The 115343-nt window shown below is 70.4% G+C and carries 105 protein-coding genes and 1 pseudogene (1 of these 106 running past the window's edge); 54 read left to right on the top strand and 52 right to left on the bottom strand.

Translation table 11 applies throughout. From position 1 onward, the window contains the following. From ABZ463_RS26480 to ABZ463_RS26455, 6 genes are all read left to right on the top strand, one after another. Positions 1-371, top strand: the 3' end of a protein-coding gene (locus ABZ463_RS26480) for an NAD(P)-binding domain-containing protein (protein ID WP_362780039.1). 1198 nt of this gene lie to the left of the window's left edge; only the last 371 of its 1569 coding nucleotides appear in the window; the start codon falls outside the window, past its left edge; its stop codon occupies positions 369-371. Between the two features lie 5 nt (positions 372-376). Continuing rightward, a complete protein-coding gene (locus ABZ463_RS26475) occupies positions 377-1420 on the top strand; it encodes an alpha-hydroxy acid oxidase (RefSeq protein ID WP_362780034.1) in 1044 nt (347 codons plus the stop codon). Next, the gene (locus tag ABZ463_RS26470; protein WP_362780031.1) at positions 1414-2766 is read left to right on the top strand and encodes a cytochrome P450; all 1353 of its coding nucleotides are present in this window, start codon (positions 1414-1416) and stop codon (positions 2764-2766) included. The genes ABZ463_RS26475 and ABZ463_RS26470 overlap by 7 nt, the downstream gene beginning before the upstream one ends. Further along, positions 2763-4106, top strand: a complete 1344-nt coding sequence (locus tag ABZ463_RS26465) for a cation:proton antiporter (RefSeq protein WP_362780028.1) — start codon at positions 2763-2765, stop codon at positions 4104-4106. The genes ABZ463_RS26470 and ABZ463_RS26465 overlap by 4 nt, the downstream gene beginning before the upstream one ends. 142 nt (positions 4107-4248) lie before the next feature. After that, positions 4249-4938: a response regulator transcription factor gene (locus tag ABZ463_RS26460; RefSeq protein WP_352015661.1), complete on the top strand. Its 690-nt coding sequence runs from the start codon at positions 4249-4251 to the stop codon at positions 4936-4938. Further along, the gene (locus tag ABZ463_RS26455; protein ID WP_362780024.1) at positions 4935-6257 is read left to right on the top strand and encodes a HAMP domain-containing sensor histidine kinase; all 1323 of its coding nucleotides are present in this window, start codon (positions 4935-4937) and stop codon (positions 6255-6257) included. The genes ABZ463_RS26460 and ABZ463_RS26455 overlap by 4 nt, the downstream gene beginning before the upstream one ends. Positions 6258-6272: 15 nt before the next feature. Here the strand turns inward: ABZ463_RS26455 and ABZ463_RS26450 are convergent, their stop codons facing one another. The 6 genes from ABZ463_RS26450 to ABZ463_RS26425 form a co-directional block, all read right to left on the bottom strand. Then, positions 6273-6881, bottom strand: coding sequence for a DUF4291 domain-containing protein (locus ABZ463_RS26450; RefSeq protein WP_362780021.1), 609 nt, complete (start codon positions 6879-6881; stop codon positions 6273-6275). A 54-nt stretch (positions 6882-6935) separates the two neighbouring features. Continuing rightward, entirely contained in the window at positions 6936-7181 is a 246-nt protein-coding gene (locus tag ABZ463_RS26445) for an SHOCT domain-containing protein (RefSeq protein ID WP_352015664.1), read from the bottom strand. A 101-nt stretch (positions 7182-7282) separates the two neighbouring features. Continuing rightward, positions 7283-8194, bottom strand: coding sequence for a cation diffusion facilitator family transporter (locus tag ABZ463_RS26440; protein WP_362780019.1), 912 nt, complete (start codon positions 8192-8194; stop codon positions 7283-7285). Between the two features lies 1 nt (position 8195). Further along, complete coding sequence (locus tag ABZ463_RS26435; protein ID WP_362780016.1) at positions 8196-8603, bottom strand: metalloregulator ArsR/SmtB family transcription factor; 408 nt, start codon at positions 8601-8603, stop codon at positions 8196-8198. Positions 8604-8900: 297 nt separating this feature from the next. Further along, positions 8901-9479, bottom strand: a complete 579-nt coding sequence (locus ABZ463_RS26430) for a copper resistance protein CopC (protein ID WP_362780014.1) — start codon at positions 9477-9479, stop codon at positions 8901-8903. Continuing rightward, a complete protein-coding gene (locus ABZ463_RS26425; RefSeq protein WP_352015668.1) occupies positions 9442-10203 on the bottom strand; it encodes a hypothetical protein in 762 nt (253 codons plus the stop codon). The genes ABZ463_RS26430 and ABZ463_RS26425 overlap by 38 nt, the downstream gene beginning before the upstream one ends. A 111-nt stretch (positions 10204-10314) precedes the next feature. Between ABZ463_RS26425 and ABZ463_RS26420 the strand changes: the two genes are divergently transcribed. From ABZ463_RS26420 to ABZ463_RS26410, 3 genes are all read left to right on the top strand, one after another. After that, positions 10315-10743, top strand: coding sequence for a hypothetical protein (locus ABZ463_RS26420; RefSeq protein ID WP_362780011.1), 429 nt, complete (start codon positions 10315-10317; stop codon positions 10741-10743). Positions 10744-10850: 107 nt separating this feature from the next. Further along, positions 10851-12167, top strand: a complete 1317-nt coding sequence (locus ABZ463_RS26415) for a PLP-dependent cysteine synthase family protein (protein WP_362780008.1) — start codon at positions 10851-10853, stop codon at positions 12165-12167. Beyond that, positions 12164-13441 (top strand): MFS transporter, encoded by a 1278-nt coding sequence (locus ABZ463_RS26410; RefSeq protein ID WP_362780005.1) that lies wholly within the window; start codon positions 12164-12166, stop codon positions 13439-13441. Before ABZ463_RS26415 ends, ABZ463_RS26410 begins: the two co-directional genes overlap by 4 nt. A 44-nt stretch (positions 13442-13485) precedes the next feature. Here ABZ463_RS26410 and ABZ463_RS26405 read toward each other — a convergent pair whose 3' ends face one another. Then, positions 13486-14826 (bottom strand): aminotransferase class V-fold PLP-dependent enzyme, encoded by a 1341-nt coding sequence (locus tag ABZ463_RS26405; protein WP_362780002.1) that lies wholly within the window; start codon positions 14824-14826, stop codon positions 13486-13488. Positions 14827-15187: 361 nt separating this feature from the next. Here ABZ463_RS26405 and ABZ463_RS26400 point away from each other — a divergent pair, with 361 nt between their 5' ends. Further along, positions 15188-16999, top strand: coding sequence for an alkyl sulfatase dimerization domain-containing protein (locus tag ABZ463_RS26400; protein ID WP_362780000.1), 1812 nt, complete (start codon positions 15188-15190; stop codon positions 16997-16999). A gap of 132 nt (positions 17000-17131) precedes the next feature. Here the strand turns inward: ABZ463_RS26400 and ABZ463_RS26395 are convergent. Together ABZ463_RS26395 and ABZ463_RS26390 are read right to left on the bottom strand one after the other, a co-directional pair. Beyond that, positions 17132-17440: pseudogene (locus ABZ463_RS26395) on the bottom strand (DUF6114 domain-containing protein); the annotation flags it as partial. Positions 17441-17475: 35 nt separating this feature from the next. Next, complete coding sequence (locus ABZ463_RS26390) at positions 17476-18072, bottom strand: DUF6230 family protein (RefSeq protein WP_362779998.1); 597 nt, start codon at positions 18070-18072, stop codon at positions 17476-17478. A 631-nt stretch (positions 18073-18703) separates the two neighbouring features. On the opposite strand from ABZ463_RS26390, the gene ABZ463_RS26385 reads away from it, so the two are divergent. Continuing rightward, positions 18704-20053: a WD40 repeat domain-containing protein gene (locus tag ABZ463_RS26385; RefSeq protein WP_362779995.1), complete on the top strand. Its 1350-nt coding sequence runs from the start codon at positions 18704-18706 to the stop codon at positions 20051-20053. Between the two features lie 99 nt (positions 20054-20152). Here the strand turns inward: ABZ463_RS26385 and ABZ463_RS26380 are convergent, their stop codons facing one another. From ABZ463_RS26380 to ABZ463_RS26350, 7 genes are all read right to left on the bottom strand, one after another. Next, positions 20153-21532 (bottom strand): glutamine synthetase family protein, encoded by a 1380-nt coding sequence (locus ABZ463_RS26380; protein WP_362779993.1) that lies wholly within the window; start codon positions 21530-21532, stop codon positions 20153-20155. 36 nt (positions 21533-21568) lie between these two features. Beyond that, a complete protein-coding gene (locus tag ABZ463_RS26375) occupies positions 21569-21706 on the bottom strand; it encodes a hypothetical protein (protein WP_362779990.1) in 138 nt (45 codons plus the stop codon). 283 nt (positions 21707-21989) lie between these two features. Next, positions 21990-23093 carry an allantoicase gene (alc, locus tag ABZ463_RS26370; RefSeq protein WP_352015682.1) on the bottom strand — a complete coding sequence of 368 codons (1104 nt, stop codon included), beginning with the start codon at positions 23091-23093 and terminating at the stop codon, positions 21990-21992. Beyond that, entirely contained in the window at positions 23090-24430 is a 1341-nt protein-coding gene (gene allB, locus ABZ463_RS26365) for an allantoinase AllB (RefSeq protein ID WP_362779987.1), read from the bottom strand. Before allB ends, alc begins: the two co-directional genes overlap by 4 nt. Continuing rightward, on the bottom strand, positions 24430-25164 hold the full coding sequence (locus tag ABZ463_RS26360) for an aspartate/glutamate racemase family protein (RefSeq protein ID WP_362779984.1): 735 nt from the start codon (positions 25162-25164) through the stop codon (positions 24430-24432). Before ABZ463_RS26360 ends, allB begins: the two co-directional genes overlap by 1 nt. Then, positions 25152-26423, bottom strand: coding sequence for an aldolase/citrate lyase family protein (locus tag ABZ463_RS26355; RefSeq protein ID WP_362779982.1), 1272 nt, complete (start codon positions 26421-26423; stop codon positions 25152-25154). Before ABZ463_RS26355 ends, ABZ463_RS26360 begins: the two co-directional genes overlap by 13 nt. After that, entirely contained in the window at positions 26420-27550 is a 1131-nt protein-coding gene (locus tag ABZ463_RS26350; protein WP_362779980.1) for an amidohydrolase family protein, read from the bottom strand. The genes ABZ463_RS26355 and ABZ463_RS26350 overlap by 4 nt, the downstream gene beginning before the upstream one ends. A gap of 79 nt (positions 27551-27629) precedes the next feature. Between ABZ463_RS26350 and ABZ463_RS26345 the strand changes: the two genes are divergently transcribed. Continuing rightward, positions 27630-28298 carry an FCD domain-containing protein gene (locus tag ABZ463_RS26345; RefSeq protein WP_352015687.1) on the top strand — a complete coding sequence of 223 codons (669 nt, stop codon included), beginning with the start codon at positions 27630-27632 and terminating at the stop codon, positions 28296-28298. 6 nt (positions 28299-28304) lie between these two features. Here the strand turns inward: ABZ463_RS26345 and ABZ463_RS26340 are convergent, their stop codons facing one another. Beyond that, a complete protein-coding gene (locus ABZ463_RS26340; RefSeq protein WP_362779978.1) occupies positions 28305-28928 on the bottom strand; it encodes a response regulator transcription factor in 624 nt (207 codons plus the stop codon). Continuing rightward, a complete protein-coding gene (locus ABZ463_RS26335) occupies positions 28925-30097 on the bottom strand; it encodes a sensor histidine kinase (protein WP_362779975.1) in 1173 nt (390 codons plus the stop codon). The genes ABZ463_RS26340 and ABZ463_RS26335 overlap by 4 nt, the downstream gene beginning before the upstream one ends. A 201-nt stretch (positions 30098-30298) precedes the next feature. Here ABZ463_RS26335 and ABZ463_RS26330 point away from each other — a divergent pair, with 201 nt between their 5' ends. Next, a complete protein-coding gene (locus ABZ463_RS26330) occupies positions 30299-30844 on the top strand; it encodes a heme-binding protein (RefSeq protein ID WP_362779973.1) in 546 nt (181 codons plus the stop codon). A 132-nt stretch (positions 30845-30976) separates the two neighbouring features. Next, positions 30977-31663, top strand: coding sequence for an ankyrin repeat domain-containing protein (locus tag ABZ463_RS26325; protein WP_362779971.1), 687 nt, complete (start codon positions 30977-30979; stop codon positions 31661-31663). Positions 31664-31667: 4 nt separating this feature from the next. Here ABZ463_RS26325 and ABZ463_RS26320 read toward each other — a convergent pair whose 3' ends face one another. From ABZ463_RS26320 to ABZ463_RS26310, 3 genes are all read right to left on the bottom strand, one after another. Then, positions 31668-32114: a cytidine deaminase gene (locus ABZ463_RS26320; protein WP_352015692.1), complete on the bottom strand. Its 447-nt coding sequence runs from the start codon at positions 32112-32114 to the stop codon at positions 31668-31670. Between the two features lie 120 nt (positions 32115-32234). After that, positions 32235-34877 (bottom strand): S8 family serine peptidase, encoded by a 2643-nt coding sequence (locus ABZ463_RS26315; protein WP_362779968.1) that lies wholly within the window; start codon positions 34875-34877, stop codon positions 32235-32237. 466 nt (positions 34878-35343) lie between these two features. Beyond that, positions 35344-35955 carry a TetR family transcriptional regulator C-terminal domain-containing protein gene (locus tag ABZ463_RS26310; protein ID WP_352015694.1) on the bottom strand — a complete coding sequence of 204 codons (612 nt, stop codon included), beginning with the start codon at positions 35953-35955 and terminating at the stop codon, positions 35344-35346. 95 nt (positions 35956-36050) lie between these two features. Between ABZ463_RS26310 and ABZ463_RS26305 the strand changes: the two genes are divergently transcribed. After that, on the top strand, positions 36051-37544 hold the full coding sequence (locus ABZ463_RS26305) for a carboxylesterase family protein (RefSeq protein WP_362779965.1): 1494 nt from the start codon (positions 36051-36053) through the stop codon (positions 37542-37544). Between the two features lie 99 nt (positions 37545-37643). Next, positions 37644-38474: an ion transporter gene (locus tag ABZ463_RS26300; protein ID WP_362779962.1), complete on the top strand. Its 831-nt coding sequence runs from the start codon at positions 37644-37646 to the stop codon at positions 38472-38474. A gap of 36 nt (positions 38475-38510) precedes the next feature. On the opposite strand, the gene ABZ463_RS26295 is transcribed toward ABZ463_RS26300, so the two are convergent. Continuing rightward, the gene (locus ABZ463_RS26295) at positions 38511-41336 is read right to left on the bottom strand and encodes a BTAD domain-containing putative transcriptional regulator (protein WP_362779959.1); all 2826 of its coding nucleotides are present in this window, start codon (positions 41334-41336) and stop codon (positions 38511-38513) included. Positions 41337-41700: 364 nt separating this feature from the next. Between ABZ463_RS26295 and ABZ463_RS26290 the strand changes: the two genes are divergently transcribed. Then, positions 41701-41844 carry a hypothetical protein gene (locus ABZ463_RS26290; protein ID WP_352015698.1) on the top strand — a complete coding sequence of 48 codons (144 nt, stop codon included), beginning with the start codon at positions 41701-41703 and terminating at the stop codon, positions 41842-41844. Between the two features lie 144 nt (positions 41845-41988). Next, positions 41989-42261, top strand: coding sequence for a hypothetical protein (locus ABZ463_RS26285; RefSeq protein WP_362779955.1), 273 nt, complete (start codon positions 41989-41991; stop codon positions 42259-42261). A gap of 87 nt (positions 42262-42348) precedes the next feature. On the opposite strand, the gene ABZ463_RS26280 is transcribed toward ABZ463_RS26285, so the two are convergent. From ABZ463_RS26280 to ABZ463_RS26245, 8 genes are all read right to left on the bottom strand, one after another. Beyond that, positions 42349-42942: a GNAT family N-acetyltransferase gene (locus ABZ463_RS26280; protein WP_362779952.1), complete on the bottom strand. Its 594-nt coding sequence runs from the start codon at positions 42940-42942 to the stop codon at positions 42349-42351. Beyond that, positions 42939-44411, bottom strand: coding sequence for an APC family permease (locus tag ABZ463_RS26275; protein WP_352015700.1), 1473 nt, complete (start codon positions 44409-44411; stop codon positions 42939-42941). The genes ABZ463_RS26280 and ABZ463_RS26275 overlap by 4 nt, the downstream gene beginning before the upstream one ends. Positions 44412-44442: 31 nt before the next feature. Further along, complete coding sequence (locus ABZ463_RS26270; RefSeq protein ID WP_352015701.1) at positions 44443-45078, bottom strand: GPP34 family phosphoprotein; 636 nt, start codon at positions 45076-45078, stop codon at positions 44443-44445. Between the two features lie 681 nt (positions 45079-45759). Next, positions 45760-46590: a PRC and DUF2382 domain-containing protein gene (locus ABZ463_RS26265; RefSeq protein WP_362779948.1), complete on the bottom strand. Its 831-nt coding sequence runs from the start codon at positions 46588-46590 to the stop codon at positions 45760-45762. A gap of 291 nt (positions 46591-46881) precedes the next feature. Further along, positions 46882-47802, bottom strand: a complete 921-nt coding sequence (locus ABZ463_RS26260) for a PaaX family transcriptional regulator C-terminal domain-containing protein (protein ID WP_362779946.1) — start codon at positions 47800-47802, stop codon at positions 46882-46884. An 85-nt stretch (positions 47803-47887) separates the two neighbouring features. Further along, a complete protein-coding gene (locus tag ABZ463_RS26255) occupies positions 47888-49072 on the bottom strand; it encodes a saccharopine dehydrogenase NADP-binding domain-containing protein (RefSeq protein ID WP_362779943.1) in 1185 nt (394 codons plus the stop codon). Positions 49073-49255: 183 nt separating this feature from the next. Next, entirely contained in the window at positions 49256-50284 is a 1029-nt protein-coding gene (locus ABZ463_RS26250) for an alpha/beta hydrolase (protein ID WP_362779941.1), read from the bottom strand. A 209-nt stretch (positions 50285-50493) separates the two neighbouring features. After that, positions 50494-54276 carry a hypothetical protein gene (locus ABZ463_RS26245; RefSeq protein ID WP_362779938.1) on the bottom strand — a complete coding sequence of 1261 codons (3783 nt, stop codon included), beginning with the start codon at positions 54274-54276 and terminating at the stop codon, positions 50494-50496. Between the two features lie 172 nt (positions 54277-54448). On the opposite strand from ABZ463_RS26245, the gene ABZ463_RS26240 reads away from it, so the two are divergent. The 4 genes from ABZ463_RS26240 to ABZ463_RS26225 all read left to right on the top strand — a co-directional run bounded on the left by ABZ463_RS26240 (position 54449) and on the right by ABZ463_RS26225 (position 59117). Next, on the top strand, positions 54449-55681 hold the full coding sequence (locus tag ABZ463_RS26240) for an acyl-CoA dehydrogenase family protein (RefSeq protein WP_362779935.1): 1233 nt from the start codon (positions 54449-54451) through the stop codon (positions 55679-55681). A 27-nt stretch (positions 55682-55708) separates the two neighbouring features. Then, a complete protein-coding gene (locus ABZ463_RS26235; protein WP_352015708.1) occupies positions 55709-56782 on the top strand; it encodes an alcohol dehydrogenase catalytic domain-containing protein in 1074 nt (357 codons plus the stop codon). 282 nt (positions 56783-57064) lie between these two features. Further along, positions 57065-57559: a flavin reductase family protein gene (locus ABZ463_RS26230; protein WP_352015709.1), complete on the top strand. Its 495-nt coding sequence runs from the start codon at positions 57065-57067 to the stop codon at positions 57557-57559. Between the two features lie 13 nt (positions 57560-57572). Further along, on the top strand, positions 57573-59117 hold the full coding sequence (locus tag ABZ463_RS26225) for a GMC family oxidoreductase N-terminal domain-containing protein (protein WP_362779931.1): 1545 nt from the start codon (positions 57573-57575) through the stop codon (positions 59115-59117). On the opposite strand, the gene ABZ463_RS26220 is transcribed toward ABZ463_RS26225, so the two are convergent. Then, positions 59098-59718 carry a CGNR zinc finger domain-containing protein gene (locus tag ABZ463_RS26220; RefSeq protein WP_362779928.1) on the bottom strand — a complete coding sequence of 207 codons (621 nt, stop codon included), beginning with the start codon at positions 59716-59718 and terminating at the stop codon, positions 59098-59100. The genes ABZ463_RS26225 and ABZ463_RS26220 overlap by 20 nt on opposite strands. A gap of 82 nt (positions 59719-59800) precedes the next feature. On the opposite strand from ABZ463_RS26220, the gene ABZ463_RS26215 reads away from it, so the two are divergent. The 10 genes from ABZ463_RS26215 to ABZ463_RS26170 all read left to right on the top strand — a co-directional run bounded on the left by ABZ463_RS26215 (position 59801) and on the right by ABZ463_RS26170 (position 70852). Beyond that, the gene (locus ABZ463_RS26215) at positions 59801-61045 is read left to right on the top strand and encodes an MFS transporter (RefSeq protein ID WP_362779925.1); all 1245 of its coding nucleotides are present in this window, start codon (positions 59801-59803) and stop codon (positions 61043-61045) included. Between the two features lie 241 nt (positions 61046-61286). Then, positions 61287-62792 (top strand): FAD-dependent tricarballylate dehydrogenase TcuA, encoded by a 1506-nt coding sequence (gene tcuA / locus ABZ463_RS26210; protein WP_352015713.1) that lies wholly within the window; start codon positions 61287-61289, stop codon positions 62790-62792. 1 nt (position 62793) lies between these two features. Next, positions 62794-63732 (top strand): SDR family NAD(P)-dependent oxidoreductase, encoded by a 939-nt coding sequence (locus ABZ463_RS26205; protein ID WP_362779922.1) that lies wholly within the window; start codon positions 62794-62796, stop codon positions 63730-63732. Between the two features lie 64 nt (positions 63733-63796). Next, complete coding sequence (locus ABZ463_RS26200; protein WP_362779919.1) at positions 63797-64582, top strand: citryl-CoA lyase; 786 nt, start codon at positions 63797-63799, stop codon at positions 64580-64582. A gap of 3 nt (positions 64583-64585) precedes the next feature. Continuing rightward, positions 64586-65455, top strand: a complete 870-nt coding sequence (locus ABZ463_RS26195) for a MaoC/PaaZ C-terminal domain-containing protein (RefSeq protein ID WP_352015716.1) — start codon at positions 64586-64588, stop codon at positions 65453-65455. Then, positions 65440-66375: a hypothetical protein gene (locus tag ABZ463_RS26190; RefSeq protein ID WP_352015717.1), complete on the top strand. Its 936-nt coding sequence runs from the start codon at positions 65440-65442 to the stop codon at positions 66373-66375. Before ABZ463_RS26195 ends, ABZ463_RS26190 begins: the two co-directional genes overlap by 16 nt. 95 nt (positions 66376-66470) lie before the next feature. Beyond that, positions 66471-67448 (top strand): alpha/beta fold hydrolase, encoded by a 978-nt coding sequence (locus ABZ463_RS26185; protein ID WP_362779916.1) that lies wholly within the window; start codon positions 66471-66473, stop codon positions 67446-67448. Positions 67449-67484: 36 nt separating this feature from the next. Further along, complete coding sequence (locus ABZ463_RS26180) at positions 67485-68249, top strand: enoyl-CoA hydratase-related protein (protein WP_362779914.1); 765 nt, start codon at positions 67485-67487, stop codon at positions 68247-68249. 75 nt (positions 68250-68324) lie between these two features. Continuing rightward, entirely contained in the window at positions 68325-69389 is a 1065-nt protein-coding gene (locus ABZ463_RS26175) for an LLM class F420-dependent oxidoreductase (RefSeq protein WP_352015720.1), read from the top strand. 20 nt (positions 69390-69409) lie between these two features. Continuing rightward, positions 69410-70852: an aldehyde dehydrogenase family protein gene (locus tag ABZ463_RS26170; RefSeq protein WP_352015721.1), complete on the top strand. Its 1443-nt coding sequence runs from the start codon at positions 69410-69412 to the stop codon at positions 70850-70852. Positions 70853-70977: 125 nt separating this feature from the next. Here the strand turns inward: ABZ463_RS26170 and ABZ463_RS26165 are convergent, their stop codons facing one another. Next, a complete protein-coding gene (locus tag ABZ463_RS26165) occupies positions 70978-71733 on the bottom strand; it encodes a GntR family transcriptional regulator (protein WP_362779910.1) in 756 nt (251 codons plus the stop codon). Between the two features lie 155 nt (positions 71734-71888). On the opposite strand from ABZ463_RS26165, the gene ABZ463_RS26160 reads away from it, so the two are divergent. The 12 genes from ABZ463_RS26160 (at position 71889) to ABZ463_RS26105 (ending at position 83727) form a co-directional block, all read left to right on the top strand. Continuing rightward, a complete protein-coding gene (locus tag ABZ463_RS26160; RefSeq protein WP_362779907.1) occupies positions 71889-72617 on the top strand; it encodes a GntR family transcriptional regulator in 729 nt (242 codons plus the stop codon). Then, positions 72614-73369, top strand: coding sequence for a 3-oxoacid CoA-transferase subunit A (locus ABZ463_RS26155; RefSeq protein WP_352014546.1), 756 nt, complete (start codon positions 72614-72616; stop codon positions 73367-73369). The genes ABZ463_RS26160 and ABZ463_RS26155 overlap by 4 nt, the downstream gene beginning before the upstream one ends. A gap of 107 nt (positions 73370-73476) precedes the next feature. Further along, entirely contained in the window at positions 73477-74193 is a 717-nt protein-coding gene (locus ABZ463_RS26150; protein WP_352014547.1) for a CoA-transferase, read from the top strand. After that, complete coding sequence (locus ABZ463_RS26145) at positions 74178-75107, top strand: hypothetical protein (protein WP_362779903.1); 930 nt, start codon at positions 74178-74180, stop codon at positions 75105-75107. Before ABZ463_RS26150 ends, ABZ463_RS26145 begins: the two co-directional genes overlap by 16 nt. A gap of 45 nt (positions 75108-75152) precedes the next feature. Further along, the gene (locus ABZ463_RS26140; RefSeq protein WP_362779900.1) at positions 75153-75944 is read left to right on the top strand and encodes an enoyl-CoA hydratase/isomerase family protein; all 792 of its coding nucleotides are present in this window, start codon (positions 75153-75155) and stop codon (positions 75942-75944) included. A gap of 175 nt (positions 75945-76119) precedes the next feature. Further along, on the top strand, positions 76120-77748 hold the full coding sequence (locus tag ABZ463_RS26135) for an ABC transporter substrate-binding protein (protein WP_362779898.1): 1629 nt from the start codon (positions 76120-76122) through the stop codon (positions 77746-77748). Between the two features lie 22 nt (positions 77749-77770). Next, the gene (locus ABZ463_RS26130; protein WP_362779895.1) at positions 77771-78535 is read left to right on the top strand and encodes an enoyl-CoA hydratase/isomerase family protein; all 765 of its coding nucleotides are present in this window, start codon (positions 77771-77773) and stop codon (positions 78533-78535) included. 39 nt (positions 78536-78574) lie between these two features. Next, on the top strand, positions 78575-79633 hold the full coding sequence (locus ABZ463_RS26125; RefSeq protein ID WP_352014552.1) for an LLM class F420-dependent oxidoreductase: 1059 nt from the start codon (positions 78575-78577) through the stop codon (positions 79631-79633). Next, positions 79633-80571 (top strand): ABC transporter permease, encoded by a 939-nt coding sequence (locus tag ABZ463_RS26120; protein ID WP_352014553.1) that lies wholly within the window; start codon positions 79633-79635, stop codon positions 80569-80571. Before ABZ463_RS26125 ends, ABZ463_RS26120 begins: the two co-directional genes overlap by 1 nt. Before the next feature lie 94 nt (positions 80572-80665). Beyond that, the gene (locus ABZ463_RS26115) at positions 80666-81577 is read left to right on the top strand and encodes an ABC transporter permease (protein WP_362779892.1); all 912 of its coding nucleotides are present in this window, start codon (positions 80666-80668) and stop codon (positions 81575-81577) included. Between the two features lie 34 nt (positions 81578-81611). Further along, positions 81612-82670 carry an ABC transporter ATP-binding protein gene (locus ABZ463_RS26110; protein WP_362779889.1) on the top strand — a complete coding sequence of 353 codons (1059 nt, stop codon included), beginning with the start codon at positions 81612-81614 and terminating at the stop codon, positions 82668-82670. 43 nt (positions 82671-82713) lie between these two features. Then, positions 82714-83727, top strand: a complete 1014-nt coding sequence (locus tag ABZ463_RS26105; RefSeq protein WP_352014745.1) for an oligopeptide/dipeptide ABC transporter ATP-binding protein — start codon at positions 82714-82716, stop codon at positions 83725-83727. A 64-nt stretch (positions 83728-83791) separates the two neighbouring features. Here the strand turns inward: ABZ463_RS26105 and ABZ463_RS26100 are convergent, their stop codons facing one another. The 6 genes from ABZ463_RS26100 to ABZ463_RS26075 form a co-directional block, all read right to left on the bottom strand. Then, a complete protein-coding gene (locus ABZ463_RS26100) occupies positions 83792-84157 on the bottom strand; it encodes a cupin domain-containing protein (RefSeq protein ID WP_352014556.1) in 366 nt (121 codons plus the stop codon). A 150-nt stretch (positions 84158-84307) separates the two neighbouring features. Beyond that, complete coding sequence (locus ABZ463_RS26095) at positions 84308-85333, bottom strand: alpha/beta hydrolase (protein ID WP_352014557.1); 1026 nt, start codon at positions 85331-85333, stop codon at positions 84308-84310. A 265-nt stretch (positions 85334-85598) separates the two neighbouring features. Continuing rightward, complete coding sequence (locus ABZ463_RS26090) at positions 85599-86423, bottom strand: MoaF C-terminal domain-containing protein (protein ID WP_352014558.1); 825 nt, start codon at positions 86421-86423, stop codon at positions 85599-85601. Between the two features lie 428 nt (positions 86424-86851). Then, positions 86852-87805 (bottom strand): nitronate monooxygenase, encoded by a 954-nt coding sequence (locus ABZ463_RS26085; protein ID WP_362779884.1) that lies wholly within the window; start codon positions 87803-87805, stop codon positions 86852-86854. Next, entirely contained in the window at positions 87802-89430 is a 1629-nt protein-coding gene (locus tag ABZ463_RS26080) for an AMP-binding protein (protein ID WP_352014560.1), read from the bottom strand. Before ABZ463_RS26080 ends, ABZ463_RS26085 begins: the two co-directional genes overlap by 4 nt. A gap of 145 nt (positions 89431-89575) precedes the next feature. Continuing rightward, on the bottom strand, positions 89576-90061 hold the full coding sequence (locus ABZ463_RS26075; protein WP_352014561.1) for a MarR family transcriptional regulator: 486 nt from the start codon (positions 90059-90061) through the stop codon (positions 89576-89578). 282 nt (positions 90062-90343) lie between these two features. Between ABZ463_RS26075 and ABZ463_RS26070 the strand changes: the two genes are divergently transcribed. After that, positions 90344-91003, top strand: a complete 660-nt coding sequence (locus tag ABZ463_RS26070) for an alpha/beta fold hydrolase (protein ID WP_362779880.1) — start codon at positions 90344-90346, stop codon at positions 91001-91003. Positions 91004-91215: 212 nt separating this feature from the next. Here ABZ463_RS26070 and ABZ463_RS26065 read toward each other — a convergent pair whose 3' ends face one another. From ABZ463_RS26065 to ABZ463_RS26055, 3 genes are all read right to left on the bottom strand, one after another. Continuing rightward, a complete protein-coding gene (locus tag ABZ463_RS26065) occupies positions 91216-91860 on the bottom strand; it encodes an HAD-IA family hydrolase (protein WP_362779877.1) in 645 nt (214 codons plus the stop codon). 278 nt (positions 91861-92138) lie between these two features. After that, positions 92139-92993, bottom strand: a complete 855-nt coding sequence (locus ABZ463_RS26060; RefSeq protein WP_362779874.1) for an aminoglycoside phosphotransferase family protein — start codon at positions 92991-92993, stop codon at positions 92139-92141. Between the two features lie 769 nt (positions 92994-93762). Further along, on the bottom strand, positions 93763-94719 hold the full coding sequence (locus ABZ463_RS26055) for a hypothetical protein (protein ID WP_362779872.1): 957 nt from the start codon (positions 94717-94719) through the stop codon (positions 93763-93765). 293 nt (positions 94720-95012) lie between these two features. On the opposite strand from ABZ463_RS26055, the gene ABZ463_RS26050 reads away from it, so the two are divergent. Continuing rightward, the gene (locus ABZ463_RS26050; protein ID WP_352014567.1) at positions 95013-95324 is read left to right on the top strand and encodes a hypothetical protein; all 312 of its coding nucleotides are present in this window, start codon (positions 95013-95015) and stop codon (positions 95322-95324) included. 329 nt (positions 95325-95653) lie between these two features. Here the strand turns inward: ABZ463_RS26050 and ABZ463_RS26045 are convergent, their stop codons facing one another. Further along, positions 95654-97114 carry an amidohydrolase family protein gene (locus tag ABZ463_RS26045; RefSeq protein WP_352014568.1) on the bottom strand — a complete coding sequence of 487 codons (1461 nt, stop codon included), beginning with the start codon at positions 97112-97114 and terminating at the stop codon, positions 95654-95656. Between the two features lie 190 nt (positions 97115-97304). Next, on the bottom strand, positions 97305-98159 hold the full coding sequence (locus tag ABZ463_RS26040; protein WP_362779869.1) for a GntR family transcriptional regulator: 855 nt from the start codon (positions 98157-98159) through the stop codon (positions 97305-97307). Here ABZ463_RS26040 and ABZ463_RS26035 point away from each other — a divergent pair. Beyond that, on the top strand, positions 98143-99195 hold the full coding sequence (locus ABZ463_RS26035) for a LysR substrate-binding domain-containing protein (protein WP_362780110.1): 1053 nt from the start codon (positions 98143-98145) through the stop codon (positions 99193-99195). The two genes, ABZ463_RS26040 and ABZ463_RS26035, sit on opposite strands and share 17 nt — an antisense overlap. Here the strand turns inward: ABZ463_RS26035 and ABZ463_RS26030 are convergent. Next, positions 99126-99389 (bottom strand): hypothetical protein, encoded by a 264-nt coding sequence (locus ABZ463_RS26030; RefSeq protein ID WP_362779867.1) that lies wholly within the window; start codon positions 99387-99389, stop codon positions 99126-99128. The two genes, ABZ463_RS26035 and ABZ463_RS26030, sit on opposite strands and share 70 nt — an antisense overlap. Before the next feature lie 250 nt (positions 99390-99639). Here ABZ463_RS26030 and hsaA point away from each other — a divergent pair, with 250 nt between their 5' ends. Then, positions 99640-100803: a 3-hydroxy-9,10-secoandrosta-1,3,5(10)-triene-9,17-dione monooxygenase oxygenase subunit gene (gene hsaA, locus ABZ463_RS26025; RefSeq protein WP_352014571.1), complete on the top strand. Its 1164-nt coding sequence runs from the start codon at positions 99640-99642 to the stop codon at positions 100801-100803. Then, positions 100800-101333, top strand: coding sequence for a 3-hydroxy-9,10-secoandrosta-1,3,5(10)-triene-9,17-dione monooxygenase reductase subunit (gene hsaB, locus ABZ463_RS26020; protein ID WP_362779863.1), 534 nt, complete (start codon positions 100800-100802; stop codon positions 101331-101333). Before hsaA ends, hsaB begins: the two co-directional genes overlap by 4 nt. A gap of 84 nt (positions 101334-101417) precedes the next feature. Here the strand turns inward: hsaB and ABZ463_RS26015 are convergent, their stop codons facing one another. Beyond that, the gene (locus ABZ463_RS26015) at positions 101418-102914 is read right to left on the bottom strand and encodes an FAD-dependent oxidoreductase (RefSeq protein WP_362779860.1); all 1497 of its coding nucleotides are present in this window, start codon (positions 102912-102914) and stop codon (positions 101418-101420) included. 461 nt (positions 102915-103375) lie between these two features. Between ABZ463_RS26015 and ABZ463_RS26010 the strand changes: the two genes are divergently transcribed. Continuing rightward, positions 103376-103864 carry a MarR family transcriptional regulator gene (locus tag ABZ463_RS26010; RefSeq protein ID WP_352014574.1) on the top strand — a complete coding sequence of 163 codons (489 nt, stop codon included), beginning with the start codon at positions 103376-103378 and terminating at the stop codon, positions 103862-103864. 247 nt (positions 103865-104111) lie between these two features. Here ABZ463_RS26010 and ABZ463_RS26005 read toward each other — a convergent pair whose 3' ends face one another. The 3 genes from ABZ463_RS26005 to ABZ463_RS25995 form a co-directional block, all read right to left on the bottom strand. Next, on the bottom strand, positions 104112-105209 hold the full coding sequence (locus tag ABZ463_RS26005; RefSeq protein WP_362779858.1) for a winged helix DNA-binding domain-containing protein: 1098 nt from the start codon (positions 105207-105209) through the stop codon (positions 104112-104114). Continuing rightward, a complete protein-coding gene (locus ABZ463_RS26000; protein WP_362779855.1) occupies positions 105206-105376 on the bottom strand; it encodes a hypothetical protein in 171 nt (56 codons plus the stop codon). Before ABZ463_RS26000 ends, ABZ463_RS26005 begins: the two co-directional genes overlap by 4 nt. 78 nt (positions 105377-105454) lie before the next feature. Further along, positions 105455-105877: a VOC family protein gene (locus ABZ463_RS25995; RefSeq protein WP_352014577.1), complete on the bottom strand. Its 423-nt coding sequence runs from the start codon at positions 105875-105877 to the stop codon at positions 105455-105457. A gap of 110 nt (positions 105878-105987) precedes the next feature. On the opposite strand from ABZ463_RS25995, the gene ABZ463_RS25990 reads away from it, so the two are divergent. After that, a complete protein-coding gene (locus ABZ463_RS25990; RefSeq protein ID WP_362779851.1) occupies positions 105988-106974 on the top strand; it encodes a WYL domain-containing protein in 987 nt (328 codons plus the stop codon). Between the two features lie 262 nt (positions 106975-107236). Here ABZ463_RS25990 and ABZ463_RS25985 read toward each other — a convergent pair whose 3' ends face one another. Then, complete coding sequence (locus ABZ463_RS25985; protein ID WP_362779849.1) at positions 107237-107836, bottom strand: TetR/AcrR family transcriptional regulator; 600 nt, start codon at positions 107834-107836, stop codon at positions 107237-107239. Positions 107837-107965: 129 nt separating this feature from the next. Between ABZ463_RS25985 and ABZ463_RS25980 the strand changes: the two genes are divergently transcribed. Both ABZ463_RS25980 and ABZ463_RS25975 read left to right on the top strand, forming a co-directional pair. After that, on the top strand, positions 107966-108178 hold the full coding sequence (locus tag ABZ463_RS25980) for a hypothetical protein (protein WP_362779846.1): 213 nt from the start codon (positions 107966-107968) through the stop codon (positions 108176-108178). Continuing rightward, complete coding sequence (locus ABZ463_RS25975) at positions 108175-109326, top strand: NAD(P)/FAD-dependent oxidoreductase (RefSeq protein WP_362779844.1); 1152 nt, start codon at positions 108175-108177, stop codon at positions 109324-109326. The genes ABZ463_RS25980 and ABZ463_RS25975 overlap by 4 nt, the downstream gene beginning before the upstream one ends. Before the next feature lie 229 nt (positions 109327-109555). On the opposite strand, the gene ABZ463_RS25970 is transcribed toward ABZ463_RS25975, so the two are convergent. Beyond that, on the bottom strand, positions 109556-111931 hold the full coding sequence (locus ABZ463_RS25970) for an ATP-binding protein (protein ID WP_362779841.1): 2376 nt from the start codon (positions 111929-111931) through the stop codon (positions 109556-109558). 471 nt (positions 111932-112402) lie between these two features. Then, complete coding sequence (locus ABZ463_RS25965) at positions 112403-112672, bottom strand: hypothetical protein (RefSeq protein ID WP_362780116.1); 270 nt, start codon at positions 112670-112672, stop codon at positions 112403-112405. A gap of 281 nt (positions 112673-112953) precedes the next feature. Between ABZ463_RS25965 and ABZ463_RS25960 the strand changes: the two genes are divergently transcribed. Continuing rightward, positions 112954-114054: a pentapeptide repeat-containing protein gene (locus ABZ463_RS25960; protein ID WP_352014583.1), complete on the top strand. Its 1101-nt coding sequence runs from the start codon at positions 112954-112956 to the stop codon at positions 114052-114054. A gap of 368 nt (positions 114055-114422) precedes the next feature. Here the strand turns inward: ABZ463_RS25960 and ABZ463_RS25955 are convergent, their stop codons facing one another. Next, positions 114423-115244, bottom strand: coding sequence for an alpha/beta fold hydrolase (locus ABZ463_RS25955; protein WP_362780108.1), 822 nt, complete (start codon positions 115242-115244; stop codon positions 114423-114425). Positions 115245-115343: the final 99 nt, after the last annotated feature.

Genomic DNA, 115343 nt, shown 5'->3' with positions numbered 1-115343 from the left:
TCGGGGTGCTGGCCGACGTCATCGTCCCGGACGGCGACGGCGGCGCGCGCTACCTGGAGGAGCTGCCGGTCGACTTTCAGGGCCCGCCGATCGGCGACGGCGGCCACTTCGCGATCACCCTGGAGTACGGCCCCGACCACGACAAGGTCGACCCGTTCGACATCTCCGTGTCGCGGATCAGGCAGGGCGACGCCTCCCGGGCCCACGAGGGCCACTACCTGCACCCGGTGGTGCGCCACTACCGGGGAGGGGTGGTCGTGGCCGTACACCACGTCACCGAGAACCTGGAGAACGACTGGACCTCCGAGGAGGTCCACCTGCGGCCGCTGCGGGAGTTCTTCCAGCGCCAGAGCCTTCCGGTCCCGGCGTGACGGCCATGCGCCCCCCACTGAACGTCAGGGAGTTCGAGGAGGTCGCCCGCGACCGCCTGCATCCCGCGCACTACGACTACTTCGCCGGTGGAGCCGGTGACGAGACGACCGTCCGGGCCAACGAGGCGGCGTTCGCGCGGCTCGCCCTGCTGCCACGTGTGCTGCGCGGCGCGGGCGAGCCGAGGACCGGGGTCACCCTGCTGGGCGACCGGGCCGCCATGCCGGTGCTGGTCGCGCCGACCGCGTTCCACCGGCTCGCCGACCCCGAGGGTGAGAAGGCCACGGCCCGCGCGGCGGCCGCCGCCGGGACGATCATGATCGTGAGCATGGCCTCGACCGTCGCCGTCGAGGACGTCGCGGCGGCGGCTCCGGAGGCCACCCTGTGGTTCCAGCTCTACGTCCAGCCGGACATGGCCTTCACCGAGAGGATCGTCCGGCGCGCCGAGGCGGCCGGATGCACGGCGCTGGTCGTCACGGTCGACTCTCCCGGCAGGGGACGGCGGGAGCGGGACCTGCGCAACGGCTTCGACGACCTGCCGGAGGGCATGTGCTGCGAGAACCTGCGCGACGGCGACCGGGTGCGGCCGATCGTCATGTCGCCGGACATCTCCTGGCGGCACATCGACCTGCTCAGGCGGATGACGGAGCTGCCCATCGTGCTCAAAGGCGTCGTGCGTCCCGCCGACGCCTGCCGCGCGCTCGACCACGGCGTCTCCGCGCTGTTCGTCTCCAACCACGGAGGCAGGCAGCTCGACACCCTCCCGGCGACCGCCGACCTGCTGCCGGGGATCGTGGCCGCCGTCGGCGGGGCCGTACCGGTGCTGCTCGACGGCGGGGTCCGGCGCGGGGTGGACGTGGTCAAGGCGATGGCGCTCGGAGCCTCGGCGGTCGCGGTCGGCCGCCCGGTGCTCTGGGGTCTCGCGGCCGAGGGCGAGCGCGGCGTGGCCCGGGTGCTCGGGCTGCTGCGCGAGGAGGTCGAGCGGGCCCTCGTCCTGTGCGGCGCCGCGTCGGCGCACGACCTCGACCCAGAGCTGGTACGGCCATGCTGACCGCGCTGACCGTGTCGTTCGCAGCCGTCCTGATCAGCCTGCCCTGGTGGCTTCCCGCACGGATCGTCGCGCTGCGGGTGCGCGTCCTCACCAGGATCAACGGCGAGGAGAGCATCCCGGTCCCCGGTGACCTGGTCGGCGTCGACCGGTTCAGGGAGGTCTACTCCCACCCGGCCGCCTCGGGCCGGAGCAGGGGAGCCGTCCTGTCCGACCTGTTCTGGTACTGGCTGGCACCGGGACCCGAGATGCACCAGGAACACCTGGAGGCGGGGGAGCGCTACGACGCCGTCGCCCTGGCCACCCGGCGGATCCTGGCCGTGCCCCGGACGAGGGTCGAGGAGCTCACTCGCCGCTGCGTCAACCGGGCGCTGCGGGACAGGCGGGGGATGGTACGGCTGCGCGACCTGATGATGCCGGTCTGGGCGGAGTTCTCCTACGAACTCGTCTTCGGCGAACCGTGTCCGCCGAAGGCCCGTGACCTGATCGTCGGCAACGCGGACGACGTCGTCACCTCACTCAAGTGCTGCGGCCTGCGGCACATGGACCGGCGTGACCGGCTGACCGGATACCTCGTCGAACGGCTGCCCGAGGTGCGGCACGAGCTTCCCCAGGACCTGTCGGCCAGGGAACAGGCGCTGTACCTGCAGGGGGCCTTCTTCAACACGGCGGTCGTCCAGATGTCGGAGGCGACGGCCCACGTGCTGATGGTCCTGGCCCAGCACCCCCGGGTGCAGAAGGCGGCGCGGGGCGGCGACGACCGGTATCTGGACCAGGTGATCTCGGAGACGCTGCGGCTCTACCCGCTGTTCGGCATCGCCCACCGCGTCACCACCGGGGAGATCCCCCTCGGCGAGGGCGCCGCGATCCCGGCCGGTTCCGTGCTGTGCTTCAACTACCCCGAGTTCCACCGCGCGGGCCTGCCCGACCCGGACCACTTCGACCCGGCCCGTTTCGCGGCGCGTCCGGCCAGGGAGATCAACCACATCCCCTTCGGCATGGCCGCGAACCGGCCCTGCCCCGCGTGGCGGCTGGCGCCGATCGCCCTGCGGGTGGCCGTACGGGAGACCCTGCACGCCTGCGAATTCGACTCGACCGCCTCCCACACCCGGTCCCTGCCCAACAGGGGGCCGTGCCTGCTGACCCCCCTGGGAGCCGGACGTGGCCCGGAGGTCCGGGTGAAGTTGCTGTTCATGCGGTTCAGGGACCGCTGGGAGGACGTGTGGCGCAGCCTCGTGCAGCTCGTCCTCGGCACCTACATGGTGTGGGACGCCCGCAGGCTGCGGCTGTGCGAGCGCCACTTCGCGCAGGAACCCCATCCGGTCGGCGTACGGAGGCACGAGTCATGAGCGGTTTCCTGGCCTTCACCCAGACCTCCCCGGTCGATCCCAACCTGGGGCTGGTCCTCAGGGTGCTGCCCGCCCTGGTCGTGATCCTGCTGGCGGCGGCGGTGTGCGGCCGGCTGGCGACCATGGTGATGCAGCCACGGGTCGTCGGTGAGATGGTCGCCGGGGTCCTGCTCGGGCCGACGCTGCTGGGCGCCGTGTTCCCCGGCGCGCAGGAGGCCCTCTTCCCCGCCGACGTCCGGCCGATCCTGTACGTGCTCAGCACCATCGGGCTGACGCTGTACATGTTCCTGGTCGGGGCGGGGATGGACCACAGCGTCCGGATGCCGGGGGAGACGCGCAGGGCCACGGCGCTGGCCGCCTCGGGGATTCTTCCGTCCCTGGTTCTCGGCAGCGCCCTCGGGTTCCTGCTGTGGGATCGTCTCTCCCGGTCCGACGTCGGCCGTGTGGAGTTCGCCCTGTTCCTCGGCGGCGCGCTGTCGCTGACCGCCTTCCCCATGCTCGCCAGGATCCTGTACGAACGCGGCCTTGAGAACACCCGCATCGGCAGGATCACCCTGGTCGCGGCTTCCATCGACGACGCCGTGGCGTGGTGCCTGCTCGCGGTGCTCTCGGCGGTCCACCTGGGCACGGGCGGCGGTGACGCGCTGCGCACCATAGGTCTGGCGGTGGTGTTCACGGCGGTGATGCTCGGGGTGGTCGCCCCGCTGCTGCGCCCCTTGGGCCGTGAGGTCGAGCGCACCGGCCGTCTCGGCGCCGGCGCCGTCTACGTGATCGTCCTGGTGCCGCTCACGGCCGGTTGGCTCACCGACTGGATCGGCGTCTACTCGGTGTTCGGCGGCTTCGTCGCCGGGCTGGCCATGCCCCGCGAGGCGGCGTTCCGTCAGGCGCTGCACGGCCGCATGATGGACGTCGTCTCGACGCTGCTGCTGCCGGTCTTCTTCGCCTTCTCCGGGTTGAACACCCATCTCGGCGGCATCACCGGCGGTTCGATGCTGCTGGTGCTCGTCGCGATCCTGCTCACGGGTTTCTGCGGGAAGTACTTCGGCTGCGCGCTGTCCACGAGGGCGCTGGGGTTCGGCTGGCGTGAGTCGTGGGCGATCGGCGCCATCATGAACGCCCGGGGGCTGATGATCCTCATCTTCATCAACATCGGCCTGGCCCAGGGCCTGATCACCCAGGAGGTCTTCGCGATGCTCGTCCTGGTGGCGGTGCTCACCACGGCGGGGGCGCTGCCGCTGTACAAACTGGCCATGCCCGAGCGCCACGAGCGGGCGAGCATTGAGGAGATCGCGGAGACCGGTGAGGGGGCGCGCGGACGGGAGGCGACACCGGTGAGCTGATGATCATGCCTGGTCGCCGGGGTCGTGACCGGTCGTGGCGCAGGTGTGGCGCAGGCGCGACGCACGCGCCACGCCTGCGCCACGCCTGCCTTTGCGTCAGAGTTGACTAGAAATTTACCAATATCAGTGCAATTGTTGACCAGTGGCACGGATACCGGCGACATCCGAACCGCGCTCTTCCCGGCTGCTGCTCGTCGAAGACGACCGTGATCTGGCGGACATGCTGGCCGAAGTGTTCGCCGACCAGGGATACACCGTAGACCTGGCACCGGAGGGGCAACGTGGCCTGCACCTGGGTTTGAGCCGCGGTTACGACATCATGATCATCGATCGGGGACTGCCCGCGATCGACGGGCTCGACCTGCTGCGACGGCTGCGCAGGCAGGCCGTCACCGTGCCGGTGCTGGTGCTCACGGCCTTCGGCACGACCGCCGACCGTGTCAGCGGACTCGACGCGGGCGCCGAGGACTACCTGGTCAAACCCTTCGAGATCGACGAGCTGCTGGCCAGGGTGCGCGCCCTGCGGCGCAGGAACCTGGACCAGGCCAGACTGCTGCCGCTCGGCGCGGCCTGGCTCGACTCCGACTCCCACCTCGTACGGTTGCCCTCCGGCGAGCAGGTGACCCTGTCCGGTCAGGAGTGCCGCCTGCTCCACGCGCTGGCGGTCCGCCCGAGGCAGGTGCACACCCGCGACTCGTTGCGGCAGCGGGTCTTCGACGGCGCCCAGACCGAGTCGATCGTGGACACCTACGTCTACTACCTGCGCAACAAACTGGGGCACGGCGTCGTACGCACCGTACGGGGCGTGGGGTACCGCCTGGGTGAGCTGTGAACGGGCGGCGGCGCTTCGACCCGGAACGGCGGCTGCTGATCCGGACCCGCCGCCGGATCACCGTGCAGATCGCGGGCGGATTCACCCTCGTGCTCGCGCTCATGGGCGCGATGGTCTACTACGTCACGGTCAACGGCCAGGACGTCGCCGCGCGGCGTGACCTGTTCGTGGCGGCACGGTCGGCCTCGATCACCCAGCCCCCGCCCTGCATGTGGCTGTTCGAGCTGGGCGGAGGCACCGTACGGAGGTCTCCCGGGTCCCCGGACCGGTTGCCGGTGCGCGCGTTCATGGACCTGGTCGCCGCGGACGGGCGGCCCCGGGTCGAGGTCGCCGAGGTCGGCGGGCTGACCTACCTGATCAGGACCCAGCGACGTGACGACGTCGTGGTGCAGGCGGTGATGGACCTGCGCTTCCGGATAGCCGACCGGGAACGGCTGCTGAGCACCCTCGGCGCCGCCGAACTCGCCGGGCTGCTGGCGGCGCTGCTGATCGGCCAGGTCCTCGCGGGCCGGGCGATCGCGCCGCTGGGCGAGGCCCTCGACCGGCAGCGGCGCTTCACCGCCGACGTCAGCCACGAACTGCGCACCCCGCTGACCCGGCTGCACGTCCGCGCCCAGCTCACCGCCCGGCACCTGCGCCGGGGGTCGGAACCGCTCCTGGCCGTCGGCGACGTCGACCAGCTGGCCGCGGGCATCGGGCAACTCGGCGAGGTGATCGAGGACCTGCTGCTGTCCACCCAGCTCAGACGGCGGCTCCAGCCGTTCGGCCCGGTCGACCTGGCCGCGCTGACCGAGGAACTCGCCACGGCGGAGGCGGCCCGCGCCGAGCAGCGCGGGGTGACGATCGAGGTGAGGAAGGGCCCCGGTGAGCACGTCGTGCGCGGAGCGCGGTCCGCGCTGCGCCGGGTGATCTCCGCGCTGCTCGACAACGCGCTGCGGCACGCCCGCGAGGGCGGCGACATCTGGATGACCCTCCGCTCGGGTCCCGAATGGGTCCAGCTCAGCGTGCGGGACGACGGCGTCGGACTGGACCCGCGTGACGGTGAGCACCTGTTCGCCAGACACGTCGGCAAGCCCCACCAGGGAGGCCTGGGCATCGGTCTCGCCCTCGTGAGCGAGGTGGTGGACGCCCACGGCGGCACGGTCGGCGTGGACGGACGGCCGGGCGCCGGCGCCACGTTCACCATCCGCCTTCCGGCGCACCCCGGCGGCGACGGCGCACCGCGCTCCCCCCGGATACGGCTCCCGCAGCAGGTGCGGAACCGGGCGCACAGGAAGACGCGGGTGCCGGTCCCCGAGTACGGCGAGGGCCGCCCGTAGGCGGCACGGTCGGCGTCACCGGCCTGCCGGGACGGCACGCTCGGAGGCCCCCGTGATCCGGGCGAGTTCGTCCGGCAGGGGATAGGGGCGTTCCACGGGCAGCATGTCCGTGATGTCATGACCGTCGAGCAGTGCCTGACGGATGTCGTGGACCCGGCGGGTCAGGTCGGTGATCCGCAGTGTCCACCGGTCGAGATAGCGGGTCACGGCGTCGCCGGAGAGGCCGATCTGGATCGACCGGTATGACAGGGGATTGTGGCGCGGGCCGCGTTCCGGGTCCCACTGGACACGCACCGGGCTCTCCCGCAGGCGCCGACGCCAGACTTCGGGATCGACGCCGTCGCCGGGGTGGCTGAGGCAGGAGTGCCGGAGTGCCCACTCGAAGCCCTCCCGGCTGATGTCGACGGCCAGGACCCTGGTCTGACCGGGCTTGGTGGCATAGCCGCAGCGGTACATCATCCAGAGAAAGGAGGGTTTGATCCAGGTCATCCGTTCGCGCTTGAAGGGCGGCACGAACCGCTGGGCGGCGACGGCCGGGTCCGCGATGGCGGGGTCGTAGGCCTGGTAGACGGTGATGGCCTCCTCGGCGAAGGCCGCGCGGATCTGGCGATAGGGGATGGTCATGTCCCCGAGCATGGTGAGCCGTGTGCAAGCCCCGCAACGGGATTTAGCGGGCGGTCACCGCCGGTTTCGCAGCACCTCAAGGCGCTGCCGGTACTCCTCGGCGTCGACCTCTCCCCGGGCCAGCCGTTCGGCCAGCACCTCCTCCGGAGGGACCCGCCCGCCCGCCGCGAGCCAGCCTGTCCGCCGCCCGCCGCTGACGTAGTGGAGCAGCGCGACGATCCCGGCGATGATCAACACCCACAGCAGGATCGTCGTTATGCCCATGACCAGCCAGGAGCCGATTCCGTAACCCCACATCATCGTCGGTCCCCTTCCCGAGAGGTACCTTCAGCCTTCCTCCGCCGAGTCCGTACGAAAGAGGGCCATTGGTCCCGCGACCGGCGCCGATGGTCCCGGCGCGGCTACCAGCCGAGTTCGTCGCAGCCCCGGTGGTCGGCCGGCTCGATCTGCAGGGTGGCGTGCTCGACGCCGTGGCGGGTGCGCAGCAGGTGACGCGCGCGGTCCAGTACGGCGTGGCCGTCGGCGAAGTCGGTGGCGACCAGGTGGGCGGTGGCCACGTTCATGCCGGAGGTCAGCGTCCACAGGTGCAGGTCGTGCACGTCGCGTACCCCGTCGATGGCGGCCAGGTCCGCGGCCACCGCGGCGGCGTCCATGCCCTCGGGCACGTGCTGGCCCAGGACGGCGAAGACCTGGCGGCCCAGCGACAGGGCACGCACCGCGACGAAGACGCCGATGGCCAGCGCCACGACGGTGTCCCACAGCACCTGGCCGGTGGCCGCGACCAGCCAACCGGCGATGATGACGCCGACCGATCCCGCGGTGTCCGCGACGACCTCCAGGTAGGCGCCCCTGACGTTGAGGCTCTCACCGGCGCCCGAACGCAGCAGCAGCAACGCGACCAGGTTGACGAGCAGGCCGATGGCACCGACGACGAGCATCGGGCCGGAGGAGACCTCGGCGGTCTGACCGATACGGCCGACGGCCTCGACCACCACGTACACCGCGACGCCCAGCATCAGCACCACGGCCAGCAGGGAGGCGAACACCTCGGCCCGGTAGGAGCCGTAGCTGCGCCTGCCGGTGGTGTCGGGCCGGGTGGCGATCTTCGTGGCCACCAGCGCCGCGCCGAGGGTGACCACGTCGGCGGCCATGTGCCCGGCGTCGGAGAGCAGCGCCAGCGAGCCGGAGACCAGTCCGTAGCCGAGTTCGACGACGAAGAAGGCGCCGATCAGCACGAAGGACAGGGCCAGCCGCCTGCGGTGACGGCCTCCCGCGTGTCCCTGGACGTGCCCGTGGCCGTGTCCGGTTCCCATCTCAGCCCTCTCCGTCGCGCTCGGGGTGCAGAAGCTCGGTGTGCTCGATGTGGACCAACGCCACGTCGAGGAGCATCCGCACGTGCGGGTCCGCCAGCCGGTAGTAGACCATCCGGCCCGCGCGGCGGCTGGTCACGACACGGTGGGCGCGCAGCAGCCGCAGCGCGTGCGAGGCGGCGGACTCGCTCTGCCCGGTCACCGCGGCCAGGTCGCACACGCACATCTCCCCCTCAAGCAGGGCGACCAGCAGTCTCAACCGGTTGGCGTCCGACAACAGGCCGAAGACGTCGGCCACGTCGGAGAGATCACGGGGGGCGGGCATGCGCTCCCGCACGTCGGCGACCCGGTCGGGATCGACCTTCCTGACGACACATCCGTCAATCGATGGAACATCTGAATAGGTATTCATATGAGCAGATTAGCGAGTGGGGTCACCGGCCTGTCAACCGGCCCGCGTCGGCCGGGCCGATACGGCGGGTCCGCGGTGGCCGGGTCGGCTGACCCGTGCTGGTCGGTACGGCCGGTCCGCGTTGGCCGGTACGGCTGGTCCCTGTTGGTCGGTACGGCTGGTCCGCCCGGTCGGTACGGCGCACGCCGCGGACGGTGGCGCACGCCGTGGTGCACCACCGCCGCTCTCTCACCCGGGATCACCCGGCCTCGCCGCCATGCCCACGATGACGCCGGGGTGTCCGAGGGCGCGGGGGACCTACCCCTGGGTCCCCTTGCGGCGCGTGATCAGCCACGCGCCCGCCCCGGCGAGTACGACGACCGCGCCGACCGGCCACACCCACCCGGGCAGGCCGGAGGTGCCGCTCGGCTCGGACGCGGCGGCCGGAGAGGGCTCGGCGGCGGAGGATTCGGTGGCGGCCGGGGGAGGGACGGCCTCGGAGGGGTCGGCGGAGGCCTCCGCCGTACTCGCCGGTGTGGAGACCGACGGCGACGGGGACTCCGGGGTGGGAGAGGGGCTGTCGGGGTCGGCGATCACGGTGAAGGGGATCTGACCGCTGATGGGGTGACCGTCGGAGGAGGCCACGTGCCAGGCGATCTGGTAACGACCCGGGGCCAGCTGGTCGGGCACCTTGGCGCGGATCGTGCTCCCCTCGTCCGGTGCGTCGAGCTTGGTCGTCTCGTCGCCGGGGCCGGTCAGGACGACCTTGGCGAAGCGCATACGGGAGGAGAACTCCAGGGTGACGGTCTCGGGGCTGGTCACCTTGGCGTTGGCGGCCGGTGAACTGCTCTTGAGACGGTCATGGGCGAACGCCGGTGAGGCGGTGCCGATCAGCACCAGCAGGCAGCCGACGGCGGCTGCCAGGACGGTGCCGACGGTTCGGCGCGGCGATGCCGCCGAGGTCAGGAATGACAAGGTGGGGACTCCCGAAGACGGCCCGGCGATGGCCGGGGCGAAGGCGACGCCCGAGCGTGCGGGCGTCGATGACACGGGTGCGCCGCTCCCCGGAGGGGGCGGCGTCGTCCGCGGGAGGTCCACGGCGGTGGATCGTGGAGGTGGGCCACCGCCGGGCGAGGCCGGAGGAGGGCCACGACGCGGGGGCGACAGGCCGAGGCGTCGGAGGGTCGTCGGAGGCGGCGGACGGCGGCCGGAGCAGTAGGGGCCACGACGGCCGCAGCAGGCGCAGCATGAGCCAGAAGGCGCTCTCGCCCCGGTGCAGCCACCAGCCGCTCATCGCCCCGACCGCGAGGTGGACCAGCGCCATGCCGACCGCCTGGTGCCCGTGCCCGTCCTGGGCGGCGAACCCGCCGGAGGTGCGGGCGAACAGCTCGTGCAGCAGCACCTGGGCGCCGATCGTGGTGCCGACCACCGCCGCCGGTGGGTGCTCACGGCCGACGAGCGGCAACACCACGACCAGGAGGCCCGCCGCGCCGGCCGCGAGGGCCGCGACGGAAAGCGAGGCCCCCGCGCTGAAGGCGTGCCCGCCCGCCGAGACCGCCAGGCAGGCGGTGGTGAACGCCAACGCCCGTAGCAGGCGCAACGTCATCGGTAAGGGAGGCACATGTCCCATCTTGCCGTCCAATGTCGCATTGGCAACCGCCACGCTGACCCCAGGCCCGACTGACTACCCTCTGTCATAAGTCGATGACGAAGGGTGATGTACGGTTGTGGGGTGATCGCACCGATGCGACGAGCCGTACAGCGCGCGGGCCTCTCCCTCGTGCTGTGCCTGGCCGCGCTCGCGGCGGCCCTGCTCGCGCATCTGATCCTCTCCGCCGCCCACACCCAGGTGGCGCACCACCATCACGGACCCGGCCCGGGGCAGTCGGGCATTTCCGTCGCCGTGGCCGGTTCACCGCGGGAACGGGTGCCGGAGCGCTGCCCCGCCCCCGATCCGCCGGAGCACGACCACAGCCTGTGCGGGGCGGCGACGGTGGCGCCCGCCACCGAGGCGCGCCCGCTGTCGTCCGGTCCCTTCACCGGCCTGCCGGTCATGGCGTCGCCGCAGGCCGCACCGGCGCCGACGACGCGGCGCGCACGACCGGTCCACGCCCTGCCCGGAACCACCGTGCTGATCTCCAAATCCGTCTTCCGCATATAGGCCGTCCCGTGCGGGCGCGCCCTTCGACGACTCACCTTCCGGTCCGAGCCGTGGCTTCGGCGTGCCCGAGAACCAGCCGACCATCTCACGTCCACGGGAAACGGATCATGACAGACACACTCAGCGAAGCGCGGACCATCACCCCCGTCCTCAGCCGGTTGGTCACCGGCGGCACCTGCCACACCCTCGAACACGTGGTCGGTAACACGCCGACCCTGTGGATCCCGGACATCGCCGCGGGCACCGACCGCGGATTCTGGGCCAAGCTGGAGGGAGGCAACCCCGGCGGCATCAAGGACCGCTCCGCCCTGTACATCGTCGAGCGCGCCCGCGAGCGCGGGCACCTGGCTCCCGGCGCGCCCATCGTCGAATCCACCAGCGGAACCTTCGGGCTGGGACTCGCCCTGGCGGGCATCGTCCACGGCCACCCGGTCACCCTGGTCAGCGACCCGGGCCTGGAGGCGCCGATGCGGCACCTGCTGGCCGCCTACGGCGCCCGCGTGGTCACCGTCACCGAGCCCCACCCGGCGGGCGGCTGGCAGCAGGCCCGCCGCCTGCGGGTCGGGGAACTGCTGGCCGAGTCTCCCGGCGCCTACTGTCCCGACCAGTACGCCAACCCCGACAACGTCGCCGCCTACACCTCGCTGGCCACCGAACTGGCCGGGCAGCTTGGCCGGATCGACGTCCTGGTCTGCGCGGTCGGCACCGGCGGCCACAGCGCGGGAACCTTCCGCGCGCTGCGGCGTTTCCACCCTGACCTGCGCCTGGTCGGCGTCGACTCCGTCGGCTCGACCATCTTCGGCCAGCCCGCCCGCCACCGCTTCATGCGCGGCCTGGGCAGCAGCATCCATCCACGCAACGTCGACTACGCGGCCTTCAGCGAGGTCCACTGGGTCGCCCCGGCCGAGGCGGTGTGGGCCTGCCGTCGCCTGGCCGCGATGCGGTACGCGACCGGAGGCTGGAGCGTCGGCGCGGTGGCCCTGGTGGCCTCCTGGCTGGCGCGTACCTCACCCGGCCACACCCGGATCGCGGCCGTCTTCCCCGACGGCCCCCACCGCTACGCCGAGACCGTCTTCAACGACGACTACTGCGCCGCCCACGGCCTGTGCGGCACCCCGGCGGCCGACCCCGACCGGATCGGCCATCCGACCGAGCGGGAGGTGACGCGCTGGACCCGGTGCGCGAACGTGCTCGACCCCGTGGGCCTGCCCGCCGTACAGGGGAGCGTCGTGCCCGCCGTACAGGGAGACGCCGCGCGGGGGAACTCCGCGCGGGGAGGCGTCACGCGGGAAGCCCCCGTCCCGGGAGGTCCCGCGCCGGGCGGCCTTCCGCCGGGAAGCCCCACACCGGAAGGTCCTGAGCCGGGAAGTCCCACGCTGGGGGACCCCGCGCCGGGAGGTTCCGTTTCGGGAGGCCGCAGGTGAAGAGCACCCTGGCCCTGACCCGTTCCTTCGAACGCCCCATACGGCTGCTGCTGGTCAACCAGCTCACCATCAACATCGGCTTCTACATGCTGATGCCGTACCTCGCCGGGCACCTGTCGACCACCCTGGCCCTGCCCACCGCGCTGGTCGGTCTGATCCTGGGTGTGCGCAACCTCAGCCAGCAGGGCCTGTTCCTCCTCGGCGGAACGCTGGCCGACCGGCTGGGCTGCAAACCCCTGATCGTCGCCGGTTGCGCCCTGCGCACCGTGGCCTTCGCCCTGCTGGGGGTCGCCGACTCCCTGCCGGTGCTGCTGGTCGCCTCGGGGTTGGTCGGGCTGGCGGGCGCGTTGTTCAACCCGGCGGTGCGCACCTACCTCGCCGCCGAGGCCGGGCCCCGCAAGGTCGAGGCCTTCGCCGCCTTCAACGCCTTCTACCAGCTGGGCATCCTGATCGGGCCGCTGATCGGCCTGGTGCTGGACGCGATGGCCTTCAGCGTGGTGTGCCTGACCTCGGCGGCGATGTTCGCCGTCCTGACCGTCGCCCAGGTGCGGGCCCTGCCCGCCCGGGCACCGTCCCGCCCCGACGACGAACGGCGGCGGCCCGGTGTGCTGCAGGACTGGCGCGCCGTGCTGACGAACCGGTCCTTCCTGCTGTTCTCCCTGGCCATGACCGGTTCCTACGTGCTGGGCTTCCAGGTCTATCTGGGGCTGCCGCTGGAGATCCGCAGGGTGAGTTCGAGCGAACTCGGCGTCACCGGCGTCTTCGTGGTCTCGGCGGTGCTGACCGTTGTCCTGCAGGCCCGGCTGACCGCCTGGGCGCAGGCGCGTTGGCGGCCACCCCAGGCCATCGCCAGGGGTCTCGCCCTGATGGGTCTGTCCTTCGTGCCCGTCGCCGTGAGCACCCTGTGGCTGCAGGGGCCGGTCCCATCGGGCCCCGTGGCCTGGGCGTTCACCCTGGCACCGGCCCTGACGACGGCGGCCCTGCTGAGCGTGGCCACCATGATCATCTATCCGTTCGAGATGACGACCATCGCGGCCTTCGGCGGTGACCACGCCGTGGGCACCTTCTACGGCCTCTACAGCACCCTGGCCGGAATCGGCATCGCCACCGGCAACCTGCTCACCGGATGGACCCTGGACGTCGGCGCGCGCGTCGGCCTGCCCGCCCTGTCGTGGCTGGCCCTGACGGTGATCGGTCTCGCCTGCGCCACGGCCGTCGCCGCCCTCGACCGTACGGCGGGCCTGCCCCAGCCCGCCCAGGCCGTCACGGCGTAACGCGCCGGGTGCGGGGCGCGGGGGGCGCCTCCCGCGCCCCGCGCTCAGCTCCCCATCCGGCGCGCCAGGTCACGTATCCCCCGGGCCAGCAGGTCCACCTCGTCCCGCGAGGTGAACAGCGCCGGGGTCACCCGCACACAGGCGCCCCCGACCAGCCCGCCACGACGAACCGTGAAGATCCGGTACCGGTCCATCAACTCGGTGGTGATCGCGGCGTTGTCCGCCTCGGACGTACGGCCGGCGATCCGGAAGGCGGTGATGGCACCGTACATGCCGTCCTCCTCGGGGGTGAGGACCTCCACGTTGGGCACCTCCAGCACCTGGCCCACCCAGCGGTCCCGCAGGAACCGCAGCCGCGCCTGCTTGACCGCGGCGCCCAGCCGGTCGTGGAAGTCCAGGGCGGCGCCGACCGTCAGGACGGGGGCGACGTCCTGGGTGCCGCAGTGCACCCGGGAACGGATGTCGTCGGCGGGATAGGACTCGTCGCAGAAGGCCGGTTCGACGTCGGCCAGACGGCTCGCGCGGATGTGGATGAAGCCCGTGCCCAGCGGCGCTCCCACCCACTTGTGCAGGGAGAACACCCCGAAGTCGGCCCCCAGGTCGGCCATCGTGAAGTCCAGATGCCCCCAGGAGTGGGCGGCGTCCACGATCACGTCCACGCCGCGCTCGCGCGCCATCGCGACGATCCGCTCGACCGGTGTCACCAGGCCGGTGATGTTGTTCATGTGGCTGAGCAGCAGCAACCTGACCCGCGGGTGCTCCTTCAACGCCGTGGCGTAGGCGTCGAGCACCGCCTGCCGGGTCGCGGGCTCCGGGATGGTCAGCCGTTCGACCTGGACCCCCCGCCGCTGCCGTAGCCAGTTCATGGCGTACCGCCCACTGTGGTAGTCCAGGTCGGCGTACATCACCGCGTCGCCCGGCCGCAGCCGCCGATACCCGGCGATCAGCAACTGCAGGGCCTCCGTACCGCCCCGGGTCAGGGCGATCTCCCCGGGCTCCACCCCCACCACGGCCGCCACCCGCCGCCTGACCTGCTCCGCCTCGTCCTTGTAGGTGGTGCGCAGCAGGTGGGAGCTGTACTCGTTGAGCCGGTCCGTCGCCCGGTGGTAGGCCAGGCGCACCGGCTCGGGCATGATCCCGTAGTAGCCGTTCTCCAGGTTCACGAAGTCGTCGCTCACCCGGTACTGCCGTGCCACCGACCGCCAGAAACCCTCGTCCCGGGCGACCTGTTCAGGCGTGGCACCGGCCGGAACGACCGGGACCGGCGTGTCGTCCCCACGACCGGCGAGGGCCGACGCGCCACCCCCACGACCGGCGAGAGGTACGGCCAGCGCCCCCAGCCCGGCCACCATCCTCCGCCTCGACAGGCTCCCCGAAACGTTCATCGAACACCTCCACGCCGACCGGTTCGTCATCACACTGTGCGACCGACCGGCTCCGGGACCGGGCATTCGCGCGGTACGGGCGTGGCGCGGGGCCCGCAGGCCGTACGACCCACGGGCCCGGTCCGGCCGGTCGCCCGCGACGCCGCTCCGGCGGCGGGCCGGTCATGGAACTCCAACCATGGGCACTGTTTGTTTGGAAGCAGCTACGAAGAGAAGTCGCTCATGATCGGAATCGCACCGCCGACACGGCGACGTCGGCCTTGGACGCGAGTCGCCGCCGCGACGGTGTCGAAGCCCGTATAAGGGGATTTTTGGGTTTTTCCTGGCCTTTGGTTGGAGGGGGTGGGGGCAGCACGGTTTCATGGCAGACCTTCCCTTTCACGACCGTGCCGACTTCGACAACGCGGACCGTGGCTTCGTCGCGAAACTCAGCCCCGCCCTGGTGAAGGGGACCGACGGGAAGGTCGTCTGGGACAACGACGTCTACGCCTTCCTGAACGGCGACTGCCCGCAGGACGCGCATCCGAGCCTGTGGCGGCAGGCGCAGCTGTGCGCCAAACAGGGGCTGTTCGAGGTGACCGAGGGCGTCTACCAGGTACGCGGGCTGGACCTGTCGAACATGACGATCGTGGAGGGCGAAACCGGGGTCATCGTCATCGACCCGCTCGTCTCCACCGAGTGCGCCGAGGCGGCGCTGCGGCTCTACCGGGACCACCGGGGCGACCGGCCGGTCACCGGCCTGATCTACACCCACTCCCACGTCGACCACTTCGGCGGAGCCCGCGGCGTGACCGACGGCGAGGGAATCCCGATCCTGGCCCCGGCCGGCTTCATGGAGCACGCCGTCTCGGAGAACGTCTACGCGGGCACCGCGATGAACCGCCGGGCCCTGTACATGTACGGCCAGCGCCTGCCGCGCACCGCCGAGGGCCAGCTCGGCTGCGGACTGGGGATGGGCACCTCGGCGGGTACGGTCACCCTCATCCCGCCCACCGTCGACGTCACCCACACCGGGCAGGAGGAGACGATCGACGGGATACGGATCGTCTTCCAGCTCACCCCGGGCACCGAGGCCCCGGCGGAGATGAACTTCCTCTTCCCCGACCGGCGGGCCCTGTGCATGGCCGAGAACGCCACCCACAACCTGCACAACCTGCTCACCCTGCGCGGCGCCGAGGTCCGTGACGCGCGGGTCTGGGCCCGCTACCTGGACGAGGCGATCACGCTGTTCGCCGACAAGGCCGACGTCGCCTTCGCCTCCCACCACTGGCCCACCTGGGGCAGGGACGACATCGTCGCCTTCCTGTCGCAGCAGCGTGACCTGTACGCCTACCTGCACGACCAGACCGTACGGCTGATGAACCACGGCCTGACCGGCGTCGAGATCGCCGAGACCATGCGGATGCCGCCCGCCCTGGAGCAGGCCTGGCACACCCACGGCTACTACGGTTCCGTCAGCCACAACGTCAAGGCGATCTACCAGCGCTACCTGGGCTGGTTCGACGGCAACCCGGCCCACCTGTGGGAGCATCCGCCCGTTCCGCAGGCCAGACGCTACGTCGAGTGTCTGGGCGGCGCCGCGGCCGTCGTCGCACACGCCCGCCGCTACGTGCGCGAGGGGGACCTGCGTTTCGCCGCGACCCTGCTCAACCACGCCGTCTTCGCCGACGAGGACAACACCGAGGCCCGCGAACTCCTGGCCGAGGTCTACACCCGCCTCGGGCACGGCGCCGAGAACGCCACCTGGCGCAACTTCTATCTGGCCGGTGCCGCCGAACTGGCCGACGGCCCCTCGGCGGGTACGGCCGACACCACCTCACCGGACATGCTCAGCGCGCTGTCCGCCGAACAGATCTTCGGCTCCCTGGCCATCCGCGTCAACGGCCCGAAGGCGTGGAACGAGCGGTTCGCCATCGACTGGCACCTCACCGACCTGGACGAACACCACCGCACCACGATGTCGAACGGCGCGCTGACCCACCGGCGGACGTCGCCGGGGGAGAGCGCCGACCTGACGCTACGGCTGACCAGGCAGCGGCTGCTCGACCTGATCGTCGGGGACGGCTCCGGCGGTCTTGACGGCGTCGACCATGACGGGGACGCCACCGTCCTGCGGAGGCTGGGTGCCGTACTGGAGGAGTCCACGCCGGACTTCGCCATCGTCACCCCCTGAGAGGCCGCCCGAGCGGTCGGCGGACTGGCTGACGGTCCGGCCGTTCGCCCGGTCGGCGGACTGGCTGACGGTCTGACCGCCCGGCCGGGCGGCGGGCCGGGCGGCGGGCCGGTTGACGGGGGCCCAGGCCGCCGCCAGCATGCCGCCCAGCAGGCCCAGGACCATACCGGCCAGGAAACCGCCCAGGTTGGAGTAGACGAAGGAGGCCAGGGAGAGCACCACGCTCACCAGGCCGAGGAAGACCCGCTGGCCGGGCTGCAACCAGATGAGCACTCCCGCGAGCACCATGACCAGCGCGACCAGGTAGCCCGCCCCCACCGCGCCGAACATGACGGCCACCGGCAGGGCGTCGATCGTCAGGGAGACGGACAGCAGCTCCAGGCCCGCCGCCACGATGAACAGGCCGCCCCAGAAGGGTCGTGAGCGCCGCCAAGATCTCATGGTCCTCCGTTCGCGGGTCAGAAGCGGTTCGCGGGTCAGAAGCATTCGTGCTCGCCGCGCAGGATCTTCAGCCCGAGGTCGGGCAGGCTCAGCGTCGCGGCGGAGACGGCCCGCGCGCTCAGCCGTACGTCGTGCAGGGTGAAGGTCCGGCTCTGGCCGCCGAAGGTGCCCGCCGGGCCTCGGGCGGCGGGCACCCCGTTCAGGGTGGAGGCGTCGCGGCCCAGCTCGACGCCCCGCAGTGTGGCCGCGCCACGGGCCGCCGCGGTGTCGATCACCATGTCATCGATCGTCACCTCGTTGCCGTCCTGGCCGCCGGTGATCCTGATGGTCACCGTGCCCACGGGGGTCCGCACCAGCGCGCTCTGGCACAGGCCCTTGGCGAACGCCCGCCGGACGCCGGTCACGATGACCGGGATGGTCTGGCCCTCCCGGTCGCGCACCACACCGGCGGACAACGTGAAGTCCCGTCCGGTCAGCTCGTCGGTGAAGAGCTTGAACGCCTGCCCGGAGACCACGAACGTGGCGCCGACGACCCCCTGGGCGACGGCGCCGACCAGCAGCGACGTCACCGTCGCGACGAGAAGGAGGATCAGGAGGAAGCGCCTCCAGCGCACGCGCCCCTGCTCGGCCATGATCGCCCCTCACCGCCCCCGGAAGAGCCGGCGATTCACCACGGAAAGCCGTGGCCCGACCCGTTTCAGATCATGAGCGGCATTCGCCGGGCCTGTCGACGCACACGCCGGACCCCCCACCACCTATGACCCGAAGCTGGACAACCTTTCCAAAGACCGGAAAGATCTCTGAACCACACCGGGCCAGGGACGCCGGAGGGCTGTCTCAGGGAAGGCGGTCGCCCCTGCCGATCGGCCCGTACCCGCCAACCCACAGGATCGCGACACCGGAATGCCGCCGGACCCACATGCCCCCCTCTGTCCGGCCGCGGTGGCCGCTACGGCGGCGATCGAGCCGCGGTGTGTTCCGAATGCCATGGAGAAAGGCCGCCACGGCGGAGCGCCACTGTGCGGCAGGTTGGAGGTGACCATTCGAGCCGTCGGTCCCGCGAAGTGAACAGCTATTCCAGGAAGGCGTGTTGAATCTCTTGACGGACATTGGAAGAAGGCCGGTACCTGAAATCCAGGAAAGGCGGTCGATGTTCGGAACGAATGGTCGCATCGGGCTTCTCAGAGCTGCGGTGAGAAATGAACAGGAGAAGGCCGTGAGATCGGATCGTCAATGATGAGGCGCAGCCGCCGTACCGTCGCTGTGACCGCCTTCGCGATTCTGTCCGTCGTGGTCGCGGGATCGGTCTGCGTGATCACGGCCGGTTCGGGAGCGCGTCAGCGTTCCGCGGCGGCTTCCAGGGTGGCGCTGGCCGGGGTGAGCCTCCGGGAGAGCAACCCGGAGCTCTCCCTGCTCCTCGGCGCCACGGCGATACGGCTGGATCCCGATCCACTCGTCAAAGCCGCACTGATGGACGGCATCATGGCGACCCGGCAGCAGCAGTTGGCCGGAAGCGTCGATATCTGGGCGGCGGCGTTGAGCGCTGACGGCAGACTCGCTTTCACGAGCGACAACGGGAGGGGAGTGCGTGTCCGGCCGCTGCCCGACAGGCGTTCCGTCAGGGACGAGGTGTACATGCCTGCGAGCTTCCTTCTGAAGGACGCCGCGGCGGGTGAGGTGGCGTTGTCGCTCGACGGAAAGGTCGCACTCATAGACACGGCGAACGTGTGGGACCCGCCGGTGGAGATCTGGGATCTGACGAAGCCCAAGAAGCCCCGTCATTCGGCGACCTTCGAAGGAGGTCAGCCGGAGGGGGATGTGGAAAGTCTGACCATCACACCGGACGGCAGAACCGCCCTGGTCAACCGAACCGACTCCGAGACCGATGTGGGTCATGTTCTGGTGCTGGACATCACGGACAGGTCGCATCCGGTCAAGGTGGCCTCGTTGTCTTCCAAGAAGACCGGCTCCGGGCGGCTTGGGGTCGACGCGACCGACAAGGTCGCGGTGATCGTCGGCAAGGACGGGGCCGTGGTGTGGGACATCACGGATCCATCCAAACCGAAAGAGACGGCGAGCATTCGGCGGCCGGGCACCGCTGAATGGAGAAGCGTCGCGCTGGGGCCCGAAGGGGACGTGATGGTGGTGGGGACGGGCGACGGAGCAGTCGTGTGGGACCTGCCGAACGGAGGTGATCCCGTTCAACGAGGAGCGTTCTCCCAGGGCACGGGTCCCGTTGACATGATGTCGGCGGTCTCGGACCGTCACACCGTTCTGATCCGCCAGGGAATCTATTCTGTCGCGCTGTGGGAGATAACCGACCCGTCCCACCCCTTCAAGGTCGCGCAGCTGGGCGGGGTCGACAGTTTCGCCAGGTCGGTCGCGTTGAGCCGGAACGGAATGACCGCTTTCGTCGGCGTAAATCAGGGGAGCGGGGTCTGGTGGAATCTCGCGGAAGTCAGCGGCGACCCGTTGCGTGACCTGTGCCGAGGCGGCGCGGCCCCCAGCGGGTTCATTCTCGACAAGGACAAGTGGGATCGGTACGTCGGCGAAGGCTGGGCCGACCATTTCGGAGACCGGACCTTTTTCCAGCCGTGTAGCGACCCCTTGTAGGGAGCAGCCTGACCGGGCCGGCGAGCGCACTCGCCGGCCCGTCGGCGGCGTCCTCACCGAGAATCCCGGCCTCGAACCCCGCCGCCGGGGATCACGACGTCAGTAGCGCCACAGGTGGGCGGTGATGACTTCTTCGAGGGGTTTGCCCTCGGCCCAGGCCTGGTCGGCCGCGCGGACGGCGGCGAAGGCGCCCAGGAGTTCCTCGCCCAGGGCGTCGCGGACGCGGTCGTTGCCGAGCAGGGCCGCACGCTGTTCGTCGGGGGTGGCGGGAAGACGGTGGATGTTCGCCGCTTCGCGGCGCTCCGCTGACCACGTGTCCGGGTTCTCCTGGACGGGCTCCGGCGGGGTGAGACCGTCGGCGATCCCGGCCAGGCCGGAGGCGATGACGACGGCGAGGGCGAGATGGGGGTTGGCGGAGGCGTCGGAGGGCTTGAGCTCGACGTTGGCGTGGGAGGCGCCGAGCAGTTCGGTGGCGGGGACGAACCGCAGGGCGGCCTCCCGGTTCTCCACCCCCCAGAAGGTGTAGGCGCTGGAGAAGTAGCCGGGCCTGAGCCGGTGCAGGGAGGGGACGCTGGGCGCCGTGACGGCGGTGATGGCCGGCAGGTCGCGTAGGAGACCGGCCAGGTAGGCGGCTCCCTCGGCGGTCAGGCCGTACGGGCCGTCGCCCCCGGAGAGCAGGTTGACCCCGTCGCGGGACAGCGAGGTGTGCAGGTGCCAGCCGTTGCCGACCCCGGCGCCGGTGATCAGGGGGGCGAAGCTCGCCCGCAGCCCGTGCGCCCTCGCGGCGGCGTGGATGGTCTGCCGGGCGAGCAACTGCTGGTCCGCGGCGGTGACGGGGTCGGTCGCCGCGATGCTGAGCTCGAACTGGGCCGGGCCGTACTCGGCGTGGAACTGGTTGACCCGCACGCCGTTGTCCCGCAGGTCACCCAGGAGCTGGGCGGCGAAGCCGTCGACGTCGAGCAGGACACGGGGGCCGTAGGCCGGGCCGGGGAGGGCGAGCTGGGTGCCCCCGCCGGGGCCCGGCTCGGTGTGGCTGAGGTGGAACTCCATCTCGTAGCCCGCGCGGAACTCCAGGCCGAGTTCTGCCGCCCGGCCGACCTGACGCTCCAGCGCGTCCCGCTGGTCGTACGGCCAGGCGGAGCCGTCGGCGGCGACCTGCCTGCCGGGGACCCACGCGAACGAGGGCTGTCCGGCCAGCTGGACGATCCGGTCGGAGACGGGGATCAGCCGGATGTCGCCGGACGGCGTGGCGAGCCCCGGGTGGCCGAAGGTGATGCCGTCGTGGGAGTCGAAAACCGCGAACAGCGTGGTGACGCCGACCCCGCGTTCCGCCACGGACGCCAGCTGGTCGACCGGGACCGTACGGGAGCGGGTGATGCCGTTGTTGTCCGCCCAGGCGATGGTGATGCCGACGACGCCCTCCTTCGCCAACGCCTCCGCCTTCGCCTGGAGATCGACGGTCGTCACGTTCTGTGCCATGGATCGCTCCTTGGGAGTTCGGTGGTTGTCAGGCGGTCACGGCGAGACGCGGTCCGGGGCGTGGAGGGTACGGCCGGGCGCGACGGGGATGGCCGGAACCGGTGTGCCGGGCGGGAACGGGCGGGCGTTCTTCGCGTCGAGGGGCACGCTGGCGAAGATACCGTCTGGGGTCACGGCGACGAGGGCGAAGATCCGGATACACGCCGGGAGAGCACCGGGAGCCGGGGCCGTCCCACTCCGGCAGGCGAGGCCGGTCTCCGGAGGCCACGGTTCAGGCGATCACGGCGACTGCGGCGACCGCGGCCGGTCACGGCGATCACGGTGGCCGCGGCCGGTCACCGGTGCCGTGGGGCCGGATGGCGCCTCGGTGGCCGGTCCGACCCAGGCCACCGACCGGCCCGTGGTGACGAGTTTCCCGCGCCCGCCTCGGCCACCACCGGGCGAAGAAGGCGCGCTCCTACCGGGACTCTCCCATGAGCGCGGCGAGCACCGCCGGAGGCAGTTCGCCGGGCTGACGGGGCACACCGGCCTCCCCGAGGACCTGGACGGCGTGTTCCTCGGGGAGCAGGGTGAGCCAGTCGAGGACGGCGGCCCGGTGGGCGTCGGCGGTCAGTTCGCCGTGCACCCTGAGCCTGGCCAGGCCGCCGTCGGGGAAGACGTCGAGACGGACGTGCGTCACGGGGGCGGTGGAGACCGGGCGGAAGAAGTGACGCGTGTCCGGCTGCAGCCTGGTCCTGGGGATCAGGTCGAACCACTCGGTGTCCTCGCCGGGACGATCGGCGTCGGTCCCCCTCAGCGTGGCCCAGCCCGCCGCGTTGCCGACGAAGTACGACGTGTCGATCTCCACCCGGCGGACCCGCCCCCGGGCCGCGAGCCTGATCGACACGTGGTCGTTGCCGCCGTCGCGACGGCGGGCGTTCTCCCAGCCGTCGCCCATGGTCGCGGCCCTGCCGGGCAGCAGCAGTTGCACCGGCGAGGAGTAGAAGGTGTTCGAGCAGTCGATCACCGATCCGCCGTTCTCCAGCGCGGCCAGGTCGATCGTGCCGTCCAGGAGGCGGGGGTCCGGCACGGGCTCGCCGTACACCCGGAACCGGGCCACCCCGCCGTCGGGGTAGATGCTCAGCCGGACGTGGGTCCAGCGTCGTGGGTCCGTCACCTCGAAGGCGTTCTCGGCGTCGCCCTCGATCGCGCTCCTGCCGACGATCGTCTCCCAGGTCGCCTGTTCGAGCTCGGCCGGTGACGGCGCTCCTTCGACGCTGGTCGCCTCGACCGAGGCGTAGGGCGGGTAGTTGCCCCTGAACCAGGCGGTGTCGATCACCACGCCGCGCACCACGCCGGGGACGCCGAGCCGGATGATCGCGTGGTCGTTCCCCGGTTCGCGGCGGCGCCGGGTCTCCCAGCCGTCGTACACCTTGCCCTTGTGGCCGAAGTCCTCCGTCGAGAACACCGAGGGACCGGGCTTGATCAGGTTCTCGCGTTCGGCGAACAACTCGTCGTTGGCGTACACGACGCTGCCGGCCAACGCGCGTGAGGCCAGGTCGGGAAGGTGGGTGAAGGTCATGCCTCTCCTCGGTTGAGCAGCCGGCCCCGCGGCGGGCCGTCGATGTCGATCCGTACGCCGCGCAGCCAGGTGCCGCGGACCACGCCGGTGAGCTCGCGGCCGTGGTAGGGCGTGACGGGGTTGCGGTGGTGCAGCCGGTCCCTGTCGACCGTGAACACCTGGTCGGGGGCGAACACGCAGAGGTCGGCCTGGTGGCCCGGTGCGATCCGGCCCTTGCGGGACAGACCGGCCACCCTCGCGGGGCCCTCGGCCATCCAGCGCGCCACGTCGGTCAGGGTGTGGCCGCGACGCCTGGCCTCGGTCCACACGGCGGGCAGGCCGAGCTGCAGCGACGCGATGCCGCCCCAGGCCGTGCCGAAGTCCCCGGTGTCGAACCGCTTGAGCTCCGGTGTGCACGGCGAGTGGTCGGAGACCACGCAGTCGACGGTGCCGTCGGCGAGACCCCGCCAGAGCGATTCGCGGTTGGGCTCCTCGCGGATCGGCGGGCAGCACTTGAACTGGGTGGCCCCCTCGGCGATCTCCTCCGCGGTGAACGTCAGATAGTGCGGGCAGGTCTCCACGGTGATCCGGACGCCGTCGTCCCGGGCCGAGCGGATCATCGGCAGCGCGTCCGAGCTGGACAGGTGCAGGATGTGCACCCGGCAGCCGGTCGTGCGGGCCACTTCGATGACGCGTGCGACCGCGAGGTTCTCCGCGCCACGGGGCCGGGAGCGCAGGAAGTCCCGGTAGCTCGCGCCGTGCGCCGCCGGGGCGTGATCGATCACGTGCGGGTCCTCGGCGTGCACGATCATCAGCGCGTCGAACGTCCGGATCTCCCGGAGCGCGTCCGTCAGCTCGTCCGGCTCAAGGTGGGGGAACTCCTCCACACCGGAGTGCAGCAGGAAACACTTGAACCCGAACACCCCGGCGTCGTGGAGTCCGCGCAGCTCACGCAGGTTGCCCGGTACGGCACCGCCCCAGAGGCCGACGTCGACGAGCACCCGCCCCTCGGCGGCCTCCCGCTTCACCCGCAACGCGGCCGTGTCGACGGTCGGCGGGAGGCTGTTCAGCGGCATGTCGACGATCGTCGTGACGCCACCGGCCGCGGCGGCCCGGGTGGCGGTCGCGAACCCCTCCCACTCGCTCCGGCCGGGGTCGTTCACGTGCACGTGGCTGTCCACGAGGCCGGGCAATAGCACCTCGTCGTCGCCGAGTTCGACGACCTCGGCGGCGTCGAGATCCGTGTCCGGCGGTTCGACCGCGACGATCGTCCCGTTCCGCACGCCGACGCCGCACGCCCTCTCCCCGGCGGGGGTGACGACGCGACGGGCACGGAACAGCAGGTCAAGCCTGGCCATCAGGAGGCACCCCCGGTGTGGACCGGCCATCCGGTCACGGTCTTGGGGCGCGGTTTCGCGTAGGTTCGCACCTTGCTCGTGGTGAGGCCGAGCCGGACGAGCCCTTCGGCGAGGGCGACCGCGGCGGCGACGCCGTCCACGACCGGCACCCCGGTGGCGGCGGCGATCTCCCGGTCGAGACCGGCCATCCCTCCGCATCCGAGGCAGATCACCTCGGCCCGGTCGTCCTCGACGGCCCTGCGGGCTTGGGCGACGATCGCGCCGACGGCCCGGCCGGGGTCCTCGTCGAGTTCGAGGACCGAAAGCCCGCCGGCCCGGACCGACGCGCACCGGCCGGTCAGCCCGGCGAGCCGCAGCCTGTCCTCGATCTGCGGCACGGCGCGGTCGAGGGTGGTGACGACCGAGTAGGTGCGCCCGATCAGCATCGCGACCTGCGCGGCGGCCTCGGTGATGTCCACCACGGGGACGTCGAGCAGTTCCTGGAGCCCCTCGCGGCCGTGCTCGCCGTACCCGGCCTGGATCACCGCGTCGTACGGCTCGGCGTACCGGACGACCCGGTCCATCACCGCGACCGCGGCCAGGTAGCTCTCGAAGTTCCCCTCGACCGACTCGGGCCCGAACGACGGGGTGAGGCCGACGATCTCGACGCCCGGCGACGCGTACGCCGCCGCCTGGGCACGGATCGTCTCGGTCATCGACCGGGTGGTGTTCACGTTCACGATCAGGATGCGCATGACGGCCCACCTCGTACGGCCCGCAGTTCGGCGGGGGTGACGCCGGTGAGGTCGCGCAGTTCGGCCTCGCCGACGGCGCCGCAGTCGAGGCCCCGGGCGAGGAACCCGGCCATCGCCCTGGCGGTCGCGGGCTCGTCGAGGAAGCCGGACTCCCGGCGTTCGAGATAGCCGCGCAGCCGGGCCGCCGCGCCCGGCAACCCCTCCCTGAAGAAGGCGTAGACGGCGGCGTACCGGCTGGGCAGCTGGGCCGGATGCAGGTCCCAGCCCTGGTGGACGCCGTCCTCAAGGGCACGCCGTACCAGGCGCGCGTGCAGCCTCCAGGCGGCGCGGACCGTGTCGCCGTCGCCGACCGGGAGCACGTTGGTCGAGCCGTCGCAGACGCGTACGCCGGTGCCCGCGGCGGCGACCCGCATGACGGCCTTGGCGTGGTCGGCGACCGGGTGCTCCACGCTCTGGTGGGCGGCCGAGACCCCGAGTGCCGCCGAGTAGTCGTAGGTGCCGTAGTGCAGGCCCGTGCAGCGCCCGGCCGAGGCGTGGATCATCGGCGCCAGCGGCGAGACGCCGTCCACGCCCATGATCGCCTGTGGTGTCTCCACCTGGATCTCGAACCGCAGGCTCCCGTGCGGCAGCCCGTGGGCGGCCTCCAGCCGTTCGGCGGCCAGCGTCATCGCCTCCACCTGTTCGACGGAGGTCACCTTGGGGAGCGTGACGACGAAGCCGCCGGGCGGTGGGCCGAGGGCCTCCAGGAAGATCGCCAGGGTGCGCAGGCCGCGCCGCCGGGTCGGCGCCTCGAAGCTCTTGAACCGGATTCCGCAGAAGGGCGTGCCGTCACCGGAGGCGAGGGCCTTGGCGGCGGCCCGGGCGGCCGCGTCCTCCTCGGCGTCCGGGCGGTCGCCGTAGCCGTCCTCGAAGTCGATCCTCAGGTCCTCGACCGGTTCGCGCTCCAGCTTGGCCAGGACCAGGTCGTACACCTCCGCCGCCGTCCCCGGCGGCAGGCCGAGCGCGTCGGCGAACTCCTCGGCGGTCCGGCCGTGCGCGGCCAGCGCCGCCCGGGCCTGCTCGCCCCACGTCCGTACGGTGTCCGGGGTGTAGCGGTCGGCAGGGACGTAGACGGTGTGCACCGGGTGTCTGCCGGTCGGCTCGCCGGGGTAGGCCGTGCGCAGCCGTTCGTCCGCCGCCGCCAGCCGGACATCCAGCTCGGCGGAAAGCTCGGCGGAAAGTTCGGCGGCGAGGCCGGTGGCGAGGTCGGGGCCGTTCACGATCCGGCCTGGATGACCCGGCCGTCACGGACCACGACCTGGGGGATCGGCCGGTCCACCACGGCCTGGGCCATGGACTCGGCGCGGACCAGGACGAAGGTGGCGGGGTCGCCGGGCTGGAACCTGACCGGTTCGAGGCCGAGCAGGGCGGCGCCCCCGTGCGCCGCGACCTCGTAGCACGCGGCCAGTTCCTCGTCGGTACGGGCGTCGGTGCGGTAGGCGAGCAGGTGCGCGCGGTTGATCATGTCGCCGTCGCCGAACGGCGTCCACGGGTCCCGCACCCCGTCGGATCCGAGGCCGACCGGCACCCCGGCCTCGCGCAGCGGCCCGACGGGCGGGATCGGGGACGCGCCGAGCGCGCAGGTGGTCAACGAGACTCCTGCTTCGAACAGTGTCTCGGCGAGGTCCTCGCGGCCCCCCAGGCAGAAGGCGTGGCTGATCGTGGTCGGCACCCCGCTGGACCTCGCCCTGCGGGCGATCTCGACCACCTGCGCGACACCCTCCTCGCCGCGGTCGTGCAGGTGGATGTCGACGGGTACGGCGTGCCGCTCGGCCATGCCGTACAGCAGGTCGAGGTGGCCGTGCAGGTCGCCGTCGACGCCCACGGGGTCGAGCCCGCCGACGATGTCGGCGCCCTCCCGCAGTGACCGCTCCATCAGCTCCGCCGTCCCCGGCGCCGTGAGCAGGCCGAGCTGGGGGAAGGCGACGATCTGCACGTCCAGCAGGTCCCCGCGCGCCTGGGCGGCCTCCCGCACGCCGTGCACGTTGCTCAGCCCGTACACCGGGGCGACGTCCACGTGCGCCCGCCACGCCCGGGTGCCACGGGCGATCGCGCCGTCCATGAGCGCCCCGGCCCGCTCGGCGACCGGCGCGGTCATCCCGGCCCGTGCCGCGACGTCGCCCTCGATCAGGTCACGCAGCGTCCCGGCCGGGGTACGGCTCAGCCAGGGCTGCCCCCAGGTGGTCTTGTCGGGGTGGATGTGCGCGTCGACCGGGGCGGGCAGGGCGAGCAGTCCGCCGCAGTCCACCACCTCGCAGTCCTCGGTTCTGCGTTCGAGGGGGACGACGCGACCGTCCTCGACCAGGACGTCGTGGGGGCGGACATGGGTGAACAGAATCTGAGCCATACCGGCTGATCCCCTTAACCTGAGGGCGACAGTGTCCTAGAATTATCAGACATCAGATGATTAGAGAAGCAGAGGAAGAATGCGCCACGTGGGCCGGACCTCCCTCGTCGACTCCGCCATCCACGAGCTCCGCCAGGAGATCGCGAACGGCGTCTGGCCGGTCGGCACCAAGATCCCCACAGAGGGGCGGCTGGCCGAGACCCTGGGCGTGAGCAGGCTCTCGGTGCGCGAGGCCGTCCGCGTCCTCGTCCACGCCGGTCTGCTCGCCACCCGTCAGGGCGACGGAACCTACGTCACCGCGACCGACGAGAACGAGGTCGCCCTCAGGCGCCGCCTGGACCGCGCGGCCACCATGGACATCATCGACGTACGGCGCGGCCTGGACCTCGTGGCGGCCAGGCTCGCCGCCGAACGACGCGAACCGGCCGACCTCGACGCGCTGCGGGAGACGTTGGAACGGCGCACCGCCGCCCACGAGGCCGCCGACCTCGACGCGTTCGCCGACGCCGACGTGGACTTCCACCTGGCCGTCGCCGCGGCCTCGCACAACCCCGTGCTGCTGGACCTGTACCGGGGCATGAGCGAGGCGGTGCGCGAAACGGTCCGTCGCGACCAGTGCATGGAACACGCCGTGCTCGACGCCGACTCCACCCACCGGGACCTGTACCGGGCGATCGAGGCGGGCGACGCGGCGGGCGCGGTCACGATCGCGCTCGCCATCCTCAACGAGCAGGAGAACGATCTCTGAAGCGCCTCAGGGGAGCCTGATCAGGCGCCGCTCGACGGCGGCGGTCACCGCGGCCGTACGCGTGTCCACGCCGAGCTTGCCGTAGATGTGCACCAGGTGGGTCTTGACCGTCGCCTCGGTGATGAAGAGCCTCCTGGCGATCTCCCGGTTGCCCGCGCCGCTCGCCAGCAGCTCCAGGATCTCCACCTCCCGGGCGCTCAACGCCGGGCCGGGATCGCGCATCCGCCTCATCATCCGGGCCGCGACCTTGGCGGACAGCACCGTCTCGCCCTTGGCCGCGGCCCTGATGCCCTGGAACAGCTCCTCCGGCGGGCACGCCTTGAGCAGGTAACCGGTGGCCCCGGCGTCGACGGCCCGCATGATGTCCGCGTCGGTCTCGTACGTCGTCAGCACCAGGACCTGCGGCGGAGTGGGCAGCTCCCGGATCCGCCGGGTGGCCTCGACCCCGTCGACGCCGTCGCCGAGCTGCAGGTCCATGAGCACGACGTCCGGGGAGCTTGAGGCGACACCCCGCAGTGCCTCGTCCCCACCGGCGGCCTCGCCGACGACCTCCATGTCGGGCTCACCGCCGAGCAGCGCCACCAGCCCCGCCCGGACCACCGGATGGTCGTCGACCAGAAACAGCCTCATCGCTCCTCCTCCCCGTCTCGTGCCCGCGCGCCGGTCGGGACCGTGGCCGCGATCCCCGTTCCCTCGCCGGGGACGCTCTCGACGACCAGGACGCCGTTCACCTCCGCCATCCTGTCGCGCATCGCCCGCAACCCGTATCCCCGGCCCGGCGCGGGGGCCGGGGCGTCGAACCCGGCGCCGTCGTCGAAGACGTCCAGCGTGACCTCACCGTCGAGGTAGGACAGGGTCACCATGGCCGTGCCCGCGCGGGAGTGGTCGCGGACGTTGGCCAACGCCCCCTGCGCCACCCGCAGCAACGCCGCCTGCACCTCGGGCTCCAGCGGGTACTGCTCGCCCTCCTGGCGGAAGCGCACGTCAGGCCCGGTGCTGTTCCCGGCGTCCGCGCAGAGCCTGGCCAGGGCCTCGGGCAGCGAGGCCTCGACCAGGCCCGGGGGCTGGAGGTCGCGGACGAAGCGCCGGGCCTCGTCGAGGTTCTCCGCGGCCGCTGCCGCCGCCCGCCGTACGTGGGCGCGGGCCAGTTCGGGGTCGGAGGCCCACATGCGGTCGGCGGCCTGCAGAAGGATGCCCATGCTGGTGAGCCCCTGGGCGAGGGTGTCGTGGATCTCCCTGGCCAGCCGCTCGCGCTCCTCCAGGACGCCGGTACGGTGCCGGGAGTCGGCCAGCGTTCCCCGGGTGCTGATCAGGTCGTCGATGAGGAGCTGCCGGGCGGCGCTCTCCCGCTGGAGTTCCCAGAAGATCACCGCGGTCATGGCGGCGATGCCGATCGGCGCGAGGATCAGGCTGAGATCGAACTCCCGCGCGATCTTGAGCTGGGCCGCGATCACGACCAGCGTGAGGGCGGCCGCGGCCACCGCGAAACCACGCGCGTTCAGCGACCGCAGGCACAGGAAGAGCAGGGGGACCGCGCACCAGCTGAACGACGGCGCGAGCACCACGAGCACGAGCCAGACCGCCGCCACTCCCGCCAGCCAGACGACGCGCCCGCGTCCGAGTCGGTTCCAGAGGACGACGCCCGCCGTGTAGGTCAGGGCCAGGAGACCGCCGACGACCAGCGAGGCGACGGTCCGCGTCCCCATGTCGTGCCGGGACACCAGCCGCAGGGCGGAGGCGGCGAGCAGCAGGTAGAACCCCGCGTGCATGGCCCAGTTGAGCCAGATACGTTCCCTCATCACCCTCCTTGTCTGGTCTTTCTCGACGTTATCCCCTGGCGAGGATCAGCCCGAGCGGTACGGCCACGCGTCAACCGATCGGTTGACTTCTCCCTCGACCCTTCGGCGTCCGGGAACCGCCCATGTTTGCGATGGCCGGGAACGCCGTCTCCGGAAGCCTTGGGTGTGCAAGGTTCCACCGACCCGCACCTGGAGAAACCAATGACAGTCCGTTCCGCGCGTCCCCGCCTGGTCGTCGGCTCCCTCGCGGGGCTCGCCATCATGGCGGGCACTCTCGGTTTCGCCGTCGCCTCCCCCGCGCAGGCCGCCCCCGCCAAGAACGGGCAGGCCGTCGTGCAGACCGACGTGCTCTCCGCCGACGCCGCCCTGACGATCGCCGACGCCGCGATGAAGGAGGCCGCCAGGCGGAAGCAGCGTGTCACGGTGGTGATCGTCGACCGGTCCGGTGCGACCCGCCTGGTGCTGAAGGGCGACGGCGCGGGCCCGCAGACCGAGGAGTCGGCGCGGCGCAAGGCCTTCACCGCGGTCTCCTTCGGTAGGACGACAAGTGAGCTTGGCAAGGGCGTGACCGGCGGCGGCCCGAACATCGCCGACATTCCGGGCACTCTCTTCCTCGGCGGCGGTGTTCCCGTGGCCTCCGGCGGCGCGCCCGTCGCGGGCATCGGTGTCGGCGGCGCGCCGAGCGGCGACATCGACGAGGCCATCGCCCAGGAGGGCCTCAAGGCCGTCGCCGGTCGGCTCCGCTGACCGACCTGTCCCGCCGCCGGGCCGGACGTCGTCGTCGGCCGGGCGTCGAGGCAGGGGACCAGGAGGTCAGGGATTCGGGAGACCGGAGGTCGAGAGACCGGGTATCGGAAGCAGGGGAGAAGGACGATGTGGATGAGGCGCCGGGCGATCCTGCTCTCCGGACTCGGCCTGCTGGCCGCTGCCTGCGGCGGCCGTACGGTGAGTCGCACGGTGAAAGGGGAGAAGGTGCTCAACGAGGAACTGCTGACGCGCGCCGCGCGAGGCGACGTCGCGGGTGTCCGGGACGCGCTCACCTCCGGGGCCGACGTCGGGGCCCGCGACGGGCTCCGCCGTACGGCACTGCTGCTCGCCGTGGCGGGCGACCACGTGGAGGTCGCCGAACTGCTGATCGCGGCCGGCGCGGACCCGAACGCGCTGGACTCCAGGCACGACACCCCCTGGCTGGTCACGGGCGTGACCGGAAGCGTCGCGATGCTCAGGGCCCTTCTGCCCGGCAGGCCCGACCTGACCATACGCAACCGCTACGGGGGCGTCTCCCTGATCCCCGCCTGTGAGCGCGGGCACGTGGACTACGTCCGGGAGGTGCTGAAGACCGGCATCAAGGTCGATCACGTCAACGACCTCGGCTGGACCGGCCTGCTTGAGGCGATCATCCTCGGCGACGGCGGCCGGCCCTACCAGGAGATCGTCCGCCTGCTCATCGCGGCGGGCGCCGACGTCGACCTCGGTGACCGCGAGGGCGTCACCCCACTCGCCCACGCGGTCTCCAGGAGGCAGACCGCGGTGGCCGGCCTGCTCCGCGCCGCCGGAGCGCACTGACGGCTCAGGAGGAGTGGGCCTCAAGGGTGGGCCAGGTGCCGTCCTCGGTGAACTGCTGCGCCCAGTAGTACGGGTTCACCTCGCGAAGGGTGCGGACGCCCCATCCCGCCGGGCTGGAGTCGTCGGGCACACCGACCTGCACGTCGGGCCCCCACAGGGCCAGGCGCTCCTGGCAGACGCCACAGGGAGGAAGAAAGAGGACGCGGTCCCGCGCGGACTCCCGGAAGACGCACACGGAGGCGGTGATCCTCTTGTTGAGCGTGTAGGCCTGGCAGAAGGCCCCGGTCTCATGACACAGGGAAACCCCGCCGTTGAAGTTGTCCAGGCCGACGCTGGTGATGATCTGCCCGTCCTCCAGGTAGACGGCCGCGGCGCCCCCCGGTTCGTCGGCGGGCCAGCGCCGTTCCATCTGCGCGACGGCCGCGTCCACAAGGGCTTGATCAAGTCGCATCCGGTGTCTCCCGTTGTAGAACAGGCCTCCACGATACGAGGCGCGGGCCACGGGGATCGTCCCGTGGCCCGCGCGTTCACCGGTCTTCAGGTCTGGCCGAAGGCCGGCCCAGTCAGTAGGTCAGGGCGTCAGGATGTCGTCGATGGCGGCGTGCAGGTTGGGCTGCGGGCCGATGTGGCGGGGGTCGCTCGCGGGCTGTCCCGTTCCGGTGAGCTTGAGGGTGTCGCGGGCCTGGACGGGGGTGAGCACGCCGCCGTTGGCCTTGGCCACGCCCTGCAGGGAGGCGACGGTTCCGGCGATGATGGCGCTGGCGCTTGAGGTACCGCTGAACCTGCCGGAGTAGATCTTGTTGGGGTTGGTCTCCGAGGGAGTCAGGTCGTTCGCCAAGGGGACGCCCAGCGTCGCGACGCAGGCGCCGTAGGCCTGGAGGTCGACGCGGGAGCCGTACGTGGAGAAGGACATCGCGGTCCGCTCGGCGGGCGGGGTCGAGCCGAGGCAGTTGGTGCCGCCGGGGCTGGGGGGCGCTCCGGCGCCGACGATGATGGCGCCCGAGTCGGGGCGGCCCATGATGACGGCGGAGTAGGGGTCCAGGGGATCGTCGAGGTTGCTGCTCGCGTTGCCCCCCGCCTCGACCACGGTCACTCCGGCGGCGACGGCCAGGACGATCTGGTCGTAGACGCTGCTGTCGTACTCCCAGGGGTAGTGCTTGTACGCCTCGGGTTCGGCCCCGAACTCGAAGAGCATGACGTCGCCCGGCTGGGAGTGGGCGGTGGTGTAGGCGACGGGGTCGGGGATCGCGTTGCCGGTCAGGTGCAGGGTGGCGTGCGGCGCGATGCCCGCCATGCCGACGCCGTTGTCGTCCTGGGCGCCGATGATCCCGGCGACGGCGGTGCCGTGGTAGATCGTGCCGGCGTCGGTGGAGCACGGGTCACCGAACGCGGACGGCAGCTGGACGATCTGACCCGCCGCGACGCGTCCCGCGAGGTCCTCGTGGCAGAGGTTCCAGCGGTTGGCCACTCCGCTCAGCTGGGTCGGGGTGATGTGGGTGGTGGTGGTGCCGTCGCCCAGCTGGCCGGTGCCGTTGACGCCCCAGGTGAAGAACGACGAGCCGGCCTTGCCGATGTTGTGGGTACGGCCCGCCGCGACCCATTCCAGGGAGGGGGAGATCGCGGTGGGGGAGGGACGGTCGACGGTGGTGCCGTCGCCGAGCTGTCCCTGGGCGTTGTCGCCCCAGGCGTAGGTGGTCGAGGTGAGCGAGGAGGTGGTGGCGAGGCTGTGCAGGGCTCCGGCCGAGACGTCGCTGACGTTGGTCAGGCCGGGGACGGCGACCGGGGTCTTGCGGTCCACGGTGGTGCCGTCGCCGAGCTGTCCCTGGTCGTTGTCACCCCAGGACTTGACGGTGCCGTCGTTGAGGACGGCCAGGGTGTGGTAGCCCCGGCTGCTGATCAGCCTGACGTCGGTCAGGCCGGTGACGGCGGCCGGGGTGGTGCGGTTGGTCGTGGTGCCGTCGCCCAGCTGGCCGGTGCCGTTGCCGCCCCAGGCCTTGACGGTGCCGTCGTTGATGAGCGCCACGGAGTGGCCGTAGCCCGCCGCGATTCCACCGGTCGAGGTGATGACGCCGGTGAGGCCGGGGACGGTGATGGCGACGGGGGAGTCGGAGCCGGCGTAGCCGAGTTGTCCCTGGCTGTTGTCGCCCCAGGCGCGTACGGTGCCGTCGGTCAGGACGGCCAGGGCGTGGTTGGGGCCGACGCTGATGCTCGCGGCGTTGTAGATCCCGGCGACCTGCACCGGGACGGAGCTGTCGGTCAGGGTGCCGTTACCGAGCTGTCCCTGGCTGTTGTCACCCCACGCCCACACGGTACCGTCGTTCTTCCTCGCCACGGAGAAGTCGTTGCCCGCGGCGACGGACATGAAGTTGTCCAGGCCGGGGACCTGCACCGGGATCTTCCTGGCCGCGGTGTCCCCGGTGCCGAGCTGTCCCTGGCTGTTGTCACCCCAGGCCCAGACATGGCCGAGGGAGTCCAGCATCAGCGAGTGGTCGTCTCCGGCGGAGATCGTCTGTCCGCCGTAGGCGGGGATGATCGTGGACTGGACCTCGATGTCGGTGACGGTGATGCCGTCGCCCTTGCCACCCGTCTGGGTGTGGGCGTACTCGGCGTCCACCCCGCCGCCCGACACCGAGGTGGCCGAGTTGAGGTACCTCTGATGGGGGCGCAGCGGTTCCGAGAAGGAGCGGACGTTCGGCTTGGCCTGGGCGATCTCCACCGAGGGCAGGGCGTTGAGGTCCTTCAGCAGGCCCTCGACGCCGCTCTTGGGGGCGGTGACGACGAACCAGGAGTTGAGGTCGGGCAGTTGCCTGCCGGTCTTCTTCTCCAGCTGGAGGCGCTGCTCGGTGGTCTTCGTCTCGGAGGTCGAGGACAGGGGCCTGATGGAGGCGTCCTTGTACCTGGCCAGCACCTTCTGGATGTCCGCGGTGTCTCCGGAGTCCTTGGCGACCAGGCCCTGCCCGCGCAGCCGTACGGCGAGGCCGGGCTTGAACTTCACCGAGAGCTGGGTCGTGGAGAAGCCCTTGGGCAGGGGGGCGTGGGTGCCCGGGGCGGTGCCCTTGTCCTTGCTGTGGTCGTAGGCCGGGGCGGGCTCGGCCGAGGCGGGATTCGCGGCGACCACGCCGGACAGCGCGCCGACGGCCACGGAGAGCAGGGCCGCGGTGAGCCACCGTGACCGTGGTCCTCCGTGACCCCGGGTGGCGGAGTGAGTTGGCACCGAATTCTCCTCTTCTCGTCGTCCTCTGGGGTGCGCGGGTGCCGCCCGGCGTTCGTGACTTTGGGCGTGCGGGCACGCCGAATGGCGCGTTTCCCGCGCGATGGGTTTGTTGTGGGACCAAGGGAGCCGACGGGTCAGCATAGGCCGATCACATGTGTGAAAATCAACTGTGAATTTGATTTGCACGATTGGCTTCCGGGTGGATGCGCAGCGTCATTGTGCTGGCCGTTGTCGCAGGAAATTGGCTGTGCACCGGCTTGACAACGCCGATTTCGCGTCGTAGGGAATCCATTGGGCCGATGGAGATCGGCGCGTTTCTGCGAAGAGGTTGGAATTCGAGATTTCCCGATGCGTTCCGTCCTGTGGAAATGATTCTGACGGCTTTTCCCGTCACGCGGAACGCTTCCTCGGACGTGGGTTGACGACCGGTCCGCCGATCCGGCGCGGAATCCGCTTCGGGTGCGGGTCACGCCCTCCGGTCGTTCCCGTCGAACAACCTGTCCAGGTGCAGGTCGATCGCGGCGAGCGCGTCCCGGGGTTCGATCACGTTCAGTTCGATCAGGGGGGTGAGGCCGGTGAGGGCGAGGAGCAGGTTGGTCTCGGTCGCCGGGTCGCGGCCGGGGGCGATGTGCCCGTCGGCGATCGCATGGCGGACCAACCGTTCGACAAGGGCCCGTCCCCGGGTGAGGCCGTGACGCGCCTGCTCGTGGACGGCCTCGTCGTGCAGCGCCTCCAGGACGTAGGCGGTGCTCATCCGGCTGGTCGCGCGGGCGTCGGCGTGCAGGGGGAGCATCTCCATGAGCGTCAGTCGCAGCACGTCACGGGGGTGCGGGTGGTCGCCGAGCTTTTCGAGGCCCTGGGCGACGCGTAGCGAGGTCCGCTCGGACGCGAAGTCCATGGCGAAGGAGAGCATGGCGGTCCGGGAGGCGAAGTAGTGCTGCAGCTGCCCGAGGGAGATGCCCGCCTCCTGCGCCACCACACGCAGCGTCAGGTGTGTGACGCCGCGCTGCTCCACGACCCGCCACAACGCGCGGGCGATCGCCTCGCGGCGTTCACGGTGATCCACCTGTTTCGGCATCGCCGGTCCCTCCCACGTGCCCCGGAGTCTTTCCAATACAGTTGACATAATACAGCTGACCTATAAACCTGGCCCCACTCAGGGAAGGAGACGCCATGTCTGGACAGCCGAGGGCGCGGACCACGGAGGGCCCGGTGCGGGGACTCTGGCGGCAGGGGCACGCGGTGTTCCGCGGCATCCCCTACGCCCGGCCTCCGGTGGGGGAGCTCCGCTTCGCCGCGCCGGCCCCGCCGGACCGCTGGGAGGGGACGAGGCAGGCGACGGAGTTCGGCCCCGTGGTTCCGCTGTCCCTGCCGGTCGACGTGGGCCCGCAGCGGGGCACGGACTGGCTGACGCTCAACGTCGGCACTCCGGACCCGGGCGCGGCGGGACTGCCGGTGCTGGTGTGGCTGCCCGTGGGCGGCTACGTCACGGCGATGTCGAGCGACCCGATGTACGACCCGGCGGCGCTGGCCGAGGCGGGACTCGTCGTGGTGACCGTCAACTGCCGCGTGGGCGCGGAGGGGTTCGCGTTCCTCGACGACGCGCCGCCCAACCGCGGATTCCTCGACCAGATCGCGGCACTGGAATGGGTGCGGCGGAACATCGCCGCCTTCGGAGGCGACCCCGACCAGGTCACCGTGGCCGGACAGTCCGCCGGGGCGGGGTCGGTCGCCGCCCTCCTGACGATGAAACCGGCGCGCGGCCTGTTCCGGCGGGCCATCGCCCACTCGGTGCCGGGACTGCACAGCACCCCCGCGCTGGCACGGCGGATCACCGCCGCGCTCGCGGACCGGTTCGGGGCGGCGGCCCCCACCGCCGCGGCCCTGCGCGACGTCGACCCCTGGCGCCTGGCCGCGGAGCTCACCTCCTTCAACGCCGGTCTCCACGCGCACCGGGAGAACTGGGGGCGGATCACGGGGACCGGCACCTCCCTGTGCCCCGTCGTCGACGGTGAGGTCCTTCCCGAGACGCCCTGGCCCGCGCTGACCGGTGCGCGCGCGAGCGGGACCGAACTGCTCGTCGGCCACACCCGGGACGAGTTCCGGCTGTTCAGCGTCATGGGCGGACGGCGGGGCACCTTCACCGAGCAGGACGCCCGCACGGCACTGGAACTGCTCGCCCCCCAGCCGCACGGCGCGCAGGCGTACCGCGCCGCGTTCGCGCAGGCCGGCCCTGAGGAACTGGTGGAGGCGGTGTACTCCGACGCGCTCTTCCGCATGCCGTCGCAGAAGCTCGCCGAGGCGAACGCCGCGACGGGCGGCACCTCGTACCTGTTCGAGCTGCGCTGGAGCGCTCCGGCCCTCGGCGGTGCCCTGGGCGCCTGTCACAGCCTCGACGTCCCCCTGGCGTTCGGCACCCTGGACAGCCCCGTCGGCACACAGCTCATCGGCGACGAGCCCACCCCCGAGGCCGTCGCTCTCTCCCGCGAGCTGAAGGAGGCGTGGATCCGCTTCGTCACCACCGGTGACGCGGGGTGGGCCGCCCACCGGCCCGACCGGCGGCTCACCCGCGTCCTGGACGCCCCGTCGGAGACCCTGCCCTACCCGGAGCAGGCCTCCCGCCGGATCTGGGAGGACCACGTCCCGGCCCCCTTCGACCTCCCGTAGACGCCGCAGCTGCCCGATCATCGGTCGAATTCTCCTGTGATGAGCCGCATAGGGGGATCTGTCCGAAAATCGTGGACGGCGGTTTGCGATGATCGTCGGGTGAACCCCCATCCTTCAGGAATCGACCAGGTGCCGGTACGGGAACGGACGCGCCGTTTTCTTGAGAGTTCCCTCCTGCAGCGGGCCGTGGTCGCGGTCATCGTGATCAACGCGATCACGATCGGCTGCGAGACGTCCTCCTACCTCGTCGATCACGTCGGCGGACTGCTCCACGTCGTCGACAGGATCGCCCTGGCGGTCTTCGCCGTCGAACTGGCCGCCCGGCTGTACGCCTACCGTGGGGCCTTCTTCCGCGACCCGTGGAACTGGTTCGACACGATCATCGTGGGCGTCGCGCTGGTTCCCGCCTCGGGCCCGACCTCGATCCTGCGCACCCTGCGGATCCTGCGCGCGTTACGCCTGGTGTCGGCCGTACCCAGCATGCGCAACGTCGTCAACGCCCTGCTGTCCGCCATCCCCGGCATGCTGTCGATCGTCGGCCTGCTCGTTCTGGTCATGTACGTCTCGGCGGTCCTGGCGACACAGCTGTTCGGAGGGATCGCCCCGGAGTACTTCGGCGAGCTGCCCACCTCGCTGTTCACCCTGTTCCAGGTCATGACCGGTGAGGCGTGGCCGGACATCGCCGAGAGGGTCATGGGGCGGGAACCGTGGGCGTGGGTGTTCTTCGTCGGCTACATCCTCATGACGACCTTCGTGGTGCTGAACCTGTTGATCGCCGTCGTGGTCAACGCGATGGACGACCAGAACACCTCGACGGAGGAACAGCGGACCGAGGACCGGCTGGCAGCCATCGCCGAGGACCTGGCCCGGCTGCACGCCAAAATCGACACGATGCACTCCTCCAGGAACGACCACCACACGGCACTCTGACCGCTCCCGGGTCCGGGCCGGACGGCCGATCCTCGTTCAGACTCCCCTGCTGATGGCCGCCGGCGCCTGTGGAACGGGCTGGGCGAGGATGGCCTCCACCTCCTTGGCGGTGAGGTCACCGCACTCGCGGAGAATGTCCAGGGCGGCGCGCCACTGCGCACGCGCGAGGTCGGACTCACCGAGGTCGTGCAGGGCCTGTGCCAGTCCCCACAGTTGCTCGGCCTCACCGGAACGGTTGCCGGTCTCGCGGATGACCCTCAGGCTGTCCTGGTAGCGGTCGAGGGACTCGCGGATCCGGCCGGCCAGCCGTACGGACCGGGCGAGGTTGCCCAGGATGAGGCCGAGACGGTACCGGTCGCCCAGGGTCCGGAATATCCCGGCGGCCTCCTCGTGCGCCACGATCGCCTGGTCGTGGTCACCGATGCGCTGGTGGACGAGACCCAGATTGGACAGGGCCCGAGCCTGCCCGTTGGAGTCCCCGACCTCCTGGAACAGCAGGATGCTGCGTTCGTGGCAGCGCACCGCCTCCGGCAGGTCGCCGCGCAGGCGTGCGACGAGGCCCAGGTTGTTCAGGGCGCGGGCCATCTGATGCCGGTCACCGATCTCCTCCCACTGCCGGAGGGCGAGATCGAACTCGGCGAGGCTCTCGTCCAACCGGCCGGTGTTGCCGTACGCCATGCCCAGCAGGTTGTGGGCCCGTGCCTCAAGGACCCGCCGGTCGCCGTCGCGGGCGGTCCTGACCGCGATGGAACTCAGCCGGATCAGCTCCGTCCAGCGGTCGCGGACCACCAGCGCCGGATAGGCCTCCAGGGCGAGCAGGGCGATGTCGGCGGTCAGGTCGTCGGAACCGGCCAGTTCATCCATGATCATCGGCAGATGGGGGGCCACGAAGTCGATCCAGGCACTCGCCTCGGAGCGGTCGTCGAACGCGAAACCGGAGGGATGGGCCGGCGGCGGTCCGGTCGTGAGCGCGGAGGCCTCCTCCGGGTCCAGCAGGAGGGCGGCCTGTTGGGTGAGGGCCAGGTAGTGATCCAGCACCCGGCGCCGGGTGGCGCTCCACCCGGCGGTGTCGGCCCGCACGCGGGCCTGCTCGCGGGCGTAGAGCCGGACCACGTCGTGCATCCGGTAACGGCCGGGAACGGGCGAGTCGATGAGGCGGGCGTCGACGAGCTGTTCCAGGACGGCTTCTGCGGCGGCCCAGGGCAGGTCGGCGAGCGAGGCCGCCAGCGGCAGGTCGAGCTCGGTCACGCCGACCATCGCGAGAGACGCGAAGACCCGCGCGCCCTCCTCACTCGTCTCCCGCAGACTCACCGCGAGGCTCGCCCGCGCGCTCAGCTCACCGGCCTGCAGTTCGTTCAGGCGCCGGTGCTCCTCGGCCAGCCGGTCGGCGATCACCCGGATCGACCAGCTCGGACGGGCCGCCAGTCTGGCGGCCACGATGCGCAGCAGGAGCGGAAGGCGTTCGCAGAACCCGACGACGTCGCCGGCGGCCGTCGGGTCCGCGACCACCCGGCCCGCACCCGCCAGCCGTTCCAGCAACGTCACCGCCTCCTCCTGGGCCAGCGGCTCCAGGTGCACGAACTCGGCTCCGTCCAGGGTGGACAGCACGCTCCTGCTGGTCACGACCGTCACACATCCGCGTTCCGCGGGCAGTAGCGGACGGACCTGCTCGGCGGAGAAGGCGTCGTCGAGCACCAGCAGCAGGCGCCGCCCCGCCAGCACCGAGCGCCACAGCGCGCTCGCCGCCCCTGTTTCGCCGGGCACATCCGTGCCCGCCACACCGAGCTGGGGGAGCCACTGGACGAGGACGTCGTACGGCGTCAGCGGCGCTCCCGCGGCAGACGCGCCCTGCAGGTTGACGTAGAGCTGCCCGTCGGGGAACCCGTGCGCCATCCGATGGCTCGCATGAAGCGCCAGCGCGGACTTCCCGACTCCGGCGACTCCGTCGACGGCCACCACGTGGGCGTGCCGGGGCTCGTCAGGATCCAGCATTCCGCAGAGGACCTTCACCTCCAGGTCCCGGCCGGTGAACATCGGCGGCGGTGCCGGAAGTTGCCGCGGCACCGGAGTGGGCGCGGGGTGGGCGCCGGTCGTGGGGGAGTCGGCGGGAGACGGTACGGCGATGGCCGGATCAGCGGTGAGGATCTGCTGATGGAGATGCCGCAGCTCCGGGCCCGGGTCGATACCGAGATCGTCCGCCAACCGGCTCCGGAGGTCCCGGTAGTGGTTCAGGGCGTCGGCGGGACGGCCGCAGCGGTACAGGGCCAGCATGAGCTGACCGGCCAGGCGCTCGTCCAACGGATGTTCCCTGGTGCGGGCGGCCAGCTCGAAGGGCATTTCCGCGTGCCGTCCGAGCCGCAGCAGGACATCGCCCAGATCCAGCTCGGCGGCGAACCGTTCCCTTCCCAGGGACTCGCGTACGGAGTTGAACCACGGGGTGTCCAGGGAGGGGAAGAGCTCTCCCCGCCACAGGCCGAGCGCCTGCTCCAGCAGGGAGGCTGCGGTGCCGTCGTCATCGGCCGTGCGGGCCCGGGCGGTCAGGTCGCGGAAACGGTGCAGGTCCACGGTGGAGGCGTCGACCGCGAGGACGTAGCCACCGGAGGCCCGCGAAAGACGCGCCTCACCGGCGACCGGAGCCAGTGCCTGACGCAGGCGGGACACGTAGCTGTACAGGGTTCCCTCAGCCCGTTGGGGAGAACGCTCGCCCCACACCCGGTCCACCAGCTGCTCGACCGATGTCACCCGGTTCGCATCGATCAGCAGCGCCGCCAGCACGGATCGCTGCCGGGCGTGGCCCAGCTCGATCGGCCGACCGTCGGCTCGCGCCTCGACGCCACCGAACAAGCCGAACTCCACGGCCATTCCGTTCACCTTTCCAGCGGGAATTCCGGCCCGGGACGGCCGGTCGGACCAGCCGGTTCAAGGTTGGCCCAAGGTTCGTCCACAGGCAATGGCGCACAGTGGTTCTCGTTCCACCAAAAAAGCGGAAGAGCGGATGCGGGAAACACGCCGGCCGCCGGAGGCGGGTGGTTCACCGGAAACCTGGAAAGACCGGAACAGCTTGATTTCGGCCGACCGTGGAGACGCCTTCTCCCAAGGCGTTCCCGTGGCGGTTCCACCGGCCGGGCTGACGGGACGATCCCAGACCGGTGGGCCGTTCGGCCGACGGGCATCCCACCGCAGGAACGGAACGGAGCCATGTCCACCCCCAAGGAGATGACCTGGAATGCTCGTCAGTCGCCTGCTCCTGATCTCAGAGATCACGCTGACCGACATGGTCGTCGGTACGGCCTTTTCCGCCTTGGCCGCGCCGGACGATCCGGCGGCCGAGCGGCCCGCGGTGACCGTCGACGCGGGCGAGGCTTCGTAGGCCGTCGTCGGTGTCGACGACCGCATCGACCGGACCGTTTTCGCGCGTGCCGAAAATCGGCTTTCGGATAAGGACCGCACCACTCTCACCAACAGGTGTCCCCGGTGAGCCGCCCGAATCAGCAGGCTGATCGGTTCGGAGACCGTGGAACGGCACCGCCGCCTCTCCTACGGCATCGGCGACACGAAGGCCGGTGACCGGGAAAAGGGCGGATACGGCTTCGGCTCCGAAGCCGACGACAGGACCACCTGGTACGGCTCGGTGTTCGCGTTCCCTGTGGTCACCCGTACGGCAAGCACATGGATCACCACCGGCGCAGGGGCCGACGGGCTCGGGAAACGCCTCCCAAGCCCGTCCCGACCCTCCGCCGGGTCGGCCGTGATCGTCGGGCACCCGGTTCGGGATCCGACGACGTGAGGGCGGTCTCGCCGGCAACAGGGGCGTCGGCGAGACCGCCCGAGGCCTGCCGGGCGCCTGTCAGGCGGGGGCGGGGCCGTACGCGGGTCAGGGGTTCGGCGGGCGCCACATCGGGAACATCGGCGGGCCGCCGGGCATGAATATCGGGTCGCCGAGGTCCTGGTAACCGTGGCGCAGGTAGAGCCTGCGGCTGTGGGTACTGCTGGCCTCCAGGTACGCGGGTATGCCCGCCTCGTCGAGTCCGCGGTGGTACCCCTGGAGCAGCCGGGTCCCCGTCCTGCGCCGCTGGTGCCCGGGGAGCACGGCGAGGAACGCCAGATAGTGGTGCGGTTCGTGAGGGTGGCGCTTGTCCATCTCCTCTCCCATCCGCCCGATGCGCTCCGCGTGGGGACCGGCCAGCTCCGCCACCCGGGCGTCCCGGCCGGGGATCTCGGGAAGCGGCTCGACGCCCTTGTGGAACCACACGGCCACGGCGGTCATGTCGGCCGTCGCGTGGACCTCGCCGTGGACGAGGGCGCTCTCGGTGGCCATGGAGAAGAAGGGGGGCATGACCTGGCGGCGGTCGTCGTCCGACGGGATCATCCAGGCCGAGATCTCCTGCTCGTGGAAGGAGGTGGCGATGATCGCGCCGACGGCCTCGGCCGCTCCGGGAACGTTCTGGATGCGGATGATCTCTGTCATTCGGCCCCTCCCACGGCGGCCTGGGCGCCCCGCCCGATGTTCGCGTACACCTTCGGCCGGTTGGACCGCAGGGTGAGTCCCCACACGACGCCGAGCCCCACGGCGACGAAGTAGACGGCGGGCATGATCCAGCGCAGCGGGGAGTCGGAGGCCACGCCGAGCACGGTGTCGAAGTTGATCATGACGAGTGCGATGACCACGACCAGCAGGACCGAGGAGATGCCCGGGGCGATCCTGGTCCGCCAGGCGTTCTCCTCGTTGGGGTTCTTGGAGAAGAAGACCAGCACGGAGACCGAGGTGGCCGCCAGCATCATGAGCAGCCCCAGGCCGCCGAACGATCCGACGGTGAAGAACAGCTGGACGACCGGGTCCAGGCCGAAGGCCGCGTACACGACGATCGTGATCAGCCCGATGACGCTCTGCGCCAGTGAGCCGTTGATCGGGGCGCCGGTCCCGGGGGAGGTGCGACCGAAGGTCTCGGGAAGCACCCTCTCCCTGCCGAGGGCGAAGATGTAACGGGAGATCGTGTTGTGGAAGGCGATCAGCGCGGCGAAGAGGCTCGTCACGAACAGGAGAGAGCCGATGGTGGCGATGGTCGCCCCCAGGTGCCGCCCGGCCAGGTTGAACAGCAGGGCCGAGCTCTGCTCACGTGAGGCGTCGACGATCTTGCCCGAGCCGATCGGCACGGTCATCGCCCAGGACGAGACGGCGTAGAGGCCCGAGATGACGGCGAGCGCGACGTAGGTCGCGATCGGCACCGTACGCCTCGGGTCCTTGGTCTCCTCGGAGAACACCACCGACGACTCGAAGCCCGCGAAGGACGCGATGCAGATCGCGACCACCGCACCGATCCCGGGGACGAAGAGGCTTGAGGGGGAGAAGACGTCGAGGCTGTAGCCCGAGGCCGACGGGTTGATCAGATCCGCGACGTCGAACACGATGACGACGGCTATCTCCGTCAGCAGCAGGACCGACAGGACCTTCCCGTTCACGTCGACCCGCATGAGGCCGAGCACCCCGGTCAGCACCCAGGCGACCAGTCCGATGACCCACCAGGGAGGGGAGCTTCCGAACCAGTCGGTGATCGGCTGCTGGGCCGCCGCGCCGATCATGCCGTAGAGGCCCACCTGGAGCGCGTTGTAGGCCAGCAACGCGACCCACGCGGTCGCCACTCCGATCGGCCTGCCGAGTCCTTTCGCGGTGTAGGCGTAGAACGCCCCGGCGTTGACGACGTAACGGGCCATCGTCACGTAGCCGACGGCGAACAGGCCCAGGATGGCTCCGAGCAGGATGAAGGCGAGCGGTACGCCGGTCACGCCGGTCGCGGCGTAGGCGGAGGTCACCGAACCGCCGATGACAGTCAGCGGCGCCGCCGCCGAGATGACGAAGAACACCACCGACGGCACACCGAGGCGGTCCTGGGCCAGTGCGGCGGAGACGGCGCTGGCCCTTCGTTCTGTCACGGACATGGGGAGGATCCTTGGAGTGAGGGGGGTGGGTTCACCGGCGGCTGATGATGGAGTCACCCACGGCAGCCTCGGTCTGGGCGATCAGTTCCTGGAGCGGCGCCGGGAGGGCGGCGACCGAATCGGAGAGATATCCCGGGTTCTGTTCCCACAGGACGAGCCGGCTGCCGCCGGTCACGACGAGCAGCCCCAGCAGGACGTTGTCCTGGACGTTGAGCGGTTCACGGCGTTGGATCGCCAGGTTGACGCGTCCACCGGGCCACGCCGCGATGTTCACGTCGACCGGTGCCTGCCTCCGCGACGGGCGTCTGCCGGGCGGGCGCAGCAGCCCGTCGGCGGTCATCCGGGCCGCCACGTCGGCGAGCGCCGTACGGGCGAAGAACTGCAACCAGGTATGGAGGCGGTGGGCGGGCTCGGCGATGATGTGGTCCAAGGCGGTCCTGGTGACCGCGTCTCCGGGCGGCGCCGTGTCGAGAACGACGAGCCGTATCTGCCCCGCTGCCAATCCCACGGTTGTCCGCCCGGCGAGCATCAGCTCTCCCAGGATGGCGGCGGCCAGCCCCAGACCGGCCAGGCGGGCGTGAAGCCGCGGCCGGCCGGTCGAGTTGTCATGCATGACAAAGAACAGGTCGTCGGCCAATCGGGTTCTTGGGGGATTAACTCCAACCACGAACGGCGATCGTATAGCTAAATCATTAAATCTGTCATTATGTGAACGAAGTTCCGGATCCGGACATAGCTCAGCCTGGTGAGATCCGAAGAAACGGACAGGCGGCCGACAACCTGGAGCTGTGTCGAACGGTCTATCGAAAGTTCCGCCGAATTCGGGAATTCGCCTATTTTTGGCCGGTCGCGGACAGGCGTTGGGGGACGGTCTGTCAAGGCCTCTCAAGGCCGGAACAGCCCCGGTCAGAAGGCTCCCGAGGGTGCCGCCTCGTGAATCCCATGGGGTTTAATACGGTGTGTTTTGGTATTTTCAGGCTGGCGTAATACCCCTACGGACCTCCTCGTCGTGGCGGTCTCGGCTCTCGGCCGTCCTGGAGTTCCAGCTGTGTCGCCCGTCACCTCCGGCCCGTCACCTCCGGCCCGTCACCTCCGGCCCGTCGCCTCCGGCCAGGGACGGCATGGGCCGGGGCGGTCGGCGTGAGGAGGGCCGCTCCCGAATACAGGCAGGCGGCCCGATCTCCGGGAACCGGCGGGAGGCGCGGGAGGACTGACCGGCCGTGCTCGCCCCGTGCGGGGCCTGCTGGACACCCGTTGGACGCAGCCGTCGGTTCGAGACGAGCGGTCGGCCGGTCATGACGGCGGGCGTGGAGCGGTGAGGGCGCTTCCAGACGGGTCGCCCCCGCGCTCAGAGGGTGCGGCCGTCCTCGCCGATGTCTCCTTCGGCTTCGATGCGTTCCTTGCGGACCTGTTCGGTAATGGTCTCCTCGTCGGTGACCTTCTCGGTGGTCATCCGGACCCGTTCCACCGGGACGGTGTTCTTCTCCACCACCGCCCGTTCCTCGTGCAGGGTCACCTCGTGCTCGGCCTCGGAGATGTCCGGGCCCCGCAGCGCGGCGTCCCGGTTCTCCTCGGTGATCGGCTCGCGCTCGATGCGTACCTCCTCTCGGGTGACCGGCACGGTGACCTGCTGCTCCTCGGTGACCACGTACTTCCGCAGCCGCGCCCGGCCGATCTCGTGGCTCTCGGTGTGGGTCGTCAGCCGCTCCTCCGAGCGGGTCATCGCGTCGTCGCTGGTGAGGTCCGCGCGTCCGGCCTCCCGCTCCCGGCCGACGGAGCCCAGGCGCTCGCGCTCCCGCTGGCCGCCGGTGTGCGCCCAGCCGGTCTCACCCGGCTGGTTGGCCTCCCTCCAGGAGGCGTCCAGGTCGATGCCGTAGTAGTTGTACAGCTCGCGCTCCTCCTGTGGCGACATGTGGCCGCCGGACTCGACGTCGATGTTGGGAGCGTCCTTGATGCGGTCCTTGTCGTAGGCGACCTCGACGTGGTCGCCGACCACGTCGGCGCCCTGGATGGGGACGAAGGTCTCGTTGATGCCGAACAGCCCGGTCCGCACGCACAGCCACTCGGGGCGACCGGTGTTGTCGTCGAGGTAGACGTGCTTGACCTTGCCGATCTTGTCCCCGTGGTTGTCGTAGACGGTCTGGTCGATCACCGCTGAGATCTGGTTCTGGGTAATCATCCGGTTTCTCCCTTTTTGTCCGACTCTCTACCGCGTACCGCGATGCCGTGAAAGAAAACCTGATCGGCGGATTTCCCTGTCTCCTCGGGGGTGCGGGCGCCACCGGGAGGCCGGGAAGGGCGGGAACGGCGGTTCGACATCGATCGACCCCGGAACGCCTCCCGGCGGGATGGGCACCATGACGTCGGAGTACTCCGGTTGGCAGCCGCCGCCGGATCCGTCACCAAAGCTGGTGGAGTGGGCAAAGAACGCATGAAATCGCCTCATGCGGGCTCATGGGAGAAGGCCAGGTCAGCCCGGACCGTGCACCGTCGGGTCATGGCCGGCCGAGCGCCGGTTGTCGAGGTCGAACTCGCGGGGCGTCGTGACGGCTGTGTCGCCGTAGAGCCTGAACAGGCGGATCCCGCTGTCGTCCTGGTCGCTCTGTTCCTCCAGCAGCGACCAGCAGCGCGTGGTCAGGGCGCGGGCTCGGGCGCCGGGCCAGGACGGGGGGAGGAGCTCGGGAGGAAGGAGCGGGTCCGCCTCCATCGCGCGGGTGAACTCCGCGGCCAGTTCCACCGCGACGGTCAGCCGCTGCGCCCCGGACAGATCGGCGGAATCCTCGATGAGCGCGAGCCGGGGCTCCGCCACCGCGGCGAGCCGGTCGTAACGTTCGGCGATCTCGTCCAGCGGCCACATGGCGCGGGTGAGCGCGACGGGATCGGTCTCCTCGCCGCGACGGAGGTCCCGGGTGGTCAGGAAGGTGACGTGGTTGAGGATGTCCAGGCGGCGGGCGTGCTCCTCGACGTACGGCTCCCAAGGATTGGCGCTGAGGTAGAGGCCCCCGTGGATGGCGGCGCCGCCGAGGAAGGTGAGGCAGGCGCGCAGCGCGTCGCGGGCGGGCCGCGCGCTCTCCGGTACGGCGAAGCCGACGAGGTGCCAGGCGCCGTCCCAGGGGGCGAGCCCGGCGTCCTGGCGGAAGGCGTGGGTGACGAACTCGACGTCGAGGCCCATCGCGCGTTCGGTGCCGCCGGTGGCGCGCAGGATCGCCTTGCGCCCTCGTCCCTCCTGGACGAAACGTCCCTCGGCGATCAGGCGTTTGATGCACAGGCGAACCTGCTGGTCGTTCATGCGCAGCAGGTTCGCGGTCGCGTAGAGGTCGCCGGCGTCGACCGTGAGGTCGGTGCGGACGAGCGCTTCGACGAGCATCCGGGTGGGGACATGGACGTCCATGCTGCGGCCCTCCAAAAGAACTATCGTATTGGGCTCGATAGTCGAATGCATGAAAGATTCCGTGTCGGGTGCCGATGTTCCGTGGTCATGGGGTGTGGTCCACCCTGACGACCTCGTCGCGGCCGGTGCGGGGCGGGTCGCAGTGGGCGGCCAGCTCGTCGAAGTATCTTGCCGGGTCGAGTACGGCGTCCGGCGGGTGGACGCCGGGGGTGCGCACCGTGCCGTCGAGGATCTGCGCCGCCGCGAGCAACAGAGGGATCCCGGTCATCCTGGCCATCCCGCGCGGCGAGGCGATCAGCCTCGCGCCGACCCGGTACGGCCGGCCGTACCGGAGTCCGGTGGCCAGTGCGAAGAAGGGGGGAAGTGAGCCGGGGCCGCGCAGAGAGAGCCGACGTATGGCCGAGCGGGCGAAGCGGGCGGCGGTCGGGGTCTCGATCGCGGCGGCGGCCTGTTCCAGGGAGAGCCTTCCCCGGTCGACCTCATCGCGCATGGTCATCAGGTAGGCGGCCGTCTCCGGCCTGACCACCATGACGCAGGCGGAGTCGCGGGTGACCGAGCAGGTCGCCGGGAGGGTCAGCGGTTCGGGATGGCCGACGGTGTAGACGGTTCCGGTGCCCAGTCCGGGGTAGTCGAGCCGGACGGGTTCGAGCGGCGGGCCCTCGGTGGGTTCCCCGCCCGACCAAGTCATGATTTTTCCTGACAGCTGGTGCATCCAGTGGACGAGGGCGGCCGAGTTTCCGTCGGACGCGTCGTCGGCGGGGTCGTCTCCGACGAACGGGACGTCCACCGGCCAGGCGGTGAAGACGTCTTCGACGGTGTCCAGTTCTCGGCTCGCCAGCGCGGCCAGCATGTTGCCGGTGCCCGGGCTGGCCCCGGCTCCGACCACGGCGATCACGCCCGCCTCCCGCGCCTCGGCGTCCATGGCGAGCATGTCCAGCGTCGGCTCCCAGTCGTCGCAGATGTCGGCGTAATGGGTACGGCTCTCGATCGCCGCCCGCAGGATCGGCACACCGAGCCGGAAGAAGGGGCCGGTGGTGTTGAGGACCAGGTCGGCATCGTGGAAGAGCTCGCGGAGCCGTACCGGGTCCGAGGCGTCCACCGGCGCGACCGAGACGCCCGGGAAACGGGCGGCCAGGCGTTCGGCGGCCGCGGTGTCACGGTCGGCGATCGCCAGTTCCGCGATGTCCGCGCGCCCGGCGAGCGCCTCGACGACGGGTCCGCCCATCGCTCCGGCTCCGCCCAGCGCGACCACACGGTATCGCTCGCCCATCGAAGACCATCCCCTTACGGACGTTGAGGAACGCCGGCCACAGCCGCTGGTACCTGGGCGTGGAATGCCGGTCGAGGTAGGTGGGATCGGACAGGAACCGGAGGACGCCCTCACGCGGGTACCGCCTGGTCTGCTCTCCCACCTGCCGAACGGGGCCGCTCCGGAGGCGTGGTTCCTCCATGGTCACCGCCCGTGCTTCTTCACGAAGTCGGTGAGTGAGTCGAGGTAGCCGGGTACGTAGAGCGAACGGGGGGCGGCGACGTACGTGATCAGACCCCGGACGCTGCCGGGGGTGTCCAGTTCGTACCTGGCCGCGCTGTGGGAGCCGCCCCGGAGCGTCTCGACCGTGAGCAGGCCCTGGGGGACGCCCGCGCGATAGGCGGCCTCGGTCTCCTTGACGTCGACGTTGCGGTCGTGGTCCCCGAGCACGAGAAGAGTCGGGGTGCGCACCCTCGGAAGCCGGTCCGTCACATCGGCGCGGAAGTTCCGGAGAACGAACCCCCACCGGTCCCTGCTCATCGGCGGGTCGTCCAGCCTGGAGGCGAGGTACTCGTCATACCCGGCGCCTTCCTCAAGAAGGCGGATCTGGGCGGCACGTCGGCGGAGTTCGGCGCCGAGCCTGTCGTCCGGCGCGCCCTGGTCCTGGAGTTCGGCCCGCAGGTTGTACTCGCCCTGCCGCAACCAGTTCACCGCCGCCCCTACCAGGATCATGAAGCGCAGGTCGGTACGGTCTCCCGCCACCTTGGGCAGCACCCAGCCGCCCTGACTGATCCCCCACACTCCCAGCCGATTCGGGTCGATCTCCGGTCGCCGCTTCGCCCAGTCCAGCGCGGCGTCGACCTCCGCGCTGCGATCGCTCATGCTCTGGTGGAGCCAGTTCCCCGGCGCGCCGTCGACGCCGGGCTTGTTCCAGGACAGCGAGGCGTATCCGGCACGTGCGAACGCCTCCCAGATCGGCCGGTAGAACCCGTCCCTGGAGGCGTCCGCCACTCCGTCCCCGTGAGCGAGGACAACCAGCCCTTGCGGACCCTTCCCCTCCGTCGGCAGCGCGAGCACCGCCTTCAGCGGCTGCTTCGGGCCGGGGATGGTCACCCGCACCTCGCGTACGGCGAAATCGTTCTGCACGACGATCCACGCACCGACCCCGGCGACCAGGACGAGCACGCAGGCGAGGGCGATCCAGAGTGGTCCGACCCGCTTCCTTGCTTTCATGTAACTATCGTAATGAATACGATCGTAGGATTGTCAATAGAAAGTTGGTCGCGCCGGTACCGTGGCCATCGGCGCCCGCCTCGGAACGGATGGGCCGTGATCAGGCCGAACCCGTACGCCACCAGGTGACGGGGGACGGAGAGCCGGGCACGGCGGGGCGCCATCCCTGCCCCGCCGTACCGTTCAGGCCGATGACGTGCGGAAACGTGTTAAGGACAGACCTGCTGGTAGGGCTGTCCGGGGATGTACTGCCGCCATTCCTGCGGGGTGAGGGAACGGCCCACGACGGCGCAGACCTCCGCGGAGGGGTCCTCCGGTATCCTCTCCTGCCACAGGCGGATGGTCCTGTCCTCTCCGCCGCCGGCCAGGGTGGTGCCGTCGGGGCTGAAGGCGACGGTGTTCACTGAGCCGTTGTGTCCCATCAGGGGGGCGCCGATCGGGTGGCGGGTGGCCACGTCCCACAGGCGGATGGTCCTGTCCTCTCCGCCGCTGGCCAGGGTGGTGCCGTCCGGGTTGAAGGCGACGGTGTTCACTGAGCCGTTGTGTCCCATCAGGGGGGCGCCGATCGGGTGGCGGGTGGCCACGTCCCACAGGCGGACGGTCCTGTCCGTTCCACCGCTGGCCAGGGTGGTGCCGTCGGGACTGAAGGCGACGGTGTTCACCGAACTGCCGTGTCCCATCAGGGAGGTACCGATCGGCTGGTGGGTGGCCACGTTCCACAACTGGACGACGCCGTACCAGCTGCCGGTGGCCAGCAGGCGGCCGTCGGGGCTGAAGGCCACCGTGTTCACCGCGCCGCTGTGGCTCAGGAGGGGGGCGCCGATCGGCTGGTGGGTGGTCACGTCCCACAGCTGGGTGGCGCCGTACCAGTTCCCGGTGGCCAGCTTGGTGCCGTCCGGGCTGAAGGCCAGCGTGTTCACCGCGCCCTGGTTCCCCTTGGGGGTGAGGGTACCGATCGGACGGCGGGTGGCGGCGCTCCAGAGGTGAACGCTCGTGTCGCTGCCGGAGGCGGCCAGCAGGCGGCCGTCCGGGCTGAAGGCCAGCGTGGCGATGCCGCCGGCGGAGCCGGTCACGGGAACGCCGATCGGGCGGCGTGCCGTGACGTCCCAGAGCCGGAAAGTCTTGTCGTTCCCGCCGCTGGCCAGCAGGCGGCTGTCCGGGCTGAAGGCCACGGTGGTGACATCGAGCGTGTGGCCGGTCAGAAGGACACTGTTCTCGTGGCGCGCGGAGGTGTTCCACAACCGGATGGTTCCGTCGTCGCTGGAACTGGCCAGGATGCCGCCGTCCGGGCTGAACGCGATATCCGTGATCGGGCCGGTGTGGCCGCTCAACGGGACGCCGATGGAGCTCTGGGTGTGGGCGTCCCACAACTGGATGCGTTTTTCGCCCTTGCCGACGATGGCCAGCGTGGCGCCGTTCGGACTGAACGCCAGTTCGCTGGTGTAGCCGGTGGGCAGTGGATGGCCGACCCGCCCGTGAGTGGCGACGTTCCACAACTGCACGTTCGCGTTGTCGCCGAAAGTGGCGACGGTGGTGCCGTCGGCGCTGAACCTCACCCGAGGGGAGGGGCCGACGTCGCCGTCGAACAACGGACCGTTCATGCGACGGGTGGCCAGGTCCCAGCTTTGCACGTGCGTCTCGTTGACGTAACTGGTGGCGAAAGTGGCGCCGTCGGGGCTGAAGGCCACGCCGGTCACGCCGTGGGCGGGAGTGGCGGGCAGGGTGACGGCCGGGCGGCGGGTGGCGACATCCCACACCTGGACGTTCCCGCTGTCGCCGACGGTGTTCAGCCTGGTGCCGTCCGGGCTGAACACCACGAGGGCGACGGCGGTGGTGTGACCGGTGGACAGGGTCGCGGTCAGGCGGCGGCCTGCGACGTCCCACAGCCGTACGTCCTCGCCGGAGCCCGCGGTGGCCAGCAGGCGGCCGTCCGGGCTGAAGGCCATGGTGCGGACATCGCTGTCGCGGGCGGGACCGGCGGGCAGAGTGGCGACGAGGTGACGAGCGGCGACCTGCCACAGTTGCACACTTCCATCGGCGCCCGCGGCGGCCAGCAGGCCGCCGTCCGGGCTGAAGGCCACGGTGGTGACGCCCCCGGCCGGGTTGTTCAGGACGCCGTCCAGGGCGCCGGTCAGTGTGGTGAGCATGGTGTAGCGGGCCTCGGCGGTGGGGGTGAAGTGCCAGGACGCCGCGGCCAGCAGTCCGGCCAGGGCCGGGTCGGTGGCGGCCAGTTCGTCGCTGCTCTTGGCGACGAGCCGGGCCAGGACCTCCCGGCCGCGGGCGTCGGCCTGGCGGGCCGCGGTGATGGCCACCCCGGCGGCGGCCGAGGCCAGGACGCTCAGGACGGTCAGCGCGGCCACCGCCAGACGTGCCAGCTTCCTGCGCCGGACGGTGGCGCGTTCGGCCTGGTCCGCCGCCTCGACGGAGGCCCGCAGGAAGGCGCTCTCCAGCGAGGTGAGGTCCTGCGGGTGGGCCAGCAGAGGCCGGGCGGCGCTCAGGCGGGTTCCCCGGTACAGGGCACCGGGGTCACCACCGAGTTCCTGCCAGCCGGTGGCGGCCTCGGTCAGGTGCCGTTGCACGCGTAACAGCTCGCGTTCCTGATCGATCCATTCGCCCAGGCGCGGCCAGGAGGAGATGAGAGCCTCGTGAGCGAGTTCGGCGGTGTCCTCGTGCAGGGTCACCAGCCGGGTGGCGGCCAGCTGTTCCAGCACCTCGGCGGCGTCGGGGCTCGTGTCGGGAAGCAACTCGGCGTAGGAGGCGGGGCGGCGGGTGTCTGCCGCCTGCTCACCCGGGTTGATCAGCCGCAGCAGGATCCTCTGTGCCTGGTGGGCCTGGGCGTCCGACAGGTTCGCGTACAGCTGTTCGGCGGTGGCCGTGATCGCCCCATGTATGCCGCCGGCCCGCTCGTAACCGGACAGGGTCAGGGCGTTACCGCGACGGCGTCGCCAGGTCTCCCGCAGGGCGTGCGAAACCAGCGGCAGGACGTTCGCCTGCCCCGCGGCGTCGGCGATGAGGCGGGCCAGCAGCGCGCTTTCGACCACACAGCCCGCCTGTACCGCGGGCCGGCTGATGGCTCGGCGCAGCTCCTCGACGTTCATCGCCCCGACCAGCAGGTGGGACTCCCGCAGCGCCTCAAGGAGATCGGTGTGTTCGGCGCAGCGGGCGTAGAAGTCGGCGCGTACCCCGAGGACGACACGGACGCGGCTGTTGGCCGCCCGGGCGGCGGTGACCAGCGCCTCGATGAACCGGACACGCTCGTCGGCGTCGCGGCACAGGGCGAAGACCTCTTCGAACTGGTCCACGACCACCAGCAGTTCGCTGTCCGCGGGCCGGTCGGTCAGCGCCTGCAACACGGCCAGGTGCAGGGCACGCGGGGTTTCGTCCAGTTCCTTGCGCAGGGTGGCGGCCGATTCATGACCCAAGGTGGCCAGGCGCGCGGCACATTCGTCCAGGGGATGCGGTCCGGGCGTGAACAGCAACGTCGGCCAGGAAGCCGTTTTCTGTTCCTTTCCGAACGCGGACAGTAACCCGGCCCGCAACAACGACGACTTTCCCGCCCCTGATGCGCCGAGCACCATGAGAAAACGGTGTTCGCGCACGCAGGTCACCAGCTCCTCGGTGAGCCGCTCCCTGCCGAAGAACCAATCGGCGTCTTCCGTTTGAAAAGCAGTCAGGCCGAAGTAGGGATTCCGCTTCTTATCGTTTTCGGCCTTGGTGTTCCCTTCGGCCGATTCTGCGGCGACCGTCTTCCATCGGTCCTCCCATTCATGCACGTCACCCCCGCATGCCTGTACATAGGCGATCGTCACGGCGAGGCTCGGTAGTTTCCGGCCCGCCGCCGCGTCGGCCAGCGTCGCCGCTGAATAGTGAGCCCGGCTCGCCAATTCTCGATAAGGAGGTCCCCCCGATTTCGCGCGTAACAGCCGCAGGTCAGCAGCGAAACGCGTTAACGCACTGTCGTTGTCGTCCAAGGGACGCTCAGCTCGTGGCATCTCCACCCCCGCCCATCAGGTCACCGAGCCATTGTCCGGTGCTTGTTGTCTGGTGTGCAGCCTTCGATACCGGACAACGAACTATGGCTAGGAATGGTTCGCAGACGGACGGCGAGAGCCGGATCCTCGCGAAGCCCCGACTGTGGGGCGGCGGCAGAGAAAAGAAGAGGAAATGAATGCGTTGATTTCCACGACCGGGGGATACGTGAACGAGCAGCCAAAACGACTGTTGAACAAAACACCGGCCACCGCGGAGACCGATCACTGGCTCGCCAAAGCCGACGCGCTGGCGTCGGTGATCGACGAGCACCGGGAACAGGCCGAGTACGAACGGGTGACTCCCGCGCCCGTCATCGACGCGCTCCGGGCCGCGGGCGTCCACCGCATGTGGGTGTCCAAGGACTTCGGCGGCGGCCAGGTGAGCCTGAGAACCGGATCGGCCGTCATCCAGCGGCTGGCGGCCGCCAACCCGTCGGTCGCCTGGCAGATGGGCGTGCAGGGGGCGATCGGACGGCTGTCGGACTACCTGCCCGAGCAGACCGCCCGCAAGCTCTTCGCGGAGAACGACACGCTTGTGGTCGGCGGCGTCAACCCGTCGGGACGGGCGGTCCCGGTCGACGGCGGGTTTCGGCTGAGCGGCACCTGGGCGTTCGCCAGCGGCTCCGCGCACGCCGACTGGCTGATCTGCGCGGCGGTCGTCACCGGCGAGGACGGTACCCCCCACATGACGGACACCGGGCCGGAGACGCGCATGCTCTTCGTCCCCAAATCCGAGTGCCGGATGCTCGACACCTGGCACACCATCGGCCTGCGGGGCACCGGCAGCGAGCACTTCGAGATCGAGGAGACCTTCGTCACGGAGGACTTCACCGTCGCCGTCGCCGACATGCTCCGGCCGCCGGCCGCCCGGCCGTCCCGGGCGTACGCCATCGGCTACTACGACTTCGGGCCGTTCACCTCGGCGTCGACCGCCGTGGGAACCGCGCAGGGCGCCCTTGAGGCGTTCAAGTCACTGGCCACGAGGAAGACACCGGCGGCGGCGACGAACTCCCTGGCGGGCAGTCACACCGTGCAGGAGAAGCTGGGGCGGGCCGAGGCGCAGCTGCGTGCCGCCCGCCTGGCGCTCGTCGACGCCGCGTGGCACGCGGAAACCTGCGGAGAGGACGGCGGCGACGCGCTCAGCGCGCTGATCCGGCTCACCGCCGCGACCGTCGCGGAGAACGCCACGAGCGTCGTGGACACCGCCTTCCGCCTCGCCGGGACCACGGCGATCTACACCTCAAGCCCGCTGGAGCGTTACTTCCGCGACGTCCACACGGCCGTCAAACACATCACCCTGTCGCACACCCATTTCGAGACGGTCGGCCAGTACCTGCTGGGCGGCCCCCTGATGATGCGACGTTAACGCCGGTCACGTACAGAGGAGAGAGTCATGCAGACCATGAAGGCCGTACAGCTTCTCGCCCCGCGTAAGACGATTCTGGCCGAACTTCCCAAGCCCACGGTTCCGGCCGACGGGCTGCTGATGAAGACGCGATGCGTATCGATCTGTTCAACCGACGTCTCCTTCTTCGAAGGCCACCTGTTCCCCTCCGAATATCCGGTGGTCCTGGGCCACGAGTATCTCGGCGAGGTCGTGGAGATCGGTTCGGAGTTCACCGGCCCGGGTATCGAGGTCGGCGACCGCATCGTCTACTGGGGACAGACCGACTACGATGGCTTCGCTGAATACCGGACACTGCGTCCTATATTCTCCGGAGAGATCAAAACGGATGTCTTCGAGGCCGATCGTAATTTCTATGACGACCGGCGGGCGGCCGCCGTCAAAGTGCCCGAAGAGCTCGACGACCTGCAGGCCTCCTTCATCGAGCCGACGACGGGAGTTCTGCGTTCGGTGCTGGCCAACGCGCCCAGGATCGGCGACCGGGTGCTCATTCTCGGTACCGGGCCCATCGGGATCATCGCAGGAAGCATCATCAAGAAACTGCTGGCGCCGCACTCGGTGGTCTCCGTGGACGCCAATCCGCACCGCAACACCCATGCGGAGGCGCATTTCTCCGAGCGCGCCTACTTCCCGGACGAACTGATCGAGGAAGTGCAGGAGAGCACCTTCGACTACGTCTTCGACTGCCTGCCCACCGTCAATGTGGCGGATCCGGCGAAGGACCCGAGGCGGGTCGCGATGCGCAAGCTCAAACCGCGCGGCAGGTACGTGCTGTACGGCGCGTCCCAGGAGATGCAGAGCTTCGACACGTGGCTGATGCTGGCCAAGGGCATCAACATCAGCGCCTCGCCCTTCGACGTCAGCAGTTTCCCCATGCACCACACGGCCAACGTCATCACCGCCGCCATGCAGATGCTGGTCTCGGGGATCGTCGACGGTAAGCGCCTGCTGTCCACCGTCCACCCGTTCGACGACTACGACGGTCTCGTCAAGATCCTGGAGAACTACCGTACGACCACCGGGCTGAAGACGGTGGTCGACTTCCGGGGGGACGCCTGGTGATCCGGGCCGAGTCCGGCGAGTCCTCCGGCACGGCCGCCGAGATGTCGCGGCCCGCCTGATCCACCCGCGCGCCGGAGGCGATGACGTCTGTGCCCGCGCCGGCGATCCACACGGTGACCGGCGTCCGGCGGCGCGTGAGCGAACCGCGCCGCCGGGCGTCCGGGTACGGCGTCACCCGCTGAGCCGATGACCTCCGGCCGTACCGGTCAACCGGTACGGCCGGGCGGGTCAGGTCCGCCGAGCCTCCCGCACCGTTTCTTTCAGCAGAGAAAGAGATCACCGATGTCCGTTGACGCCGTTTCGTTCCGACAAGCCATGGCCCGGGTCCCCGGCCCGGTGACCGTGGCCACGACCGTCGATGCGGCAGGCCGCCGATGGGGCTTCACCGGTAGCTCCTTCAGCTCCCTGTCGCTCGACCCACCCCTCGTCCTGCTGTGCCTGGACCGCTTCGCCAGCACGCACGACGCCTTCACCTCCGCCGACCGCTTCATGGTGAACATCCTGGCGACCGAGCACGTCGAGGTCGCGCAGCGTTTTGCCACCTCCGGGATCGACCGGTTCGCGGCCGGTGACATGCGGCCGTACGAGATGAACCTGCCGGGGCTGCCCGGCGCGCTGGTGCGTCTGGCCTGTTCCATGCACGCCGTCCTCGACGGCGGTGACCACAGCATTCTCGTCGGCCGGGTCGAGGAGCTCCACACGGACCCGCACCGGATGCCGTTGCTGTACTGCGACCGCACCTTCACCCGTCTCAAAGCCACAGCCGCCCTTTCCTGACGCCCTTAGAGAAATGGAGAACGACATCGTGCAAACCGCCGACTACGTGATCGTCGGGGCCGGTTCCGCGGGGTGTGTCCTCGCGCACCGGTTGAGTGCCGACCCGCGCATCAGCGTGGTGCTCGTGGAGGCCGGAGGCCCCAGGCCCGAAGAGCACCCCGAGATCCAGGTTCCCGTGCTGTTCCCCAGAATGTTCGGCAGCGCGCTCGACTGGGGTTTCACCACGGTGCCGCAGACCGGGCTGGACGGCCGTACCATTCCCATTCCCCGTGGTAAGGCCCTTGGCGGTTCCTCCGTGATCAACGCGCAACTGTGGACCCGTGGCCACCCGGCGGACTACGACGGCTGGGCGGCGGCCGGGCTCGACGGATGGGCGCACACGGACCTGCTGCCGTACTTCGATCGGGCCGAGGAGAGGATCCGGCTGGCGGGGATGCGTCATCCCGTCCCCCCGACCGCCGACTTCCTCAGCGCCTGCGCCCAGCTCGGGTACCAGCCGGCCGCCGAGAGGCAGGACGGGTACATCCTCGCCCGCGCCACCCACCGGGACGGCCTCCGCTGGAGCTCGGCGGACGGCTATCTCCGCGAGCCGGGCGAGCGTCCGAACCTCACCCTGGTCACCGGCGGCCTGGTGCGCAGGGTGCTCATGGACGGGACCCGGGCGACCGGCGTCGAGGTGGAGACGGAGAACGGGATTCTCCAGATCAGCGCCGGCCGCGAGGTGATCCTCGCCGCCGGAGCGGTGGGGAGCCCGCACCTGCTCATGCTGTCGGGGATCGGCCCGGCCGGGCAGCTGGCCGCGCACGGCATCCCGGTACGGGTGGACGCCCCCGGAGTCGGCCGCGATCTGACCGACCACCTGGTGGTTCCCCTCGCCTTCGCCGCTCGCGGGTTCGAGTCTCCCGGCGCCGCCGCGGACCTGGAGGACATGCGGCTCTACCTCAAGGAGCGGACCGGATCCCTGAACTCGATCATCTCCGAGGCACTGCTCTTCCTGCGCACCCGCCCCGAGCTGACGGCCCCGGACGTCGAGATCGTCCACCTGACGACTCCCTTCGGCGAGCACGAGTCGGCCGCCGGGGACGGCCTGGCGCTGGGTGTCATCGTGCTGCGTCCCGCCAGCCGGGGAAGCGTCGAGCTGCGCTCGGCCGACCCGCACGACGCGCCGGTCGTCGACCCCCGCTACCTGTCCGACCCGGGCGGCACGGACCTGCGGACGGCCATCGCGGGCGTGCGCCAGGCCCACCGGATCCTCGACAGGCCGGACTACGCGCGCTGGCGCGGAGAGCCGCTGACCCCGGGCGCGCTGGCCACCGACGACGCGGACATCGCCGCGTACATCCGGCGGACCGGGCTGAGCATCCACCACCTGGTGAGCACCTGCCGGATGGGGGCCGATCCGCTGTCGGTCGTGGACCAGGGCTTCCGCGTGCGAGGCGCCTCCGGTCTGCGTGTGGTGGACGCCTCGGCGATGCCCAGCATCGTACGGGCGCACACCCACGCCCCGGTCACCATGCTGGCCGAACGCGCGAGTGAGCTCATCCTTCAGGACGGCTGACGCTCCGGCCCCGCAGCGTCTGCTTCTTGGCCTTGTTGCCGCACGTGTTCATCGAGCACCAGCGGCGGGTGCCGGGCCGTGAGGAGTCGAGGAACAGGGCGTGGCAGTCGGGGTCGGCGCACTCGTGGACACGGTCGATGGAGGGGCCGGTGACCAGGTCCACGGCGTCCCTGGCGATGAGCGCGAGGACCGCGGGGACCGGGGCGGCGGCCAGCCATCGCAACCGGCCCGAGCCGTCGAGCTGGGGCGCCGGGACCGGGAGCGCGGCGATCCGGTTCACGGTGTCCCCGGCCGTGGAGAGGGCCGTGGAGAGGGCCGCGGAGAGGGCCGCGGTGAGGGCCGTACCGCCCTCCACCGGTTCACGCGCCGCCGCGACCAGCGTGTGGATCGCCTCCCGCAGCTGTCTCGCCTGGGCGTCGTGACCCACCGCCGCGGCCTCGGGCACCGACTCCCAGGGGCCGAACCGGCCCACCCACGCAGCCAGCGCCGCCGGGTCCGGCAGTTCCTCCTCGGGCCGGGCCGTACCGCGATGCCGCAGCGTACGGATGAAGTCCAGGCACAACCGGCCTGATCCGGATCGGAAGCTCGGCGCTGGCGTCATGAATCAACCCTACTTGCGAACCGGTTTAACTGGTACCGTTTTTGGAACCGGTCAAACTGGTTCTAGGTCAGAGAGGACCTTCATGCCCATCGACATGCCCCGGTCAGGGGCCGCCGCGCCGGGGCGCAGGATGATCCTCCTGCTCGCCCTGTCCTGCGGTGTCGGCGTCGCGAACATCTACTTTCCGCAGGCCATCAGCCCCCTCGTCGCCGCCGACCTGAACGTGTCTCCCGACACGGCCGCCACGGTCGTGACCGCCGCGCAGTTCGGCTACGCGGCCGGCATCTTCCTGCTGGTCCCCCTGGGCGACCGGCTGATGCACCGGAAACTGATCGTCACGCTGCTGTCCATCGCCGGGCTCGGTTCACTGGTCGCCGGTCTCGCCACCACGCTGCCGGTCCTGGTGGCCGCGAGCGTCCTGATCGGTGCCGCGACGGTCGTCCCGCAGATCATCATCCCGATGACGGCCGGGCTGGTCCCCGAGCAACGACGCGGCGCGGTGACCGGCACGCTGCTGAGCGGGCTCATCGGCGGCATCCTGCTGGCCCGGACCTTCGGCGGCGGCCTGGGCCAGTGGCTCGGCTGGCGCGCCCCCTACCTGGTCGCCGCCGCGGTCGTCATCCTGCTCGCCGTGATCCTGGCGTTCGCCGTACCCACCACGACCCCGTCGTCACGCGAGCGCTACCCCGCCCTGATCGGCACCGCGCTGCGCCTGATGCGCACCGAGCCGGACCTGCGCCGCTCGTGCCTCTACCAGGCGCTGATCTTCGCGGGCTTCACCGCGGCCTGGACCAGCCTGGCCCTGCTGATCACCGGGCCCTACCATCTCGGCGCCTCCGCGGTCGGGCTGATCGCCCTGGTCGGGGCCGCCAGCATGTTCTCAACCCCGATCGCCGGGCGGCTGGTCGACCGTCACGGGCCCAACCCGGTCAATCTGGTCTGCATGGTGGGCGTCATCGCGGCCGCCGCCCTGCTGACCCTGGGCGGTCTTGGCGGTCCCGCCGGGCTGATCGGCGTCACGGTCGGCATGCTGCTGCTCGACGTGGCCATGCAGTCCGGCCAGGTCGCCAACCAGGCGCGCATCTTCGCCCTGCGCCCCGAGGTCCGCAGCCGCCTCAACACCGCTTACATGACCTGCGCCTTTCTCGGCGGCAGTATCGGCTCCTGGCTCGGGGTCCGCGCCTACTCCGGCCTCGGCTGGGGCGGCGTCTGCCTGCTGGTGGCCGTGCTCGCCGTACTCGCGCTGGCCCGCAGCCTCTTCACCGGCCGCGCCCGCGCCGTTGTCACACCCGAGCCCGCACCGCAGGCGGATGCCGCCACCCGTTGACCGTCCCGCCGGTGAACGGACGCGGGTGACGTCGGCGGGGAACCGGTCGAGTCCGAGCGTGCAGAGCGGGAAACAAGCAAGGCCCAGGTCGATGACCTGGGCCTTCTGTCATTTGGGCGGGTAGGGGCTCCCGTCCGCCGCCGGGTGGGCGGCGTCCTGGGACCCACCCTGGCCTCCTTGCTGGAGCGTTGACATCTGATATATTAGAGTTTACGTTGCACATGCAAGGAGAGGGGTAGGCATGGGTCAGAGTCGAGTTGTTGTCATCGGCGGCGGTAACGCCGGCTTGTGTAGCGCGTTGGCCGCCCTTGAGGGTGGGGCCGAGGTGACACTGCTCGAGGCCGCCCCGGAGTCCGAGCGTGGTGGGAACTCCGGATTCACCGCGGGGGCCATGCGCTTCGCCTACGACGGCAGGGAGGAGATCGTCCAGCTCGTCCCCGACCTGTCGGAGGAGCAGCTCGCGAAGACCGACTTCGGCAGCTACTCGAAGGAGCAGTTCTTCGACGACATGGCCCGGGTCACGCAGTACCGCTGCGACCCCGACCTGGTCGAACTGCTCGTGACACGCAGCTTCGACACGTTGAAGTGGATGCGCGACAAGGGAGTGCGGTTCCTGCCGATCTACGGCAGGCAGGCGTTCCAGGTGGACGGGAAGTTCACCTTCTGGGGCGGCCTGACGCTGGAGGCCAACGGAGGCGGTCCCGGGCTCGTCGACTCGCTGTTCGACGCGTTCGAGTCGGCGGGCGGCAAGGTGTTCTACGGCCACCGCGCCATCGGCCTCACCGAGGACGGCGGCAAGGTGACCGGCGTCGTGGTCCGGGCGGGCGGGGAGATCCGGACGATCTCCGCCGACGCCGTCGTGCTGGCCTGCGGCGGATTCCAGGCCAACGCGGAGTGGCGCACCCGCTACCTGGGGCCGGGGTGGGAGTTCGCCAAGGTCCGCGGCACCCAGTTCGACGTCGGCGACGGACACCGCATGGCGATGGACATCGGCGCCATGTCGTGGGGCAACTGGTCGGGCTGCCACGCGGTCGGCTGGGACAGCAACGCGCCCGCGTTCGGCGACCGCGTGGTCGGCGACGGGTTCCAGAAGCACAGCTACCCCTTCGGGATCATCGTCAACAGCCGCGGCGAGCGGTTCGTCGACGAGGGCGCGGACTTCCGGAACTACACCTACGCGAAGTACGGCCAGGAGGTCCTGCGGCAGCCGGGGCAGATCGCCTGGCAGGTCTTCGACAGCAAGGTGAACCACCTGCTGCGTGACGAGTACCGGATCCGGCAGGTCACGAAGATCGTGGCGCCGACCCTGGAGGAGCTCGTCCGGCGGATGGACGGCATCGACGAGGAGCGGTTCCTGCGGACGGTCGGCGAGTACAACGCGGCGGTCGACCAGTCGGTCCCCTTCAACCCCAACGTCAAGGACGGGCGGGGCACCTCCGGGCTGGCGGTGCCGAAGTCGAACTGGGCCAACACCCTCGATTCGCCGCCGTACGAGGCCTACGCGGTGACGTGCGGAATCACGTTCACCTTCGGCGGCCTGAGGATCGACACGTCGGCGCGCGTGATCGACGTCACCGGCGAGCCCATTCCCGGGCTGTACGCCTGCGGAGAGATCGTCGGCGGGATCTTCTACTTCAACTACCCGGGGGGCAGCGGGCTCACGGCGGGCTCGGTGTTCGGGCGGATCGCAGGGTCGGCGGCCTCGGGCGCGCTCGACCGCTCCGCCACGTCCTCAGCGAGCGTGTGAGGTGGCCGTACCGGGCGGAGTGATCGTCACCGGTGCGGGCGGGGGCATCGGAGCCGAGGTGGCCAAGTGCCTCGCCGCCGCGGGCTACGGCGTCGTCGTCAGCGACCTGGGGGTGTCCGTCGACGGCCACGACCCGGACGGGCAGGTGGCGGAGTCCGTGGCCGAGGTGATCCGGGCCCGGGGCGGTCGCGCCCTGGCCCACCAGCACGACGTCGTCTCCTTCGACGCGGCGGCCGACCTGGTCAGGCGCGCGGTCGAGGAGTTCGGCTCGCTCGACGGCCTTGTCACCTGCCACGGCATCCTGCGCGAACGCATGATCTTCAACATGACGGAGGACGAGTGGGACTCGGTCGTCTCCGTCCACCTCAAGGGCACGTTCAACTGCGTGCGCTTCGCCACGGAGCAGATGCGCCGCCAGCGCGGCGGAAGCATCGCGCTGCTGAGCTCGGCGGCGGGGCTGGAGGGCAGCCCGGCGCAGGCCAACTACGCGGCGGCCAAGGCGGGCATCGTGGGCCTCGCCCAGAGCACGGCGCTGGCGATGGGACGCTACGGCGTCAACGTCAACTGCGTCGTCCCCTCCGCGGCGACGCGCATGACCTCACGACTGACCGACCGGATGCAGGCCAGCAGGCCCGGCGCCGAGCGGCAGGGCCCCGAGCTGGTCGCCGAGCTCGTACGCGCGCTGCTCGACCCGGCCAACCGCCACATCACCGGGCAGACCTTCACCGCGGCCGGTCGCAAACTCGCCCGGTGGGAGCCTCCCCAGGAGCAGGAGAGCGTGCGCCTGGCCGACGAGTTCACCTACTCCGACGTGACCGGCGCGGTCCGGCAGCGGCTCGGAGTCACGCCGCTGCGCCGGTTCGCGGCGCTCGGGCTGCCGACGCCGGCCGCGTCCGACCCCCAGACCACGGACATCCTCGAAGTGGGAGACGGAACATGAACGCTCGGCCGACAGTGAGCTCCCCGCACGATCCAGCCGCCACGCGCGCCGAGGAGACGTCGCGGTGAGCGGGCGCAGTGTGCGGCTGGAGATCGGCACCGCCGTGGGAGCGGCGGACGAGCACCACGTGCAGGTGCGCGGGCTGGATCTCGTCGACGACCTGATCGGCGAGCTGACCTACACCGAGGTCGCGCTGCTCGCGGTGACCGGCCGCAGGCCGACCCCCGCCGAGACCAAGGTGGTCGACGCGGTGCTGGTGAGCCTGCTCGACCACGGCCTGACGCCCAGCGCGCTCGCCGCACGGCTGACGTTCTGGTCGGCTCCCGAGGCGATCCAGGGTGCCGTCGCGGCCGGTCTGCTCGGCGCGGGAAGCGTGCTGCTCGGTTCGATGGAGGGCTGCGGGCGCCTGCTCACGGACATCGCCGACGACGTCGCCGACGGCGCCGCGGCCCGTGACGCGGTGGAGACGCGGCTGCGCGCCATCGTGGACGCGGGTGGGCGGATTCCCGGCCTCGGGCACAGCCTGCACCGCGACGGCGACCCGCGCGCCGGGAAGCTGCTCGACGTCGCGCGGGACCAGAAGGTCGCGGCGCGGCACGTCGAGCACCTTGAGCTCGTCGTCGAGCGGGCCGCCGCGCTCACCGGAAAGGCACTGCCGCTCAACGCGACGGGCGCCGCCGCCGCGCTGCTGCTTGAGGTGGGTGTGCCCTGGCGACTGCACCGCGGTTTCGCCCTGATGAGCCGTACGGCGGGCCTGGTCGCGCACATCGGCGAGGAGCTCGAATCGCCCCTCGCCCCCGCGGTGCGCGCCGCGCTGCGGACCGCGAGCCGCATCGAACCGGAGGTGTGAGCGGTGTCGGAGGCCGTGGAGCCACAGCCGGAACCGGGGTGGGAGATCTTCGTCTGCGACGAGTGGCGGGCGCGGGTGCTCCAGGAGATCACAGGCCTGTACGGCCCGCCGTACGCGGACGGAAACGTGCCCTGCCTGGCGTTGCTGCCCCCGACGTTCCTGGTGGCCCATCGGACCGACCCGGACGCCATGGGCGTCCCGGACGCGCCGGTCAGGCTCAACGCCGGCAACTGGTGCCGGTGGGAGGCGCCCGTGACGCCGGGGGAGATCCTGGAGCGGCGCACGGTGATCGAGTCGGTCACCACGAAGCCGGGCCGCGACAGCGACCTGACGTTCTACCAGCTCGCGACGACGTACCGGCGCCGCATGACGCACGACGTGGTCGCGCGCACGTCCACCACGACGATCCGCACGGGCGCCCGGCAGGGTCGCGGCGGTTCCGGGCACCGCACGGAGCCGCCCGCCGACGCCGTACCGGTCATCGAGGTCACCCCGAGCAGCCGCGAGGTCGTGCGGTACGCCGCGGCCACCGACGACTTCTACGAGGTGCACTACGACCACGCGTTCGCACGGGCGAGAGGTCTGCCGGGGACGATCACCCACGGCCTGCTCAAGCTCGCCTACCTGGCGCGTGCCGCCGTGCAGTGGGGCGGACACGGGACGTTCGTGCGGGAGCTGAGCGCCTCCTACCGAGGGATGGACCGGGTCGGCGCGCCGTTTCGCGTGCTCGCCCGGGCGGACGACGGCGACGGGGACGGGCCCTCGCGTCACCTCACGCTGTACGGCGTCTCCGCTGACGGCGGGGTCAGCACCGTCGGCCGCGCGGTGATCGAGAGAAACGAAGGAGAGGATGGGCAGTGGCTGAGCGACTGACGGTGCAGACGGTACGCGGACCGGTCCCGGTGTCCGAGCTCGGGCGCGTCCTGCCGCACGAGCACGTGGCGTGCGACCTGTTCCGCGTGACACGGCAGATGGGTCTCGCCGCGTTGAACGACCCGGACGAGGCGGTCCGGGACCTGAAGGTCTTCAAGGAACTCGGCGGCGGATCCGTCGTCGAGGCCACCAGCGGCGGGCTCGGCCGTAAGCCCGCCGTGCTCCGGTCGGTGTCCGAACGTGCCGACGTGCACATCGTCATGGGCTGCGGGTGGTACCGGGAGCCCTACTACGAAGAGGACATGAACAAGCTGAGCACGGCCGAGCTGACCGACCGCCTGCTGATCGACATCTTCGAGGGCGAGGGCGGCGTACGGCCGGGCGTGATCGGCGAGATCGGCGCCGACCGTGAGTGGGTTTCCGGGGTCGAGGAGCGGGTGCTGCGCGCGGCCGCCCGAGCCCAGCAGGAGACCGGGCTCGGGCTGATCCTGCACGCGGTCAAGAGCGAGGTCGGCGCCTGGCAGCTCGACGTGCTTGAGGACGAGGGCTGCGACCTGAGCCGGGTCGCGGTCGGCCACTGTGACACATATCCGGACGTCGACTACCACGAGCGGCTGGCCGAGCGCGGCGCGATGGTGATGTACGACGGCAACGGCCCGGGTGACGCGCTGCTCCAGGAGCAGCGGATCGCGAACGCGGTGGAGCTGATCCGCCGCGGATGGGCAAAGAGCCTGCTGCTCTCCCACGACGTCTGCGTACTGGGCATGCGCGAACGCCGTGGTGGGCCGGGTTATTCGTACGTGCTGCGGCAGGTCGGCCCCGACCTGATCGCGGCCGGGGTTCCCGAGGACGTCGTGGAGACGATCTTCAGTGAGAACCCGCTGCAACTGCTCGCCGGGCACCGTCCCGACGGCAACTGAGGAACGCCTTTTCTCCCGGCTCGAACGTTCGGGGACGACCCTGCCGGATGCATTGGCGCCTGTTCTGTCACGTTCCGAGAAAGTGTGAGGATGCCATGAACGACAGGACCGGTCGGACGATCGATCGACGCCTCCTGCTCGCCGGGGTGGCGGGGGCGGGCGTCGTCGCGCTCGCCCCGTCGGCCGCCTTCGCGGCGGAGGAGAGGGCCCGCGGCTCGAAGCCGGGCGGGCGAGAGAAGGTGCTGCCCGCGCAGACGTCGTGGGACCCGGTGCCCGCGATGACCGGCATGAAGCAGGTACAGATCCCCGACGTGCGGCTGGCGGTCTGGGACACCGGCACCGGAGGCAGGGGTCCGGGCAGGGGCCAGACCGTGGTGCTCATGCACCCGCACACCGGCAACGGCGGCTCGTGGGGCTACCAGCAGGCCGTGTTCGCCGCCGCGGGCTACCGGGTGATCAGCTACTCGCGGCGGGGATACCACGGCTCTGAGGCCGGCCCCGCCGAGCGGCCCGGCACGATGGTCGGGGACCTGACGGCCCTGATGGACGCGCTCGGCGTCGGAAGGTTCCACCTGGTCGGCCTGGCCGCGGGCGCGTTCGCGGCGTTCGACGCCGGCCTGTCGGTCCCGGACCGGCTGCTGAGCTGCACGGTGGGCGCGACGCTGGGAGGGATCCAGGAGCCGTCGTGGAACGAGGTCACCACGGCGATCCTGCCGGAGGGCTGGTTCGGACTGCCCGAGACGTTCCGCGAGCTCGGCCCGTCCTACCGGGCCGCGCGGCCGCAGGCGATGACGACGTGGATCGAGCACACGAAGCTGCCGGTCACGACCGTGCAGCAGCCCCCGCAGAACACGCTGACGTGGCCGGCGATCGAGTCGATCAGGACGCCGACGCTCCTGCTCACCGGCGACTGCGACCTGTACCTCCCGCCGGCGCGTCTGCGCGAGATGGCGGGCCACGTCAGGAACGCCGAGGTGGCGATCTTCAGCGAGGCGGGGCACGCCCCGCACTGGGAGTCCTACCGCGAGTTCAACAAGACGGTGCTGTCGTTCATCGGTAAGCACCGGCGGTAGACCATGGAAGCGGCAGGCATCGGGGCCGAGGAGCCCGTGGACCTGAGAATCGAGGGTCACGTCGCGACCGTGACGCTGGACCGGCCCGACGTGCTCAACGCGGTCGACACGCCGACGTACCGGTGCCTGCTCGCGGTCTTCGCGAAGATCGAGGATGGGGCGGACATCCGGTGCGTCGTGGTGCGAGGGCGGGGCAGGGCCTTCAGCGTCGGCGCGGACCGGACGGAACGCGCCAAGATGACGGACGACGACCTGCGGCGCAGGCGCAGGCTCGTCCCCCGGGTGTTCTCGGCGATGTACCACTGCTCGCGACCTGTGATCGCGCAGGTGCACGGCTACGCGCTGGGCGGTGGCCTTGAGCTGGCGCTCAGCTGCGACCTCGTGGTCGCCGCCGAGGACGCCGTCATGGGGCTCGTCGAGACGACCCTCGGCAGCATGCCCGCGGGCGGCGGCACGCAGTTGCTCCCGCGGCTCGTGGGCATCCCCAGGGCGAAGGAGCTGATCTTCACCGGCCGCCGGTTCACCGGCGCCGAGGCCAGGCAGTGGGGGCTGGTGAACCACGCGGTGCCCGCCGCCGACCTTGAGACCACGGTCGGCGCGCTCGCCGCCGAGATCAGCGCGGCGGCACCGCTGGCGGTCGCGCAGGCCAAGCGCGCCATCGACCTGTCCACCCAGTTGGAGATCGACAGCGGGGTCGCACTGGAGGCCGAGCTGTACGAGCGGCTCCTCACGAGCGCGGACCGGCTCGAAGGGCTGGCCGCGGCGCGCGAGGGCCGGCGGGCGAACTTCCGGGGCCGATGACAGGGCCGATCACGAAGTCAATGACGGGGCCAATGACGGGGCCGGTGACGAGGCCGGTGACGAAAGGAATGCACGATGATCGAAAGGTTGGGATGCGCCATCGGCGGGCTGGCCGACCCGGAGCACCCGGGGGACGTCGCCGCGACGGTGCGGATGATCGAGGACGCGGGCTACGAGTCGGCGTGGTCCTATGAGGCGTTCGGCGCCGACTGTTTCACGCCGCTGGCCTGGTGGGGCTCGCACACGCGCACGATGCGGCTCGGCACCGACATCGCCCAGATGGCGGCGCGCCCCCCGACGGGGATGGCGATGGCCGCGATGAGCCTCGACCAGCTGTCCGAAGGGCGGGCCGTGATCGGGCTCGGGCTCTCCGGGCCGCAGGTCGTCGAGGGGTGGTACGGCATGCCCTTCGAACGCCCGCTGGGCTGGACCCGGGAGTACGTCGCGATCATGCGCGCGACCATCGCCGGGGAGCGCGTCGCGTACGAGGGCAAGACGTACCGGCTTCCCGCTGAGGGAGGGTCGGGACTCGGCCGCCCGATCCGGTCCACGCTGCGCGGCGGCCGTACGGACATCCCGATCTGTCTGGGCGCCGAGGGGCCGATGAACATCTCGCTGGCGGCCGAGATCGCCGACGGCTGGCTGCCGACGAACTTCTCGCCCATCGCGGACGAGTGGTACCGGGAGCGGCTGGAGCTGGGCTTCGCCCGCAGGCCCGGCGGGCGGCCGGAGAACTTCGAGATCGCACCCGCGGTCTCGGTGGCGTTCGGCCCGGACCTGGAGTCGGCCGCCGACCGGATCCGCCCGTTCATCGCCTACCAGGTCGGGGCGAACGGGGCGGAGAACATGAACTTCCACCTCAACGCCATCGCGCGGCTCGGATTCGAGGAGCCCTGCCGGGAGATCCGGGCCAAGTTCGTCGAACGGGACCGTGAGGGCATGGTGGCCGCGGTGCCGACCGAGATGGTCGAGGCGGTCGCGCTGGTCGGGACGCCGGAGAAGATCCGGGCCGACCTGGAGACGAAGTGGAACAGATGCGTCGCGACGAGCCTGATCGCCAGGGCGCGCGTCGACGACCTGCTCAAGCTGGCCGAGGTGTTCCGCACAACCACGGGCGCCGCGCAGGGGCAGCCCGCCTGATTCGTATGACCGTTCGGTCGGTGAGGAATTCGCAAATGGTGATGAGGTACGAGCACTGGATCAACGGCGAACCGACGCCGTCGGCGGGCGGGGAGCGGCTCACGTCGACCAGGCCCGGCACGGACGAGGTCGTGTGCGAGATCCCGTTGGGTGTCCGGGAGGACGCCGACCGGGCGGTGGCCGCCGCGAACGCCGCCTTCGCCAAGTGGGCGGCGGAGAAGCCGATCCGCCGCGGCCGGGTCCTGATGGCCATCGCGGCGGGGCTGCGGCGTGAGCGGCAGCGGCTCGCCGAGCTGGAGGCCGCCGAGACCGGCAAGCCGCTGCGGCAGGCGGACGTCGAGATCAGGGGCGCGGCGGCGTTCTTCGAGTTCTACGCGGGCCTGGTCAACGTGCCGACGGGGGAGATCATCGATCTCGGCGACGGCTACCACGGATACACGCGGCACGAGCCGTTCGGCGTGGTCGGGGTCATCACCCCGTGGAACGTCCCGCTCAACCAGGCGGCCAGGGCGGTGGCGCCCGCGCTGGCGGTCGGCAACGCCGTGGTCTGCAAGCCGTCGGAGTTCACGTCGTCGACCACGCTGGAGCTCGGGAGGATCGCCGCCGAGGCCGGGCTGCCGCCGGGGGTGCTCAACGTGGTGACCGGCATGGGCGACGTCGTGGGCAGCGCGATCGTCGAGCATCCGCATGTCCGGAAGGTCGCGTTCACGGGTTCGGTGCGCGCCGGTCGCATCGTCGGCCGGACCGCCGCCGAGAAGATCATCCCTGTCACGCTCGAACTGGGCGGGAAGTCGCCGAACATCGTGTTCGCCGACGCCGACCTCGACGCCGCCGTCGCCGGCGCGTCGAGGGCGTTCGTCGGGAACGCCGGGCAGGTCTGCTCGAACGGCACCCGTCTGCTGCTGGCCCGCGAGATCCACGACGAGTTCGTGGCGCGGCTGGCCGAACGGGTGCGGGCGGTGAAACCGGGCGAGGACTACGGCTCCCAGACGACGAAGGACCAGTTCGAGAAGGTGCTGTCCTATTTCGACGTCGCGCGCGAGGAGGGCGCCACGCTGGTCACCGGCGGGCGGGCCACCGGCGACGGGTGGTTGATCGAACCGACGATCTACACCGGGGTGACGAACGAGATGCGGATCGCCCGCGAGGAGATCTTCGGCCCGGTCCTGGTGGTCATCCCGTTCGACGACGAGGCCGACGCCGTCGCCAAGGCCAACGACTCCGACTACGGTCTCGCGGCGGGCCTCTGGACGGCGGACCTCGGCCGGGCCCACCGCGTCGCGGCCGCCCTGCAGGTGGGACAGGTCTACGTCAACGAGTGGACGGCCGGGCTGATCGAGGGCCCGTTCGGCGGCCACAAGAACAGCGGCCACGGCCGGGAGAAGGGTGTGGAGGCACTGCGGCACTACACCCAGTCGAAGTTCGTCTCGGTCAGGATCGGCAGGAGCGCGAGCGGTGGGTAGGCACGGCCACCGCTCGTGACGCGTACGGCGGGCCGGGCCGGTGATCTCGGGTGGGCGTCCCCTGGTGAGCGAGGGACATCGGGGGCCCCACCCGGCCTGACGTTGGCCTACACGGCCTACACGACCTATATCGAGGTCGCGGACGGGCGCTTCCTGGGCCCGCGCGTGGACCGGGTCGTCCCGCGCCTGCCCGCCGCCAGCTGGGTGATCGACGGTGTGTCGCTGTCGGTCGCCGGCATCAGCGCCTCGACCTTCTCGGTGGAACGTGTCTTGTGGGCCTGCATCGCGTTGTACGCGGCCTGCGGGTCGCCGGCGGCGATCGCCTCGGCGACCGCGCGGTGTCCCGCGACGGACTCGGCGAGGCTGCCGGGCTGGCTGAGGTTGCGGAACCGCAGCAGGCGCACGCGCCCGTCGAGAACGCCCAGGGCGTCGCGTAACCCGCCGCTGCCGGCCATGGCCAGCATCTTCTCGTGCCGCTCCTCGATCATGCGGACGTACGCGGGGACGTCCTCGGCCTCGGCGGCCCGTTCCAGATCGGCGACCGAGAGCAGCAGGGCGTTGCGCTGCTCCACGGTGCCGCGTACGGCGGCCCACGCGGCCATCATGGGTTCCAGCGCGGTCTTGATCTGGTAGACGTCGGTGATCTCCTGCGGGCTGATCTCCCGGACGAAGACGCCGACGCGCGGGGTGATGGTGACGAGACCCTCCACGCTCAACTGCTGCAGAGCGTCACGCACCGGCGTCCGGGACACACCGAACCGCTCGGCGAGATCGTCGGTCGAGATCCGCTCACCGGAGGCAATCGTGCCGTTGTAGATCAGCGCGCGGATCTCCTCGGCGACCACGTCCTTGGCCGAGAGAATCCGGACCTGTGAATCCAACGATTTCACCTACTCCATTAGCGCTGATGTGCGAACCCCCTGAGGTAATCGTAGCCGCCCGGAAGGGGCGGCCAGTGGCGATCGGGCGGTGTCGTCGGGCGCATCTGAGATGCTGATCCTTGACATGTAGTACATCAGCGCTCACACTTGAGCTTGTGCGCACTTCCCTGAGACTCCGTGTTCTTTCGGCGAAGGACGTCGTCATCGAAGAGATCCGCGCGCTGATCCACAACGGCACGATGACCTCCGGCGACCGGATCTCGACCGACGAGCTCGCCGAGCGGTTCGGTGTGTCCCGGACGCCGGTGCGTGACGCTCTGCAGCAGTTGAGCGTGGAGGGTCTCGTCACCATCACCCCGCGCGTCGGCGTCTTCGTCCGGGAGATCAGCCCGCAGGAGATCACCGACGTCTACCAGATCAAGACCGCGCTGGAACCCATGATGGCCGCGTGGGCCGCCGTACGCGGCACCCGGGAACAACGTGCCGCGTTCCGCGGGACCTTCGACGAGCTCGAACGGCTGGCTCACTCCAACGACGTCCAGGAATACGTGCGGGCGCTGGAGGAACGCCGTGAGGCACTGCTCACGATGGCCAGGAGTGACGGGTTGCGAGACTCGTTCGCGGTGCTCGACGGGCGGGTGCGCCTGCTGCGGTTCCGCAACCTCAGCCAGCCGGGCAGGCTCACCGAGTCCGCGGCTCAGCACCGTTCCATCGCGGAGGCGATCGAGGCCGGTGATCCCGACGCCGCCTACGTCGCCATGCGGGACCACATGCTGGACGCCACCGCACGGGTGCGCCTTCTCGTGGTGTCGGAGCAGCCGAACGGCGACCCGGCGCCCACCGCCTACTCAAAGTTGTCGAAACGCACGGAAGGTGCCAGATGATCAACAAGGTCGTGGAGTCGGCGGCCGAGGCCGTCGCCGACATCGAAAGCGGTTCGATGATCGCTTTCGGCGGTTTCGTCGGAGTGCCCGGTGTCCCGAGCACCCTGATCAAGGCGATCGCCGAGCGCGGCCTGCGCGACCTGACGATCATCGCGTGTGAGTCAGGCCGCGGTCGCGCCGGCGCGCAGTCGTACGGGGTCCCCGGCGGCGGCCAGCCGTACATCCCGGAGCCTGAGGACGGCGTCTACCCCGTCGGGTACCTCGCCGAGCTCGGCCAGGTGCGCAAGGCGATCACCACCTTCTCCTCGCTCAACAACCCGAACTTCGACGGGCCGTTGGAGGCGGGTGTCCGGCGGGGCGAGGTGGAGATCGAGCTGATCGGGCAGGGCAGTCTGTGCGAACGGCTGCGCTGCGGGCGCGCGGGTCTCGGCGGTGTCTACACCCCGGTCGGCGCGGGCACGAAGATCGGCGCGGGCAAGGACATCCGTCACTTCGACGGCGTGCCGCACGTTCTTGAGACGGCGCTGCGCCCCGATTTCGCCATCATCTCCGCCTACCAGGCCGACCGGTTCGGCAACCTCGTCTACCGGCACGGCGCCAGGACGACGAACCCCGTCGTGGCCGGCAGCGGCAACGTGACGATCGTGGAGGTCGAGGAGGTCGTCGACTACCTGGACCCGCAGCACATCGTCACCCCCAGTCCGTACGTGGACCGGATCGTCCTGAGTGACAGGCGCCTCATGGTGAGGTGACCGGCGGTCCAGCGAGTTCCAGGACCGAGGCGGTCGGGCGGCCTCGGGTGAATCCATCCTCGGGAAAGGAGTTCGGGGGACACTGGGCCCGAACCCCCGGCCAGGCTATGACGCCAGCTCAACACCCCTCCGCGCCATCCCTGACCAGGGTTGGAATCGCGCGACGCATCTCACAGGACTTCCGTGAGGGAGACGTCATCAACCTGGGCGTCGGAGTGCCCATGCTGTGCAGCCTCTTCATCGAGGACGACGAGGACATCTTCCTGCACAGCGAGCACGGCGTCCTCGGGCACGGCAGGCAGGCCCGTACCCAGGACGAGGTCGATCCGTCGCTGGCCACGGCAGGCCGGCAGCCGATCATCCCCCGTCCCGGGATGGTCGTCATGGACCACGCCGAGTCCTTCGCCCTGATCCGGGGCGGTCACCTCGACGCGACGATCCTGGGAGCGTTCCAGGTGAGCGTGCAGGGCGACCTCGCCAACTTCTGGCTGCCCGGGGCGATCGCGGGTGCGATCGGCGGCGCCCAGGACCTCGCGTTCTGTGCCCGGCGGGTGATCGTCGCCATGCAGCTGCTGCCGCGCCCGCGGCGGTTCGTCAACCGGCTCGAACTGGAGATGACCGCGCCGCGGTGCGTCGACCGGCTGGTCACCGACATCGGCGTGATCGATCTGGAGGACGGCAGGGCGATCGTCCGCGAGCTCGTGCCCGGCTGGAGCCTTGAGGACGCCCAGCGGCTCACCGAGGTGGAGCTCGTGGCCGCACCGGAGGGCATCGCCGAGGTGACGCTCAAGAGCGACAGGGACGACCTGTGGCACGCGGCGTAGCGGACGGCAGGACCGTCGAGACCGTACGCGGCCCGGTCGCGGCGTCGGAACTGGGCCGGATCCTGCCGCACGAGCACGTGGTCTGCGACCTCATCAAGGACCGGCCGCGGCCCGACCCCACCCTGGACGAGTCCGAGGACGCCGTGGCCGACCTCAAGGAGTTCAAGGCGGCGGGCGGCAGCACGATCATCGACTGCACGAACAACGGCCTGGGAAGGAACCCCGGTCTGCTGCGTTCGGTCTCCGAGCAGACCGGCGTGCACATCGTGATGGGCTGCGGCTGGTACCGCGAGTCCTTCTACGAGGAGGACATGAACAAGGTCAGCGTCGCGGAGCTGACCGAGATCCTCCTTGAGGACGTCAGGACCGGGGTGCACGGCATCCGGCCGGGCGTGATCGGCGAGATCGGGGCCGACCACGGCTACCTGTCCGCGGTCGAGGAGCGGGTGCTGCGCGCCGCGGCGAGGGTCCAGAAGGAGACCGATCTCGGGCTCGTCCTGCACGCGGTGAAGAGCGACGTCGGGAGATGGCAGCTCGACGTGCTTGAGGAGGAGGGCTGCGACCTGCGGCGGGTCGCCGTGGCCCACTGCGACATGTACCCCTACCTCGACTACCACGAGCTGCTCGCGAAGCGCGGCGCGCTGGTGAGCTACGACCGCAACGGCCCCCGCAACCCCCACCAGCAGGAACGGCGCATCCGCAACATGGTGGAGTTCATCCGCCGGGGCTGGGCGTCGCACCTGCTGATCTCCCACGACGTGTGCATCCCGGGGGACCGCGCCGGCGCGGGAGGACCCGGGTACGCGTACGCGCTGAAGCAGGTCGTGCCCGACCTGCTGGAGGCCGGGGTCCCCGGGGAGGTCGTCGAGTCCATCATGGTGGACAACCCCGTGCGCCTTCTCGTCGGCTCCTGATCCCTCCCATCCCAGCCATGTTCCATCGACGTCAGGAGAGAACGAGTGACTGACAACCCAGAGGTGGTGCTGTGCCGGACCGAAGGGCGGGTGCGCGTCATCACCCTCAACCGTCCCCGGGTCCGCAACGCGCTGAACGGCGAGATGATGCGGCGCTTCCACCAGGCGGTGGACGACGCGGTCGCCGATCCGGATGTCGGCGCGATCGTCGTCACCGGCAACGGCCCCGCGTTCTCGGCGGGCGCCGACCTCAAGGAGGCCGGGACGGGTCCCCGGCCTGACGACCTGTGGGACCGGTACGCGCACGCGGTCGACAACGACCGGATCTACGAGCGGTTGTCGCGGGTGCCGTTGCCGGTGATCGCCGCGGTCAACGGGTTCGCCGTGGGCGGCGGTTGCGCGCTCGCGGTGTCGTGCGACGTCGTCATCGCGGCCGACACGGCGCGGTTCGGCTATCCCGAGACCAACCACGGGATCGCCCCGGTCACGGTGGCGGTCGGCCTGAGCCGGGTGGTCGGGCGCCTGCAGGCCCTCGACCTGCTGTTGTCGGGCCGGTTCTTCGACGCGGCCGAGGCCCACGCGATGGGCATGGTCACCAGGATCGTCCCCGCCGACGACCTGATGACCGAGGCCGTCGGCTACGCGCAGGCCCTGGCGGAGAAGTCGCCGACCGCGATCCGCCTCACCAAGCGGGTCTTCCGGGCCGTCCAGGAGCTCGACTACGACCACGCCTTCGAGTACGCCCGCGACGTCAGCCTGATGACCCGCGAGGCGATGACCGGCGGTCTCGGGGTGACGAGGTCGCCGGCCGGTACGGAGAACCGAGCCGCGGAATAGCCATTGTACATGTGATATTTCAGGTGTAACATTCAAGGCTATACCGCAAGAGAAATCAGCCAAGCGCGGATTTCCATCACTCGGGGACGGGATCGCCGCCGTCTCGGCACGACCCCTATCAATCATTCCTTGGACTTTCGGAATCGGGTCAGTGCCCGGGACATGGGAGCGAACAATGAAGGTACGCAGGGTTGTTGCCCCTGCCGCGCTGGTCACGATACTGGCGGCCGCCGGTTGTGGCGGTGGTGAAGGCCCGGCGACGAACGAGCGGCCGACCATCCGATGGGGCGTGGCCACCGAGGGCATCACGTCGATGGACCCGGTCCGTGCCGTACAGCCGGTCGACCGCAGCCTGTCGATGATGTTGTTCGACGGCCTCGTCCGTTATCAGCCGGGTAACGCGACGGCGCCGTTCGAGCCGGGGATCGCGAAGGAGATCCCGCAGCCCGCGACGCAGGACGGCAAGCAGGTCTGGACGATCGCGCTCCGCACAGGCGTGAAGTGTCCCGCGGGCCAGAAGACCCCGGCGTACGACCTGACGTCCGACGACGTGGTGTTCTCGCTGAAGCGGGCGGCCGACCCCGAGAAGTCGACGTTCGCCTCGGTGTTCGCCGCCTACGACACGGTCGAGGCGGTGGACGCAGGCACCGTGAAGGTGACGATGAAGCAGCCGGTCTCGCCCGCCGCGTTCCTGCCCACGATCTCGAACTGGCAGGGCGGGCTCGTGGTGTGCAAGAAGGCGGTCGAGGCCGAGGGCGAGGACTTCGGCAAGCGCCCCGTGGGGCCGGGGCCGTTCAAGTTCGAGAGCTGGACCCCGGGCCAGCGCATCACGTTGCTGGCCAACGACGACTACTACCTGGGCAAGCCGCTGTCCGCCGGGTGGGACATCCGGTTCATGGCGGACGACACGGCCAGGCAGGCCGCCCTGTTCGGCGGTGACCTCGACGTCGCGTCGCCCACCGCGACCGGCGACAAGGGCCTTGAGGTCATCGACTCCAGGAAGGGGTTCAAGGTCGTCGAGACTCCGCTCTTCGGCACCTGGTACCTGTTGTTCAACACGAAGGTCGGCCCGACCGCCAACCCTGAGGTGCGCAAGGCGCTGGCCTACGCGGTGAACCGCGAAGACTACGTGACCCTGACCGGGAAGCGGACCGCGAAGCCGACGCTCAGCGTGTGGGGGGCCCAGCTGCCGGGCGGCGTCCCCGACGCCCACGTGGAACAGGCAGGCCTGGCGTACGAGTTCGACGTGGCCAAGGCCCGCCAGATGCTCGCGGCGGCGGGATACCCCAACGGCTTCGACGTCACCGTCACCGCGCCCAGCAACGCGACCACCTTCCAGGTCCTCCAGGCCCAGATGAAGGCGATCGGCGTCAACGTCAAGATCAAGACGGTGGACGTGCCGACCTGGCAGACGGCGATCATGACCGGCCAGGAGCCGCTCATGCTCACCCTCATCTCCTACCGGCCCACGCCGCAGATCCCGTACACGGACTTCTTCTACGGCCCCTCGGCCGTACGGGGCGGCAAGCACCCGGCGCAGAACTTCGGCGGGTACGACGGCGCCGACGCTCTGATCGAGAAGGCGGCCAAGACGTCCGACTCCGCGGAGCAGGCGCGGCTGTGGCAGGAGATCAACGACAAGATCCTCTCGGACGCCGCGGCGAAGCCGCTCTTCGTGGCCTACCAGGCCTACGGCGCGGTCTGCGGGTTCACCATGGGCGGCGTCGAGCCGCCGACCACGATTCCCGGCAACTGGCAGCCGAGTTACAAGTCCACCGTCGATGCCCAAGCGAAGGACTGCTGATCCCACGCGGTGCGGAGAAGCTGTGCGGAAGAGAGGTGCTGTAGTGGCCGAGGTCGAGTTCCAGGTCGTGACCGATGGCGTCGGCGTCATCACACTGAATCGGCCGGAGAAGCTCAACGCGTTCAACTTCGAGATGCACCGGCAGCTGGCGGCGGTGCTCACCGGTGACGAGCTGCAGGACTGCCGCGCGGTCGTGCTGCGGGCCGAGGGCCGGGCGTTCTGCGGCGGCACCGACCTCAGCGAGCTGGGCGACCATTTAGGGCAGAGCAGGACGCCCTCGTTCGAGGTGTCCACCGGAACCGAGATGTCGCACAACTTCCGGTACGCACGGCCCGTGATCATCGCGGCGGTGCAGGGCTACGCGCTGGGTCTCGGGACGCTGGTCGTGAACCTCACCGACCTCGTGATCGCGAGCGAGGACGCCGTGTTCGGGCACCCGGAGGTCACGCACGGCCTGGTCCAGGGCAACGGCATCCCGCGGCTGCGCGAGATCGTCGGCACGCGGGCGGCGATGTCGATGCTCGTCACCGGCAGGCGCGTACCCGCGGAGGAGGCCCTGCGGATCGGCATCGTGAACGAGGTCGTGCCCGCGGAACGGCTTGAGGAGAGAGCCATGGAGGTGGCGCGGCAGATCGCGGCGAACCCGGCCTACGCGGTGCACATGGCGAAGAGGTTCTTCTACGAGTCCGCCGACATCCCCTACGGCGCCGCCGTACAGGCGGGCTACCGGGTCATGCGCACCGCGCAGCTGGCCAGGCGGGAGAACGGGGCGAACTTCCAGTGGTGACCACACCACGGGCGGCGACCGAGCCGGAAGGAGCCCCAAGTGATCGATAAGCTCGCCTGCTCGATCTACACGCTGGGTGCCGAAGCCGCCGAGGTCGCCGAGGCCGCCGGTTACGAGTCGGGGTGGACGTCGGAGTCGTACGGCACCGACTCCTTCACCCCCCTGGCCTGGTGGGGCGCCAAGACCAGGACGATGCGCCTGGGCACGGGCGTCGCGCAGATGGCGGCCCGCGCCCCGACCGCGACCGCGATGGCCGCCATGACGCTGGACCGGCTCTCCGGCGGGCGCGTGGTCGTCGGCCTGGGACTGTCCGGCCCGCAGGTGGTCGAGGGGTGGTACGGGATGCCCTTCGAACGGCCGCTGCGGTGGACCCGCGAGTACGTCGCGATCATGCGTGACACGTTCGCGCGGGAGCGGGTCTCCCACAACGGCGAGATCTACAGGCTCCCGGCGACCGGCGGAACCGGGCTGGGGCGCTCGATCCGTCCGGGCATCCGGGACGCCCGTACCGACATCCCCATCTACCTGGGCGCGGAGGGGCCGAAGAACATCTCGCTGGCCGCCGAGATCGCCGACGGCTGGCTGCCGACGAACTTCTCCCCGGAGTTCGACCACTGGTACCGGGAACGGCTTGAGGCCGGGTTCCGCCGCCGGCCCGGGGGACGCCCCGAGAACTTCGAGGTGGCCCCCGGCGTGGCCGTCGCGTTCGGGCCGGACGTCGAGACGGCCGCCGACGAGCTCAGGCCGGGCATCGCCTTCCAGGTCGCGGCCAACGGCGCCGAAGGCATGAACTTCCACTACAACTCCATCGCCCGGCTCGGTTTCGAGGAACCGTGCCGGGAGATCACCGAGCGGTTCAAGGCCCGTGACCGCGAGGGCATGGCGGCCGCCGTACCCACGGAGATGGTCGAGGCGATCGCGCTGGTCGGCCCGCCCGAGAAGGTCCAGCGGGACCTTGAGACGCGGTGGCACAACTGCGTCGCCACGACGATCATCGCGCGGACCTCCGTACAGAACCTGCCCATGCTCGCCCACGTGTTCGCGGCATCGCGAGCCGCCTGCGGCGCACCCGTGACCTCACGAGCGGAGAACGGCTGATGGCGCGTTACTTCCTGAAGCTGTTCGGGCGGCTGCTGCTGACCCTGGCGGTGGTCTCCACCGCCGTCTTCTTCCTGATCCGGCTCACCCCCGGTGGTCCCGCCGTGGCCATCCTGGGCCAGGACGCGTCCCCGGACGCGGTGGCGCGGCTCAACGAGAAGCTCGGGCTCACCGACCCGGTGTTCCTGCAGTACTGGAAGTTCCTGACGCAGCTCGCCCAGGGCGACCTCGGCAACTCGCTCACCAACGGCCTGCCGGTGAGCGAGACGATCCTGAGTGTGCTCCCGCACACGCTCGAACTCGCGGTGGCGGGACTCCTCATCGGCAAGCTCGGCGGCATCACCCTCGGCATCGTGGAAGCGGTGTGGAAGGACAGGTCGCCCGACGTCATCGGGCGGATCCTGTCGCTGATCGGGCTGTCCTTCCCGAGCTTCTTCGTCGCCGTGCTGCTGATCCTGTTCATCGCGCTGCCACTCGGTCTGCCGACCAACGGGGTCGCCTCCTTCGCGGATCTCGGCGCGAACCTGCAACGGATCCTGCTGCCCGCCCTGGCCATGGGGATCGTGAGCACCGCCTACACCTCCCGAATCACCCGCTCGCTCATGGTCGAGGTCATCGGGGAGAACCACGTCCGTACGGCGCGGGCGAAAGGGGTGCGGGAGGGCCGCGTCCTGGTGCGCCACGTGCTCCAGCCCGGCTCGCTTCCCCTCGTCCCGATCGCCGGCATCTCGTTCATCACCCTGGTGGGGGACGCGGTGCTCATCGAGACGGTGTTCGCCCGCCCGGGGCTGGGCAGCCTGATGGTCAACGCCATGCAGGCACGTGACTACGCGACCGTGCAGGGCTGCATCATCGTGATCACCACGGTGATCGTCCTCGTGAACGCGGCCGTCGACGCCCTCTACCACGTCCTCGACCCCCGAACCAAGACGGTGTGAGGTCCTCCATGGATCCGACAGGCATCCGGCCGCTCCGTATCCACAGCACTCGGCGCCCGAGCGACGTCGAGACGACACGAATGCCGGTACGAGCATGACGACGAACGACTCGGGAGCGGTGGTGACCGCCGCCGCCCCCCCGCCGGACAAGGGCGGCTCACGATATGTCTCGCAGCCCCGCAGGAGGGGACTGCGCCGGCTCAATCCGCTGCTGATCATCGGCGGGCTGATAATCACCTTTCTGGTGTTCGTCGCGCTCTTTCCGGCCCTGTTCACCTCCCAGGACCCGGCGCAGCAGGATCTGGCGGCCCAGCTGGAGCCGCCGAGCGCCGAACACTGGCTCGGCCGCGACCAGTTCGGCCGGGACATCTACACGCGGCTGATCTACGGCACCCAGGTCTCGATGGTCATCGGGGTGTCGTCGGTGCTGCTGGGGATGGCCGTGGGCATTCCGGTCGGGATGATCGCCGGCTACTTCCGTGGGAAGACCGAGCGCGTGATCATGTGGATCGTCGACGTGAAGATGGCGTTCCCCGGGCTCATCCTCGCCCTGCTCTTCGTCGCCCTGTTCGGGCAGGGAGTCTGGAACATCACGCTGGCGATCGTGATCGGGATCATCCCGGTGTTCGCACGGCTCGCGCACGGTCCCGCCCTGGCGTTCCGGGAGCGGGAGTTCGTGAAGAGCAGCATCGTGTTCGGCGCGCGGGCGCCGTGGATCCTGTACAAGCACATCTGGCCCAACCTGCGCAGCGAGATGGTGGTCATCGCCAGCATGACCGCGGCCGTGACGATCCGGATCGAGGCGGGCTTGAGCTTCCTCGGCCTCGGTCTGCCGCCCCCCACGGCCACGTGGGGTGGCATGCTCCGCGACGGCACCACCTACCTGCAGACAGACCCGTTGTTCTCGCTGGTGCCCGGACTGGCGATCTTCGTCGCCGCCCTGGGCTTCAACCTCCTCGGTGACGGGCTGCGGGATGCCCTGGACCCCCGGACCGCGAACAGTTGACCTGCCGGAGACCGGCCGACCCGAAGGTGTGTCGATGACCGACGTGACCGAGTCCGAAATCCACGAACATCCGCGGACCCCGGCGCCGGACGGATGCCTGTCCGTGCGGAACCTGACGACGGTGTTCACGACCAAGCGCGGGACCGTGGCGGCGGTGACCGATGTGAGCTTCGACCTGCGTGCCGGAGAGACACTGGGGATCGTCGGCGAGTCCGGGTCGGGCAAGAGCGTGACCGCGATGTCCATCCTCGGGCTGATCCCGAAGCCCCCGGGCAAGGTCGTGTCCGGCGAGATCCGGGTGGACGGGAAGGACCTGCTGGCGCTGGACCGCCGCAGCCTGCGGGCGGCGAGCGGGTCGGACGTGGCGATGATCTTCCAGGATCCGATGACCTCGCTCAACCCGGTCCACCGGATCGGGGCGCAGATCGCCGAGGGGATCCTGGCCCACCGGCGCAGGCCGTCGAAGGCCGACAGGGAGGCGGCCCGGCGCAGGGCCGTCGAACTGCTCGCGGCCGTCGGGGTGCCGGCGCCGGAGCGGCGCGCCCGGCAGTATCCGCACGAGCTGTCCGGCGGCATGCGGCAGCGGGTGATGATCGCCATGGCGATGAGCTGCGACCCGAAGGTGCTCATCGCCGACGAGCCGACCACCGCGCTCGACGCCACGATCCAGGCGCAGATCATGCGGCTGCTGCGCGAGGTACAGCAGCGCACCAACGTCGGGATCATGCTGATCACCCACGACATCGGCCTGGTGGCACAGAACGTCGACCGCGTCCTGGTCATGTACGCGGGGCGGGTGGTGGAGATGGGCACCGTCGAGGAGGTGCTGGGAAACCCCAAGCACCCCTACACCGTCGGCCTGCTCCGGTGCACGCCGAGCCGGCTGCCTGCGGACTCCGTCCGGCGGCGGCTCACGCCGATCCACGGCCTTCCGCCCAACCCGACGGACCTGCCCCCCGGATGTTCCTTCGCGCCCCGGTGCACTCTCCGCGGCGACCGGGAGCGGTGTCTCCTGGAACAGCCGGAGCTGCGCCCGGCGCCGACGGACGACCACCGGTCCGCATGCCACTTCCTTGAAGAGGTCACCCCCTGAGCGTGTCCCCGCGCTCGTGCTCGACGGTGAGGAGTCGGAACTGATGTTCCACAGCACACAACAAGACGTGGTGGATCCCGCGGAACCGGCCGGTGAGGAACTGCTGCGGATCGAGGGACTCAAGGTCCACTTCCCGCTCGGCAGGCGCAGACGCGGCCGGTACGCCGAGACGGTGTACGCCGTCGACGGCGTGGACTTCACCCTGCACAAGGGCCAGACCGTCTCGCTCGTCGGGGAGTCGGGGTGCGGCAAGTCGACCGTGGCACGGTCACTCGTCGGGCTGGCCCGCCCGACCGCCGGGTCCATCCGGTACAAGGGCATGGACCTGAGGACCGCGAGCCGCAGCCAGATGCGGATGCTGCGGCGGGAGGTGCAGATCGTCTTCCAGGACCCGTTCGCGTCGGTCAACCCGCGGATGCGGGTGCGGGACATCATCGAGGAGCCTCTGCGCGTGCAGGGGCTCCCACGGGACAAGTACGTGGCCGAGGAACTCCTGGAGATGGTCGGGCTCCAGCCCGTGTACGCCAACCGTTTCCCGCACGAGTTCTCCGGCGGGCAGATGCAGCGCATCGGCATCGCGCGCGCGCTCGCGCTGAAGCCGCGGGTGCTGGTGCTCGACGAGCCGATCTCCGCGCTCGACGTGTCGATCCAGGCCCAGATCATCAACCTGCTCATGGACCTGCAGGACGAGCTGGGACTGGCCTACCTGCTCATCGCGCACGACGTGGCCGTCGTGCGCGCCGTCAGCCACCGCGTGCTGGTGATGTACCTGGGCCGGATCGTCGAGGCGGGCCCCGAGGTGCTGTCCGATCCCAGTCACCCGTACACGCAGGCGCTGCTGAGCGCCATCCCCTCGGCGGAGGTCGGCTCCCGCGGCTCCAGGAAGGAGATCATCCTTGAGGGCGACGTCCCCAGCCCGACCGACCCGCCGAGCGGTTGCCGGTTCCGCACCCGGTGCTGGAAGGCCGCCGACGTGTGCGCGGAGGAGGAGCCCGGACTGCTCGACCGCACCGGGCTGGGCGTGCTCAACGCCTGCCACTTTCCCGTCCGCGAGTAGTGCGCGAAACGCCGAAGGCCCGGAAGCCGCTGTGGCGGCTTCCGGGCCTTTCCCGCGCCGGAAACTAGAGGCGGTAGATGTGGTACACCTTCTGGAAGGTCTCGTGGACGGTCCAGGTGCCGTTCCAGCCGACGGGGAAAACCGCGCTCGACCCGGGCGTGAGCTTGACGGGTTCGCCGCCGTCCTCCTGCACGGTCATGCTGCCGGAGATCACGTAGATGGACTCCTCCCGGTTGGGGTACTCCCAACGGGACGAGCCGGGCGCGCACTCCCAGGTGCCGATGATGAACTTCTTGTCCTCGCTCATGTGCAGGACGCGGTTGCGGGTGAGAATCTCGGCGGGCTCGATGGGCGTGGCACTCGGCGGTACGAGAGGCCGCTGCTTCGAGTCGCTCAGATCAAGGTCTTCGGGGCGAAAGTTCATCGTCATGGATCGCTCCTCACTTCGTCGGGGTCGCCGGACGGCCCGGCCCCGGTCCTCGCCGGGGCCGATGGCGGCGGTGCTGCGTGAAGTCTTCCTTTGAATTCTATACTTGATATATCACATGTCAAATCTGGTGCGTATAAAGCGCGACGGTCGTCACCCGTGCGCCCCGCCGCCCGGCCCGCTGTCCCCGGCCTCCCAGGCGGTCGCGCGGGGGAGATCGAGGACACGTTCGAGCCAGGAGCCCCGGGCGGCCTTCGACGCCCGGCTGACCGTGGTTCCTGGAGCCTGCTCCGTGAAGCCGTGGAACGCCCCCGCCCAGATGTGCAGCTCGGCCTGGCCGCCGACCGCCCAGATGCGTGTCGCATAGTCGACGGCCTCGTCACGGAACACCTCGCAGGCGCCCGCGTCGATGTAGGCGGGCGGGAGGCCGGACAGGTCGGTCGCCCGCGACGGCGCGGCGTACGGGGACACCTCCGGGCCGCCCGCGTCGTCGCCCAGCAGGAAACGCCAGCCCCAGAGGTTGCTGTTACGGTCCCACCAGCCGATCCCGTCGTACTGGTGACTCGACGCCGTGGTGTTCCTGTCGTCGATCATCGGGCAGTACAGCCCCTGCCCGGCGATGGCGGGCCCACCCCGGTCACGCGCCAGCAGCGACACGCCCGCGGCGAGGCCGCCGCCCGCGCTGCGCCCCATCACGACGATCCGTCCGGGGTCGAAGCCCAGTTCGCCGGCGTGCTCGGAGACCCAGACGAGGCCCGCGTAGCAGTCCTCGACCGGCGCGGGATGCGGATGCTCGGGCGCGAGCCGGTACTCGACCGAGACCGCGACGAGCCCGTAGACGTCGACGAGCTCCACGAAGCTCTCCATGGACCAGAACCGGTTGCCCATGCACATCCCGCCGCCGTGGATGTTGTACAGCGCGGCCGGCGTCGTGACCCCGCCCTTCGGGCGCAGGATCGAGACGGTGAGGTCGGGGGCTCCCGCCGGGCCCGGGATCACCCGGTCCTCGAACTCCACCGGACGGTCGCCGAGGATCTCCTCGATGGGCTTGGTCATCGACCCGCCGCCGTCGCGTCCCGCGCGTACGGTCTCCGGGCCGAGCGGCGGGCCCCCGCCGACGTGGAGCGCCTCGTAGGCGGGCAGAAGGTCGGGGTCGAACGGGACGGGTGTCACGGTCATCGGGATTCCTTCGGGTCTCGGGCAGGGGGGAACGGCCGCGTCCTCGTGTCGGCGGAAACCGGGCCTCGCCTGGTTCTGCGAGGGGGAGCCGTCCAGGGCTCGGCGCCCCTGGGCTCGTAGGCCCCGGTTCCACGCCTGGTAGGGCGCGTGACGCCGTTTCGAGGGGAAAACAGCTTAGATACTAGATGTGATGTATCAATTCATCTATTATGTGATGGGGCGCCCGGGCCGGACGGCACACGCCGTCCGGCCCGGGAAACCGGGTCTAACGCGCCGGGTCGAACTCGGCGGGATAGACCGTCGTGCCGATCAGCCTGCCGAACCCGTCGAGCGTGAAATGGTCGAGGACCTGCCGGGACTCGTCGAGCCCGAACAGCACGCCCCGCGAACGGACGCTGCGGATGTCACGGTGGTCGGCGACCGTCACCGCCGCGCAGGGGAGCGCCTTCTCCCGCCAGGCGAACAGGAAGATGCCGGGGCGCAGTTCGTAGGCGGTGCACTCGTCGGTGTCCGCGAGCCCCTCCTCGGAACCGGCCAGGCACTGCCAGGCGTACTGCCGCGGTCCGAGGTAGATGTGCTCGTACACGCGGTCGTGGCCGTACTCCCACAGCACACGGCGGCCGGTGAGCGCGGTGGACGGCGCGGGCGGGAGCATGGTCGACTCGACGCCCTCGATCCGCGCCGTCGCGAAGCACTGCAGGACCCGGGGCCGGCCCGGTGAGGGATCGCCGGCCAGGGTGAGCACAGAAAGCGCGTGCCCGCTCGTGAAGTCGAGCGCGAGGCTCACGGACTCCGTCGGCGTCTGGGTGTGGCGGAACTGTACGTAGAAGAGATCGTCCGCGACCCGGAACGCGTCGTAGCGGCCCTCTCCTGAGGCCGAGACGTCGTCTCCGCGCCCCGGGCTACGCGTCCACGTGACGGTGTCCGCACCGAAACGGTGCGTGATGCGGGTGCCGTGGTCGTCGTAGAGCACGACCACGCGGCCGACGAGGGCGGGCGGCGGATCGGTTCTGGTGAGACCGATGTCCGCGGCCGCGAGGAGTCCGTGGACGGGTTGACGGATCGAGGCTTCGGAAAGGTCGCTGATCATGGTTCTCCTCACCGGAGGAAGACGGAGGCGAGGGTGAGCGAGGAGGCCACGGGCGCGGATGGGGCAGCGCCAGTGGCTCCCGCTCGGCTCATCGAGCTCGGTTTCGTCCGCGACGGCGGACTCTGGTCTGTAAGTAAGCGCGCGGCTGTACGCCGGTCGTCAGATGTAACGCTGGTTGTGTGGAGCGGGATGAACGAGACGGAGACGGCGCGGTGGGACCCGGCGAACGCCGTGGCGACGTGACCGATCCGCGCCTCTTGAACAGGATCGTTCAAGACTTACCTCCCTTGCCTCAAGGGCAAAGCTTGCCGATCCCATATGGCATCCCGCCAGGTTCGGTGCTGTCAAGGTGATTTGAGCGGGCACCGGATCGGGTGATCGCCGCACGTCCGGTGCCGACGGTGTGCTCCGGAGCGTGTCGGCGGCCGTCACAGCGGGGGGCGGAGCCGCTCACAGGCCTCGACGTACTCAGCGACGATCCGCTCGACGATCTCGGCCGCGGGGAGCACCGAGTGGATGAGCCCGGCGGACTGACCCGCCTCGGCCTTGCCCCAGGTGACGTCGCCGTACAGCGCGGCGTCCCGCAGCGTCGAGGCCTGGAACGCCTTGCCCCGCACGTCGATGTCCGCGTTGGACTCCTCAAGTTCGATCATTCGGGCGGTGAACTCGTTCGCGAGCGCGCGGGTGACGCCGAGCCCACGACCGACGGCCCGGGTGCCGTCGACGGTCGCGGCGAGGACGGCGGCCTTGTAGTTCGGGTGGACACCCGCCTCGTGGCTGGCGAGGAACCGGGTGCCGAACTGCGCGGCGTCGGCCCCGAGGGCGAGCATCGCGGCGAGGCCCGCGCCGTCGGCGACGCCGCCGGAGGCGATGACGGGGACGCCGGGGACCGCGGTGACGACGGCGCGCACGAGGACCTGCGTGGTGACCATGGCGGGCGGCGGGTGGCCGCCCGCTTCCGCGCCGACGACGATCAGCCCGTCGACGCCCGCCGCAGCGGCCTTGTGGGCGTGCTCGATGCCCGCGACGACGTGCAGGCACGTGGTGCCGACGTCGCGGAAGCGATCGAGGTAGCGCCGCGTCCCGCCCTGGGCCGCGATCAGGATCGGCGGCCTGCGCCGGAGGAGGAGGTCGATCACCTCGTCGGCGCCCCGCCGGTAGAGGGGAAGGTTGACGGCCCACGGCCGGTCGGTCCCGGCGGCCATCTCGTCGAGCGTGCGGGTGAGGTCGGGGATCCGCATCGGGCCGGCGGCGACGACGCCGAGTCCACCGGCCCGGCTCACGGCGAGCGGCAGGGCGGAGTTGGACGAGGCCCAGGACATGCCGCCCTGGATGATCGGCAGGTCGATTCCGAGCAGGCGGGTGACGGAGGTGGAGATCACGCCCCCACCTCGCTGCGCTCCTGGTCGAGCAGCCCGCGCGCGTGGGCCGCGAGCTGGTTCTTCTGCACCTTCGAGCTCGCGGTCATCCCGATGTCCTCGAACCCGTCCACGATGCGGAGATAACGGGGGACCTTGAACCCGGCGAGGTGCGTGCGGGACCAGCTGAGCAGTTCCTCCTCGGTGGCGTCGCCGGACTCGGTGAGCACGACGAACGCGAAGGGAACCTCGATCAACCGCTCGTCGGGGACCCCGACCACGGCGGCCTGGTGGACGCCGGGGTGACGGTGCAGGGCGTCCTCGATGTCGGCGGGCGCGACGTTCTCCCCGCCGACCCTGATGATGTCCTTCGTGCGTCCGACGAAGTGCAGCCGCCCGGCCTCGTCGAGGACGCCGATGTCGCCGGTGAACAGCCACCCGTCGGAGTCGATGGTCGCGGCGGTCTGCTTGGCGTCGTCGAGGTAGCCCCGCATGACGTTCCAGCCGCGGACGAGGATCGAACCCGGCTCGCCGGGGGCGCAGTCACGACTGCCGTCGAGGGCGCGGATGCGGACCTCGACACCCGGCTGGACGCGCATCGCGCCGGAGGCCCGTACGGCCTCGTCCTCCCACCAGGCGGACAGCGCGACGTTGGGGGAGGCCTCGGACAGGCCGTAGGCGGCGACACACTCGGTGGCGCCGAGTTCGTCGATCACGCGCCGGATCACGGTGGAGGACGCCGCGACCCAGGCTCCCCGCAGGTACAGCGTCCGCCGGGCGCGGTCGGGGTGGTTGAGCAGCATCAGCGCGATGGTGTCGTTGCCGGAGAAGTGCGTGCACCGTTCCGCCTCGAACAGGCGCAGCGCCTCGGCGGGCTCGAAACGGGCCATGGTCACCAGGGTGGTGGCGTGCTGGATCGACGCGAGCACCGAGAGCGTGCTCCCCGCGACGTGGAAGAACGGCCGCGCGCTGTGGTAGCGATCGCCCGGGCGCAGACCGAGGCGTACCCCGGCGAAGAAGGCGTCGGCGCACATGCTGCGGTGGGTGAGCAGGACGCCCTTGGGCCGCGAGGTGGTGCCGGAGGTGTACTGGACCAGCAGGACGTCGTCCGGGTCGGCGGCGGGCGGTACGGTGCCCACCTCGCTCCCCGCCTCGACGAAGTCCGACCACGCGGTCCCCCATTCGGGGACGTTTTCGCCGAGTACGACGACCGACCTGAGCTCGGGCAGGGCCGGGCAGGCCGGGGTCCCGTCGTGACCGATGCCGATCTCGCGCAGCATCGTGATGAAGTCAACGCGCAGGACCCGGTCGGCCACGAACAGGGTGGAGATGCGGGCGTGGTGCAGCGTGTACTCCACCTCACCGGCGGTGAACCGGGTGTTCACCGGGACGGTGACGGCTCCGACGCTCCCGAGGGCGACGAACAGGGCGACCCAGCGTGGCTCGTTGCCGAGGCAGACGCCGACCCGGTCACCGTGCCCGATGCCGGCGGCGGTGAGGGCCGCGCGGATGCGGGCGACCTCCTCGGCCAGCTCGGCGTAGGTGATCCGTTCTTCGGCGGTGACCACCGCCTCGACGTCGGGAGCGAGCAACGCGGCGCGGTCCAGCGCTTCGTGCGCGGTGACAGGACACGCCGTTCTGAGGTCCATCAAGCTTCCTCCGTCCCGGAGTCGGTGCGCCGGACCTGTGGTCCGCCCGGGGCGACGTACGCGCAGACAGTGATCGCGTCGGTCATCGAGCCACCTCCTCGTGCTGGCTCTAGGAGTACGCAAATCTGTTGACGTTGTCAACACTCTAGGGATCGTTTGTGTGGTCGCGTTCCTGGTGCTCCATGTCCAGTGCGAGGTCGGCGAGCTTGTCGAGCGCCCGCACCAGCACCTTTTGCTCCTCCGGGGACAGGACGGCGAGGAACGTCGCGTCGCGCTCGTTCGCCGCGTGTATGAGGCCGCGGTAGACCTCCACGCCCGTCTCGGTGAGCGCCAGCTGGGACGTCCGCCCCGACCCCGCGGTCCGGTTGACCAGACCCCGCTCCGTCAGCTTGGTCACAATGCGGCTCATCTGCGCTTTGTCCAGACCGGCGCGCCTGGCCAACCGGTTCAGGGTGAGTGTCGGATCGGACGCGATCAGGGCGATCGCCCGCCACTCGCCGAGGGTGACGTCGAACTCGCGGCGGTAGCGCAGGGCCGCGCTGCGGGAGAGGGCCGCCGATGTGCGTGACAGGCGATAAGACAGCAGCTCGGCTATGGGGACGAGATTCCTGACGTTCGCGCGCTCGGACATGGGGAGATCGTAGTAGGCGAGGGCTCGGTGTTGCATCATCAACAACCAGGTCCATCGAGGGTGATCGCCACGGCCGCGTCGGCCGCCTCCTCCACCGGGCCGTCCGCCCTCCGCCGGTGCCCTCGCCTCCCTGGCCCTCGCGACGCACGTCGCCGGGGTCCCTCGTGAGGCCGCGGCCGACAGCGGCCGCACACTATGACGCACCGAGGGGCTTGTGGCAAGACCCGGGTCGTGCCGCAGAATCTCCGACCGAAGTGAGAACCCACGGAAATGAGGAGAGTCATGACCTCGGCTGAGGAGCGGTACCGCAAGCGTCGTGTTGGGGTCGATGGGCTTGAAATGGCATACGTCGAGGAGGGAGAAGGCGATCCGATCGTCTTTCTTCACGGCAACCCGACGTCGTCGTACGTATGGCGGAACGTAATCCCGTACCTGGCGGGCAAAGGGCGCTGCATAGCCCCGGACCTGATCGGGATGGGCGATTCCGCGAAACTTCCGGCCGGCGGGCCGGGCTCATACCGCTTCGTCGAGCATCGCCGTTATCTCGACGCGTTCCTTCAGGCCCTCGGTGTGCGTGAGCGGGTGGTCCTGGTGCTGCGAGGGCTGTCGGAGGCGGAGATGGCCGTCTACCGTCGTCCCTACACGGAACCGGGCGAGTCACGACGGCCGACGCTGACCTGGCCTCGCGAGGTTCCCGTCGCGGGCGAACCACGCGATGTTCACGACGTCATCACGCGTTACGCGGAGTGGCTCGCCGAGTCCTCGGTTCCCAAGCTGTTCATCGAGGCGGTTCCAGGAACGATGTTCGAAACGCACCGGGCCGTTGCCCGGTCATGGCCGAATCAGGCACACATCACGATCACGGGTGGCCACATGGTTCAGGAAGACGCTCCCGACCAAATCGGGGCGGCCATTGTCTCCTGGCTGCGAGATCTCTCCTGAAAGGGACGACAGAACCCGGACCCGCCTTCACCCTTGGAACGGGAGACGGGAACCGAACCCGCGCTGTCGGCTCGGGAATCCCTCATCGCGTCTGGTTACCGAGCTGGTGACCGTGATTCCCTGTGGTCACTTCTTTGACGGATACGCAACGGGCATGCCGTCCGGACCGGTAGGTCTTCCCCGAACCAGAGCGGTACCGGTCGAATGCGATGTCAGTGGCCGTGCACCGCCGCCGCAGCACTCAGCGATAGGAGGTACGGCGCCGCCTCCTCAAGTGAGGGGAAGCATTCGTCCGCCTTGGCCAGCTCACCGGGAGCGTGAGTGGTGGCCACGGCGATCACCGTGCACCCCGCCGCCTTCCCGGCGGCCACCCCGTGCGGGGCGTCCTCGATCACGACGCAGTCGACCGGATCGATCCGGAGGAGTTCGGCGGCCTTGAGATAGCCCTCGGGATGCGGCTTCGACCGTTCGACGTCCTCGCCGTAGATCTGTACCGGGGGCAACGGAAGCGAGGCGAGCCGGAAGCGCCGGTGAACGGGGGTCCGGCTGCCCGAGGTGACCAGTGCCCAAGGCCGCCGGTCCAGCTCGCCCAGCAGGGCCGCAGCCCCGGGTGCCGCCGGGAAGGCGTCACCCTCCTGGACCATCAACTGGTTCAACACCCCGCGCTCAGCGGCGGGGTCGAGGTCAGGGGCGACATCGCGGACGGTGTCCTCAGGCCGACGGCCGTGAGTGAGGCTCCACACCAGGTCTCCGTCCAGCCCGCGCATGCGCGACCAGGCGTCCCAGATCCGTCGATGCGTCGCGGTGGAATCGAGCAACACCCCGTCGACATCGAACAGCAAAGCCTTGATCGCCATGGGACGGAGGATGCCACAGACGGCCGGGACGATGCGTGCCGGCCCGGGCCGGCGTGGTCTTGCCGACGTTCGACGTCCGGGCCCGGCGTGTGACATGCCGGCCACTGTATTGCGGCCGGTCACAACGGCGGACGGCCCTCGGCCGGGCGAGGGGGCGGGTCTCAGCGGCCGTGAACGTTGACGGCCACGCCGCTCAGGTGCCCTTCCTGGGCGATGCCCGGCAGCGTGTTCGCACGGTCACCGTTCGGCCCGGCACGCGTCCGGCACGGCGGTGCTCCTCATCGGTGCCGCGAGGGGGTGTCTGCCAGGACGCGTTCCAGGGTGCGTCGGCCCATCCGGCTCATGACCGGGTTGGTTTCCAGGTAGTACCAGACAAGTCCCATCGCCTGCGCGAAGGCCCACGCTCTGCCTCGCTCCCATTCGAGGTCGTCGCACCTGAGGTCCAGGCGGAGCGCCTGGCGCGGCCCGGCCTCAAGCAGGTGCCAGGCGCTCACGAGATCCAGAGCGGGGTCGGCCGGTCCGAAGCCGCCGACGTCGAGAATCCCGGCCAGCCGACCGGCGGACACGAGCACGTTGCCGGGGATGAGATCACTGTGGGTCATCACGTCGCCCGCTTCGCGGGGGAGGCTCCGCAGGTTCTCCCACATCCGGCGAAGCCGGCGAACGTCCAGGAGCTGTTCACTGTTCCTGAAACAGGTCTCCATCCACGCGTCGTGGGACCGGAGGTCGCCTCCCCGGCCTTTGCCGGAGAACGTACGGCCACGTGTGTCGATCGCGCGCAGGTCATTGATGAGATCAGCCAGGTCGTGGGCGAACGCGACTGATTCGCCCGGGTCCTCCTCGGTGGCCACGACGCCGGGCAGCCATGTCTGCACCGACCATGGAAGCGGGTATCCCGCACCGGGTTCGCCGAGCGCCACCGGCTCGGGCGTGGGAAACCGCGTGCGACCCGCCAGCTCGCGGGCCGCCTCCGCCTCGGCCTCCAGCAGGCGCCGCGTCGAGTCGACCTCTCCGGGCTGCAGCGGGAACCGGGCTGCGAAGCGGTCGCCGATGCGGAAGATGGCGTTGACCGTCCCATGGTGGGTGACGCCCGTGACAGGAAGGCCCCGCCACTCAGGGAACTGCTCATCCACCAACGTGCGCGCTGTCTCCGGTGACACCGTCAACTGATCGGCGTGCATCTTCACATCGGCAGCCTCCCGCGCCTCAGCCCGCCCCCGCAACGCGTTTCCGGCCCCGCAGGACCGCTTCGAGCCGTGCCGCCAACCATAAGACCGAACAGACCGATGTCCATGCCCATGACCTGGGCCTTCCCCTCCAGAGCGGGCAACGAGAATTAAACCCGCGCTGTCAGCTCGGGAATCGCATGGACAACGTCCTGTGGGGATTCTGGCCCGGGTTCCGGGCAGGTCATGGGTCATCCTGCCCAATTGCGCGATGATCAATAATGTGACCCTGTGGAGGGTCATCAACGAGCACTGATCGGCCGCATGGTCGAACATCTCGACCTGTACGCCTCGAACCGGATATCGCTGCCAAAGCTGGTTGAGGATCTTTGGGGGCTGTTTGAGGCGTCGGACCCTCGTGAGTTTGAGATCAGAGACTCGTTTCAGTGGCTGTGGGCCGATCTCGACGGAGAGTGTGACTTGAGGAATCAGCCGTGGACACCGGCCGGGGAAGCTGATGATGATCGCTTGACAAGGGTGTTAGGTGAACTGCGCTCGTGGGCTACACGAGTGGCCGCAGGCGAACTTCCCGCGTGACCGCACACATCTCCGCCCGCCTGCTCATCCCATCTGCCGTCGACCCGCCCGCAGGCGGGATGGGCAACCCCCGCCCCGGCCATCGACAGGTCGGCGGTGGTGAACGCGTCCGTGGGGTCATCCCGGTGCTCTGCCCTGGTTACTGGATGGTCATGCGGTAGCCGTGGTCAGTGGAGTTCGGACAGAGGAAGACGGTGAGGGCTCCGGAACGACCCAGAACGAGCTGGGTGGGGTCACAGGTGTTCTGGCACTCAATGCTCTCCCAGACAAGGTGGCGTTCTTCGAGAGGACGCCAGCGTGGTCCGCTGCCCGCGTCCCATTCGTCGCTGTCCAGTTTGAGGAGCGGCTGGGTCTCGGTGCCGCAGACGTCGCAGGGCAGCGGGTACATGTCGGTGAGGTGCCAGGACTCCCATCCGCCGATCTTGCAACCAGGCGCGATGGACAACAGGTGTTGGTAAGGATGGCCGGCTTCCTCGTCCCATGCGTTGAGGGCCGTTTGGAGCCGCTCGGGGAGCTCCTCGAAATACGGGTATTCAGTGGCCCGTTCGGGGTGCAGGACGCAGGGCCGCGGTAGGTAGTACTCGACGGCGCGCTCCCATTCGTGGACGTTGAGGTGCTTGGTGGAGGCGGTGGTGTGCGGCCGGGGCGGCGGCTCGTGTCGCGGGTCGGTGATGTCGGCGGTGCGGCGCCAGATGAGTTCGATGGCGGGGCCGTTGATGTCGGGCTGGTCGTGGTCGTTGGGGCACCACAGCACCTGCAGGAGGTCCTTGCCCTGGGGGAAGGAGATCTCAGGGAGATCGCGGGCGTAGAACTGCGCGACGGCGACCATGGCCACCGGGGTGTCCGGAGGACGTTCCTCGAAATCATCGAAGCGAAGTCCGGTCGTGCGTCCGCTGTTGAACCACACCCGGAAGGGACGGCTGCAGGCGGGCCAGGGCTCGTCGGCAGGCCACAGGAGGGGGCCGCCGATATGGCTGTCATGCATGCCCGGTGTGCCGGGTCGGGGGTGGAGGCGGACCGTCGTGCGCGCGTAGGCGCCCAACTCGGGGAGCACCTGGGTGATGTCGACCGGCGAGCCGGGGGTGGTGAGGGCCATGGGCAGGGAGCGTAGACGGCGTTACCGACAGGAGAACGGGACGACTACAGCTCGTTGCCGGTGCCGTGCGGCGGCTCGGCGCCGAGGTCGGCGTGTTGGTCAGGCGCGGTGCGGTGACGGCCCGGGTGCCGCCGGCTGGTACCGGCGCCCACGCCGCGCACGCCCAGGCGGCATGCGGCAGAGGGCTGGGTACGGCGGTGCGGTGCGCCGTCGCTGTGATTTTCACAGGGACAATTCGGCAACCTGTTTCTAGAATGGTGGATATTTCCTTTAAGGCAAAGGAGCTGACCCAGGTGGATCTCGGAGCGGTGCAGGTAGTCACGCTGGGAGCGGCATGCCTGATCGCCGGGATCGGCGTCTACGCGCTGGTGACCAACCGGTTGCCGCGCTTGCCTTTCTTCCGCGCCGCCCGTTATGCGCCTCGACGTTATGGATGGGGAATTCTGCTGATAGCGGCCTTCGGGTTCACCTCGACGCTGGGTTCGGACGCGATGGAGCCGGGCTCGTGGCAGGACCTGGCATTACTCGTACTGTCGTGTGGATTTCTCGTGTCAGGAACAGGGCTGGTGATGTTCTCAGCGAAGCGACCCCGGCGGTCTTCCTGAAATCCACTGCGTCGGTCCGGTAGCTCCGGCTGGCGTTCGTGGAATTCTCGGACGAGGACTTCGCGGAGGTCGCCGATGAGGGCCGGGCGTCGGTTCTGGCGGTGGTGCCATTCCCACCCGGTTGGCACGAGCTGGAAGGCATCTGCCCGATCGGCCGGACCTCTGGCTTCTCCTGTCAGTCACCCGGGCGGTGGAGGCCTGACCTGAGGGAGAGACCAGACGCGGCTTCGGTCCGGAGTTCCGTACCGGTGCGCATCGTGCGAGAGACCGGGCAAGGACCCGCCGGTGGTCGCCTGTGGCCTCGCGGGCGAACGAATCTCAGGTACCTCTCAAGACCTGCCGGACAGTCGCTGGGCCCGCTGAGCGTAGGCGCGGGCGAAGTTCGCCGAGGCCATCCGCTCGGCCTGGGTGAACCACCCGTGGACAGCCTCCGGAGCCAGTGAGGGGAGCGTCAGCGCGGCCTGCTGCAGCCGGTCCAGTGCGGCGTTGGCACGGCGGCGTACGGCGGCGAGGTCGACTCCGGTGAGCCTGCCGTGCAGTTTGCGGGTTCGACCGGCGACGAGCACGGTGGAGACGTCCGCGGCGGTGGACTGGAGGACGACGGAGCCGATCGGGTGGCTGGAGCGGACGAGGTCCATGCGAGGGGCCACGACGATGAGGTCGGCCTGCTTGCCGGGTGTGAGGGAGCCGGTGAGCGCGCCGATGCCGAGGGCGTCCGCGCCGTTGCGGGTGGCCCAGTCGAGCGCGTCGCGCACGCCGAGACCGACGCGGACGGGCATGGTGCCGGTGCGGTGCACGGCGTCGTGGTCGAGGCAGCGCTGGAACTGCAGGCCGAGCCGCATCTGGGAGAACAGGTCGCCCGAGCCGACGCAGACGATGTCGGTGCTGATCGCGGGGGCGAGGCCGTGATCGAGGGCGGCGCGGAAAGGCGGGTGGCCCATGCCCATCTGCATTTCGGTCTCGGGGGCGATGGTGACCTTGCCCCCGGTCTCGGCGAGGAGCCTCCATTCCTGATCGGTCAGGGCCGGGCAGTGGATGTGCAGGTGGCCGGGGAGCAGCAGGTCGTGGTCGTGCAGCTCGCGCAGGCCACGCAGCAGGATGGAACCGGTGGCGGCGCCGGTGTGGGAGGCGCCGAGGACGTCCAGGTCGCGGGCGGTGCGGATCTCCTCGGCGGTCTGCTCGAAGGGCAGGATGCCGAAGTCGCTGTAGAGCAGGCCCATCCGTCCCAGGCCGTCGGTGGCGAAGTGCTCCGCGCGCAGGCGGCGGGCGTCGCGCAGCCGGTCGGCGTGGCCGGCGAAGACGGGAGGCTGGAAGTCGAAGGCCTGCATGCCGTACGCGTAGACGAACCGGATCCCGGACGCCTTCAGCGACTCCACGGCCGCGTCGGCGTGCTCGGGGCTGTTCACGCAGTCGCAGCAGTCGAGGATGGTTGTGACACCGGCGTCGAGTGCCTCCAGGGCGCCCACCTGCGCGGCGGCGCCGAGGTCGGCGGCGGTGACGAGCGAGCCGATGCCGTAGAAGGTGGAGGCGAGGAACTCCAGGAGTGACTGGTCGGCTGAGTGGCCGCGCAGCAGCGCCATCCAGGTGTGCCGGTGGCTGTCGATCATGCCGGGCAGGACGAAGCCGCCCGCGGCGTCGATGCGCTCGGCGTCGACGTGGGCGAACTCCTCGGCCGTGCGGCCGACCGCGGCGATCCGGTCGCCCTCGACCAGGACGGCTCCGCCGGGCAGGTCGCCCAGGGCGTCGTCCATGGTGATCACATGTCCGCCGGTGATCAGTGTGCGGTTCATCGTGTACGGCTCCGCGGCTCGAACGGGTCGGGTGACGGTCCGATGGTGGCCGCGGGGGAGTGAGGTGCGCCAATGCCGCTTAGGCGGTCAGGTATGCCGATTCGGAGGTATCTCGTCCTGGTTATGGCTCGCGACGGAAAGCGTATTGGACAACGTCAGGCGGGCGGCGCAGGATGGCGGCAGAGGTATCCTAAAGTGGATCCAATCTTCGGCCCTGGTGGGAGTGGACATGGGCAGATGTCACGTCCACGACGTAGTCCGTGGTCACCGGATCGTAACCCGGCAGATCCACGGCCCAGGTGACCTCGACCGGCGGTGCGAGCGTGCCATTCGCCGAGAGGGGCACGGTGATCCCCAGCCCCGCCGCGGCGTCGACCAGCGGCCCGAAGCGGTGCCAGGGGTCGGCGTCGGTGATCAGCCCGATCGCGGAGCTGAGGACGTGCAACTCCTGCACCCTCCGCGCCCGCGCGCCGTCCCGGCGCCGCATCGCCTCCAGGAAGGCCCGGTCGAGCTCGACGGCGAAGGCCGGAATGCGGCGGCTGCGGTAATAGAAGCGCTGCAGCCGCGACAGCCGCAGATACAGGTCATGGGCGATCTTGGACAGAGTGGGTCCGAAGGTCGCCTCGTGCAGGGCGTGGAAGGCGGCGTGGTCGCGGTGGAAGTCGCGTGGCTCCTGCGGCCTGTCGCGCATCAGCGCCGACAACTCAGCCATCCGGGTCAGCGACTCCTCCGAGATCTCCCGAGCCGCCCGGGGCACCATCGGCGCCTGCAACATGAGCAGCGCGGCGTAGAGCTCCTCGGCCTCGTCAAGATCGAGTCCGGCGACGGTGACGCCGTGGTTGGCCCGGGAGAGCACGAACCCCTCAGCCTCCAGCATCCGCAGCGCCTCGCGCAGTGGGGTACGGCCCACACCGAGCCGCTCGCCGAGCTCGCGCTGGGTGAGCCGCTGACCGGGCAGGATGCGCCCGCTGAGGATCAGCTCCCGGAGCTCCTCGTGCACCAGGGCGACCGCGTCACCCGCTCGCGACCTGTCAGATGTATCCACCTTTGGATCATATCTTCGAGTCAGTGAGGAGCCCGAGATCGACCTACTCAACGGACGGCTGAAGCTCCGTCACCTCATCGTGGTGGTGGCCATCGCCGAGCAGGGCAGCGTGGTTCGGGCCGCCCACCACCTGCGCCTGGCCCAGCCCGCCGTGACCCGCTGTCTGCGCGAGCTCGAACGCATCCTGGACGTGGAGCTGTTCGTCCGTGGGCCGCGCGGGGTGCGCCCGACCTTCTACGGCGAGGCGTTCCTGGAGCACGCACGGGCCGCGCTGGCCGAGCTGCGGCGGGCAGGGGAGCGGATCACCGACCTCGCCGACGGGCGCCTGGGCACCGTCCGGGTCGGCACCTTGCTGGCCGGCTCCAGCCAGCTCCTGCCCCGGGCGATCGCCGACCTCAAACGGGCGTATCCGGCAGTCACCGTGGTGGTGTCGGAGGCGACCTTCGACAAACAGGTGCTACGGCTGCTCGCCGGAGAGCTCGATCTGATCGTGGGCAGGCTCACTCCGCTCGACGGCCTGGGCGGTCTGCGGCAGATCCGGCTCTACAGCGAGGCGATGCGGCTGGTCGCCCGCCGTGACCACCCCGTGCGCGGGCGGGCGGGACTGGGCCTGAAGGACCTGCTCGACTACCCGTGGATCCTGCCGCTGGCGCAGACCGCCCTGCGCCAGGAGGTGGAGCGGGCCTTCGGCGCCGAGGACCTCGACCTGCCCGCGGACGTGGTCGAGTGCACCTCGATCCTCACCGTGCGCACTCTCGTGCGGGAGACCGACATGATCGCCGTACTGCCGGAGCTGGTCGCCGCCGCCGACGGCGACCTCGCGCCGCTCGCCGTACCGCTGGAGGGGATCCGGCGGGCGGTGGGCGTCACCGTCCCGCAGGAGAGGTCGTTGACGCCGGCGGCCGGGCTGCTGCTCGGCTTCCTGCGCGAACGCGCCTCCACGCTGGAACCGGTGGCCGACGGGGATCAGAACAGGTTCAGCAGGGCACGGGTGAACGTGGAATCCGCGTCGGCGAGGTCCAGGATGACGTCGTAGTGGTGTCGTTGGGTGCGGACGAGCGGGCGCGGATCGAACAGGCCACCGACCGGGAGCACCGCGCGGACGGCCGACGGCGGCAGGCCGAGCGGCTCCTGCCGGCCGCCGACCGCCACCCGCGGCACCCGGACGCTCCCCAGCCGGTCGGCGAGTTCCGGCGCCGCCCAGCCGCCGTGCGAGGTGGAGACAGGCACCAGCCGCTGAGCGGAGGCAGCGTCGGGCAGGCGGAGCCGGTGACGTCGTGGTCAAGGGCGGTCAGGGTGTTCACGGCTCCCAGCGTCCTGCGTGGCCCTCTCTCGCCGCCAATACCGTTTCGAGCCGCCGGTATACCCTGGCCGACCATCGCACTCTGGGCATATGCCACGAGCGAACCGGTATTAGCGGCCCTGTCCGGTCGGCTGGAAGATTCTGGCCACCGTCCCTCCGACACAGGAGCCCAGCCAGATGAGCGAACACGTGCTGACCGCGATCCGCGACCTGTTGCCCGTCCTCGGAGAACGCGCGCAGGCGGCCGAGGACGCCCGCGTGGTTCCCGCGGAATCGATCAAGGAGCTGCGCGAGGCGGGCTTCTTCCGTCTACTGCAGCCCGTGCGCTTCGGCGGCCACGAGGCCGATCCGGTGACCTTCTACACCGCGGTGCGCATGATCGCCGGCGCCTGCGGCTCCACCGGCTGGGTCGCCTCGGTGCTCGGCGCCCACGCGTGGCACGTCGCCACCTTCCCGGCCGCGGCGCAGGAGGAGATCTGGGGGCGCGACCCCGCCGCCCTGGTCTCCTCCGCGTACGCGCCCGTCGGCCGGGCCACCGTCGTCGACGGCGGCTACCGCCTTTCGGGCACGTGGAACTTCTCCTCGGGGGTGGACCACGCCACCGCCGCCATCCTCGGAGCCCTGATCACGGGCGAGGACGGCAGGCCCACCGACTGGGTGGCCTTCCTGGTGCCGCGCGAGGACTACACCGTCCGCGACGTCTGGCGCACCGTGGGCCTGCGCGGCACGGGCAGCAACGACGTGGTGGTCGAGGACGTCTTCGTTCCCGCGCACCGCGTGCTCAGCTTCGCCGACTCCTTCCGCTGCGTCTGTCCGGGGCAGGAGGTGAACCCGAGCCCGCTGTACCGCATCCCGCTCTACTCGCTGATGACCACCACGATCGCCACCCCGCTGGTCGGCATGGCCACCGGCGCCTACGAGGCGCACGTGGCGCACCAGCGGCAGCGCGTGCGGGTGTTCGTGGGGGAGAAGGTGAAGGACGACCCGTTCGCGAAGGTCCGCGTCGCCCGCGCGGCCAGTGAGGTGGACGCCGCATGGCTGCAGCTCACCCGCAACATCACCGAGGTCTACGACACCGCGCGGCGCGGCGAGCCGATCCCCACCGCTCTGCGGCTGCGGCTGCGCCGCGACCAGGTGCGGGCCTCCGAACGGTGCATCGCGGCCGTGGACCAGCTCTTCGAGAACTCCGGGGCGGGAGCGCTCGCCGAGGGCACCCCGATCCAGCGGTTCTGGCGCGACGCGCACGCGGCACGGGTACACGTCGCCAACGACCCGGAGGCGGCGCTCAAGCTCTTCGGCGACGGGGAGTTCGGCGAGGACGTCACGGTGGGCATGTTGTGAACCCCTCGCTCTTCCGGCAGGTCCTGGGCCACTTCTGCACGGGCGTGACCGTCGTGGCGACCATGCGGGACGAGCGGCCGGTGGGCTTCGCCTGCCAGTCCTTCGCCGCGCTCTCGCTCGACCCGCCGCTCGTGCTGTTCTGCCCGGCCAGGTCGTCAGGAACCTGGCCGGACGTCGAACGGTCAGGCCGCTTCGCCGTCAGCGTGCTGGCCCACGACCAGCGCGAGACCAGCACGCTGTTCGGACGGGGCGGTGCGGACCGCTTCTCCAGCACCCCCTGGCGGCGCTCGCCCAGCGGCTCGCCACTGCTGGAAGGGGCGCTGGCCTGGGTGGACTGTTCACTGGAGGCCGTGTACGAGGCGGGCGACCACTACATCGCCGTGGGCCGGGTGCACGACCTGGGCGCCGGTCCGGGCGAGCGGCCCCTGTTGTTCTACCGGGGCGGATACACCGTCACCGAGCCCCCGGCGTCACCCGCCGGGGCCCAGGAGGGCTTCCTCACCTGGGCCAGGCCGGGAGACTGGTGCTGATCCACCGGCGAAGCCCCGGTCGATTCGAGGCGTAGAGAAAGGGGCCGGACCACCCCCGCCCGCGCAGGGACGACCGGAGACGCGTCACCGCACGGGACGGACGCCGACGCCGTCGAGGTAGGCCTCGACGGCGCCGAGTTCGGTGGTGCCGACCACGGCCGCGACGTATCCGTCCGGCCGGATGAGCGCCCACTGCTCGGGCGACAGCCCGTACGCGCTCCGGACGTGGCCTCCGGTGTCGCGGATGTCGCCGCCGACGACGTGGATGCGCAGGCCTTCGCGCGGTTCCGGGACCGGGGCGTCGCCGGGTTCGTAGCCGAGCAGGGTCCAGTGTGGTCCCTGGAACAGGCTGAACAGCCGTGTGGCGAGCCCGCCCGCGCCGGTGACGGGAGCGTCGGGCGCGCGGTCGCCGGACGCCACGCCCTTGTAGGGCTCCAGACCGGTCAGCGACAGGGACGAGCCCGGGTAGCCGACATCGAGCTGGGTCACCTCGCGGCCCCGGCGCATGTCGCGGTTCTTGGCCGCTTCGAGCAGCCTCTCGGACAGGCCGAGGACCGCCTCGGCGACCGGTCGGCGCTCCTCCTCATAGGTCGCCAGCAGCGACTCCGGCGCGCCGTCGAGCACGGCGGCGAGCTTCCAGCCAAGGTTGTAGGCGTCCTGGACACTCGTGTTCAGGCCCTGTCCGCCGGTCGGCGGATGGCAGTGCGCGGCGTCCCCGGTCAGGAGCACGCGTCCACGCCGGTAGGCGTCGGCCAGCCGGGCCTGCATCGTGAACACCGATGCCCAGGACACCTCACGGATCACGACGTCGTCTTGGCCGCCGCGCTCGTGGAGCAGGGCGGTGAGCCCCTCGGCCGAGAGGTCGACCTCCACGTCGAGGGGGACCGGGGCCATGTACTGGAACATGTCGGTGCCGTGGAGCGGGCACAGCGAGACGCTCCGCTCGGGCTTCTCCTCGCCCCAGCGGTGCCAGACGTGCGACGAGGCGCCGTCGACCCGCACGTCGGCCACGAGCGCCCGCACGTTGAGGGACTTCCCGCGGAACTCGATGCCCAGGGACTTGCGGACGAAGCTCGATCCGCCGTCGGCGCCGACCAGGTAGGCGGCCCGCACGGTCCGCTCCCCGTCGGGGGCGGCGATCCGCGCGGTCACGCCGTCGGCGTCCTGGTCGAAGCCAACGAGCTCGCAGCCGTACTCCGGGGCGTGACCGAGTTCGGTCAGCCGCTCCCGCAGCCGGCGCTCGGTGAGGAACTGCGGAACGAGCAGCGGGATCTGGTACGGCTCGGCAGGCGTCGGCTCAGGCAGGATCCCGGCGTGTTTGTCGACCGGCCCGTCGTGGGTGTAGGTGCGCAGGGGAGGATACTCACCCCCCGAGGCGACGATCCGGTCGATCACGCCGAGGTCCTCGAACACCTCCTCGGTGCGCGGCTGGATGCCCTTGCCGCGTGAGCCGATGAACGGGTGCGGCGCCTTGTCGATCAACCGGAACGCGATGTTCCTGCGGGCGAGATCGATGGCGAGGGTCAATCCCGCCGCGCCGGAACCACAGATGATCACATCAAGGTCTTCGTCGCGTGTCACGGTTCACCTCTCCGTCGGTGACGGTCGGCCGGGCAGCCATCCCGTCCGATCCAGATTTATGTGTATTTAGCACGGAGTATGTTCGGCAACCAGAGCGGTCGTCAAGCCCTCCCTTGTGGCCGACGCATCGTCCCGGCAGTGTTCCGGCCATCGGTAAAAGCGGTCTGAGCTGGCCTTTCGTAGGCTTGGCGCATGGAAGAAATCCCGATCCAAGTGTTGTGGTAGCGCTGGTGGAGAATTATGTGTGTAATGAGCGCATCTATCCGGAGGTGGCCATCCGTTCCCACGCCGGTCATGAGGTGACCGATCACCCGTCGCAGGAACGGCACGACCTCCGCCACGCCTCGCCACCCGCATCCGCGTCCCCGCCGGGCACCGTCGGCCTACCGGAGGCTGCCGGTATCCTCGCCTTGGCATCTCCCCGTCCGTCCGCAAGGGCACGTAAGGCATCGGTGGCGAGCATGGCTTCCCAACACCGCCGGCACATCGCGTTCCGGCGCCTGCACGAATCGCTCGTCGACCTGGTCGCGCTCATGAACCTGCCGCAACGCGACGAGGCCCTCATGGCCGAGGCAGGCATCGATCTCGACCGCTCGTTGTTCAAACTGATCGTCGGGATCCGGCGGTTCGGGCCGATCGGCGTGGTCGAACTCGCCGAACGGGCAGGACGCGACCACACCACCGTCAGCCGGCAGGTGGCCAAACTCGCCGAGCTCGGCTTGATCGAGCGGCGTCCGAACCCGGCGGACCGACGGGTCAGGGAAGCCGTGATCACCAGTGCGGGCCGTCGTGTCACGGACGCGCTTGAGGCGGCCAGGCAGAGGCTCGTCGGCTCCGCCTTCGCCGAATGGAGCGACCAGGACCTCGTCCAGTTCGAGCAACTGATGCGCAGGTGCGTCGACGACATGCTCGCCATGTCCGCGGCCGACAAGGAAGAGGGCGGTCAGTAGCGCCGCTCAGCCGAGTGGCCCCGAAACGCCTCCGAGCCGGCCGCATACCGGTTGCCGAACCTGCCCGAAGACACTCCGCCGGTCGACCTGGTCACCCTGGCCACGATCCGCAGGCGCATCGAGCACGACGACCGGGAACCGAAGACCGGTCAGGGCCGGGGCCGTCACAGGAGACGTCCTCATCACCAAGTGGACGTCTCGCGCTCCGCGGGCCAACGCGTTCGCGGAACCTCACAGTGGTTTGATCTCAGGGAACGGCGGCGAACTCCACGCGCCTGCTGTCTCCGTCGGACAGGAACGACGCCAGCGCCTGCCCCTGCTCGGCCACGCTGTCGCGCTCGGCTCGTGAGAGGCGGCGCAGTGGGCTGACCAGTACGGCGCCGCCCTCGACGTTCCAGGTCGCGGCGACCCGGCCGTCGACCAGCACGAAGCGGGCGCCGGTGACCGACAGGCCGCGGTGGGCGTCGTCGATGACGCGGGTGCGGTCGTGGTAGCCGAGGACGGCGTTGTCGAAGGCCGGCAGGAACCGTACCGGGGCGGGGACGCCGGGATCGGGGCGGGGCGCGTCGGGGAGATCCAGCAGGTGCCGGCCCCGCTCGTCGCGGAAGCCGACCAGCTCGTCCCGGATCGCGGCGACCGCCGCGGGCAGCCCGGCCAGGCCGCACCAGGCGCGCAGGTCGGCGGTGGCCGCGGGGCCGAACGCGGCCAGGTAGCGCCGTACCAGTGCCTGGCCGGCCAGGTCGGGGCCGTCCGGGGAGAGGGGGTCGACCTCGCGGCCCAGCCAGGCCGAGAGCGGAACGTTGCGCACCCCCGCCTTTCTGCGCCACAGGCCACGCGGCGGCATCTGCGCCATCGGGACCAGGGCGGCGACCAGCATCTCGCCCAGCGCCCGTGGCCCCGGCTCCGGCCAGCGCCCGGCCAGCGTCCGTGCCAGCTCGGCCATCGAGCGGGGCTCGCCGTCGGCCGTCACCGCCCGGCCCGCCTCCGCGAGTTCGTCGAGGTCCACCCCGGCGAGCTCACGACGGTAGGTCCCGAGCACGCGCCGGCGCAGCATGCCGTCGTGGCGCGCCCGCCAGGCCAGGACGTCCTCGGCGGCCAGGAGGTGGACGGTGCGGCGCATCAGGTGCGTACGCACCACACTCCGCCGGATCAGCAGGTCCGACAGAACCGCTGGGTCGAACCCACGCACCCGTGACCAGAGCCCCACGAACGGTTCCTGCGGTTCCTGCGCCTGCAGGCCACACAGATGCGTGACGGCGTCGAGGACCGGCATGCCGGCGCGATCGAGCAGCAGCTGCCGGGCGAGCGTCGCGCGGTTGAGCGCCCTGATGTCGAGAACGGTCATCGGATCTGGGCCTCGACGATGTCCTCGGTCTCGCTGTAGGAGTACACGTCGGCGGTGTCGATGACGTTTTCGTCGTGGTCAGGATTGCCGGCCCGGCCGAACATCATGGTGCCCGGGCAGTAGGGGCTGACCCGCATTCCGGTCCGCCCCAGCGGACGCGTTCTCATTCCGGCTGTCTCCTTCGGTTTCTTCGGTGGCCCCGGGGGCGTGGTGCGGGAGGCGCGCTCCCGCACCGCGTGTGACGTTCAGCCGTTGTACTCGCTCACGACGTCCACGACCCAGACGACGCCGAAGCGGTCCCTGAGCATGCCGTAGAGCGGGGCCCACTGCGCGGGCCCCAACGGCTGCACGACGGTGGCGCCCTCGGAGAGCTTGTCCCAGTACGCGGTGATCTCCTGCGCGCTCTCGCCACGCAGGGAGAGGAAGAAGGAGTTCTCGCCCTGGTTCCACGGCATCCGCGAGGGCACGTCGTAGGCCATCACGTGGAAGCCGTTGTCGGCGAGCACCTGACCCCACATCACCTGGTCGGCCTCCGCGGGGTCCTGCACGCTCCCGGCGTCCTTGTAGGTGACGACGGCGAGGTCACCGTCGAAAACGGACTGGTAGAACTCCAGCGCCGCGCGGGCGTCGCCACGGAAGTTCAGATGAGTCACGGACTTGACGGTCATATCGGCTCCTGATCATTGACTGTCGTCTCTGGCCGCCGTTGTCCGGCGCGAGACAACAGTCACAGATGAAGAGGACAGGTTGTGGCCGCTTCTCAGGGCAGTATGGGGCCATGCCGAAGACCTCCGCGCGACTGCTGGCGTTGCTCTCGCTGCTCCAGGCACGCAGGGACTGGCCGGGGGCACTGCTGGCCGAAAGGCTGGACATCAGTGCGCGTACCGTGCGCCGGGACGTCGACCGCCTGCGCGAGCTCGGCTACCCCATCGTGGCGACCAAGGGTCCCGACGGCGGCTACCGGCTTGAGGCGGGTACGGACCTGCCCCCGCTGTTGTTCGACGACGAGCAGGCCGTCGCCCTGGCCGTCGCGCTCCAGACCGCCGCCATGTCGGGGGCCGGCATCGAGGAGGCCGCGGTACGGGCGCTGAACACCGTACGACAGGTCATGCCCGCTCGGCTGCGCCACCGGATCGACACCCTTCGGATCACCACCGTCGAGCGGCCGGGCAGCCGGACGGACTCGCCGACCGACAGCGGTGTGATCATGGCGCTCAGCGCCGCGGTGCACGCCTGCCAGGTGCTGCGCTTCGACTACTCGCCGCACAGAGGAGACGACGGCGGCGAGTGGCCCCCGCCGCGCCGGGTGCAGCCGCATCACCTCGTCAGCCGGGGCGGGCACTGGTACCTCGTCGCCTGGGACCTCGACCGTGAGGACTGGCGCACCTTCCGTGCCGACCGGATCACCCCCCGCGCCCCGACGGGACCCCGCTTCACCCCGCGCGAGCTGCCCGGAGGCGACGTGGCCGCCTTCGTGAACGGCAGGTTCCGGGGCTCCGGCGGAGACTGGTCCTGCCACGGCGAGGTGATCCTCGACCTGCCCGCCGCCGTCGTGTCCCAGTACACCCACGACGGACTCGTCGAGGAACTCAGCCCGAACCGCTGCCGCCTCGTCCTGGGCTCGTGGTCCTGGGTCGCCCTGGCCGCCGCCATCGGCAGGTTCGACGTCGACTTCGAGGTGGTCGGCCCGCCCGAGCTCAGGGACGCCTTCGAGCACCTCGCCCGGCGCTACGCCGCCGCCGCGACCGGCCGCGCCCTCCCCTGACCGGGAGGAGAATCCCACCGCAGGACCTCTCAGGACCTGCCCGCCTGCGGCGAGGCACGCGCCCGGATCCAGGCCGCCGACGGCTACCCCACGCCGACCGATGCCCCCGCCTGCGGGCTTCCACCACGACGACGTACGGTGCCGCAGACCGCTGGGAGTCGGCTGGAGAGCCCGGTGGTGGATCCGGTCCTGCCTGCTCGGCGTCTCCTGGACGGCGGCCGGCTCGTCCGGCCGTCTCGGGGTGGAGGGGCGGGCCCGTCGGCTACGGCTGGGGGGCGATGTTCTGCCAGCCGCGGTCGAGGAGGTCGAAGGCGCTGGTGATGGCTTCGTCGGCGTCGTGGTGGTCGCGCACGGAGCTGGGCGCTTCGAGGGCGAAGTGGGCCAGGGCGGTGCAGGCGGGGTCGTCGGCGGGCAGGCCGCCGGCCTCGGCGATGGCCTGGGCGAGGGAGGTGGTGTGGCGCAGCCAGAGGGCCCGATGGTAGTCGCCCAGTGCCGGGGTGCTGTTGACCAGGTCGAGGAAGGCCCGAAACTCGGGGGTGCTGTTGGCGCCGGCCCGCCGGAAGCGCAGGGCGTGCTCGCGTAGCGCGGCCGGGATCGACTGGCCGGAAGGGCGGTCGCGTACGGCCGACAGCAGGCTCTTCTCGACGTCCTCGGCCTCGTCGAAGACGAGGGCCTCTTTGACGGGGAAGTGCTTGAACAGCGTGGTCGTGGACACGTCGGCGGCGTCGGCGATCTCGCGGATGCCCACGTCGTCGTAGCCGCGCTCCAGGAACAGCCGCAGGGCGGCGTCGGCGATGGCCTGGCGGGTGGCGGCCTTCTTGCGCTCGCGGCGCCCGATGGGAACAGGGCTGTCATCAAGCATGAAAGCAACCTACACCATTTATTGCTCAGGTCAAAAAGTTGACTTGTTGCACTTTTGAATCTGGTGTGGTTCTCTCGGTGCAGCGGTCGGCGGCCCTTGCCTCTCCACCGAAGCCCCTGGGAACAGGAAGTGATCCGCCATGCCCAAAACCGTCCCGAGCCCGCCCCGGCGCTCGCCGTGCCGATCTCCACCGGCGCCGTCCTGCGCGTCGTCGCCGCGGTGGCCGCGCCGTTCACCGTCGAAGCGCCGCTCGGCAAGGCACGCCCCCGTACGGGCCTGAACCCCTCTTCTCCCGTCACCACCGGCCGCCAGGCCGGACCACGAAACGGAGCACCACCATGAACACACCCCGCATCGCCGTCATCGGCGCCGGCCCCGGCGGCCTGACCTGCGCGACCATCCTGCAAAAGCACGGCATCGCCGTGACCGTCCACGAAGCCGACGCCGCCGCAGAAGTCCGCGACCAGGGCGGCAGCCTGGACCTGCACGCCGACAGTGGCCAGCTCGCCCTCAAGGAGGCCGGCCTGCTGGAGAGTTTCTTCGCCCTCAGCCGCCCCGAAGGGCAGGAGATGCGCCAGTACGACGCGACCTCGGGAGAGCTCGGCTTCCACCACGTCCCCGACGAAGACGAGGCCCACCGCCCCGAGATCGAGCGCGGCGTGCTGCGTGACATGCTGCTGGACTCCCTCACCCCCGGCACCGTCCGGTGGGGCCACGCCCTACGGGCCGTCGAAGGCCCCTCCGACGGCCCGCGCCTGCTGCGCTTCACTGACAGCACCACCACCGAAGCCGACCTCGTCATCGGCGCCGACGGCGCCTGGTCCCCGGTCCGAGCCGCGATCTCGGCCGCCCTCCCGCAGTACACCGGCATCACCTTCGTCGAGGCCTGGTTCCACGACGCCGACACCCGGCACCCCGACATCGCCGAGTTCGTCGGCAACGGCAGCGCCATCGCCGGCGACGGCGCGCGCGGCATGTTCGCCCAGCACAACGGCGGCGGCCACATCCGCGTCTACCTCATCCAGCGTCTCGCCCTCGACTGGCTCGCCCAGGCCGGTCTCACCCACGACGACACCGAAGGCATCCGCGCCTTCCTCCTGGACGCCTACCGCGACTGGGCGCCCGGCCTGCGCCGCGTCATCACCGACAACGACGGCCGCTACCTCCAGCGCCCCATCAACGCCCTGCCCGTTCCGCACATCTGGGAGCCCAGCCCCACCATCACCCTGCTGGGCGACGCCGCCCACCTCATGCCCCCGCTCGGACTCGGCGTCAACCTCGCCATGCTCGACGCCCTCGAACTCGCCCTCGCCCTCGCTCACAACCCCGTCATCGACGACGCCCTGCGCGCGTACGAGAAGACCATGATCCCCCGCTCCCGCCAGATGCAGACCGAACTCGACGGACGCGCCGCCGACCTCATGGCCGACGATCCCTTCGACGCCGAGGACCCGCAGGCCCACCTCAACGCGCAGGACAACCAGCCCTGACCGCCGGCGACATGAAGTCGCACGTTGTGAGTGATCACGAGAAAGGAGGCCCGGCGATGTCGGGACCGTGATCCAGGTCAGTGTCTGAGACCTGTCCCTGCCTGCTCTGGCGTGCGTCGCGGGCGACCGTGGGGGCGGAGCCCAAGAGCGCCCGTTCCGTCCGGGGACCAGGCCGTGGCCATGGAGTTTCCCCAGCTGGACGGCGTGGCGCCGTGAAAGAGGACGGCCGTCATGCTCCCTGCTCCGCGGGGGGCGGGCTGATGAGTGGCAGATGAAGGACGAAGCGTGCCCCGTGAGAGGGCGCGTTCTGGACGTCGAGGGTGCCGTGGTGGGCGTGGGCGATGCCGCGGGCGATGGCCAGTCCCAGTCCGGTGCCGCCGTGATCACGGCTGCGGGCGGTGTCCAGGCGGGTGAAGCTCTGGAAGATGTGGTCATACTCGGTTTCGGGGACTCCCGGACCATCGTCGGTGACGCTGAGCTCCGCCTTACCGATGGTGTGGCGTACCCGCACCACGATGCTGTGCGCGGCGTGACGCTGGGCGTTGTCGAGCAGGTTGCGCAGAATCCGACAGATCTGCGGGGGGACGACATCGACCATCACACCGGGGTGCGCGTCCAGGCGTACCTCGTGGCGGTCGCCGGTACGGCTGTGGATTTCGGCTTCGGCGAGTTCGGCCAAGTCGACGCGCTTGAAGGCGGTAGGCGGGTCGGCGCCGAGCCGGGCCAGCAGCATCAGGTCGTCGATGATGGCCTGGAGCCGGTTCACGTCGCGCAGCGCATGGTCGATCAGCTCGCCCAGGTGGGTCTGGTCGGGATGCAACTGTGCCTCCTCCAACTGCGCACGCAGTCCGGCAAGCGGGGTGCGCAGTTCATGGGAGGCATCGGTGGTGAACCGCCGCTGGAGTTCGAGCGACCGTTGCAGCGACGCGGTGGCACGTTCCAGTTCCAGGGAGATGGCGCGCTCGTGGGTGTAGCGGCGGGCGTTGTCGATGCACACCGCCGTACGGCTGACCAGCGCCTCGGCCAGGGAGACATCGTCGGCCTCGAACGGATCGGACGCCTGCCGCCGCGTGAACGTCACCACCCCCAGCACCCTGTCCTGGGCCAGCAACGGCACCGCGATGACCGAGGAGGCCGGTTCTCCGGTCACCCGCACCGGCCGGGCGCCGCCCGGATCCGGCCAGAGCACCGTCTCCCCACTCGCCAAACAGCGCGCCTGCTGGGAGGAAGGGAGGTAGCGCACCGGCTCGCCCGCGGCGACCGGGCTCACGTTCTCCTGGGCGCTCCGGACGGCGACCCGGCGCAGGCCGCCGGTGAGCGCCGCGGGCTCCTCACCGCGCGCGACGCCCTCGCTGAGATCGACGGTCACCAGGTCGGCGAACCGTGAGACGGTCACCCCGGTGAGTTCCTCGGCCGTCCGCACCACGTCGAGGGTCTGACCGATGTTCATGGCGGCCTCGCACAGCAACCTCAGGCGCTTGCGCGCCGCGGTGGCGAGTCTGCCGACCTCCGGTTCGCCGAAGAGGAGCAGCCACGGGGCGATGGGGGTGAGCGCCTCCCCCAGGGAGCCGGACGGCGGCCGTGTCTCGTCCTTCTCGCCCATGCCGAGCTCCACGTCGCCCATCACCGGAAGGTGGTCCGCGCCGGGCGCGATCCTCACAGGATCACCACCGCCTGCGGCGCTACCGTTGACGACAAGATCCACGTTCGCGGTGTTCTGGTGGTGTGCGACGGTCACCGACGGGGCCGTCGAACGGCCCAGCCGATCGTATGTCGACGTAATGAGGTCGTCGGCGAGGGACTGCCACCGGCCGCCCTGGATCCGGACCTGCGCCACGACGCCGACCATACCGGCGGGTTCCGGCCCAGGCAGGGCGCGCAGTGTGGCGTTACGGCCGTGGGACAGGGAGACCTCGACGGCCGCCCGTTGCCCGTACGCGATCAGCTCGGCGGCCTTCTCCTCCAGCGCGAGACGATCGCCGAGGGGGAGATCGCGGAGCAGCGAGTCGGCCTCCTGAGCGGGCAGGAGGTCGGGCAGGTCCGCGGTTCGCAGGTACGCGTCGAGCAGGGCGCGTTCCTGTGCGGTGCTCTGCTCCAGGAGCCGTTGTTCGATGGCCTCGGCCACCTGACGGGCGAACACGCTCATCGTCGGGTGCGCGTATTTGTTCAGGCACGAGATCGTCACCACACCGCGCGCGTGCCCCGTGAGCGGGTCGAGGATCGGGACACCGGTGGCGGTGAACGGCTGCATGCATCCGGCCAGATGTTCGAAGCCCACCACCTGCACCAAGCGTTTCTCACGCAGGGGAGTGCCCGCGGCGTTGGTCCCGAGAAGTGCTTCGGAGTACTCCACGCCCGGGAAGTGACACCTGGGGTCGAGCGCTCTTTTCAGCTGCAGATCACTCTCATAGCGCTGCAGCATTCTGGCCCGTTCGTCGGTGAGGAGCAGAGCCGTACCCGTGTCCGCGATCGCGACCCGGAACCGCTCGAACACCGGTCTGGCCACCCGGGCGAGGGTGCAGTCCACGTCGACCTCGACCGGATCGGCGAATTCGAGCCGCTCCGGGACGAGCCCGAGCTCCTGACACCTGCGCCACGACTTCAAGATGGCAGGCCGAACACTCCCCTCTGTCGACTGTCCCTCGTAGAACCGCTCAAAGACCCGCTCGGTGCGTGCGGCCATGCTGATCCCCCGAAACCTGCAGCCGACGTCGTTCCTGGCACACCTCTCCAAGATTAAATCGCCAGCATACATAGCAAATCGCGACAAATCCCCAAGTAAGACCAGGTCAGGGCAAATTTCTGTCCAGGCGGCCGCTACTCGCGGCGACCGGCATGGCCGGTGCCGCCGAGGGCGAACCGCGCGACGCGGGCCGGGCGCTCACTTCTCCGCTCACCTTGCCGCGCTGGTCCTCGACATCGGCAGGTTCTGCCGCGTCTGGCTTCAGCCCGACGCTCGACCGCCCCACCGCCTGAACCGCGGGGGTCCGCGAGCCCTCCGGCCTGCCTGCGCCGTTACGCGACCACGACCGGCAACCCCGTCATACGTTGATCCACTCAGCCGGACACCTCTGAATCAAGCCGCCTGCGATAGCGCGACTGCCACGGTTCCGGCGCGGGTGCGGTAGCCGCTGCGGCGGTTGGTGCGCTCGTCGGTCCGCTCGCCGTATCCGGCGCCGCACAGACTGTCGGCCTCGGCGATGGCCTTCCCCATGGATCGCAACGGATCCGGATCTCCGTCTCGAAGCTGCTGAGCCGGCCGGCCCGCGGGTCCACACCGTTCGGTACGGCCTTCGATCTTGATGTCGCGATCACGAAGGATCATGCGATGGCCGCCCTCATTCACGGCGCCACACCATCCAGCTGGGGAAACTCATGCACCATGTCCGTGGGCGCGACCTGAGCGACCGGAGTTCCCCGCCTGCTCTGGCACGAAATCTCAACGCCGAGCAGCCTTCGACGCCGACGAAAGCCGAGGCCCATTCAAACCCGGACGAGTGGAGCACCTCTGCTCCGAACCGTGCACCTTGATCGTCTTTTGGGCGACGCCTAGGCTCTCATGCCATGGAGATGGGAAGGCCGGACCGCGGCCGCCGACCGTGGCGCGACCGCCTGGTCAGGCGCCGTGTGATCACAGCCCTCCTGCTGGGGGCCACGGGGCTGGCGGTTCTGGGTACGGTGCTCGTCGTCCTGCCGGGTGAGTTGGTCGCCCACGACCTCGCCGGGGCAAGTGTCGCCGCGCAGGACCGGCTGAAAGCCGTGAACGACGTCCGTACGACACTCGTGCAGGCCGTCGGCGGCATGGTCCTGCTGTTCGGCGCGTACGCCACCTGGAGGCAACTGCGCGTCAGCCAGGACGGCTTGCGCGCCACCCAGGAGGGCTACGTCACCGACAGGTTCAGCCGGGCCGTCGACCAGCTCGGCAGTGACAAACTGGAGACGCGCATCGGCGGACTGCACGCGCTGTGGCGGATCGCAGAGCACTCCGCTCGCGACCGTGAGGCCGTCATCTCCATCAAAGCCGCCTACCTGCGTACGCACCTGCCATGGCCGCCCACCGGGCCGGAAGCACCGACGGCGGACACGCCCATCAACGACGTCGTGCCGCTGGAGGTCCGGGTGGCCGACGCCCAGGTGGCGCTGACCGGCCTCGGCGTGCTGTGCCGGCATCGAGAGCAGCCCTGGGTCAACCTCAGCATCACCGACTTGCGCCGGGCCGACTGCGACGGGCTCTGGCTGCCCGGGGTCAACCTGGATCGCTCCTGTATGGAGGCGGCGGGTCTGTACCACGCCAACCTGACGCAGGCCTCCCTCGTCTCGGTCAACCTGCGGCACGCCGACCTTAAGACCGCGATCCTGCGCCGTGCCCGCTTCGCCCTGGCCGACCTGCGAGGCGCACGGCTGGTCGAAACCGACCTGCGCGACGCGGACTTCACCGAGGCCGATCTGCGCGAGGTGAACCTGCGCAAGGCCGACGCGGGCGGCGCTGTCTTCCGCCGCGCCGACCTGCGCCTAGCCGACCTGCGGGGAGCCGACCTGAGCACGGCCGACCTTCTCCAGGCACGTCTGACCGGTGCGGTGGCCAGCGAGCGCACTCGCTGGCCCGTCGGCTTCGACCACGCGGCCGCCGGTGTCGTCCTCGCCGAGGATCCTGGCCCCGAACCCCTGCCCCTGCTTCAGCCGCCGGGGATAACGATGCAGCACCCGCCCCTGAGGTCCATGTCGTGACCGAGGGGCACGTTTGGAGGCTGGTGGGAAGATCCCGGCTGACGCTCCCCGGAGAAACGACGGCGATGGTCCACCGTTCATTTGAGTGAGGAACGTCTCAGGTGACGATCACGGCCGGCTCAGGGACTCAGCCCCGAACCTCGGTCTTCGTGTTTGGAGCGGGTGACGGGAACCGGACCCGCGCTGTCAGCTTGGGAATCGGTTGCCGGCCTTGAGGGGCTGAGCTGGGAAAGCAGGGGTGAAGGCCAGGGCTGGTCGAGTCTCCGTGGCTCCCTACCTGCTCTGGCACGCCCCTTCTGATCGGAAGGCCCCCAAATGATCTCTACGACGACTCGGGGTGGCTCGGCCCGACGGCTTGGAAGTCCCGGTCAGAGGCTGTCGAGGAACTCCACGAGCAGGCGGTTGACGTCGTCGGGGCGTTCCTGCTGGATCCAGTGGCCGCAGTTCAGGAGGTGACTGCCGGTGAGGTTGGGGAGCGTCTGCGGATAGGCGTCTATGGCGTCGGAGAGCCACATGGTGGAGGCGTCGCGGGTGCCGCCCAGGAAGAGGGACGGCTGCTTGATCGGGGAACTCGCGTACGTGGCCAGGTCCTCCCAGTCACGGTCCATGTTGCGGTAGCGGTTGAGGGCACCGGTGAAGCCCGTGCGCTCGAACTCGGCGGCATAGAAGTCGAGGTCGTCCTGCGTCAGCCAGGAAGGCAGCGCGCCGGTGGGGAAACGCTCGCGCAGTGTGCCGCCCTGAGCGACGAAGTGTGGGTCTGAGGAGTCCGCCGCAGTCATCGTGTCCGCCGACAGGGCGCTGTAGAACCCAGCGAGCCAGCCGCGCACGTCGGGCTCGATCTCGGCCTCGGCTCGTCCGGGGCGCTGGAAGTAGGAGACATAGAACTCTTGCTCGCCGCCCATTCCCGCGAACACTTCGCTTGGCCGAGGCCCGCCGGGCGGGGTGTAAGGGACGCTCAACAATCCGACCGCACGAAACACCTCGGGCTCAACGAGTGCGGACTGCGCTGCGATCGTCGCCCCCCAGTCGTGGCCGATGATCACAGCGGAGCTTTCGTCGAGCGCCCGGACCACCGACACGTTGTCACTGATCAAGTCGAGCATCCGGTACGCGGCGGGGTCCTGCGGCTTGGACGAACGCCCGTAGCCCCGTACGTCGAGCGCGACGGCCCGGTAACCGGCTGCCGCCAGCGCGGGTTGCGTCCACGGACGTGGTGTATGAGTTTCCCCAGCTAGATGGCGTGGCGCCGTGAATGAGGACGGCCATCGCGTGATCCTTCGTGATTGCGA

This window comes from Streptosporangium sp. NPDC020145, from assembly GCF_040631275.1.
Taxonomy (GTDB): Bacteria; Actinomycetota; Actinomycetes; order Streptosporangiales; family Streptosporangiaceae; genus Streptosporangium.
This window is presented reverse-complemented; position numbering and strand designations above follow the sequence as displayed.

Bases quoted from the DNA above. Each gene is read 5' to 3' on its own strand.
- ABZ463_RS26475 (WP_362780034.1), top strand. From the start codon at position 377: ATGCGCCCCCCACTGAACGTCAGGGAGTTCGAGGAGGTCGCCCGCGAC.
- ABZ463_RS26470 (WP_362780031.1), top strand. From the start codon at position 1,414: ATGCTGACCGCGCTGACCGTGTCGTTCGCAGCCGTCCTGATCAGCCTG.
- ABZ463_RS26465 (WP_362780028.1), top strand. From the start codon at position 2,763: ATGAGCGGTTTCCTGGCCTTCACCCAGACCTCCCCGGTCGATCCCAAC.
- ABZ463_RS26450 (WP_362780021.1), bottom strand. From the start codon at position 6,881: ATGACCATCCCCTATCGCCAGATCCGCGCGGCCTTCGCCGAGGAGGCC.
- ABZ463_RS26445 (WP_352015664.1), bottom strand. From the start codon at position 7,181: ATGATGTGGGGTTACGGAATCGGCTCCTGGCTGGTCATGGGCATAACG.
- ABZ463_RS26440 (WP_362780019.1), bottom strand. From the start codon at position 8,194: ATGGGAACCGGACACGGCCACGGGCACGTCCAGGGACACGCGGGAGGC.
- ABZ463_RS26435 (WP_362780016.1), bottom strand. From the start codon at position 8,603: ATGAATACCTATTCAGATGTTCCATCGATTGACGGATGTGTCGTCAGG.
- ABZ463_RS26415 (WP_362780008.1), top strand. From the start codon at position 10,851: ATGACAGACACACTCAGCGAAGCGCGGACCATCACCCCCGTCCTCAGC.
- ABZ463_RS26405 (WP_362780002.1), bottom strand. From the start codon at position 14,826: ATGAACGTTTCGGGGAGCCTGTCGAGGCGGAGGATGGTGGCCGGGCTG.
- ABZ463_RS26400 (WP_362780000.1), top strand. From the start codon at position 15,188: ATGGCAGACCTTCCCTTTCACGACCGTGCCGACTTCGACAACGCGGAC.
- ABZ463_RS26390 (WP_362779998.1), bottom strand. From the start codon at position 18,072: ATGGCCGAGCAGGGGCGCGTGCGCTGGAGGCGCTTCCTCCTGATCCTC.
- ABZ463_RS26380 (WP_362779993.1), bottom strand. From the start codon at position 21,532: ATGGCACAGAACGTGACGACCGTCGATCTCCAGGCGAAGGCGGAGGCG.
- alc (WP_352015682.1), bottom strand. From the start codon at position 23,093: ATGACCTTCACCCACCTTCCCGACCTGGCCTCACGCGCGTTGGCCGGC.
- allB (WP_362779987.1), bottom strand. From the start codon at position 24,430: ATGGCCAGGCTTGACCTGCTGTTCCGTGCCCGTCGCGTCGTCACCCCC.
- ABZ463_RS26360 (WP_362779984.1), bottom strand. From the start codon at position 25,164: ATGCGCATCCTGATCGTGAACGTGAACACCACCCGGTCGATGACCGAG.
- ABZ463_RS26350 (WP_362779980.1), bottom strand. From the start codon at position 27,550: ATGGCTCAGATTCTGTTCACCCATGTCCGCCCCCACGACGTCCTGGTC.
- ABZ463_RS26345 (WP_352015687.1), top strand. From the start codon at position 27,630: ATGCGCCACGTGGGCCGGACCTCCCTCGTCGACTCCGCCATCCACGAG.
- ABZ463_RS26340 (WP_362779978.1), bottom strand. From the start codon at position 28,928: ATGAGGCTGTTTCTGGTCGACGACCATCCGGTGGTCCGGGCGGGGCTG.
- ABZ463_RS26335 (WP_362779975.1), bottom strand. From the start codon at position 30,097: ATGAGGGAACGTATCTGGCTCAACTGGGCCATGCACGCGGGGTTCTAC.
- ABZ463_RS26330 (WP_362779973.1), top strand. From the start codon at position 30,299: ATGACAGTCCGTTCCGCGCGTCCCCGCCTGGTCGTCGGCTCCCTCGCG.
- ABZ463_RS26325 (WP_362779971.1), top strand. From the start codon at position 30,977: ATGAGGCGCCGGGCGATCCTGCTCTCCGGACTCGGCCTGCTGGCCGCT.
- ABZ463_RS26320 (WP_352015692.1), bottom strand. From the start codon at position 32,114: ATGCGACTTGATCAAGCCCTTGTGGACGCGGCCGTCGCGCAGATGGAA.
- ABZ463_RS26310 (WP_352015694.1), bottom strand. From the start codon at position 35,955: ATGCCGAAACAGGTGGATCACCGTGAACGCCGCGAGGCGATCGCCCGC.
- ABZ463_RS26305 (WP_362779965.1), top strand. From the start codon at position 36,051: ATGTCTGGACAGCCGAGGGCGCGGACCACGGAGGGCCCGGTGCGGGGA.
- ABZ463_RS26295 (WP_362779959.1), bottom strand. From the start codon at position 41,336: ATGGCCGTGGAGTTCGGCTTGTTCGGTGGCGTCGAGGCGCGAGCCGAC.
- ABZ463_RS26290 (WP_352015698.1), top strand. From the start codon at position 41,701: ATGCTCGTCAGTCGCCTGCTCCTGATCTCAGAGATCACGCTGACCGAC.
- ABZ463_RS26280 (WP_362779952.1), bottom strand. From the start codon at position 42,942: ATGACAGAGATCATCCGCATCCAGAACGTTCCCGGAGCGGCCGAGGCC.
- ABZ463_RS26275 (WP_352015700.1), bottom strand. From the start codon at position 44,411: ATGTCCGTGACAGAACGAAGGGCCAGCGCCGTCTCCGCCGCACTGGCC.
- ABZ463_RS26265 (WP_362779948.1), bottom strand. From the start codon at position 46,590: ATGATTACCCAGAACCAGATCTCAGCGGTGATCGACCAGACCGTCTAC.
- ABZ463_RS26260 (WP_362779946.1), bottom strand. From the start codon at position 47,802: ATGGACGTCCATGTCCCCACCCGGATGCTCGTCGAAGCGCTCGTCCGC.
- ABZ463_RS26255 (WP_362779943.1), bottom strand. From the start codon at position 49,072: ATGGGCGAGCGATACCGTGTGGTCGCGCTGGGCGGAGCCGGAGCGATG.
- ABZ463_RS26250 (WP_362779941.1), bottom strand. From the start codon at position 50,284: ATGAAAGCAAGGAAGCGGGTCGGACCACTCTGGATCGCCCTCGCCTGC.
- ABZ463_RS26245 (WP_362779938.1), bottom strand. From the start codon at position 54,276: ATGCCACGAGCTGAGCGTCCCTTGGACGACAACGACAGTGCGTTAACG.
- ABZ463_RS26240 (WP_362779935.1), top strand. From the start codon at position 54,449: ATGAATGCGTTGATTTCCACGACCGGGGGATACGTGAACGAGCAGCCA.
- ABZ463_RS26235 (WP_352015708.1), top strand. From the start codon at position 55,709: ATGCAGACCATGAAGGCCGTACAGCTTCTCGCCCCGCGTAAGACGATT.
- ABZ463_RS26230 (WP_352015709.1), top strand. From the start codon at position 57,065: ATGTCCGTTGACGCCGTTTCGTTCCGACAAGCCATGGCCCGGGTCCCC.
- ABZ463_RS26225 (WP_362779931.1), top strand. From the start codon at position 57,573: ATGGAGAACGACATCGTGCAAACCGCCGACTACGTGATCGTCGGGGCC.
- ABZ463_RS26220 (WP_362779928.1), bottom strand. From the start codon at position 59,718: ATGACGCCAGCGCCGAGCTTCCGATCCGGATCAGGCCGGTTGTGCCTG.
- ABZ463_RS26215 (WP_362779925.1), top strand. From the start codon at position 59,801: ATGCCCATCGACATGCCCCGGTCAGGGGCCGCCGCGCCGGGGCGCAGG.
- tcuA (WP_352015713.1), top strand. From the start codon at position 61,287: ATGGGTCAGAGTCGAGTTGTTGTCATCGGCGGCGGTAACGCCGGCTTG.
- ABZ463_RS26185 (WP_362779916.1), top strand. From the start codon at position 66,471: ATGAACGACAGGACCGGTCGGACGATCGATCGACGCCTCCTGCTCGCC.
- ABZ463_RS26175 (WP_352015720.1), top strand. From the start codon at position 68,325: ATGATCGAAAGGTTGGGATGCGCCATCGGCGGGCTGGCCGACCCGGAG.
- ABZ463_RS26155 (WP_352014546.1), top strand. From the start codon at position 72,614: ATGATCAACAAGGTCGTGGAGTCGGCGGCCGAGGCCGTCGCCGACATC.
- ABZ463_RS26150 (WP_352014547.1), top strand. From the start codon at position 73,477: ATGACGCCAGCTCAACACCCCTCCGCGCCATCCCTGACCAGGGTTGGA.
- ABZ463_RS26135 (WP_362779898.1), top strand. From the start codon at position 76,120: ATGAAGGTACGCAGGGTTGTTGCCCCTGCCGCGCTGGTCACGATACTG.
- ABZ463_RS26120 (WP_352014553.1), top strand. From the start codon at position 79,633: ATGGCGCGTTACTTCCTGAAGCTGTTCGGGCGGCTGCTGCTGACCCTG.
- ABZ463_RS26115 (WP_362779892.1), top strand. From the start codon at position 80,666: ATGACGACGAACGACTCGGGAGCGGTGGTGACCGCCGCCGCCCCCCCG.
- ABZ463_RS26110 (WP_362779889.1), top strand. From the start codon at position 81,612: ATGACCGACGTGACCGAGTCCGAAATCCACGAACATCCGCGGACCCCG.
- ABZ463_RS26105 (WP_352014745.1), top strand. From the start codon at position 82,714: ATGTTCCACAGCACACAACAAGACGTGGTGGATCCCGCGGAACCGGCC.
- ABZ463_RS26100 (WP_352014556.1), bottom strand. From the start codon at position 84,157: ATGACGATGAACTTTCGCCCCGAAGACCTTGATCTGAGCGACTCGAAG.
- ABZ463_RS26095 (WP_352014557.1), bottom strand. From the start codon at position 85,333: ATGACCGTGACACCCGTCCCGTTCGACCCCGACCTTCTGCCCGCCTAC.
- ABZ463_RS26090 (WP_352014558.1), bottom strand. From the start codon at position 86,423: ATGATCAGCGACCTTTCCGAAGCCTCGATCCGTCAACCCGTCCACGGA.
- ABZ463_RS26080 (WP_352014560.1), bottom strand. From the start codon at position 89,430: ATGGACCTCAGAACGGCGTGTCCTGTCACCGCGCACGAAGCGCTGGAC.
- ABZ463_RS26075 (WP_352014561.1), bottom strand. From the start codon at position 90,061: ATGTCCGAGCGCGCGAACGTCAGGAATCTCGTCCCCATAGCCGAGCTG.
- ABZ463_RS26070 (WP_362779880.1), top strand. From the start codon at position 90,344: ATGACCTCGGCTGAGGAGCGGTACCGCAAGCGTCGTGTTGGGGTCGAT.
- ABZ463_RS26065 (WP_362779877.1), bottom strand. From the start codon at position 91,860: ATGGCGATCAAGGCTTTGCTGTTCGATGTCGACGGGGTGTTGCTCGAT.
- ABZ463_RS26055 (WP_362779872.1), bottom strand. From the start codon at position 94,719: ATGGCCCTCACCACCCCCGGCTCGCCGGTCGACATCACCCAGGTGCTC.
- ABZ463_RS26045 (WP_352014568.1), bottom strand. From the start codon at position 97,114: ATGAACCGCACACTGATCACCGGCGGACATGTGATCACCATGGACGAC.
- hsaA (WP_352014571.1), top strand. From the start codon at position 99,640: ATGAGCGAACACGTGCTGACCGCGATCCGCGACCTGTTGCCCGTCCTC.
- ABZ463_RS26010 (WP_352014574.1), top strand. From the start codon at position 103,376: ATGGCTTCCCAACACCGCCGGCACATCGCGTTCCGGCGCCTGCACGAA.
- ABZ463_RS26005 (WP_362779858.1), bottom strand. From the start codon at position 105,209: ATGACCGTTCTCGACATCAGGGCGCTCAACCGCGCGACGCTCGCCCGG.
- ABZ463_RS26000 (WP_362779855.1), bottom strand. From the start codon at position 105,376: ATGAGAACGCGTCCGCTGGGGCGGACCGGAATGCGGGTCAGCCCCTAC.
- ABZ463_RS25995 (WP_352014577.1), bottom strand. From the start codon at position 105,877: ATGACCGTCAAGTCCGTGACTCATCTGAACTTCCGTGGCGACGCCCGC.
- ABZ463_RS25990 (WP_362779851.1), top strand. From the start codon at position 105,988: ATGCCGAAGACCTCCGCGCGACTGCTGGCGTTGCTCTCGCTGCTCCAG.
- ABZ463_RS25985 (WP_362779849.1), bottom strand. From the start codon at position 107,836: ATGCTTGATGACAGCCCTGTTCCCATCGGGCGCCGCGAGCGCAAGAAG.
- ABZ463_RS25975 (WP_362779844.1), top strand. From the start codon at position 108,175: ATGAACACACCCCGCATCGCCGTCATCGGCGCCGGCCCCGGCGGCCTG.